Annotated in this window: 113 protein-coding genes, 1 tRNA gene and 3 pseudogenes (2 of these 117 cut by a window edge); 38 read left to right on the top strand and 79 right to left on the bottom strand. The window is 30.6% G+C overall.

The genetic code is table 11. The features are described from left to right. On the bottom strand, nucleotides 1-203 hold the 5' portion of the coding sequence (locus tag AJ887_RS03225; protein WP_002880603.1) for a COG3400 family protein. Its footprint begins 1198 nt before the window's first position; the window shows 203 of its 1401 coding nt (coding positions 1-203); it begins with the start codon at nucleotides 201-203; its stop codon lies beyond the left edge, outside the window. Between the two features lie 29 nt (nucleotides 204-232). On the opposite strand from AJ887_RS03225, the gene tgt reads away from it, so the two are divergent. The 3 genes from tgt to AJ887_RS03240 all read left to right on the top strand — a co-directional run bounded on the left by tgt (nucleotide 233) and on the right by AJ887_RS03240 (nucleotide 2252). Beyond that, the gene (gene tgt / locus AJ887_RS03230; RefSeq protein WP_044780248.1) at nucleotides 233-1354 is read left to right on the top strand and encodes a tRNA guanosine(34) transglycosylase Tgt; all 1122 of its coding nucleotides are present in this window, start codon (nucleotides 233-235) and stop codon (nucleotides 1352-1354) included. Between the two features lies 1 nt (nucleotide 1355). Then, on the top strand, nucleotides 1356-2123 hold the full coding sequence (locus AJ887_RS03235) for a magnesium transporter CorA family protein (protein WP_044779203.1): 768 nt from the start codon (nucleotides 1356-1358) through the stop codon (nucleotides 2121-2123). A gap of 52 nt (nucleotides 2124-2175) precedes the next feature. Then, nucleotides 2176-2252, top strand: a tRNA-Arg gene (locus AJ887_RS03240). Nucleotides 2253-2254: 2 nt separating this feature from the next. On the opposite strand, the gene AJ887_RS03245 is transcribed toward AJ887_RS03240, so the two are convergent. From AJ887_RS03245 to lepA, 19 genes are all read right to left on the bottom strand, one after another. Beyond that, on the bottom strand, nucleotides 2255-2704 hold the full coding sequence (locus AJ887_RS03245; RefSeq protein WP_079396822.1) for a hypothetical protein: 450 nt from the start codon (nucleotides 2702-2704) through the stop codon (nucleotides 2255-2257). A gap of 15 nt (nucleotides 2705-2719) precedes the next feature. Beyond that, complete coding sequence (gene ccsA / locus AJ887_RS03250; RefSeq protein ID WP_070240134.1) at nucleotides 2720-5965, bottom strand: cytochrome c biogenesis protein; 3246 nt, start codon at nucleotides 5963-5965, stop codon at nucleotides 2720-2722. Nucleotides 5966-5982: 17 nt separating this feature from the next. Next, nucleotides 5983-6678 carry an ABC transporter ATP-binding protein gene (locus tag AJ887_RS03255; protein ID WP_002881782.1) on the bottom strand — a complete coding sequence of 232 codons (696 nt, stop codon included), beginning with the start codon at nucleotides 6676-6678 and terminating at the stop codon, nucleotides 5983-5985. Beyond that, the gene (locus tag AJ887_RS03260) at nucleotides 6665-7435 is read right to left on the bottom strand and encodes an ABC transporter ATP-binding protein (RefSeq protein ID WP_002881779.1); all 771 of its coding nucleotides are present in this window, start codon (nucleotides 7433-7435) and stop codon (nucleotides 6665-6667) included. Before AJ887_RS03260 ends, AJ887_RS03255 begins: the two co-directional genes overlap by 14 nt. After that, on the bottom strand, nucleotides 7432-8484 hold the full coding sequence (locus tag AJ887_RS03265; protein ID WP_002881777.1) for a branched-chain amino acid ABC transporter permease: 1053 nt from the start codon (nucleotides 8482-8484) through the stop codon (nucleotides 7432-7434). Before AJ887_RS03265 ends, AJ887_RS03260 begins: the two co-directional genes overlap by 4 nt. Further along, nucleotides 8484-9380 (bottom strand): branched-chain amino acid ABC transporter permease, encoded by an 897-nt coding sequence (locus AJ887_RS03270; RefSeq protein ID WP_070284811.1) that lies wholly within the window; start codon nucleotides 9378-9380, stop codon nucleotides 8484-8486. Before AJ887_RS03270 ends, AJ887_RS03265 begins: the two co-directional genes overlap by 1 nt. An 18-nt stretch (nucleotides 9381-9398) precedes the next feature. Then, nucleotides 9399-10508: an ABC transporter substrate-binding protein gene (locus AJ887_RS03275; RefSeq protein ID WP_052775532.1), complete on the bottom strand. Its 1110-nt coding sequence runs from the start codon at nucleotides 10506-10508 to the stop codon at nucleotides 9399-9401. Between the two features lie 21 nt (nucleotides 10509-10529). Beyond that, complete coding sequence (locus AJ887_RS03280; RefSeq protein WP_070240139.1) at nucleotides 10530-11645, bottom strand: ABC transporter substrate-binding protein; 1116 nt, start codon at nucleotides 11643-11645, stop codon at nucleotides 10530-10532. A gap of 30 nt (nucleotides 11646-11675) precedes the next feature. Continuing rightward, nucleotides 11676-12110: a c-type cytochrome gene (locus AJ887_RS03285; protein ID WP_002853959.1), complete on the bottom strand. Its 435-nt coding sequence runs from the start codon at nucleotides 12108-12110 to the stop codon at nucleotides 11676-11678. Between the two features lie 8 nt (nucleotides 12111-12118). After that, on the bottom strand, nucleotides 12119-12310 hold the full coding sequence (locus AJ887_RS03290) for a mini-MOMP protein (RefSeq protein WP_070240141.1): 192 nt from the start codon (nucleotides 12308-12310) through the stop codon (nucleotides 12119-12121). Between the two features lie 51 nt (nucleotides 12311-12361). Next, a complete protein-coding gene (locus AJ887_RS03295; protein ID WP_002852919.1) occupies nucleotides 12362-12868 on the bottom strand; it encodes a YqhA family protein in 507 nt (168 codons plus the stop codon). 8 nt (nucleotides 12869-12876) lie between these two features. Next, the gene (locus tag AJ887_RS03300) at nucleotides 12877-13908 is read right to left on the bottom strand and encodes an aspartate-semialdehyde dehydrogenase (protein ID WP_070240143.1); all 1032 of its coding nucleotides are present in this window, start codon (nucleotides 13906-13908) and stop codon (nucleotides 12877-12879) included. Further along, on the bottom strand, nucleotides 13908-15209 hold the full coding sequence (flgR, locus tag AJ887_RS03305) for a fla regulon two-component system response regulator (RefSeq protein ID WP_002867162.1): 1302 nt from the start codon (nucleotides 15207-15209) through the stop codon (nucleotides 13908-13910). Before flgR ends, AJ887_RS03300 begins: the two co-directional genes overlap by 1 nt. 56 nt (nucleotides 15210-15265) lie before the next feature. Beyond that, on the bottom strand, nucleotides 15266-15715 hold the full coding sequence (gene flgQ / locus AJ887_RS03310) for a flagellar assembly protein FlgQ (RefSeq protein ID WP_002867163.1): 450 nt from the start codon (nucleotides 15713-15715) through the stop codon (nucleotides 15266-15268). Further along, nucleotides 15691-16206 carry a flagellar assembly lipoprotein FlgP gene (gene flgP / locus AJ887_RS03315; RefSeq protein ID WP_002852972.1) on the bottom strand — a complete coding sequence of 172 codons (516 nt, stop codon included), beginning with the start codon at nucleotides 16204-16206 and terminating at the stop codon, nucleotides 15691-15693. Before flgP ends, flgQ begins: the two co-directional genes overlap by 25 nt. A 63-nt stretch (nucleotides 16207-16269) precedes the next feature. After that, nucleotides 16270-18861 (bottom strand): DNA topoisomerase (ATP-hydrolyzing) subunit A, encoded by a 2592-nt coding sequence (gyrA, locus tag AJ887_RS03320; RefSeq protein ID WP_052776721.1) that lies wholly within the window; start codon nucleotides 18859-18861, stop codon nucleotides 16270-16272. Nucleotides 18862-18901: 40 nt separating this feature from the next. After that, entirely contained in the window at nucleotides 18902-19477 is a 576-nt protein-coding gene (locus AJ887_RS03325) for a ComF family protein (protein ID WP_002877707.1), read from the bottom strand. Then, the gene (gene mapA, locus AJ887_RS03330; protein ID WP_070240145.1) at nucleotides 19474-20118 is read right to left on the bottom strand and encodes an outer membrane lipoprotein MapA; all 645 of its coding nucleotides are present in this window, start codon (nucleotides 20116-20118) and stop codon (nucleotides 19474-19476) included. The genes AJ887_RS03325 and mapA overlap by 4 nt, the downstream gene beginning before the upstream one ends. 76 nt (nucleotides 20119-20194) lie before the next feature. Beyond that, nucleotides 20195-21991: a translation elongation factor 4 gene (gene lepA / locus AJ887_RS03335; protein ID WP_070240147.1), complete on the bottom strand. Its 1797-nt coding sequence runs from the start codon at nucleotides 21989-21991 to the stop codon at nucleotides 20195-20197. A gap of 125 nt (nucleotides 21992-22116) precedes the next feature. On the opposite strand from lepA, the gene cmeD reads away from it, so the two are divergent. The 3 genes from cmeD to cmeF are packed head-to-tail and all read left to right on the top strand — an operon-like array spanning nucleotide 22117 to nucleotide 27148. Continuing rightward, nucleotides 22117-23391, top strand: a complete 1275-nt coding sequence (cmeD, locus tag AJ887_RS03340) for a multidrug efflux RND transporter outer membrane subunit CmeD (protein WP_070240149.1) — start codon at nucleotides 22117-22119, stop codon at nucleotides 23389-23391. Then, entirely contained in the window at nucleotides 23388-24128 is a 741-nt protein-coding gene (cmeE, locus tag AJ887_RS03345; protein WP_070284813.1) for a multidrug efflux RND transporter periplasmic adaptor subunit CmeE, read from the top strand. The genes cmeD and cmeE overlap by 4 nt, the downstream gene beginning before the upstream one ends. A 2-nt stretch (nucleotides 24129-24130) precedes the next feature. After that, the gene (gene cmeF / locus AJ887_RS03350; protein WP_070240154.1) at nucleotides 24131-27148 is read left to right on the top strand and encodes a multidrug efflux RND transporter permease subunit CmeF; all 3018 of its coding nucleotides are present in this window, start codon (nucleotides 24131-24133) and stop codon (nucleotides 27146-27148) included. Between the two features lie 23 nt (nucleotides 27149-27171). Here the strand turns inward: cmeF and AJ887_RS03355 are convergent, their stop codons facing one another. Genes AJ887_RS03355 through AJ887_RS03370 form a run of 4 tightly spaced genes read right to left on the bottom strand, consistent with a single transcriptional unit; the run spans nucleotide 27172 to nucleotide 30398 of the window. After that, nucleotides 27172-27978, bottom strand: a complete 807-nt coding sequence (locus tag AJ887_RS03355; protein WP_002861764.1) for an adenylosuccinate lyase — start codon at nucleotides 27976-27978, stop codon at nucleotides 27172-27174. After that, nucleotides 27979-28698 carry an arginyltransferase gene (locus AJ887_RS03360; RefSeq protein WP_070240157.1) on the bottom strand — a complete coding sequence of 240 codons (720 nt, stop codon included), beginning with the start codon at nucleotides 28696-28698 and terminating at the stop codon, nucleotides 27979-27981. It abuts the gene before it with no gap. After that, on the bottom strand, nucleotides 28698-28949 hold the full coding sequence (locus AJ887_RS03365; protein ID WP_002870577.1) for a hypothetical protein: 252 nt from the start codon (nucleotides 28947-28949) through the stop codon (nucleotides 28698-28700). The genes AJ887_RS03360 and AJ887_RS03365 overlap by 1 nt, the downstream gene beginning before the upstream one ends. A gap of 3 nt (nucleotides 28950-28952) precedes the next feature. After that, nucleotides 28953-30398, bottom strand: coding sequence for an acetyl-CoA carboxylase subunit A (locus tag AJ887_RS03370; protein ID WP_044780236.1), 1446 nt, complete (start codon nucleotides 30396-30398; stop codon nucleotides 28953-28955). A gap of 139 nt (nucleotides 30399-30537) precedes the next feature. Between AJ887_RS03370 and ftsW the strand changes: the two genes are divergently transcribed. Further along, nucleotides 30538-31701 (top strand): putative lipid II flippase FtsW, encoded by a 1164-nt coding sequence (ftsW, locus tag AJ887_RS03375; protein ID WP_002853553.1) that lies wholly within the window; start codon nucleotides 30538-30540, stop codon nucleotides 31699-31701. Next, nucleotides 31698-32726 (top strand): undecaprenyldiphospho-muramoylpentapeptide beta-N-acetylglucosaminyltransferase, encoded by a 1029-nt coding sequence (murG, locus tag AJ887_RS03380; RefSeq protein WP_070284814.1) that lies wholly within the window; start codon nucleotides 31698-31700, stop codon nucleotides 32724-32726. Before ftsW ends, murG begins: the two co-directional genes overlap by 4 nt. Here the strand turns inward: murG and AJ887_RS03385 are convergent. The 19 genes from AJ887_RS03385 to ileS all read right to left on the bottom strand — a co-directional run bounded on the left by AJ887_RS03385 (nucleotide 32697) and on the right by ileS (nucleotide 52643). Further along, nucleotides 32697-33863, bottom strand: a complete 1167-nt coding sequence (locus AJ887_RS03385; RefSeq protein WP_002870574.1) for an MFS transporter — start codon at nucleotides 33861-33863, stop codon at nucleotides 32697-32699. The two genes, murG and AJ887_RS03385, sit on opposite strands and share 30 nt — an antisense overlap. Continuing rightward, on the bottom strand, nucleotides 33856-34467 hold the full coding sequence (locus AJ887_RS03390) for a thiamine phosphate synthase (RefSeq protein ID WP_070284816.1): 612 nt from the start codon (nucleotides 34465-34467) through the stop codon (nucleotides 33856-33858). The genes AJ887_RS03385 and AJ887_RS03390 overlap by 8 nt, the downstream gene beginning before the upstream one ends. Further along, nucleotides 34457-35602: a 2-iminoacetate synthase ThiH gene (thiH, locus tag AJ887_RS03395; protein WP_070274736.1), complete on the bottom strand. Its 1146-nt coding sequence runs from the start codon at nucleotides 35600-35602 to the stop codon at nucleotides 34457-34459. Before thiH ends, AJ887_RS03390 begins: the two co-directional genes overlap by 11 nt. Nucleotides 35603-35604: 2 nt before the next feature. After that, on the bottom strand, nucleotides 35605-36381 hold the full coding sequence (locus AJ887_RS03400; protein WP_070284818.1) for a thiazole synthase: 777 nt from the start codon (nucleotides 36379-36381) through the stop codon (nucleotides 35605-35607). A 2-nt stretch (nucleotides 36382-36383) separates the two neighbouring features. Then, nucleotides 36384-37187 carry a thiamine biosynthesis protein ThiF gene (thiF, locus tag AJ887_RS03405; RefSeq protein WP_074486930.1) on the bottom strand — a complete coding sequence of 268 codons (804 nt, stop codon included), beginning with the start codon at nucleotides 37185-37187 and terminating at the stop codon, nucleotides 36384-36386. Beyond that, the gene (thiS, locus tag AJ887_RS03410; RefSeq protein WP_002830937.1) at nucleotides 37184-37375 is read right to left on the bottom strand and encodes a sulfur carrier protein ThiS; all 192 of its coding nucleotides are present in this window, start codon (nucleotides 37373-37375) and stop codon (nucleotides 37184-37186) included. Before thiS ends, thiF begins: the two co-directional genes overlap by 4 nt. A 9-nt stretch (nucleotides 37376-37384) precedes the next feature. Continuing rightward, entirely contained in the window at nucleotides 37385-38482 is a 1098-nt protein-coding gene (dapE, locus tag AJ887_RS03415; RefSeq protein WP_070284820.1) for a succinyl-diaminopimelate desuccinylase, read from the bottom strand. Between the two features lie 3 nt (nucleotides 38483-38485). Next, nucleotides 38486-39085 (bottom strand): LysE family translocator, encoded by a 600-nt coding sequence (locus AJ887_RS03420; RefSeq protein WP_052949330.1) that lies wholly within the window; start codon nucleotides 39083-39085, stop codon nucleotides 38486-38488. After that, nucleotides 39078-39779, bottom strand: a complete 702-nt coding sequence (locus AJ887_RS03425) for an SIR2 family NAD-dependent protein deacylase (RefSeq protein WP_002827318.1) — start codon at nucleotides 39777-39779, stop codon at nucleotides 39078-39080. Before AJ887_RS03425 ends, AJ887_RS03420 begins: the two co-directional genes overlap by 8 nt. After that, nucleotides 39776-41986, bottom strand: coding sequence for an endonuclease MutS2 (locus tag AJ887_RS03430; RefSeq protein ID WP_079860698.1), 2211 nt, complete (start codon nucleotides 41984-41986; stop codon nucleotides 39776-39778). Before AJ887_RS03430 ends, AJ887_RS03425 begins: the two co-directional genes overlap by 4 nt. Next, entirely contained in the window at nucleotides 41976-42326 is a 351-nt protein-coding gene (locus AJ887_RS03435; RefSeq protein WP_070274742.1) for a hypothetical protein, read from the bottom strand. The genes AJ887_RS03430 and AJ887_RS03435 overlap by 11 nt, the downstream gene beginning before the upstream one ends. Then, nucleotides 42319-43617, bottom strand: a complete 1299-nt coding sequence (murC, locus tag AJ887_RS03440; protein WP_083262107.1) for a UDP-N-acetylmuramate--L-alanine ligase — start codon at nucleotides 43615-43617, stop codon at nucleotides 42319-42321. The genes AJ887_RS03435 and murC overlap by 8 nt, the downstream gene beginning before the upstream one ends. Before the next feature lie 63 nt (nucleotides 43618-43680). Next, nucleotides 43681-45660, bottom strand: a complete 1980-nt coding sequence (locus AJ887_RS03445; RefSeq protein WP_070284824.1) for an LTA synthase family protein — start codon at nucleotides 45658-45660, stop codon at nucleotides 43681-43683. A 355-nt stretch (nucleotides 45661-46015) separates the two neighbouring features. Then, entirely contained in the window at nucleotides 46016-46798 is a 783-nt protein-coding gene (locus tag AJ887_RS03450) for a carbon-nitrogen hydrolase family protein (RefSeq protein WP_070284826.1), read from the bottom strand. After that, nucleotides 46791-46964 carry an exodeoxyribonuclease VII small subunit gene (gene xseB, locus AJ887_RS03455; RefSeq protein ID WP_002853034.1) on the bottom strand — a complete coding sequence of 58 codons (174 nt, stop codon included), beginning with the start codon at nucleotides 46962-46964 and terminating at the stop codon, nucleotides 46791-46793. Before xseB ends, AJ887_RS03450 begins: the two co-directional genes overlap by 8 nt. Next, a complete protein-coding gene (guaB, locus tag AJ887_RS03460) occupies nucleotides 46961-48418 on the bottom strand; it encodes an IMP dehydrogenase (RefSeq protein WP_002880772.1) in 1458 nt (485 codons plus the stop codon). Before guaB ends, xseB begins: the two co-directional genes overlap by 4 nt. 9 nt (nucleotides 48419-48427) lie before the next feature. After that, nucleotides 48428-49789, bottom strand: coding sequence for an Asp-tRNA(Asn)/Glu-tRNA(Gln) amidotransferase subunit GatA (gatA, locus tag AJ887_RS03465; protein ID WP_002880776.1), 1362 nt, complete (start codon nucleotides 49787-49789; stop codon nucleotides 48428-48430). After that, on the bottom strand, nucleotides 49786-49896 hold the full coding sequence (locus AJ887_RS03470) for a hypothetical protein (protein ID WP_002880777.1): 111 nt from the start codon (nucleotides 49894-49896) through the stop codon (nucleotides 49786-49788). The genes gatA and AJ887_RS03470 overlap by 4 nt, the downstream gene beginning before the upstream one ends. Continuing rightward, nucleotides 49896-52643, bottom strand: a complete 2748-nt coding sequence (ileS, locus tag AJ887_RS03475) for an isoleucine--tRNA ligase (RefSeq protein WP_070284827.1) — start codon at nucleotides 52641-52643, stop codon at nucleotides 49896-49898. Before ileS ends, AJ887_RS03470 begins: the two co-directional genes overlap by 1 nt. 98 nt (nucleotides 52644-52741) lie before the next feature. Here ileS and AJ887_RS03480 point away from each other — a divergent pair, with 98 nt between their 5' ends. The 7 genes and pseudogenes from AJ887_RS03480 to AJ887_RS03510 all read left to right on the top strand — a co-directional run bounded on the left by AJ887_RS03480 (nucleotide 52742) and on the right by AJ887_RS03510 (nucleotide 58166). Next, a complete protein-coding gene (locus tag AJ887_RS03480; protein WP_070284829.1) occupies nucleotides 52742-53830 on the top strand; it encodes a CinA family protein in 1089 nt (362 codons plus the stop codon). An 11-nt stretch (nucleotides 53831-53841) separates the two neighbouring features. Beyond that, nucleotides 53842-54260: pseudogene (locus AJ887_RS03485) on the top strand (GNAT family N-acetyltransferase). A gap of 63 nt (nucleotides 54261-54323) precedes the next feature. After that, entirely contained in the window at nucleotides 54324-54944 is a 621-nt protein-coding gene (locus AJ887_RS03490; RefSeq protein WP_070284831.1) for an NAD(P)H-dependent oxidoreductase, read from the top strand. Continuing rightward, entirely contained in the window at nucleotides 54944-55549 is a 606-nt protein-coding gene (locus tag AJ887_RS03495; RefSeq protein ID WP_002861791.1) for an NAD(P)H-dependent oxidoreductase, read from the top strand. The genes AJ887_RS03490 and AJ887_RS03495 overlap by 1 nt, the downstream gene beginning before the upstream one ends. Nucleotides 55550-55673: 124 nt before the next feature. Then, on the top strand, nucleotides 55674-56210 hold the full coding sequence (gene pgsA / locus AJ887_RS03500) for a CDP-diacylglycerol--glycerol-3-phosphate 3-phosphatidyltransferase (RefSeq protein ID WP_044780215.1): 537 nt from the start codon (nucleotides 55674-55676) through the stop codon (nucleotides 56208-56210). Beyond that, nucleotides 56207-57313, top strand: coding sequence for an RIP metalloprotease RseP (rseP, locus tag AJ887_RS03505; protein ID WP_070284833.1), 1107 nt, complete (start codon nucleotides 56207-56209; stop codon nucleotides 57311-57313). Before pgsA ends, rseP begins: the two co-directional genes overlap by 4 nt. Next, complete coding sequence (locus AJ887_RS03510; RefSeq protein ID WP_002882614.1) at nucleotides 57306-58166, top strand: VirK family antimicrobial peptide resistance protein; 861 nt, start codon at nucleotides 57306-57308, stop codon at nucleotides 58164-58166. The genes rseP and AJ887_RS03510 overlap by 8 nt, the downstream gene beginning before the upstream one ends. Here AJ887_RS03510 and AJ887_RS03515 read toward each other — a convergent pair. Next, a complete protein-coding gene (locus tag AJ887_RS03515; RefSeq protein WP_070284835.1) occupies nucleotides 58159-59160 on the bottom strand; it encodes a sugar phosphate isomerase/epimerase family protein in 1002 nt (333 codons plus the stop codon). The two genes, AJ887_RS03510 and AJ887_RS03515, sit on opposite strands and share 8 nt — an antisense overlap. Next, nucleotides 59157-60430, bottom strand: a pseudogene (locus tag AJ887_RS03520) (MFS transporter). The gene AJ887_RS03515 and the pseudogene AJ887_RS03520 overlap by 4 nt, the downstream one beginning before the upstream one ends. Nucleotides 60431-60646: 216 nt before the next feature. Here AJ887_RS03520 and rpsF point away from each other — a divergent pair. The 3 genes from rpsF to rpsR are packed head-to-tail and all read left to right on the top strand — an operon-like array spanning nucleotide 60647 to nucleotide 61855. Beyond that, nucleotides 60647-61024: a 30S ribosomal protein S6 gene (gene rpsF / locus AJ887_RS03525; RefSeq protein WP_002812868.1), complete on the top strand. Its 378-nt coding sequence runs from the start codon at nucleotides 60647-60649 to the stop codon at nucleotides 61022-61024. A gap of 8 nt (nucleotides 61025-61032) precedes the next feature. After that, the gene (locus AJ887_RS03530; RefSeq protein WP_002861797.1) at nucleotides 61033-61584 is read left to right on the top strand and encodes a single-stranded DNA-binding protein; all 552 of its coding nucleotides are present in this window, start codon (nucleotides 61033-61035) and stop codon (nucleotides 61582-61584) included. Between the two features lie 10 nt (nucleotides 61585-61594). Beyond that, nucleotides 61595-61855 carry a 30S ribosomal protein S18 gene (gene rpsR / locus AJ887_RS03535; protein ID WP_002853032.1) on the top strand — a complete coding sequence of 87 codons (261 nt, stop codon included), beginning with the start codon at nucleotides 61595-61597 and terminating at the stop codon, nucleotides 61853-61855. A 60-nt stretch (nucleotides 61856-61915) separates the two neighbouring features. On the opposite strand, the gene lon is transcribed toward rpsR, so the two are convergent. Both lon and bamD read right to left on the bottom strand, forming a co-directional pair. Beyond that, entirely contained in the window at nucleotides 61916-64291 is a 2376-nt protein-coding gene (lon, locus tag AJ887_RS03540; RefSeq protein WP_070284837.1) for an endopeptidase La, read from the bottom strand. Nucleotides 64292-64307: 16 nt separating this feature from the next. Then, nucleotides 64308-64955, bottom strand: a complete 648-nt coding sequence (gene bamD, locus AJ887_RS03545) for an outer membrane protein assembly factor BamD (protein ID WP_002877748.1) — start codon at nucleotides 64953-64955, stop codon at nucleotides 64308-64310. A gap of 160 nt (nucleotides 64956-65115) precedes the next feature. Between bamD and fliW the strand changes: the two genes are divergently transcribed. The 5 genes from fliW to AJ887_RS03570 all read left to right on the top strand — a co-directional run bounded on the left by fliW (nucleotide 65116) and on the right by AJ887_RS03570 (nucleotide 67642). Beyond that, nucleotides 65116-65505 (top strand): flagellar assembly protein FliW, encoded by a 390-nt coding sequence (gene fliW, locus AJ887_RS03550; RefSeq protein WP_002852982.1) that lies wholly within the window; start codon nucleotides 65116-65118, stop codon nucleotides 65503-65505. Next, complete coding sequence (locus AJ887_RS03555; RefSeq protein WP_070210252.1) at nucleotides 65505-66236, top strand: pyrroline-5-carboxylate reductase; 732 nt, start codon at nucleotides 65505-65507, stop codon at nucleotides 66234-66236. The genes fliW and AJ887_RS03555 overlap by 1 nt, the downstream gene beginning before the upstream one ends. After that, nucleotides 66233-66433 carry a hypothetical protein gene (locus AJ887_RS03560; protein ID WP_186820927.1) on the top strand — a complete coding sequence of 67 codons (201 nt, stop codon included), beginning with the start codon at nucleotides 66233-66235 and terminating at the stop codon, nucleotides 66431-66433. The genes AJ887_RS03555 and AJ887_RS03560 overlap by 4 nt, the downstream gene beginning before the upstream one ends. A 97-nt stretch (nucleotides 66434-66530) precedes the next feature. Beyond that, entirely contained in the window at nucleotides 66531-67193 is a 663-nt protein-coding gene (locus tag AJ887_RS03565) for a hypothetical protein (protein ID WP_002866103.1), read from the top strand. Next, on the top strand, nucleotides 67190-67642 hold the full coding sequence (locus AJ887_RS03570) for a hypothetical protein (protein WP_002869049.1): 453 nt from the start codon (nucleotides 67190-67192) through the stop codon (nucleotides 67640-67642). Before AJ887_RS03565 ends, AJ887_RS03570 begins: the two co-directional genes overlap by 4 nt. On the opposite strand, the gene AJ887_RS03575 is transcribed toward AJ887_RS03570, so the two are convergent. Genes AJ887_RS03575 through yajC form a run of 15 tightly spaced genes read right to left on the bottom strand, consistent with a single transcriptional unit; the run spans nucleotide 67639 to nucleotide 83575 of the window. Continuing rightward, nucleotides 67639-68268: a uroporphyrinogen-III synthase gene (locus AJ887_RS03575; protein WP_070284839.1), complete on the bottom strand. Its 630-nt coding sequence runs from the start codon at nucleotides 68266-68268 to the stop codon at nucleotides 67639-67641. The two genes, AJ887_RS03570 and AJ887_RS03575, sit on opposite strands and share 4 nt — an antisense overlap. Beyond that, nucleotides 68246-68878 carry a thiamine phosphate synthase gene (thiE, locus tag AJ887_RS03580; RefSeq protein ID WP_070284840.1) on the bottom strand — a complete coding sequence of 211 codons (633 nt, stop codon included), beginning with the start codon at nucleotides 68876-68878 and terminating at the stop codon, nucleotides 68246-68248. The genes AJ887_RS03575 and thiE overlap by 23 nt, the downstream gene beginning before the upstream one ends. Further along, on the bottom strand, nucleotides 68868-69680 hold the full coding sequence (gene thiD / locus AJ887_RS03585) for a bifunctional hydroxymethylpyrimidine kinase/phosphomethylpyrimidine kinase (protein WP_002870538.1): 813 nt from the start codon (nucleotides 69678-69680) through the stop codon (nucleotides 68868-68870). The genes thiE and thiD overlap by 11 nt, the downstream gene beginning before the upstream one ends. Beyond that, nucleotides 69677-70363: an endonuclease III domain-containing protein gene (locus AJ887_RS03590; RefSeq protein ID WP_070284842.1), complete on the bottom strand. Its 687-nt coding sequence runs from the start codon at nucleotides 70361-70363 to the stop codon at nucleotides 69677-69679. The genes thiD and AJ887_RS03590 overlap by 4 nt, the downstream gene beginning before the upstream one ends. Further along, nucleotides 70360-71121, bottom strand: a complete 762-nt coding sequence (locus tag AJ887_RS03595) for an ATP-binding protein (protein WP_070261226.1) — start codon at nucleotides 71119-71121, stop codon at nucleotides 70360-70362. Before AJ887_RS03595 ends, AJ887_RS03590 begins: the two co-directional genes overlap by 4 nt. Nucleotide 71122: 1 nt before the next feature. Beyond that, nucleotides 71123-74059: a DEAD/DEAH box helicase gene (locus AJ887_RS03600; protein WP_070284844.1), complete on the bottom strand. Its 2937-nt coding sequence runs from the start codon at nucleotides 74057-74059 to the stop codon at nucleotides 71123-71125. Then, on the bottom strand, nucleotides 74059-74454 hold the full coding sequence (locus AJ887_RS03605) for a polymer-forming cytoskeletal protein (RefSeq protein WP_002861809.1): 396 nt from the start codon (nucleotides 74452-74454) through the stop codon (nucleotides 74059-74061). Before AJ887_RS03605 ends, AJ887_RS03600 begins: the two co-directional genes overlap by 1 nt. After that, nucleotides 74391-75293 (bottom strand): M23 family metallopeptidase, encoded by a 903-nt coding sequence (locus AJ887_RS03610; RefSeq protein WP_002861810.1) that lies wholly within the window; start codon nucleotides 75291-75293, stop codon nucleotides 74391-74393. Before AJ887_RS03610 ends, AJ887_RS03605 begins: the two co-directional genes overlap by 64 nt. Then, on the bottom strand, nucleotides 75280-76440 hold the full coding sequence (locus tag AJ887_RS03615; RefSeq protein ID WP_002880807.1) for a folylpolyglutamate synthase/dihydrofolate synthase family protein: 1161 nt from the start codon (nucleotides 76438-76440) through the stop codon (nucleotides 75280-75282). The genes AJ887_RS03610 and AJ887_RS03615 overlap by 14 nt, the downstream gene beginning before the upstream one ends. Continuing rightward, nucleotides 76430-77827 carry a hypothetical protein gene (locus tag AJ887_RS03620; RefSeq protein ID WP_070284846.1) on the bottom strand — a complete coding sequence of 466 codons (1398 nt, stop codon included), beginning with the start codon at nucleotides 77825-77827 and terminating at the stop codon, nucleotides 76430-76432. Before AJ887_RS03620 ends, AJ887_RS03615 begins: the two co-directional genes overlap by 11 nt. After that, nucleotides 77811-78323 carry an LPS assembly lipoprotein LptE gene (gene lptE, locus AJ887_RS03625; RefSeq protein ID WP_002860199.1) on the bottom strand — a complete coding sequence of 171 codons (513 nt, stop codon included), beginning with the start codon at nucleotides 78321-78323 and terminating at the stop codon, nucleotides 77811-77813. Before lptE ends, AJ887_RS03620 begins: the two co-directional genes overlap by 17 nt. Further along, the gene (gene leuS, locus AJ887_RS03630) at nucleotides 78320-80749 is read right to left on the bottom strand and encodes a leucine--tRNA ligase (RefSeq protein WP_002880809.1); all 2430 of its coding nucleotides are present in this window, start codon (nucleotides 80747-80749) and stop codon (nucleotides 78320-78322) included. Before leuS ends, lptE begins: the two co-directional genes overlap by 4 nt. 9 nt (nucleotides 80750-80758) lie before the next feature. Further along, the gene (gene secF / locus AJ887_RS03635; protein ID WP_002858025.1) at nucleotides 80759-81730 is read right to left on the bottom strand and encodes a protein translocase subunit SecF; all 972 of its coding nucleotides are present in this window, start codon (nucleotides 81728-81730) and stop codon (nucleotides 80759-80761) included. After that, nucleotides 81730-83310, bottom strand: a complete 1581-nt coding sequence (gene secD / locus AJ887_RS03640) for a protein translocase subunit SecD (RefSeq protein ID WP_070240191.1) — start codon at nucleotides 83308-83310, stop codon at nucleotides 81730-81732. The genes secF and secD overlap by 1 nt, the downstream gene beginning before the upstream one ends. Then, complete coding sequence (yajC, locus tag AJ887_RS03645; RefSeq protein ID WP_002786346.1) at nucleotides 83303-83575, bottom strand: preprotein translocase subunit YajC; 273 nt, start codon at nucleotides 83573-83575, stop codon at nucleotides 83303-83305. The genes secD and yajC overlap by 8 nt, the downstream gene beginning before the upstream one ends. Here yajC and AJ887_RS03650 point away from each other — a divergent pair. Beyond that, nucleotides 83548-84874: pseudogene (locus AJ887_RS03650) on the top strand (apolipoprotein N-acyltransferase). The gene yajC and the pseudogene AJ887_RS03650 sit on opposite strands and share 28 nt — an antisense overlap. Before the next feature lie 236 nt (nucleotides 84875-85110). On the opposite strand, the gene metK reads toward AJ887_RS03650, so the two are convergent. Continuing rightward, on the bottom strand, nucleotides 85111-86307 hold the full coding sequence (gene metK / locus AJ887_RS03655) for a methionine adenosyltransferase (protein WP_002861817.1): 1197 nt from the start codon (nucleotides 86305-86307) through the stop codon (nucleotides 85111-85113). A gap of 139 nt (nucleotides 86308-86446) precedes the next feature. Between metK and sstT the strand changes: the two genes are divergently transcribed. From sstT to aat, 13 genes are read left to right on the top strand one after another with little or no spacing between them, the layout of a single operon-like run. Further along, nucleotides 86447-87670 (top strand): serine/threonine transporter SstT, encoded by a 1224-nt coding sequence (sstT, locus tag AJ887_RS03660; protein ID WP_044780199.1) that lies wholly within the window; start codon nucleotides 86447-86449, stop codon nucleotides 87668-87670. Nucleotides 87671-87679: 9 nt separating this feature from the next. Continuing rightward, nucleotides 87680-88567, top strand: coding sequence for an aspartate carbamoyltransferase catalytic subunit (locus AJ887_RS03665; RefSeq protein ID WP_070240195.1), 888 nt, complete (start codon nucleotides 87680-87682; stop codon nucleotides 88565-88567). A gap of 3 nt (nucleotides 88568-88570) precedes the next feature. Then, entirely contained in the window at nucleotides 88571-90292 is a 1722-nt protein-coding gene (locus AJ887_RS03670) for a M3 family oligoendopeptidase (RefSeq protein ID WP_044779149.1), read from the top strand. Next, on the top strand, nucleotides 90286-90723 hold the full coding sequence (locus AJ887_RS03675; protein ID WP_044779148.1) for a hypothetical protein: 438 nt from the start codon (nucleotides 90286-90288) through the stop codon (nucleotides 90721-90723). The genes AJ887_RS03670 and AJ887_RS03675 overlap by 7 nt, the downstream gene beginning before the upstream one ends. Further along, nucleotides 90720-92795 (top strand): ATP-dependent helicase, encoded by a 2076-nt coding sequence (locus tag AJ887_RS03680; RefSeq protein ID WP_002866122.1) that lies wholly within the window; start codon nucleotides 90720-90722, stop codon nucleotides 92793-92795. Before AJ887_RS03675 ends, AJ887_RS03680 begins: the two co-directional genes overlap by 4 nt. Further along, nucleotides 92792-93610: a tRNA pseudouridine(55) synthase TruB gene (gene truB, locus AJ887_RS03685; protein ID WP_002870522.1), complete on the top strand. Its 819-nt coding sequence runs from the start codon at nucleotides 92792-92794 to the stop codon at nucleotides 93608-93610. The genes AJ887_RS03680 and truB overlap by 4 nt, the downstream gene beginning before the upstream one ends. Further along, a complete protein-coding gene (gene csrA / locus AJ887_RS03690; RefSeq protein ID WP_002852854.1) occupies nucleotides 93604-93831 on the top strand; it encodes a carbon storage regulator CsrA in 228 nt (75 codons plus the stop codon). Before truB ends, csrA begins: the two co-directional genes overlap by 7 nt. Next, a complete protein-coding gene (locus AJ887_RS03695; RefSeq protein WP_002870521.1) occupies nucleotides 93828-94595 on the top strand; it encodes a 4-(cytidine 5'-diphospho)-2-C-methyl-D-erythritol kinase in 768 nt (255 codons plus the stop codon). The genes csrA and AJ887_RS03695 overlap by 4 nt, the downstream gene beginning before the upstream one ends. Continuing rightward, on the top strand, nucleotides 94592-95044 hold the full coding sequence (gene smpB, locus AJ887_RS03700; protein WP_044779146.1) for an SsrA-binding protein SmpB: 453 nt from the start codon (nucleotides 94592-94594) through the stop codon (nucleotides 95042-95044). The genes AJ887_RS03695 and smpB overlap by 4 nt, the downstream gene beginning before the upstream one ends. Before the next feature lie 10 nt (nucleotides 95045-95054). After that, entirely contained in the window at nucleotides 95055-95657 is a 603-nt protein-coding gene (locus AJ887_RS03705) for a TlpA disulfide reductase family protein (protein ID WP_002888338.1), read from the top strand. Then, nucleotides 95657-95947 carry an ATP-dependent Clp protease adaptor ClpS gene (locus tag AJ887_RS03710; RefSeq protein ID WP_044779145.1) on the top strand — a complete coding sequence of 97 codons (291 nt, stop codon included), beginning with the start codon at nucleotides 95657-95659 and terminating at the stop codon, nucleotides 95945-95947. The genes AJ887_RS03705 and AJ887_RS03710 overlap by 1 nt, the downstream gene beginning before the upstream one ends. Continuing rightward, entirely contained in the window at nucleotides 95944-98073 is a 2130-nt protein-coding gene (locus AJ887_RS03715; protein ID WP_070240197.1) for an AAA family ATPase, read from the top strand. Before AJ887_RS03710 ends, AJ887_RS03715 begins: the two co-directional genes overlap by 4 nt. Then, nucleotides 98048-98695: a leucyl/phenylalanyl-tRNA--protein transferase gene (gene aat, locus AJ887_RS03720; protein WP_002826100.1), complete on the top strand. Its 648-nt coding sequence runs from the start codon at nucleotides 98048-98050 to the stop codon at nucleotides 98693-98695. The genes AJ887_RS03715 and aat overlap by 26 nt, the downstream gene beginning before the upstream one ends. A 22-nt stretch (nucleotides 98696-98717) precedes the next feature. On the opposite strand, the gene cetZ is transcribed toward aat, so the two are convergent. The 3 genes from cetZ to AJ887_RS03735 all read right to left on the bottom strand — a co-directional run bounded on the left by cetZ (nucleotide 98718) and on the right by AJ887_RS03735 (nucleotide 101088). Then, nucleotides 98718-100007, bottom strand: a complete 1290-nt coding sequence (gene cetZ / locus AJ887_RS03725) for an energy taxis response protein CetZ (protein ID WP_002861827.1) — start codon at nucleotides 100005-100007, stop codon at nucleotides 98718-98720. A gap of 80 nt (nucleotides 100008-100087) precedes the next feature. Next, a complete protein-coding gene (locus tag AJ887_RS03730; protein WP_079860883.1) occupies nucleotides 100088-100714 on the bottom strand; it encodes a MarC family protein in 627 nt (208 codons plus the stop codon). Between the two features lie 14 nt (nucleotides 100715-100728). After that, complete coding sequence (locus tag AJ887_RS03735) at nucleotides 100729-101088, bottom strand: methionine-R-sulfoxide reductase (RefSeq protein WP_070240201.1); 360 nt, start codon at nucleotides 101086-101088, stop codon at nucleotides 100729-100731. A gap of 89 nt (nucleotides 101089-101177) precedes the next feature. Here AJ887_RS03735 and AJ887_RS03740 point away from each other — a divergent pair, with 89 nt between their 5' ends. Further along, a complete protein-coding gene (locus tag AJ887_RS03740) occupies nucleotides 101178-101975 on the top strand; it encodes a ferritin-like domain-containing protein (RefSeq protein ID WP_002870517.1) in 798 nt (265 codons plus the stop codon). Here AJ887_RS03740 and pssA read toward each other — a convergent pair. The 13 genes from pssA to pglB all read right to left on the bottom strand — a co-directional run. Then, complete coding sequence (gene pssA, locus AJ887_RS03745) at nucleotides 101966-102694, bottom strand: CDP-diacylglycerol--serine O-phosphatidyltransferase (RefSeq protein WP_002859122.1); 729 nt, start codon at nucleotides 102692-102694, stop codon at nucleotides 101966-101968. The two genes, AJ887_RS03740 and pssA, sit on opposite strands and share 10 nt — an antisense overlap. 9 nt (nucleotides 102695-102703) lie before the next feature. Further along, on the bottom strand, nucleotides 102704-103321 hold the full coding sequence (locus tag AJ887_RS03750; RefSeq protein ID WP_052949301.1) for a phosphatidylserine decarboxylase: 618 nt from the start codon (nucleotides 103319-103321) through the stop codon (nucleotides 102704-102706). After that, nucleotides 103318-105255 (bottom strand): ATP-dependent zinc metalloprotease FtsH, encoded by a 1938-nt coding sequence (ftsH, locus tag AJ887_RS03755; RefSeq protein ID WP_002861832.1) that lies wholly within the window; start codon nucleotides 105253-105255, stop codon nucleotides 103318-103320. Before ftsH ends, AJ887_RS03750 begins: the two co-directional genes overlap by 4 nt. Beyond that, nucleotides 105255-106103: a 50S ribosomal protein L11 methyltransferase gene (locus tag AJ887_RS03760; protein WP_070240203.1), complete on the bottom strand. Its 849-nt coding sequence runs from the start codon at nucleotides 106101-106103 to the stop codon at nucleotides 105255-105257. The genes ftsH and AJ887_RS03760 overlap by 1 nt, the downstream gene beginning before the upstream one ends. Before the next feature lie 22 nt (nucleotides 106104-106125). Next, entirely contained in the window at nucleotides 106126-106518 is a 393-nt protein-coding gene (locus AJ887_RS03765) for a chemotaxis response regulator CheY (protein ID WP_032603349.1), read from the bottom strand. Between the two features lie 112 nt (nucleotides 106519-106630). Then, nucleotides 106631-107524, bottom strand: a complete 894-nt coding sequence (locus tag AJ887_RS03770; protein ID WP_053872406.1) for a PDC sensor domain-containing protein — start codon at nucleotides 107522-107524, stop codon at nucleotides 106631-106633. Then, nucleotides 107524-109296 carry a UDP-N-acetylglucosamine 4,6-dehydratase (configuration-retaining) gene (gene pglF / locus AJ887_RS03775; RefSeq protein ID WP_070240205.1) on the bottom strand — a complete coding sequence of 591 codons (1773 nt, stop codon included), beginning with the start codon at nucleotides 109294-109296 and terminating at the stop codon, nucleotides 107524-107526. The genes AJ887_RS03770 and pglF overlap by 1 nt, the downstream gene beginning before the upstream one ends. A gap of 1 nt (nucleotide 109297) precedes the next feature. After that, complete coding sequence (gene pglE, locus AJ887_RS03780; protein ID WP_002870511.1) at nucleotides 109298-110458, bottom strand: UDP-N-acetylbacillosamine transaminase; 1161 nt, start codon at nucleotides 110456-110458, stop codon at nucleotides 109298-109300. Nucleotides 110459-110551: 93 nt separating this feature from the next. Further along, nucleotides 110552-111178 carry a hypothetical protein gene (locus tag AJ887_RS03785; RefSeq protein ID WP_223209410.1) on the bottom strand — a complete coding sequence of 209 codons (627 nt, stop codon included), beginning with the start codon at nucleotides 111176-111178 and terminating at the stop codon, nucleotides 110552-110554. Beyond that, nucleotides 111162-111749, bottom strand: coding sequence for a UDP-N-acetylbacillosamine N-acetyltransferase (pglD, locus tag AJ887_RS03790; protein WP_070240227.1), 588 nt, complete (start codon nucleotides 111747-111749; stop codon nucleotides 111162-111164). Before pglD ends, AJ887_RS03785 begins: the two co-directional genes overlap by 17 nt. Continuing rightward, entirely contained in the window at nucleotides 111736-112338 is a 603-nt protein-coding gene (gene pglC, locus AJ887_RS03795) for an undecaprenyl phosphate N,N'-diacetylbacillosamine 1-phosphate transferase (protein ID WP_070240209.1), read from the bottom strand. The genes pglD and pglC overlap by 14 nt, the downstream gene beginning before the upstream one ends. Next, nucleotides 112331-113461: a N,N'-diacetylbacillosaminyl-diphospho-undecaprenol alpha-1,3-N-acetylgalactosaminyltransferase gene (gene pglA, locus AJ887_RS03800; RefSeq protein ID WP_070233030.1), complete on the bottom strand. Its 1131-nt coding sequence runs from the start codon at nucleotides 113459-113461 to the stop codon at nucleotides 112331-112333. The genes pglC and pglA overlap by 8 nt, the downstream gene beginning before the upstream one ends. A gap of 9 nt (nucleotides 113462-113470) precedes the next feature. After that, nucleotides 113471-115343: the 3' portion of an undecaprenyl-diphosphooligosaccharide--protein glycotransferase gene (pglB, locus tag AJ887_RS03805; protein ID WP_002870506.1), read on the bottom strand. The gene runs 269 nt beyond the window's last position; the window shows 1873 of its 2142 coding nt (coding positions 270-2142); the start codon falls outside the window, past its right edge; it ends in the stop codon at nucleotides 113471-113473.

The following is a 115343-nucleotide window of genomic DNA, read 5'->3' on the forward strand; positions in this document are numbered from 1 at the left end:
TTACTCATAATATTTTCAAGACGCGCTGTGCTTGTAGGATCAAAATAATGCAAGTCAATATACTCACTAGAAATATTTAAGTTATTTTTTTCACTATTTTGACACACTACTGTAAAAAAGTAACCTAAGCCTTTTTCAAAACAAAGCCTTTCTAAGAAATGCTTTGCTAAAATACCGTCTATTATAATTAAAATATTATTCATTTTAAACTCCAAAAAGGAAATTATAACAAATGGAATTTAAATTAAAGCATAAAGATGGAATGGCAAGGGTTTGTGAAATCGCTACCGCACACAGCACTTTTTTAACCCCTATTTTTATGCCTGTTGGCACAGTAGGAGCGGTTAAAAGTCTTGATGCTAATGATATGAAAAACGAGCTTGATGCAAAAATTATTTTAGCAAATACCTATCACATGTACTTGCGTCCAACTTCCAAAGTGGTAAAAGATTTTGGAGGTTTGCATGGTTTTACGAAATTTGATAGAAGTTTTTTAACCGATAGCGGTGGTTTTCAAGCTTTTTCTTTAAGTAAAAATTCCAAACATTTTAATGAAGGTATAGAATTTAAAAGTCACATCGATGGGAGTCGTCATCTTTTTACTCCAAAAAGTGTTTTAGATACTCAATATGATTTTAACTCTGATATTATGATGATTTTAGATGATTTAGTAGCCCTACCCGCAACCAAAGAAAGGGTTAAAATTTCTGTTGATCGTACTATACTTTGGGCAAAAGAGGCTATTACTTATCATAAAAATATGCAAAATAAAGGTATAGGTATAGGGCAAAATATTTTTGGTATTATTCAAGGTGGTACAAATTATGAAGAAAGAAAGCGTTGTGCTTTAAGTTTAAACGAAATGCCATTTGATGGTTTAGCTATAGGTGGGCTTAGCGTGGGAGAAGAAAATACCTTAATGTATGAAACAGTGCAAAATTTAAACCCTTATCTAGATGAAAATCGTCCGAGATATTTAATGGGCGTAGGAACTCCTGAAGATTTAGTAGAAAATGTTGAGCGAGGGGTAGATATGTTTGACTGCGTGATGCCAACTAGAAATGCAAGAAATGGAACATTTTTCACAAGTTTTGGAAAATTTAATATCAAAAAAGCAGAATTTATCAATGATCATGAAGCTATAGATCCTGTTTGCTCATGTTATACTTGTCGTAATTTTTCAAGGGGTTATTTGAACCATCTTTTCAAAGCTAAAGAACTTACTTTTTTTCGTTTGGCAAGTTTGCACAATCTACATTATTACCTTGAACTTGCAAGAAAGATGCGTGAAGCAATTTTGAATAATTCTTTTACGCAATTTAAAAGAAATTTTTATCACTTAAGAGGCAAATAAAATGCTAGAACTACATGAAAATCTAAAAAAAATCCTGCAAGCAAAGAATTTAGAAACTTTCTATAGTGAAATTTATGGACAAAAAATTTTTGTTTATGTGGGATTAAATTTGGAAACTTGGCTTTTTAATGATGAGAAAATTTACAAACTTCAAGATGAAGAATTTAAGCTTTCTAGTATAGAAGAATTTTCAAATTTTATTAAATCCATTTTAGAAGATTTTAAAGTACAAAATACTCATTTTCAAAACCTTTTAGAACACAAAGAAGGTATTATCTTAAAAGGTGGTTTTGTTAAAAATTTTTACAAAAAATCCTTTGTGTTAAGACAAAAAATCAACAAAAATCTAAAGCAAATTAATCTTCTAAGCGAAGCTTTCAATCTTTTGCTTAGTGAACAAGCACAGTACAAAAAACATTTAAAAATTTTAAATTTATCCATCGGCATCTTAATTAAAAACACCAAAGAACATCTAGCAAGAGTTGATACTCTTTATACATTAACAAGTGCAATTAAAAATGAAAAAATGAATAAAAGTATTTATCTTTTAAGTATACTTTCTTCTATTTTCTTGCCTTTAAATTTGATCGTAGGATTTTTTGGAATGAATACTAATAATCTTTTTTTCAAAGATAGCCCTTATGGCACACTTTATATTTTTTCTTTGATTTGCTGTATTTTGATTGTAGGTTTTATATTTTATCATTCAAAAAAGACTAAAGAATTTGATTTAGATGAAGGTAAAAAAGCTAAAAAACAAACAAAATAAGCAAAATTTTGCTTATTTTAAGAATATTTATATATAATTTTAACTTATTTTTGCGCTCATAGCTCAGCTGGATAGAGCATTTGATTGCGGTTCAAAAGGCCAGAGGTTCGAATCCTCTTGAGCGCACCATATTATTTATCTTCTTTAATTTTTCTTTTAGCTAATCCTATATGCTCATAAGCATCAATTTCTTTTTTGTAAGATCCAGAAATTTTCTTAAGTTCTTTATTTAAGTAACTGACTGTTTGTGCACTTGCATTAATATTTGCAGCCAAAGCAGAAACAAATTCTAGTTTCTTTTTTGTTGCTTCATCTAATTCTTTAGAAGTTTTTGAACCAAGTTTATGTGTCTGCACATAAAGTTTGGCAAGTTCTTTTAATTCAACATCTGTTAGCTTAACATCGGAAGCAGCAATTATCATTTTATCTAAGTCTGTATCAAATTTTTTAGTCTTTTCAGCTACATGCTGCTTTTGGCTAGTTTTTTGCTTTTTAACTGTTTTTTTGCCATCACTTGTAATAAGATAAGCAATTATGCCTAAAAACAATAAAAGCGCTAAAGCAGCACAAAAAATAACCAAAAAAATATGGCTCATTTAAAGTTTGCCCACAAAATTTCGATTCCTTCTTGCAAAAAGAGCTAAAACCACCATCAACGCAAATCCCCAATAAACATAATTAGGAATTTGAGCCGCTTCGCCTGCAGCGTAAGAATGAAGTCCTGTTAAAAAGTAATTTACTCCAAAATAAGTCATAATAATAACCCAATAAGCAAACATACTCCATAAAGCAAACACAAATTGATTACAATATTTTGGAATCATTCTAAGATGCAAAATTGCTGCATAAACCAAAATGCTAACTAAAGCCCAAGTTTCCTTAGAATCCCAACTCCAATATCTCCCCCAACTTTCATTTGCCCAAATTGCACCTAAAAAATTTCCTACAGTAAGCAAACAAAGTCCAAAAATCATTGCCATTTCATTAATTCTTGTAGCCTCTGTAATATTTCTCAAAATATTAAGATTATATTTTCCATCTTTCTTAAGAAAACACATTAAGAACAGTGTAAAGATACCAAGTAAGGCACAAAGTCCTAAAAATCCATAACTAGCAGTAATAACAGATACATGAATACTAAGCCAATAAGAATTGAGCACAGGAACAAGATTTGTAATTTGCGGATTCATTTCACTTAAATGTGCAACCATTAATACAACACCGGATAAAATAGAAGTTAATGACAAGGCTATAGGACTTTTTCTAGAGAAAAATATACCCGATAAAGACAATGCCCAAGCTATATACACCATACTTTCATAGCCATTACTCCATGGAGCATGACCTGATAAATAAGCACGAAGTCCAAGACCTACTGTATGAATTACAAAAGCTAAAACATTTAAAACATATACCACTTTAAATATAAAAGAGATTTTTAAATTCGGTACGACCATTTTAGAAAAAACAAGAATCAAAAGTAAAAAACCCGCAATTAAATATACAGGAGCGAGTTTAACGAAAATTTCAGCCTTATTAGAAAAAATTTCCATTTCAACCTTGGTTTTACTAGGCATGACTTTATATCCTATTTTTTCTTGATATTCTTTGATAAATTTCAAGCCTTCATCAGCTCTAGTCCAATTACCATCTTTAAAAGCATTTTCCACGGCGCTAAAATAATTCTGTATTAAAGCCAAAACAATATGCCCTTCATCCCCCTTAAGAGTAGTTACAGCAGAAAAAGGTGCAAGCCAAACATTATTTGGATTATTTTGAACAGGAATAAATTTAAATAATTCACCACTAAAAACTAAATTTACAACATTAGCTCTTTCATCTAGTTTTATAATTTCCTTATCAAAAACTCCTCTTGCATTTGGGTTTTTACGATTTGCATTTTCAACATATTTTTGAAGTTTATATCGGTTATTCTCATCAAAGAAATCTTTATAAGAAATATATTTAGCGCTAGGAATTTCTAAAATATTTGCAATAGCATCACGAACTGCTTGATTTTGTGGCATTAAAATAAAAGGTTCCATTTGCCATTTATCTACATCAACGAGCATGGAAAGCATAACAGCGTTAGAATTTTGACTCTTATAGCTATCACTTTGATGAATTTTTTCTAAAATTTCTCTTGATAGCGTATCAAAAGGCACCATTCTTCCATCTGCTGATTTTTGAACTATTAAAGTAGCAAGAGCTTTAGCATGATTAGTATTTACCACAGGTAAGGTCGAATTTAAATCTTGAGCAAAAGTCTTTTCAGAGCCAAAAGATAGCAATAAAATAAAAATAATCACACTTGTATGTTTTAAAGTGTCTTTATTAATTAATCTTGCCAAAGTTCTAAATCTAGAATGTGGATTTAAAAAATTCATAAACATTCCAAGACAAAGCAAAAAATAACCTATATAAGTTGGTATTTTACCTGGATCTTTATTTACAGATAAAACAGTCCCTTTTTCATCTTGATCATAAGAACTTTGATAAAATCTATAGCCATCATAATCTAAAACATTATTCATAAAAATTCTATAATCAAAATTTTCATTATTATTTTTTACGGTAATTTCACTTGCATAAGAAGCTGGAGACATAGAACCTGGATAACGATCTAATACAAAATCTCTTAAATAAATATCAAAAGGCAATTGTTCATAAGAAAGCGCCCAAGAAATAAAGAATTTTTGACCCGCAAGTTCTATCATAATAGGTTTATTATATTCAAAAATATAAAATTCTTTACTTTCATTTTTATAGCTTAATTCTAATTTTAAAGCATTAGAGCCAGTTAATTCTAAGTTTTTATTCTCATTGCTTAAGGCAAAATCTTTAAAATGCAACAATAAAGAATTTTTCCAATTTTGAGGCTCGCCAAAAGTAGAAATCAACATAGTTCTACCCACTTCCAACCAAGCAGATTTAAACCATAACCAAAAACTTTCATCTTGAGGTCTATTGGAGCCTTCTAAAGCTTCTTGCGCATGCAAAGAAGCAGCTTTAACTACAAAACTAATATCATTAATTTCATAAAGCCTTCTTTCCTTAGCATTTGCCTTTTCTCCAATTTTAAGGTCTAAATTTTGTCCATCTAACATACTTAGAAAATGTAAGTTTTCACTTGAACTTAAAGTTAAATTTTCGTCAATTTTTACAAAAGGTGCTTTAACATTATCATTCATAAAAGCAAAGTTAACCCCTTCTATATTCTTAACTTCACCTTTTTCAAATTTAACATCAACACCTTGAGATCCTTTTTGAGAAAGCATTAAAACCAATAAAGGATCAGAATTATTATTTTCTTTATAAGTATAATGAGCATTTAAGATTAAATCTTTATATTTTAATACAGCTTGATCATCACCTAAATTAAGTTTTAGTTTAAAAGAATTAGCAAAAGGCAAATTTCCTATATAACGATCATTAACCGCACTATAGCGTTCTCCATCTTTTATAGCAGAAATGCGCAAAGAAGTCTTAGAACTTTCTATAAGTGAATTTTGAGTATGCTCTCTAATAGGTAAAATACCTTCAAAACCAGCATATCTTGTCATTGCCGAACCCACTAAAATAAATAAAAAAGAAATATGAAAAATCATTAAAGGCAATTTTTTAAGCCCAAACATTTTATAACGAAACATCCCGCATAGTAAATTAATACCAAGTAAAAGTTGTATATATTCAAACCAAAAAGTATCATAAACCATTGCCCAAGCCGTAGGAGTTCCATAAGCACTTTCAATAAAAGTTGCCAAAGCACAAAAAAGCGCAAAAAGCAAAAACAATACAACCGAAACTTTTAAATCCCCTATGCTTTTTATTATATTTTTCATTCTTTTTCCTTTAAATTTTAAAGCCCTAAATATTTCTTTCTAATCTCATCATCACCTATTAAATTTTTAGCCTCGTTTTCCATTACAATGCGACCATTTTCCAAAACATAAGCGTAATCACTTATTTTTAATGCAGAATAAGCATTTTGCTCTACCAAAAGAATAGTTATACCCTCTTCTTTTAAACGCACAATAATATCAAAAACTTCACCCACAATCTTTGGAGCAAGTCCCAAAGAAGGCTCATCCAACATCAAAAGTTTTGGTTCACTCATTAAAGCCCTTGAAATCGCAAGCATTTGCGCTTCCCCTCCACTCAATGTTCCAGCTAAAGCATGCTTTTTGCTTGCAAGTCTTGGAAAAAGTTTATACATTTGCTCTCTTAAATGCTCATAATTTTCAGCATTATTAAAAGCACCTATTTTTAAATTTTCCTCTACGCTTAAATTGATAAAAACACGTCTTCCTTCAGGAACTAAAGCTATACCTTTTTGAACTAAAGTATGAGTTAAATGCCTTTTAGTATCATAACCTAAGAAATTAACCCCACCAGTTCTTTTAACTGAGTTTAAAAGCGCATTTAAAGTTGAAGTTTTACCTGCTCCATTTGAACCTATAAGAGAAACAATATGACCTGTTTCCACTTTAAAATCAATCCCTTTAACAGCTTCAATTAATCCATAATAAACATGCAAATCTTTAACTATTAGCATCAAAATCCCCTAAATACGCAGCAATTACTTCTTTATGATTTACAGCATCGCAAAGTTTACCTTCAAAAATTGTTTTTCCATAATCAAGCACCAATACGCGATCGCACAATTTATTTACAAATTTCATGTCATGCTCTATAAGCAAAACGCTAATTTTATAATCTTTTCGTAATTTAAAAATGAGCTCAGCAAGTTCATCGCTCTCGGAGCTATTCATCCCAGCGGCTGGCTCATCAAGCAATAACAATCTTGGCTGAGTAGCCATTGCTCTTGCAATCTCAACTTTTCTTTGTTGCCCATAACTTAAGCTAGTAGCCTTTTCATGAGCAAATTCTACAATACCAAGTTCTTCTAATATTGCATAAGCCTTCTCTTTAAATACTTGTTCTATTTTTCCAAAACGCCCTAAATGCAAAAAGGCTTCAAAAATATTATATTTCATTTGTTTATTAAAACCAATAAGAACATTTTCAAGCACATTCATACTTGAAAAAAGTCTAATATTTTGAAATGTTCTAGCTATTCCTAAATGCACAATCTTATGAGGTTTTAAGTGATCAATTCTTTCTCCTAGAAATTCAACCGAACCTGAACTAGGTTTATAGTTACCTGTTATAATATTAAAAAGAGTTGTTTTACCAGCCCCGTTAGGTCCAATTAAAGCAAAAATTTCACCCTCATTGATTTTAAAAGAAGTTTCATTAATAGCCCTAACACTACCAAAACTTTTTGAAATTTGTTTTAATTCCAAAATCATTTTTTACTCCTTTTAAAACGCTTTTTAATCCCTCTAATCACATCACTCAACTCGTAATAACCCATTATGCCTTTTCTTGCAAAAAGCATTACTAAAATCAGAACAATAGAAAAAACAACCATTCTAAGTCCTGGTGTTGATTGGATATCAAGATTTAAAGAATCTATTTTTATATTTAACTCATCTAAAAATCTAAGCCACTCGCTTCCACCAATAACCAATATCGCACCTATGATAGCGCCTGTAGTAGAACCAAGTCCACCCAAAACAATAATAATCAAAAGCTGGAAAGTAAGTAAAAAATCAAATTGAGTTGGAGATACGGTAGTCAACAGACAAGCTAAAAGTCCACCACCTACACCTTCTAAAAATGCTGAAGTGCCAAAAGCTAAAGTTTTTATCCAAAAAGTATTTATTCCCATGGCACTTGCAGCATCTTCATCATCTCTTATAGCCTTCATTGCACGACCATATTTAGAATAAACTATATTTAAAATTAAAATAACCGCTACAATAGCAATACCACCTGTCCAATAGATCGTGGAAAATTGTGGAATATCTACCAGTCCTCTTGAGCCATTAGTAATAGAAGGAAAATTAATAGCAGCTATTTTAATAATTATTCCAAAGCCTAAAGTTACAATAGCTAAATAATCCCCTCTCACGCGAAATACAGCAAAAGCTAAAATCAGGGCAAGCAAAGATGAACAAATTCCAGCTACAATTAAAGCTAGAATAAAGGAATTTGAATGGATAGCTAAAATAAAAGAACTAGGACCATCTAAAAAAAACTGATCATTTTTTGCATCAGCACTTAAAAGAACTAAAGCAGCTGCATAAGCTCCAATCGCAACAAATCCATTGGGTTCTAGTGAAAATTGTCCAGTTACACCATTAATAAGGTTGTAACTCACAGCCAAAATAATAAAAATAGCAATTTGATTAACAATGTTTAATCCATAGTCCCCAAAAATATAAGGAGAAATGAAAATAAAAATAATTGAAGCAATTAAAAAGATTAAATGTGAAACCTTAATTTTAACCATCATTAAAACCTACTCTTTTCAAAATTTATACCTAAAATTCCCGTAGGCCTAAATAACAATATAAACACCAAAAAAATAAAAGCAAATGCATCTTTAAAGCCTGATAAATCTGGAAAAAAAGCCACAACAACAACTTCAGTAAATCCTATAATAAGTCCACCCAAAACTGCACCTACTACAGAACCTATACCTCCTAAAACGGCAGCAGCAAAAGCTTTCAAACCTATTAAAGTTCCCATAGTAGGTTCAACAGAGTAATAATTTGCAGCCCAAAAAACACCCCCAACTGCTGCCAAAGCTGAACCTAGGGCAAAAACTATAGCAATAATACGATTTGCATCTATACCCATTAAATTTACTGTTTGTATATCAAATGCCAAAGCACGAATAGCTATACCATATTTGCTTTTATACAAAATCCATAACACTGCTATTAAAATAACAAATGTAAGAGCAGGAACCATTAAAGAACCATAAGTTGTTATCACTCCACCAAAATTAACACTTTCCTCAAAATAACTTGGCGGTGTAAAAGTTCTAGGTGTTGAAGTAAAAAGCATATTAAAAAGATTTTGCAAGAAAAAACTAATACCGATTGCTGTAATCAACAATGAAATTCTAGGAGCCCGTCTTAAAGGTTTATAAGCGATTCTATCTGTAGCTATTCCAACACAGGCAGCAAAAATCATTGCCAAAGACAAAGCTCCTAGAAAAGGAACATTTAGATTAGTCATGCAAAAAAGAGCTGCATAAGCACCAACCATCATAATATCGCCATGAGCAAAATTAATAAGTCTTAACACACCATAAACCATCGTATAGCCAACAGCAATAAGGGCATACATACTGCCCAAACTAAGTCCATTAACAAGTTGTTGTAAAAATAAAGTAGAATCCATAATCTTTCTATTTTTCCTTTAAGGATTGATAATATCTTTATAATTTTGCTTTTGATTTTTAATTTCTTTAACCACTACAGAACGAGTTGCATTTCCTGTTTGATCAATACTGATAACACCAGAAACACCTTGATAATTTTTAGTTTGGTGAATTTTTTCATTGACACACTTACTAGTAAGATTTTCAACGCAAGCATTCATAGCATTTAGCATTACAAAATACGCATCAGCACCCATAGCTGAAAAATTTGGAACTTCTTTTGTTCCTTTAGCTTTTTCATAAACACTGATAAATTCTTTGCTTAATTTTGTAGTTGGATTATTAGCATCAAAACTATCTGTGAAAATATAACCCTCGCTTGCATCTCCAGCTAAACTAATAAAAGTTTGATCAGCAACTCCATCTGCAGAACCCATAGGAATATTTAAACCTGCGAGTTTTGATTGTCTTGCAAATAAAGAAGCTTCGCTATAATAAAGCGGTAAAAAAATAAATTCTGGATTTAAACTTTTAACTTGAGCTACAATAGCTCTAAAATCTTTATCACCTGAATTAACTCTTAAAATTCTAAGAATTTGACCACCATTAGACTTGTACTGTTTTTCAAAAGCTTTTGCTAAACCTAAGGAATAGTCAGTGCTTTGATCTACTACAATAACAGCACTTTTGTAATTAAGTTTTGAAAAAACATATTTTGCTAAAGATGAACCTTGAAAACTGTCCATAAAACATACTCGAGAAGAATATATTTTTTTATCAAGCAATCTATCACCAGTTGCAGCAGGAGCGATCAATGGAATTTTATTATCTTCTGCTACGCGCATAACTTGCAATGTATTAGCAGTAACCATTTCCCCTATAAGACCTATAACTTTATCTTGAGAAACTAAACGATTTGCTCCACTCGAAGATTCTAATTTATCACCTTTAGTATCAATAATAGCAAGAGAAACCTTATCTCCATTACTTAAAGTTAATTGCATTGAATTTGCAAGTTTAATCCCTTCTAGTGCACTTTGTCCATATGCTGCAGTAGCTCCGCTAAGTGGTAAAACAACTCCTATTTTGACTTCCGCAGCACTTAAACTTAAACTTAGAATACTTGCTAAAATTAAACTTTTTTTCATTCTCTACCTTTATTTTAGTAATTATGGATTTATAATTGTTTTATAATTTTGTTTTTGATTTTGAATTTCTTTAATCACAACAGAACGAATAGCATTACCGCTTTCATCTATGCTAATCACACCACCAACAGCTTGAAAATCTTTAGTTTGATGAATTTTGCTATTAATACATTCACTGCTAAGATTATCAACGCAAGCATTCATAGCATTTAATATTACAAAATACGCATCAGCCCCCATAGCCGAAAATGCTGGAAGTTCTTTTGTTCCTTTAACTTTCTCATAAGCTGCAACAAAATCTTTTCCTAATTGTGTAGATGGATTGTTATAATCAAAACTATCAGTGAAAATCACTCCATTAACAGCACTTCCGCCAAGATCTATAAAAGTTTGATTATTAACACCATCTCCTGCTGCTAAAAGTTTATCAAAACCAATTTGTCTTGCTTGTCTCGCAATTAAAGCAGCTTCAGGATGATAAATAGGCATATAAACAAAATCAGGATTTAAACTCTTAAGTTGCGAAACCACAGCTCTAAAATCTTTATCTCCTGAATTAATAACAAGTTTTTTTATAATTTTCCCACCATTATTCTTAAAAGAATTTTCAAAAGCTCTTGCCAAACCTAAAGAATAAACATTGCTTTGATCTATGATGATAACGGCATTTTTAAGCCCTAAATCCTTAGATACATAAGTAGCAAATTTATCTCCTTGAAAACTGTCTTTAAAACAAACTCTACTTGCATATTTCTTTTTATCTAGCAATTTATCTCCAGATGCCACTGGAGCTATTAGAGGAATTTTTTTCTCTTCTGCTATAGAAATAGCTTGAATGGTATTTGGAGTTGTAGCTTCACCAATAATCCCAAGGACTTTATCTGTTGCTATTAAACGATTAACTCCGTTTGAAGTTTCAAGTTTATCTCCTTTTGTATCTATTGTGATAAGTTTAATAACATCTCCATTTGAAAGTTTTGGTTGTAGCTTATTAGCCAGTTCAATTCCGTTAAAAACATCTTGCCCATAAGCTGCCACAGTTCCAGTTAAAGGTAAAACTATCCCTATATTAATATCCTTAGCATATAAGCAATTTACCATAGTTAAAACACTTAAAGTTAAAGTTAGTTTTTTCATAGCATTCCTTTTAATTATAGTTTTTACATTTTATTTTAGAAATATATTATGTTTTGTTTTTTGCGCAGGTTCTTCTTCAAGAAGGTCTTTTACTTGCAAATCAAGCGCAAAATTTCCACCTTTAATATAAGCAATAATATTATCTATATCCTCGTGGCTTAAATTTCTAGCATAAAAAGCCATTTGAGAAGCTGTTGTAGAGCTACTACTATCAAGAGTATAACCTATCAAAGCTCCTTTAATATCCTCAGGAGACATATCTTTTAAAATTCTAGATCCTATAACACTCTTTTCAGCATTATCTCCATGGCAAGTATTGCATTTATTTTGAAAATACAAAGCCTTCGCTTTTTCCATATCATATTGCTTATTTGCATCAAAGGTATAAGTAAAAAATGATTTCAAGTTAATACCAAAAAGCGCAACAACAAATATTGAACTAATAAACAACCATCGTATAATCATGATTTTCCTTATTTTATTGTAATTTCCGTTTGTGTTTTATTTTGATATCTATGTGTTTTTTTGTTGTATTTTTTTTCTTTTTTAATATCATAGCAATAACGAACAGTCCCTGAAACTTCTATATCTTTAAAGACTTCATCTAACGAAGCTGCAAAAACAAAATGATTTAAAATCATACCAATTAAAAATATTTTTTTCATTTTTATTCTTTAAACACAAAAAACGATTATATCAAAAAAAGATAATCCTTGTTAATGACCACCTTTATGTAAAAAATAAAGTCCTACACAAAGAGCTAAAATCGATCCAGCAAGAAAAGCCATATCCACAGGAGTAGCAAATTTCATCTGCAAAACCCTTTGAAAGAAATTTACCACTAAGACCATAATGATAACTTTTGCAAGCTTGTCTTTTAATTGATCTAAGCTATGCACCTCTAAAACCTTGCTTTGTTTTGTTTGTTTAAATTCTTCTATTTCGCTGATAAAAAGCTCATAAACTCCAAAAGAAAAAATAAACAAAACTAAAGCCATAAGATAAAGATCAACAGCTCCTATAATTAAAGCCACCACATCCTCATGCAAATCCACATTAGAACCTGCATCAAAAAAATAATTATAAGTATAAAATATAACCTTTAAAACATCATAACTTGCAATAAAAAACAATACAAAAGCTCCAATTAAACCAAAAATTACGGGTAAAATTGTAACAATACGACTTCTAACAAGCAAAGATTCAAATATTTTCTCTAACATTTTTTTCCTTATTTATTTTTTAATTCTAACCATTTTTGCGCAATACGCACAGCGTTTGTTGCAGCACCTACGCGAATTTGATCTGCCACACACCAAAGATGGAGTATTTTTTTATCATACACATCAGTGCGAATTCTTCCTACATAAGTTTCATTAGTATCACTTGTCATTAAAGGCATAGGGTATTTTTTATTTTTAGGATCATCTATGACAACAACACTTGGTGCTTTTTCTAAAATTTCTTTAGCTTTTTTTACATCTATTTCTTTTTCAAAATGCATTGTAATAGCCTCGCTATGACTTCTTAAAACAGGCACTCTAACACAAGTTGCCGAAACTTCTAAATTTTTATGTAAAATTTTTTGAGTTTCATTGACCATTTTAAGCTCTTCTTTAGTGTAATCATTATCCATAAAAACATCAATTTGTGGAATAAGATTAAGTGCCAAAGTATAAGGAAAAGTTTGAGATTTAAACTCATCAAGTTTAAAAGCAAAAAAACTTTGCATGGCTTCAACCAATTCTTGCATTCCTTCTTTTCCTGCTCCACTTGCAGCCTGATAGGTACTTACATCAACACGCTTTAAATTAAATGCATCATTTAAAGGTTTTAAAACTTGTACCATTTGTATAGTAGAACAATTTGGATTAGCAATAATCCCTGTTTTTTTCCAATCTTTAATATCCTCAGGATTGCATTCAGGAACCACCAAAGGAACATCTTTTTCCATTCTAAAATGACTTGTATTATCAATAACAACAGCACCCGATTCTACTGCAAATTTAGCATATTTTTCACTCACACTTCCACCTGCGCTAAAAAAAGCAATATCAATAGGATTTTCTTTAAATACATTTTCAGTAAGTTCTTTGACTTTATAAGTTTTGCCTTTAAATTCTACTTCACTACCTACACTTTTTGCACTTGCTAAAGGTAAAATACTTTCCACTGGAAAATCAAGTTCATCTAAAACATTTAAAAGCTCTTCCCCAACCGCACCAGTAGCACCCACAATAGCTATTTTTTGTTTTTTTGACATTACTTATCCTTTATTTGATATTTTTTAATTTTTTCATTTAAAATTTTTATATCCATACCTAAAATTTGAGAAGCTTGATCCTTGTCATAATCTACACTTAAAAGAACTTCACAAATCAATTCTTTCTCTAAATTCTTTACATCTTTTTTTATACTTCTAGCTTCTAAGAACAAATCTTCACTTGAAATTTCATCATTTTCACTTAAAATACAAGCTCTTTGTACAACGGATATTAATTCTCTAATATTACCAGGAAAATCATATTCAAGTAAAGCATTTTTAGCTTCTTGGCTGAGCTGTTTTTCCTTAAAATCATATTCTTTACAAGTATCTTCTAAAACCTTTTGAGCTATACCTAAAATTTCTTCTTTGCGCTCTCTTAAAGGCGGGATATTAATAGGAACAGTATTTAAACGATAATATAAATCTGAACGAAATTCGCCATTTTTTATTTTTTCATCTAAATTTGCATTAGTTGCACTGATAATTCTTACATCTATTTTGATGCTTTTCGTACTTCCAAGTCGCGTAATTTCTTTTTCTTGCAAAGCTCTTAAAAGTTTGGCTTGAATTTCATAAGGCATTTCGCCAATTTCATCTAAAAACAAAGTACCCTCATTAGCCATTTCAAAAAGCCCTATTTTAGTTGCATTAGCATCAGTAAAAGCACCTTTTTCAAAACCAAAAAGCTCACTTTCAATCAAATTTGCAGGAATGGCTGCCATATTAATAGCAACAAAAGGCTTATTAGAGCGTTTAGAATGAGTGTGAATATAACGAGAAAATACCTCTTTTCCTACTCCACTCTCTCCAAAAAACATTACAGAGGCATCAGTTTTAGCCGCTTTTTGACTTAAATTTAATGTTTTTTCTAAATTAGGAGAAGTTGAAAAAAAATCTTTATTTTCTTCTTTTTTTTCATTTTTTTTGCTTTTTTTATCGGCTGTTTTTTCTCTTATGATTTTAGCACGCTTAATAGCCTCGACTAAAGTATCAACATCAAAAGGCTTGGTTAAAAAATCTTTTACTCCCAAACGAACCGCTTCTATAGCACGACTTAAAGTAGCATTTCCTGTCATAATAATAAAATCATATTTATTTTCACAGGCTTTAACAAATTCTATGCCATCAATTCCTGGCATATTAATATCTGTAATAATCAAATCTGTATTCTCATCTATTTTTTTTAAAGCTTCAGTAGCAGATTTATAAGATTTAATATTAAATTCTTCATACTCTGCTAATGCAATTTCTAAGGATTTGCGCATATTAATATCATCTTCTACTATGACTAAATTCATCCTAAGCCTTTTAAAAAATTTCTGCTATAGTATCCAATTTGCGCTTAATTTTGAATTTACTTTTTTTTAAGATAATAAATTATCGCATTTTGTTCGCCAAATTCCACGGTAAAACGCAAGGGTAAAATTTTAACATAGGTTTCACTTTGAGCACGTAATAAGTCGGTATTAACAATATCCTTAACACTGATTTTAGCTCCTATAAAGCAATCACTTAACTCATCTTTATGAGAATTTAAAAAATTAAATTTAATTGTTTTTAGCATATTATCATCAATTAATCCTAAAGAAGTTCGAGGTAAAACTTTTAAATCTTGATCACTATAAGAAATTTCACATACCCATTGTTCTTCAACATTTTCGCTTTGCGTCATTGCTAAGGATAAATTTTGATTTTGATGAAAGAGAATGAAATTTTTACTAGAAAGCTCTGCCCAAAAAATAAATTCATCTTGGGCAAAAAGCTTAAAGCTAAGAAAAATTAATAAGCAAACAATTCTTTCCACTTGTCTGCATCGATTTTAAGTTCTAAGTTTACTCTATAAAGCCCTTGATTAAAATTCTCATCAATAATACTTGCATTTTTTATCAAACCATTTACTTGCGCAGTAATAGTTGAACTTCTAAGCATTGCATCTTTTACAGTGTCTTTGCCATTCACTTTCACACCATAAAGCTTACTTGCAAGCTGTCTGTAAGCATCTGTAATCGCTGCTCTTTTTGCTAAAGCTAGGGCTTGAGCAGTAGAAACTGTATTCATCGGAGCAATCCCTTCACCAACTGCTGTAAAACTAAGTTCCGTTTCGCTAGCATCTGGAGCCAACATTTTTTCTTCTCTGATAATATCACGCACATCATCTTTATCGACTTTTTGCACGATAACATCTTGAGATGGAGCAGTGCTATTTGCACTTGAATTTTTAGTTGCACTGTTTGCACTTGGTACACAACCAGCGAAAATTCCTGCTATTGCTAGCATAAAATAAATTTTTTTCATTTTTACACCTTCAAAATATTGTAATTAGTAAAATAAAAAGCAATAAGCGTTCCAACTTTAAACTTATTGCAAATCTAAACCAAAGTTTTCATCGCTTAACTCATCCTCATCATTTTCCTCTTTAGGACACTTAGCGATGCTAACCACCTCGTCATTTTCCACATTAACTACAATGACGCCACTTGTATTACGCCCTGCTTTTCTAATGCTTTGCATATCAACACGTATCATCTTGCCTGAACTTGTAAGAGCCATCAAATCCATAGTTTCATCTACTATAACTACGCTAATAAGATCTTTGGTTTTTTCTGTAAGTTTCATACAAATTACACCCTTACCACCTCTGCTTTGCAATCTATATTCTCCAGCATTGGTGCGTTTTCCTATACCTTTTGCACTTATGCTTAAAATTTCTTGCTCATCATTTTCTATAACAACTGCACCTACTAATTCGTCATTTTTCTCTTTAAACTTAATAGCCGTCACCCCACGACTTACACGACCGATTTCACGTACTTTAGCAAGTGGGAATTTGATACACATACCTTTTTTGGTTACTGCAAAGAGCATTTTACCTTGTGTGCTTACACTTTCTTCATTTTCAAGATTTTCATCATCTAAATTTTCAATTTCTTGATTTTCTAAATTTTCTTCACCACCACTAACAAAAATTTCATCTTCATCTCTTTGAACAATAATAGCAGTTACCAACTCATCATTTTCATCCAAGTTGATCGCTCTAACTCCTACACTTCTGATATTTTGATATTCACTCAAATTTGTACGCTTTACAATACCATTTTTAGTAAAGAAACATAAAGATTTACTCTCATCAAAATCCGTGGTTGGAATAATAGCCATGATTTTTTCTTCAGCTTGTAAATTAATAAGATTTACCACTGCTTTTCCTTTAGCCGTTCTTGAGCCTTCAGGAATTTTATAAACTTTAAGCCAATAAAGCTGTCCACGATCTGTTACAAACATAAGCGTATCATGTGTATTTGCCGTAAAGAAACTTTCTATAAAATCATCATCATAAGTCGTAACGGCTAATTTTCCTTTTCCGCCTCGTTTTTGCTTTTCATATTGTTTACTAGGCACACGCTTAATATAACCACGATGGGTAATAGTTACAACCATATTTTCATTAGGAATCAAATCTTCAATATCAATATCATCATAATCATCTTCAATTTGAGTAATACGTGGCACATCAAATTTGCTTCTAATTTCTTTTAATTCATCGCGAATTAAATTTTCAAGCAAGGTTTCACTTTTTAAAATTTCTTCAAGTCTTGCAATTTCTTTCATTAATTCTGCAAGTTCATTTTCGATTTTTTCTCTTTCAAGTCCTGTTAAACGACCTAGTTTCATATCTAAAATAGCATTGGCTTGAAGCTCACTAAGACCAAATTTAGCTACCAAAGAATCTCTTGCGGTATTATTATCAGAACTATTTTTAATTAAAGCAATCACTTCATCTATATTATCAAGTGCAATTTTAAGACCTTCTAAAATATGAGCTCTTGCTCTTGCCTTTTGAAGTTCAAAAATCGTTCTTCTAATAATAACTGTTTTTCTATGGGTTAAGAAAAGATTTAAAAGTTCTAACAAAGAGAAAATTTTAGGTTCTTTATTGTGAATTGCCAACATAATCACACCAAAAGTACTTTCCATAGTGGTAGATTTAAATAGATTATTTAAAACAATTTCACTCATAGCCTCACGTTTAAGCTCTATAACAACGCGGATTCCTTCTTTATTACTCTCATCTCTTACTTCAGATATTCCTTCAATTTGCTTTTCTTTAACAAGCTCTGCAATCTGCTCTATAAGCCTAGCTTTATTGGTTTGATAAGGAAGCTCATCTATAACAATAACATCTTTATTTGTCTTTTTTTCAATATGAGTTTTAGCTCGCACTTTCACACGACCACGCCCTGTGCGATAAGCTTCTATAATACCTTTTTTACCATAAATTATTCCACCTGTTGGAAAATCTGGACCTTTGATAAACTGCATAATCTCTTCTAAGCTTGCATCTTTACTATCAAGCAAATATAAAAGTCCATCTATCAACTCATTTAAACTATGAGGTGGGATGTTTGTCGCCATACCTACAGCTATACCACTTGAACCATTTAATAATAAATTTGGAACCCTAGAAGGTAAGACATCAGGTTCACTTTCTGAACCATCATAATTTGGAACAAAATCGACCGTATCTTTATCTATATCTTTTAAAAGCTCATGAGAAAGTTTACTCATTTTTGCTTCAGTATAACGCATCGCAGCAGCGCTATCACCATCTATAGATCCAAAGTTGCCTTGTCCTGTAATACTTGGATATCTCATAGAAAAATCTTGAGCCATTCTAACCAAAGCATCATAAACTGCTGTATCTCCATGTGGATGATAACGACCTATAACAGCACCCACTATACGGGCTGATTTGACAAAATCTGTTCTACTTTTTGCCTCATCATTTTGCATAGCATATAAAATTCTTCTATGAACAGGCTTTAAACCATCTCTTGCGTCAGGCAAAGCACGACCTATAATAACACTCATAGAATAGTCTAAATAACTACTTTTTATAGAATTTTCTATATCTACAAGTTCAATATCAGAATCTTTGCTAAAAATATTCTCCATAAAAATCCTTCTATTAGTTCAAAGTTTTGATTATAGCATATTAAACTTTTGCATCAGCTAAAACAAGAGCAAAAAGTACAGAAATTTTATTTTCTTCTAAAACTTTTTTAGCTTCCAAAAGGCTAGAACCAGTCGTTACAATATCATCTACCAAAATTACAGGTTCTTGAATGGTTTTTAAGAGTTTATAATTTCTTTTATGTTTTTGACGAAATTCTAAACTTTTTCCAGAATATTTAATATGATTTTGCGCTTTTAAAACATTAAAAACAGGTTTTACAAATTTTGTTTTAAGATATCTAGCTAAAATAGCAGAATGTGAATAAAGCATATCTTCAACCTTATCATCTAAGGCTATAACATTGATTGTCATTCTAGGATCAAAAAAATCTTTAAATTTTGCAAAACTTAATTTAGCAAGCATTTTATAAACAAAATAACCATAAAAATAATGTTTAGAGTGAAGCAAGTGTTGTATTTCATGGTATTTATAAAAAGAATAGACTTTGAAATTATTATCAAGCTTTCTTACATTTAAGGAAAATTCAGAAAGCTCTAGCTCACATAAATCACAAAAGCAGAGCAGAGCAAAAGCTCCGCAATTTATACACCTCAAAGTTCAGAGATTAAACTAGCTGCTTTATTTGCCATTTGTTTTATTAACAAATGAGTATAAAAAGTTGTTTCTTTTAGATCATCGAAACCTTGTACATCTTGCTTGGTGCGGATTGTAAATTTCTTATTTTTGTTTATATCGCTAACTTGTAAAACTCCTACTAGTTTTGAATGTAATCCTGTAGTATCTTGAGTTGCTCCATAAGATACAAATTCTAAATCAATCTTACTCACATAAGGTGAATTTTGATCGTTATTGTCAAGCACAACTATTCCTCTAGCTTCAAGTTCTTGTTTTAAATAAGTATAAAATACCGCATTAAAATTCACATCAACAAATAACTTTTTCCCTTTAGCATTTAAAACTTTTTGCCCTTCTTTTAAATCATAAAATCTATGCAAATAAACCTTTTTTAAAGCAATACCAGTGTCTAAAGTGCGTTTATTGGCACAACATTGAATTCCAACATCGCTAATGTATAAAAGCCCTTTAATCTTTGCTTCAAAGCCATCAGGACTTTCACAAGAACTGCATTGAGAATTTTTAGAAATTTGATTAACTTGAGCAAAAGTATCTTGTTTAGTTGCGCAAGCACTCAAAAATAAAATAGGCACTATAAAAATCAAAAATTTTTTAAACATTTTTTCTCCTTAGAAAATTATTTTAAAATTGTATTAAAAATACAAGCAAATTTCAAGCCAAGTTTTAAATTTATCATCAATCTATCTTTAAAACACTCAAAAAAGCCTCTTGAGGTAAATTTACCTTACCTATAGCTTTCATTCTTTTTTTACCTTCTTTTTGCTTTTCTAAAAGCTTTCTTTTTCTAGTAATATCCCCACCATAACATTTTGCTGTCACATTTTTACCCATGGATTTAACGGTTTCCCTTGCGATGATTTTATTTCCAATACTTGCTTGAATGGCTACTTCAAAAAGCTGTCTAGGAACTATTTCTTTCATAGCGCTAACAAGCTCTCTTCCTTTACTTTGTGCTTTTTCATTAGGCACGATAATGCTTAGCGCATCAACATTTTCACCCGCCACTTTAATATCAAGTTTTACCAAATCCCCTACTCTAAATTCTATAGGTTCATAATCAAAACTCGCATAGCCTTTTGTTAAGGACTTTAATTTATCATAAAAATCCATCACAATCTCATTTAAAGGCACATCATATTCTAGCAAAACGCGCTCAGGTGTGATATAGTCCATTTTAACCTGTACTCCTCTTTTGCGATTTAAAAGAGTGATTAAATTCCCTAAAAATTCACTTGGAGTAATGATAGTGGCTTTAACATAAGGCTCTTTTATATGATCGATTTTATTAACAGGAGGAAGCTCGCTAGGATTTTGAATTTTAACAAGTTCTCCATCGGTTTGATAAATTTCATAAGTCACAGTTGGAGCTGTAGCAATCAAATCAAGATTAAATTCTCTCTCAAGTCTTTCTTTGATCACTTCCATGTGTAAAAGTCCTAAAAACCCTACCCTAAAACCAAAGCCTAAAGCCAAAGAAGTTTCAGGCTCATAGGTAATAGAACTATCGTTAAGCTTTAGCTTATCCAAAGCATCTCTTAAATCTTCAAATTTATCCGTTTCTATAGGATAAAGTCCTGCAAACACAAAAGCTTTAGCCTTTTCAAAACCGCCTATGGCTTCTTTAACTTTGTTTTTTACCAAAGTGATGGTATCGCCTACTTGTACATCGCCTACGGTTTTAAGCCCTAAAACCACCACGCCTACTTCACCTGATTGTAAAGATTGAGTTTTAATTGGACTTAAAGGGTGGGGATAAAAAAGATCTTGAACTACATGTTTTTTATCTGTACTCATGACTAAAACTTCATCGTTTTTAGCTATACTTCCCTCATAAATCCTAACCAAAGCCAAAGCACCCAAATAATTATCAAACCAAGAATCATAAATTAAAGCCTTAGTAGGAGCTTCATCATCTGTTTTTGGTGCAGGGATTTTAGTGATAATTGTTTCTATAAGCTCTTTTATACCCACTCCTGTTTTTGCACTCACGCAAATGGCATCTTTGCAATCTATACCTATAATATGCTCAATTTCATGCTTGACTTTTTCAACATCAGCATTAGGTAAATCGATTTTATTAATTACAGGAATGATTTCAAGATTATTTTCAAGTGCTATATAAACATTAGCTATGGTCTGTGCTTCAACACCTTGAGAAGCATCTACTACAAGTAAAGCCCCTTCACAACTTGCCAAAGAACGACTCACTTCATAAGAAAAATCCACATGGCCAGGAGTATCAATAAGATTTAAAACAAAATTTTCGTTATTAAATTTATAATTTAAACGCACTGATTGTGCTTTTATGGTGATACCACGCTCTTTTTCTATATCCATAGTATCCATAACTTGCGAACTCATCTGCCTATCACTAATAGCACCACACTCGCTAATAATCCTATCTGCAAGAGTAGATTTTCCATGATCTATATGAGCTATAATAGAAAAATTTCTAATATTTTTTACCGACAAATTTTCATCCTAAATATAAAATTTTAAAGCTAGGATTTTAACAAAATTTATGTTTAAAACAAATAAATTTTATTTTATATAAAAAACTTCAATTGAAATTTATATAAAGCATACTAAAATATCAAATGTTTGAAAAATATTTAAAATCAGCTATGTTTTTAGCTCTTTATCCCTTAGCAATGTTAGCTTCTAATTTGCACGAATTTATAGCACTAAGTCAAAATAATGAGTCCTATCTCATTAAACAAATGCAAAGCGAACAAGCAAATTTGGACAAAGAACAAGCTTTTAGAAATTACCTACCCTCTCTTAGTCTAAACTCAGCTTATGTAGCCAACAATAAAGATCGCTTCATTATCGATCCACAAGAAAGTTTATTTGCTAAAGTTTCTCTTAATTTTTTGCTTTTTGATGGGGGTGCTAGAGAGGCCAATTTAAGGGCTTTAGAAAGCAAAGAAAAATTAAGCCTTTTAGATAAAGAACAAAATAAAAATTACCTTGCCCTAAATGCAATCACACTTTATTTTAACACCTTAAGTCTTGAAAAAATTTTACTAGCCAATCAACAAAAAGTAGCTTTTTTAAAATCAACTTTTGAAAGATTGCAAAAATTTTACGATGCAGGACTTAGCCCTAAAGATGAACTTGAAAGCATTAAAGCCAAATATCATTTAAGCTTATTAGAGCTCAGTCAAAATGAATTAAAACTTGCCAATATACAAAAAGAGATTAAAATTTTAAGCAATACAGATTTTAAAGTGCAAGGGAATGCTTTTTTAGAAAATCCACAACAAGAAAAAAGTCAAAACTATGAAGTAATGATAGCTAAAGAACAAATCAATCTTGCTAAAGAAAGTGTAAATTTAGCAAAAGCTGAATATTTTCCAAAATTTTATATTCAAGATAATTTTAACTTTTATAAAAACAATTATAATCCAAAAGTTCCAGCTCCTTTTGCAAATTTAGCGGATCAATTCTTAGAAAAATATTCTCAAGGTAATCAATTTATTTTAGGTATGGAATGGAAAATTTTTGATTTCAATGCAAGGGCTAAAGAAGTTGAAAAAGAGCGTTTAAACGTTCAAATAGCCAATGCAAACGCAAGATTTAGTGAGAGAAAAAATAAAGAAGAATTAAATTATTTAGACAAAAGTTTAAAAGTTTTACAAGAACAAATTTTAGCTCTTAATCTTAGCTTAAATGCTGCAAATTTGGCTTTTGAAAGTGTAGATAAAAAATACCAAGCAGGACTTGTTTCTTATGTGGAATATCTTCAAGCTTTAGAGGCTAAATTTAAAGCACAAAGCGATTTAGAGCTTGCTAAAAATGAATTTGAAATTACTAAAGCAAATTATTATTTTAATGCGGGTATAGATCTTAATTCAAAGGTTAAAGAATGAAAAAAATTCTATTTTTACTTCTTGCTTTTAATTGCGCCTTTGGCGAAGAAATTTATGCAAGTTTCAATGTAGAAGCATCAAAACAAAGCAAGCTTGCCCTTGAAAGCATAGGTTTAGTTCAAAAAATTCCTGTAGAAATTGGACAAAAAGTCAGCAAAGGAGAACTTTTACTTGCTCTTGATCAAGAAAGTGAAAAAATAGCTCTTCAAAATGCTCAAAATTCTTATCAACTTGCCCTTGTAGAATACGAAAATACCAAAAGCAGAATGCAAAAAATCAAAGCTGTAGAAAATGTTATAGACAAACAAAGCTATGAAGATATGAAAGCTAAGTTTGATGCGGCTAATTTAAATTTAAACAAAGCAAAAATCAATATAGCTTATTATAAAAATATCATGGCAAAAAAAGAATTGCGTGCACCTTATGATGCTATTATCGCAAACAAATTTATACAAGTGGGTGAAGGAGTAGGAGGAGTAGCTCAACCTTTGATAGAAATTTTTTCCTATCCACAAAGCAAACTGATTTTAAGTTTTGATGAAAAATACAAAGATAAGGTTAAATTAGGCGATGATTTCTTTTATAAAATCGATCAAAATGGTACAGAATTTAAAGGAAAAATCAGCCTTATCTATCCAAGTATAGAAGTAAAAACAAGAAAAATTTATGCTGAAGTGCAAACTACAAATCTAACACCTGGGCTTTTTGGCGAAGGCAGAATCATCACTAAAGATTAAAAATGTTTAAACTAGCTATAAACCGACCAATTACTGTGCTAATGTTTTTCTTAGCTCTTATGATTTTTGGGCTAATCTCTGCTTTTAGCATGAGTGTGAATTTATTTCCTAATGTTTCCATACCTCTTATAAAGATTACAAGCAAGGTAAATGGGGATTTAAATTTCGTAGAATCAAAAATCACTAAAGAAATAGAAAATGCTCTAAGTGAGATTGATGGAGTAAAGACCATAACCTCAGTTGCGTATGATAATTTTAGTGTGAGTGTAGTCGAGTTTAAACTAGATAAAAATCTTGAAGTAGCTGCTAATGATGTGCGTGATAAAATAGGAACTTTAAGCCTACCTTCTAAGCCTGAAATTGAAAAAATCAGTTCAGATTCTGGTTCTGCTATTTCGCTTTTTTTATATTCTAAAGATAAATTACAACTCATGCGTGAAATCAATGATAAAATAAAACCTTTTTTGCAAAGAGTTGAAGGAGTAGGTAAAATCGAGGCTAAGGGGTTTTTAGAACCCCAAATTCGCATAGAATTAAAACCAAATGAACTTAGAAAATACAATCTTAATGCTCTTGATGTAGCAAACATTATCAAAAGTCAAAATTTTAAACAAGCCCTTGGCGAACTTAATAACAATCAAGATAACTATATCATCAAAGGCTATTTTGAAGCCACAAATTTAGAAGAACTTAGCAATCTTCGCATAAAAACAGGGGTATTTTTAAGCGATATTGCTAATATTTCAAGCCTTTATGAAGATGAAAAACAAAGTGCTTTATACGAAGGTAAAGAAGGGGTGCTTTTAGAACTCGGAAAAATCACAAATTATAATACCCTTGAAATGATTAAAAATGTCAAAAATGCCTTGCCTATTTTAGAAAAACAAATTCCTAGTGATATAAGTATTGACATACTTTATGATAAGAGTTTAAATATCCACAAGCATCTTTCTCAAGTGATTTTTGATATGGTTTTGGGAATTTTTCTAACCCTTGTTATCGTGTTTTTATTTTTAAGAAATTTAAGTGCAACTCTCATTGCTTGCATAGCTATACCTACTTCTATCATTTCAACTTTTTTTATTATCGATCTTTTAGGCTATGATTTAAACCGCTTAACTTTCATAGCTTTAACCTTAAGCATAGGAATTTTTATCGATGATGCTATAGTAGTGATTGAAAATATTGCTAAAAAACTAAAAACTTATCCGCCTTTACAAGCTGCTTTTTTAGGTATCAATGAAATAGGTTTTAGCGTTTTAAGCATCAGTATAGTTTTACTTTGTGTTTTTATCCCTATTTCTTATATGAACTCTATACCAGGGCTTTTTTTCAATGCCTTAGGCATAAGCGTTGCAAGTGGGATAGTTATAAGCTTTTTGGTTTCTGTATTTTTAATACCTAGTATTGGAGCAAGATTTTTAAATCCAAAAGAAAGCAAGTTTTATGAAAAAACAGAAGCTTTTTTTGAAAAAATAGAGCAAAAGTATGAAAATTTACTCTATAAAATTTTACAAAATAAAGCAAAATTTATCCTAGCCACTCTTGTTTTTGTAGGGCTTTCTTTTGCTTTAGCTACTCGTATAGGGCTTGATTTTTTACCTATGGAAGATGATAGCGAAATTCAAGTTTTGCTTGAAAGTAAAAAGGATTTAAGTTTAGAAGCCATGAAAGAAAAAAGTTTAAATTTGCTTGAAAAAATCAAAAATGATAGCAATGTCAAATACGCTTTTTTACTTGTAGGCTATGATGATGCCAAAGATGCTACAAAGGCTAAAATTTATGTTAAACTTAAAAATTTAGACGAAAGAAATTTAAGACAAAGTGCTATAGTAAGTTTATATCGTCAAAAATTTCAAGATGAAAGTTTAAAAATCAAAATTTTAGAACTTCCAAAGATAGAGGGTGCAGGCATTGATGATCCCGTGCAGTTTTTAATCTTAGGAGATGATTTAAACACACTAAAAGAAGCTGCTTCTCGAGCAAAAGAAATTTTAGGCACTAATGCACACATTGTAGATATAAGCGATAATACTAATGCTACAAAAGATGAAGTAGCCTTACACATCAACAAAGAAAAAGCTAAACTTTTAGATGTCAATCCTGAATATATCGCTGGGGTTTTAGGGTATTCTTTTTCGCAACTTAGCGTAGGAAGTATGGATAGAGGCAATTCAAAATATGATATTATCCTAAGTTTTGCTCCAGAATTTAAAAAAGACATAGAAGCTTTAAAACGCATTAGTATTAAAAACAACCAAGGTGTAAATTTAGAACTTTCAAGCGTGGTGGATTTTATATACAGCAAAGATTTAAAAACCATCAATCGTTACAATAAAAACCGCTCTGTAAAAATCACAGCTGGAGTAAATGATCTTTCCTTAGGAGCGGTGCAAAAACTTTTACTAGATAATATGGATAAAATTTTAAATAATAATGCAAGTCTTAGCTATGCTTTTTCAGGCTTTATCAATCTTTTAGGTGAAACCGTGCAAGGTTTTGCTATGGCAGTAGTACTTGCTTTTGTTTTAATTTATCTTGTTTTAGCCGCACTTTATGAAAGCTTTATTTTACCTTTAATCATTATGATAACTATGCCTTTAGCCTTTGGAGGAGCATCTATAGGGCTTTTTATCACAGGGCATAATTTTTCACTTTTTGTACTTATTGCCATCATCTTACTTTTTGGTATGGTGGGGAAAAATGCTATTTTACTCGTAGATGTGGCTAATAAAAAATGTCATGAAGGTTTAGATCCTGATAAAGCTCTTTTAATCGCTGGAAAATCACGCTTAAGGGCTATATTGATGACAACTTTTGCTATGATTTTTGCTATGCTCCCACTTGCTCTTTCAAGGGGTGCGGGCTATGAAGCTAATTCTCCTATGGCAATAGCCATTATCTTTGGGCTTATAAGTTCGACTTTGCTTACCTTACTCGTAGTACCTGCACTTTTTAAATTTTGTTTTAAACTAGATAGTAAATTAAGAAAAATTTATGAGAGAGAAAAATTAAATTAACCAAAATGATTAATTTAATTTTTTTAAGTATTATTCTTATAAAGTGCTTTTAAGTTATCATAGGCAATTTGTATTTTTTCAAACTGCTCTCTTGCGTAAGCTTTTTCTATTGCACTTTTTCCTTGATGAAAATCAGGATGATAAAGTTTTACCAAAATCAAATATTTTTGTCTGATTTCACTAAGATCATTTTGCGGAGTGCATTCTAAAGTATTAAAATAATTACTAAAAAGCTTAGCTAAAGCATTAAATTTCCATTTCATATTTTCTTTATTGTGAATATTTTGGCGAAATTTTTTATACTCTTCTCGGTCAACTTCAAAATTCACGCAATATTTTAAATGCTCGCTCTCATCTGCAAAAGCTTCAAAAAGTTCAAGGGTATTTTCGTTTTTATATTCTAAAATTAGAATATTTGTCATTTCATTATATTCTATATTATGATCTTGGAAATAATTTCTTATATAAGTAACAAATAATTTTTCATTAGAGCTTAACTTCATCAAAATTCTACCCGCAGCAAAATCAATCTTGATAAACAACATAGGCTTAAGCATATTATTTTGCTCAAAATTTAATCTAAAAGTTTTAAAATGAGCATCTTGTAAATTCTCTATACCTTCATTTGTACTTTTGCGATATTTTTGATCTAAAACTTTTAAGAAATAACGACGCTGTGGAATTTCATTTTCTTCAAAAAAAGAAAAAATTTTATTTTTTCGTCCTATGACCTTTGTGAAATTTTTGGTAATCAAGTCTTTAAAATACTGAAATACGCTAATATCATCTGTATTAACATTGATAGTTTCTAAAGTTTGCACGATTTGCATCTATTTCTCCCATAAAACCTCATTTTCAAAAAGCTCTTTAGTGCCTTTTAAAATTTCATTGGGTGTATAATCGGCTTTATAAGATAAAGATTGACACTTTTTTACAAAATACCCAAGATAAATATAATCTAAGTTCATTTTTTTAGCTACTTGTATTTCATTGAGCAAAGAAAATTTACCCAAAGAAAAATACGAAAAATCAGGATCATAAAAACAATAAATGCTTGAAATTCCATCCTCTAAAATATCAATCAAATCAACACAAACGAGCTTATCTTCTATATAAAATGCAAGCTCATATCCAAAATTCATAAAACCATCGACATAAAGATTATAATACTGCTTAAAGCTTAAATCATAACGCTTCCAGTTCTTTTTTTCTTCCATAAAACGATGGTATTTATCATATAAAAACAAATGTTCATTGCTTAAATTGGGTGTTCTAAGCATAACTTTGGTGTTAATATTTTTATTTATAACCCTTCTTTCACTTTTTGAAAAATTATATTCATTAACTAAAATTCTAAGACTTAAACATTCATCACAATCTTTACAAATAGGGCGTGAAAAATACCTACCAAAACGACGCCAACCTCGTTTTATTAGCCCATTATTGATTTCTTTAGGGCAATTTTCAATGTATTTATACTCTATTCTTGAGCGTTTATCTTTTAAGTAAGGACACTGATCTTCAAGAGTACAAAAACCAATCTCAAGCATTAAATTTTCTTAATATCTGCATTTTTGATAAATTCGGAAAATTCATCCTGTAGTTTTTCTTGCTTTAAGAAAATTTCTTGCATTTCCTTATCTATGTTTGTTTCTTGATTTTTTTCGCGAATATCTTTAGCTAGTTTTTCTAAATTTTTTACACTTGCACCACTCTTGCTTGATTTCTTCGCTAATTTTGGAGTATTGGCGTTAGCTTGCATTTCTTTTTTAATACTTTTAAGACTGTCTAAAAAATCCATCTATTATTCTCTACTTTCTCGTATTTTTTTAAGCGTAGCAGCTATTGCAGCTATAACTTCTTCTTTATTTTCTTGATGACGATCTTCTGTTTTTTCTAATAATTCTTGCATATGTGTTTCTATGAAAGAGGTGTCTAAATACCCTCTTCTAAATTCTCTTGTTTTTGTAATAGCAATTAAAAATGGTATTGTTGTTCTAATATCATCAATCACAAATTCCTTCAAAGCACGCTCAAGTTTATTAACCGCTAAATCATAACTTGTTGCTTTAATAATAAGCTTTGCAAGCATGGAATCATAATAAGGCGGCACAGTATAGTCTTTATAAATATGACTATCAACCCTAACAGATGGTCCAAGAGCTGGGTAGTATTCTCCTATTTTTCCAGGACTTGGAATAAAATTTTTCCATACATTTTCAGCAGTAATTCTAGCTTCAATAGCAAAACCCCTAGGTTTAATATCGCTTTGTTCTATGTCCAAAATTTCTCCTGCTGCAATACGAATTTGTCTTACAATAAGGTCAATACCTGTAATTTCTTCAGTAATTGGATGTTCAACTTGAATTCTTGTATTCATTTCCATAAAATAAAAGCGATTATAATCATCAAGCAAAAACTCTATAGTTCCAGCATTTGTATAACCTACAGCCTTAGCAGCTGCCACAGCTGTAACACCCATGGTTTTTCTAAGATTATCTGAAATTCCAGGGCAAGGTGCTATCTCAATTACCTTTTGATGTCTTCTTTGGATAGAACAATCCCTTTCACAAAGATGGATAATATTTCCGTAGTTATCTCCTAAAATTTGAAATTCTATATGTCGGGGATTAACTACATATTTTTCCATAAATACTTCATCATTATTAAAGTATGTTAAAGCTTCTCTTTTGCAAGATTCAAAGGCATTTTCAAGATCTTGTTCTTTATGAACAACGCGAATTCCGCGTCCACCTCCACCACCTGAAGCTTTTAAAATAACAGGATAGCCAATCTTCTCAGCAAAAATTTTAATTTCTTCCATGCTATAGGAATTTAATTTTTCAGTCCCTGGAACAATAGGTATGCCATTTTTAGCCATTAACTTACGAGCGATATTTTTATTTCCCATCTTATGGATTACTTCAGATTTTGGACCTATAAAAATAATTCCAGCATCTTCACAAGCCTTAGCAAATTCGTAATTCTCACTTAAAAATCCATAACCAGGATGGATCGCATCAGCGCCACAAGCCTTAGCAATCTCGACAATACGAGCAACATCTAAATATCCTCTTATAGCATCCGTTCCTATGCGATAAGCCTCATCTGCGATTTTTACATGCAAACATTCACGATCAGGCTCTGTAAAAACTGCAACACTTTTAATATGTAAATCTCTACAAGCACGGATTACTCTAACAGCTATTTCAGCTCTATTTGCTATGAGAATTTTATGGATTTGATTCATAATTTGCCTTTTTTGTTATATTTTTATTGTTAATTTTAGCAAATTTTCCTTACAAAAACTTAGCAAAAAATTTAATTTATTTTAGTTATAATAAAACTTTTTAAAATTTTAATTCCAATAAAGAAAAGTTATAATTATAATGGTTGCTGATAAAAGATTATTTTATTTAAGTTGTATTTTAATCACCATAGGAATAGTATTTTCATACTCTCTTACAGCTTTTACTGTTCTTTTTCTTGACTATAGCGAGTTTCATTTTTTTATTCGTCAGCTTTTTTTTGGAATTAGTGGCATACTTATAATGTTTTTTATTTCTCGATTGGATCCTGATAAAGCACTTTCTAAAAAAATTATTTTAGCTATTTTGATTATTTCTTTTATCTTTATCATCATTTTACCATTTTTACCTTCTGCATTAGCAACAGCTAGCGGAGGAGCTAAACGCTGGATACGCTTAGGCCCACTCTCTATCTCTCCTGTGGAATTTTTTAAAATAGGATTGATTTATTTTTTAGCATGGAGCTATACAAGGCGTATTGATGATAGCAAAAAAGCTATCAGACACGAGGCTTTAATTCTTCTACCTTATTGTATCTTAGCTTCTATAGTTATAGGATATATTTATATCACTCAAAACGATTTAGGACAAAGCGTAATTTCTTTCTTTTTGATTCTAGCTTTAGCTTTTTTTGCAGGAGCTAGTAAAAGGCTTTTTGCTTTTGGAACTTTAATCATTATGATGATAGGTATAATGGTAATTTTTAGTAACCAAAGAAGAATTCAAAGAATCGCTTCTTGGTGGGGGAATATACAAGATGCTTTTTTACCTATGCTTCCTGATTGGCTAGCAAATGCTTTAAGAGTAAGTAGCAACAGCGAACCTTATCAGATTTCGCACTCTTTAAATGCTATAGCCCATGGAGGAATGTTTGGTGAAGGCCTAGGACTTGGAACTTTTAAATTAGGCTTTTTAAGTGAAGTGCATACTGACTTTGTTCTTTCAGGAATTACTGAAGAAATAGGACTCTTAGGTCTTGGAGTTATTTGCTATATTTATCTTTGGATGATTTTAAGAATTTTTAGAATTGCAGGAAGATGCGAAGCTAAACAAGATTTTATTTTTTGTTCAGGCATAGCCTTACTTTTACTTTTTTCCTTTTTTATGAATGCTTTTGGTATTATTTCTCTTACTCCACTAAAAGGTGTAGCGGTTCCACTTTTAAGCTATGGAGGAAGTTCAATGTGGGCAATTTGCATAGGCATAGGATATGTACTAATGATTTCAAAAAAGGTTAAATTATGACAATAGCTTTAACAGGTGGCGGAACTGGAGGGCATTTAGCCATAGTGCGTTGCTTATTAGAAAGTGCGATTAAAAAAAATATAGAATGTATATATATAGGCAGTCAAAATGGTCAAGATAAAGCTTGGTTTGAAAATGAAGTACGCTTTAAGGAAAAAATTTTTTTAAGCTCTAAAGGAGTGGTTAATCAAAGCAAATTTGGCAAAATCAGTTCTTTACTCCACACCTTAAAACTCTCCAAAGATTGTAGAGAAATTTTTAAAAAATACCACATCCAAGCCGTTTTTAGTGTAGGTGGATATAGTGCAGCTCCTGCATCTTTTGCGGCTTTATTCTCACATTTACCTCTTTTTATACACGAACAAAATTCAAAAAGCGGCTCTTTAAATATGCTTTTAAAACCTTTCGCTACAAAATTTTTTAGCGCCTTTGAAAAAGAATTCAGCCCTTATCCTGTGGCAAATAAATTTTTTGATAATGCTAGGATTCGCAAAGAATTAAAAAATATTATTTTCCTAGGAGGATCACAAGGAGCTAGCTTTATAAACGAACTAGCTTTAAATCTCGCCCCAAAGCTTCAAGAACAAAATATCAAAATCATCCATCAATGTGGAAAAAATGATTTTGAAAAATGCAAAAAACACTACCAAAGCTTAAATATCCAAGCTGATGTTTTTGACTTTAGTTCAAATTTGGAAGAAAAAATGAAAAATGCAGATCTAGCTATATCAAGAGCAGGTGCAAGCACCCTTTTTGAACTTTGTGCTAACACCTTGCCTGCTATTTTCATACCTTATCCTCATGCAGCTAAAAATCATCAATACTTTAATGCTAAATTTTTACAAGATCAAGCTTTATGTCAAATTTTCACGCAAGATTCGATCAATCTTGATGATTTTTTCAAAGCAATGTTAAAACTTAACTTAGAAGATATTTCCACAAGATTGCAAAATATAGCACAAAAAAATGGTGGGGATATTTTACTAGAAAAAGCACTATCTGATAACTTGGCTTTTATACGATAAATATCCAAAGATGTTTACCAAAATCCCTACAAAAATCAACATCAAAATAGCAAGTGAAAAATTCTCAAATTTATCATGTAAAAAGCCTATAATCCACTGCCCTTGTGCTGCGATTAAATATCCAAAACCTTGAGCTAAAGCAGAAAGCTTTGCTGCTACTTGAGTATTTGAACTTTTTTGAGCGATAAAAAGTAGTGCAATACCAAAAACCCCACCCCATGGAAAGCCCATGATAAAAGCACTAATGATAATAGAAGTTTTACTATCAAAAACAAAAAGCATAGCAAAAGCGATTACATACATACTACATAAACTTGCTATATAAGGAGTATGTAATTTTTGCCTTAATTTTCCTAAAAGCAATGGGCCAAAAAGGGACACTGGGGCTGCAACAAGCTGAGCAAAAAGAACCATATTTGTAGCAAATTCTTTATCAAAACCTTTTTCTACAACGATTTGAACATACCAAAAAAACAAAGAATAAGCTAAAAAACTTTGAAATCCCATAAAAAGAGTGATCTTCCAAGTGGTTGCATTTGTAAAAAGATTGATTTTTTTAGAACTTTTTTTCTTAGCACGAAAAAATCTACCATTTTTAGCTTGAGGATAATAAACTACCAAAGCTATAAAAGAAAAAATCGCCCAAAAAAACATAGCACCTGCTAAATCAAACACGCTAAGCAAAGGTATAGTCAAAGCAACACCTACTATAGAAGAAATGCTTAAAATAAGACTATAAACCCCCATCATACTTGCTATTTTTTTAGGAAATTTCTCTTTAATAAAACTAGGCAATAAAACATTAGCGATTGCTATACCACAACCTATGCCTAACATACCCAAAAATAAGCCATATATCCCTGTATAAGAACGCAAAATTTCGCCAATAAAGATTAAAAAAATCCCTACGATAATCGCTCTAATGGGTGAAAAATATCCCACTATAAAAGAAATACTTCCAAAGGCTATCAAAGGTAAACTTGTAAGCACTCCTGCGAAAGTAGAATTTAAGCCATACGCATCTTTAATCACATCTATCATAGGCCCTATAGCCGTAATAGGAGCACGCAGATTAAAAGCTACAATCACAACGATGAAAAAATTAAGCCAAAAAATCTTTTTTTGAATACTACTCATAAGATAATCTTTCTTTGCAAACTTGGATATATGTTTTTAAATCTTTTTCTTTCATTAAAATTTCACGCATACAAACGCCTGCTATATTTATATCTTTAAAATTTTCCATATTTTGAGCATTGATACCGCCTATAGCATAAAGTGGAATTTGACTAAATTCAAGCAGAGATTTTAAAAAATCAAGCCCTTTAGGTTCTAAACCCGCCTTGCAAGAACTTTCAAAAATATGCCCTACAAAAGCATAATTTACCTTATAACTCATCGCCTCTAAAAGCTCTTCTTTGCTATGGACTGAAGTACCAAGTATATGAAAATATTTTATTAATTTAGGCTCTTTTCTTAGCAAAGAAAGCGGTGCGTGAAAATAACGATGTCCTAATTTTAAACAAACCTTATCAAAAGAATGCAAAAAACAAGTCACTTTTTGCTTTGTGCAAATGCTTAAAACTTCTTTTGCTAAGTCATAATACTCAAATTCGCTTAAATCTTTTTCTCTTAAAACTATAGCATCTACCTTAGCCTTAGTAAGTTTTTCAATCTGCTTTAAGAAGTCTATTTGCACACATTTTCTATCACTTATAGCGATGATTTTTTTATCCCACATAAATGCTATCACTCATCACAGCTTGCAAATTGGATCTTTTAAGCATGGCTAAAATTTCATCTACACTCCTATCATCTGAAATTTCAAACTGCTCATCACCCTTTTTCTCGCCCTTATGTTCACCTATGCCCACACTCACTCCTGCACTCATTTTAGTAGCACCAAGCTTGATAACCTCATCTCTAAAACCTATTCTTTCACGACTTGAAATGGTAATACCCGCGAAAGGCAAAAAGAGTCTATAAGCACAAAGTACTTGTAAAAGGCGTTTTTCACTCACATCTTTAGGATGAATTTTAGCATTATTGATAATAGGTCTTAAACGTGGTACTGAAATAGAAATTTCAGCATGCGGATAAGCTTGTTGTAAAAAATGCGCATGAAGTGCCGTAGCAAGGGCATCTTTTCTAAAATCATCTATACCCAAAAGTGCCGCAAAAGCCACTCCACGCATACCCGCTTTTAAAGCTCTTTCTTGAGCATTAAAGCGATAAGGAAAAATGCGTTTTTCACCACCTAAATGAATTTTAGAATATTTTAAAGGATTGTAAGTTTCTTGAAAAACAGTCACATAATCACAACCCTTTTCATGTAAAATTTTATATTCTTCCACATTCATAGGATAAATTTCAACGCCTACAACCTTAAAATACTCTCTAGCAATCTTGCAAGCATTTGCTATATATTCTACACTTGCAAACTCCCTACCCTCACCTGTTAGCATTAAAATTTCTTCTAAACCACTTTTAGCAATAGCTTGCATTTCTTCGTGAATTTCAACTTCACTTAGCTTAGCTCTTGCGATTTTATTACCTTTTTGAAAACCACAATAAACACATTTAGAATTACAATAATTTGACAAATAAAGTGGGGTAAAAAGAGAGATAGAATTTCCAAAATATTTTTGCTTGACTTTGGCAGATTTAAAGGCTAATTCTTCTATGAAATCTTCTGCCGCACTTGAAAGCAAGGCTTTTAAATGCTCTATGTTTAAATGCGTTTGATTTAAAGCATTTTTAACATCTTTAGCGCTAAATTGACTCTCATCATAACTTTGAACTTGAGTTAAAACCTTGTTTAAAATTTCGCTTTTTATTTCCTGCATATGAGGTAAATACTGCATATAATCTTGCATGATTAATCCCTTAAAAAGCCTGTTAATGGAGAACTTGCTTTAGCCTCGCTCACACTTGCCAAACCTGCTAAAAAAGCCGCTCTTCCCGCATTTACTGCCAAAGAAAAAGCTCTAGCCATCAAGGCTATATCTTTAGCTTCAGCTATAGCTGTATTTACCATCACTGCACTTGCTCCCATTTGCATAGCTTCACAAGCTTGTGCAGGACTTCCAATGCCCGCATCTACAATGATAGGCAAATCAATTTCATTAAGCAAAATTTGTATAAATTCCTTAGCACATAAGCCTTTATTGCTCCCAATAGGTGCTGCCAAAGGCATGATAGCCGCAGCTCCTGCATCACGCATAGCTCTAGCTGTGTAAAGATCAGCATGCATGTAAGGTAGGGGTGTAAAACCCTCTTTAGCTAAAAGCTCACAAGCTTTAATCGTTTCATAATTATCAGGCAGCAAATACCTACTATCGCTTATCACTTCTATCTTGATAAGTTCTCCACAACCAAGCTCTCTTGAAAGCCTTGCAATGCGTAAGGCTTCATCGGCGTTTCTTGCACCTGAAGTGTTGGGTAAAAGTGTGATATTTTTAGGGATATAATCAAGTATATTAGCAATTTCACCTGTATTTGCACGGCGTAAGGCTAGAGTGATGATCTGTGCTTTGGCTTCTTCTATGGCTGATTTTATAAGCTCTAGCGAATATTTTCCAGAACCTAAAATAAATCTTGAATCAAACTCGTATTTGCCTATTTTTAATTTATCATTTTTTAAATTTTCTTGCATTTTTATTCCTTATTTGCTAAAAGCTCTAAAACAAGATTGCTTTGATGTCCTGCGCAAATATTTACCCTTGGTGCCATAAGTCCATTTCCTAGCTTAGCACCATTTACCAAATCTCCACACATATAGAAATTTTTAGCAATTTTTCTTGTTTGTATGCTGTTGCTATCGCCATAACCCGCAAGTCCTGAAGCACAGATTAAAATACTATCTTTGTAAAATCTATGAAAATTTTGCGCTATCATCGCTTTTGCGATAGCACTATCAAAGGCTTCACAAACTATATCTATATCTTTAAACAAAGACTTTAAATTATCTTCATCGATTTTTAAAGTACAAATTTCAACGCTGATATAAGGGTTAATCTCGCTAATTTGCTCTTTTAAAGCTTCGGTTTTAAATTTTCCCAAATCACTTACACGGTAAGCTTGGCGATTCAAATTGCTAGGCTCAATCACATCAAAATCAATCAGCTTTAAAAATCCCACACCACTTCTTGCCAAATTTATCGCTATATGCGATCCAAGTCCACCTAAACCACACACCGCCACGCGCCCATTTTTAAGCTTGTCGTGAAGTTTTGGTGTATGTCTTGCTCTCATCATAGCATCTAGTGCATCTTTTGGAGGTAAAGAGTTTCTTTCTATACAAAAAAGCTCATCATCTTCATTTAAAACGATATTTTCTTTTGTTGCAAAACCATTGATAATCCATACATCATTTTCATTTTTGCTGATATTTTCAAAAAATTCCAAACTTGTTTTAAAGTCTGTATCAAGTTCTTTGCCATTAAATTTTACTCTCATCATCCACCTCCTACAAAACTTACGATTTCAGCTTTATCGTTTTCTTTTAAAATCAAATTTTCAAATTCACTCTTAGGTATAATCTCTCCATTTAATTCTAAAGCGATAAGTTCGATTTTAAAACCTTTTTCTTTAATAAAATCCATAAATTTAAGCTCTTTTAACTCAAGCTTTTGTCCATTGATAATCATTTTAAACCTTTAAAAATTTTCTATCAAGTCTTTAAAAACAAGGCAAAGTTTTTCAAATTCTTCTATACTTACTCTTTCATCAATAGCGTGAATTCTATCATTACAAACCCCAAATTCCACTACCTTTACACCGTATTTTGCAAAATACCTTGCATCACTTGTACCGCCTTTGGTATTAAGCTCTGGTACTTCATGAGTGATTTTTTGAACGCTTTTATTCATTTTTTGAACGATTTTATTATCGATATTTGTCAAAAAAGCTTCGCTTGATTGTTTTAGCTCTAACTCATAGTTTAAACCATGACAAATTTTTTCTACATAACTTTTTACATCTTCTAAGCTTGTATCAGGAGAATTGCGAACATTAAACATAAGTTTTAAATCATTTGGCGTAACATTACACACCCCCATACCTCCGCGAATATCGGTAATAACAATTTTTGAAGGACTAAATTCAGCACTTCCAGGATCAAGATCAAAACCCGCTAAAAGCTTTAAAACTGGTGCAAAATCATGCACAGGATTGATACATTTTTCAGGATAAGCAACATGCCCTTGTTTTCCACGGATTAAAAGTTTTCCATTGATAGAACCACGACGCCCTATTTTAATACTATCACCAATTTTTTTAACACAGGTTGGCTCGGCAACCACGGCATAATCAGGTAGTATATCTCTTTCTTGCATCCATTCTAAAACAGCCTTAGTTCCATATATAGCTTCGCCTTCTTCATCACTTGTTAATATAAGACTCAGCCTAGCTCCTTTAAAATCCGCATTCTTTGTCGCATCTACAAAGGCTGCTACTCCGCTTTTCATATCTTGAGCACCTCTTGCATAGATAAAGCCTTCTTTTTCCATAGGCACGAAAGCATCGCTACTCCAACCCTCGCCTGTAGGCACCACGTCTACATGCCCACCAAAAGCTAAATGATCACCCTCATCTTTAAATTTTTTAGTGAGTAAAAGGTTTTTAATGCCTTCTTTTTCTATAAAAAAAGCTTCAAAATCACTCAGTTCCATAGCGATGAAATTTAAAGCTCCATCATCATTTGGCGTAACAGATTTAAATTTTAAAAGTTCGATTAAAAATTCTTTTGCATTCATTTTTTATCCTAAGAAAGTTTTATATAATAAATTAAGAGCAAAATACTCTATAATTATAGCTGAAATTATATTGATTATAAAAACAACTTTTGTACTAAAAACATGACTATATCTTGCCACCACAAAAGCTAAAGCACTTACCCAAAAAAGTATAGCCACAATAAGCCCTAAAGTCATCAAATAAGCATGATCACTATTTAAAACCACACTTGCAGCACTAAGCCAAAATCCTATCACAAAAGGATTTGAACCATTTAAAAAAGCTCCTTTAATATAACTTTTCAAAAGACTTTCTTTAAATTCTTTATGCTCTAAATTTAAGCTTTCTTTCTTTTTTCTTAGCATCAAGTACGCCATATAGGTTAAAAAACAAAAACCAAAAATCGCCAAAGAACGCATAAAAATAACATTGTCTAAAAAATTTAAAAGCCCAAATTGAAGCAAAAAAAGATAAAGCATATCTATACTAAATGCTCCAAGTCCAACAGCTATGGAATTTTTAAAAGCTTTTAGTGCATAAGTTAAAATCAAAATATTTACAGGTCCAAAAGGAACACTCACTCCAAAGCCCAAAAAAACTCCACTTAAAAAAGAATCAAACATTACCATCTTTCATAAAATTTTCTATATCAAGTGCGATTTTATCAATAGCGCTTATAATATCTTCTATATAGATTTTATCAAAATACCGCTCTAAATTCGCATCTTTTTCATAGATATTTAAAATACTTTTTTCGCACATTGAAGCATAACGCCCTACAGGCAAAACCGCTCCACTTGTGCCTATGCTGATAAAAAGCGAAGTTTGATTTAACAAAGAATAAAGCGTAGCATAAGCAGGAGCTTGCTCTTCAAACATAACTATATTGTGTCTTAAATCCTTACTTTTGCATTTTGGGCATTGTTTATCTGTGATTTTTTCATAGCCTATATTAAAAATTTCTTCGCATTTTAGGCAACGAAGTTCGGGCAAAAATCCATGCAAATGTACTACATCTTTACACCCTGCACGCTCTAGCAAATCATCTACATTTTGCGTGATGACAAAAAGATTTTTACCCCATTTTTCTTTTAATTGTGCGATTTTTTCATGAGCATGATTTGGCTTTACATTTTGAAGTTGTGCCCTTCTTGCATCGTAAAAATCAAGTACTTTTTTAGGATTTTTTCTAAAACCTGTTGCAGAGCAAACCTCCATAACATCGTATTCTTCCCAGAGTCCATCATTATCTCTAAAAGTTTTAAGCCCACTTGGAGCAGACAAACCCGCTCCGCTTAATATCATAATGTTTTTCATAATCTCACCACCTTAGCACCAAAGCCACCTTGATTGATCGGTGCGTCATTAAAGCCTTTGACACTTTTGTGAGTTTTTAAAAACTCTCTTACCGCAAAGGCAAGCTTTCCTGTGCCTATGCCATGATAGATCAAAACCTCATCAAATCCTGCAAGCAAAGCATCTGAAATAAATTTATCAAGCCTTGAAATAGCTTCATCACTCCTAAGCCCGTGCAAATCCAAGCTAACGCTAAGATTAGTCGGTTTTGCCACACTAATGCTTGTTTTTGGACTTATTTTAGGTGTAGGAGTGCTTTTTTTAAGCAGTTTTAAAGGCACACGAAGTTTGATCCCATCGCTTTCAACCATAGCATCGTTTTTAGAAATGCTTATGATTTTACCCTTAATTTTTTCATATTTTACAAAATCCCCCACACGCAATTCTTCGTTTTGCTCCATACTTGGCAAAATGATTTCTTTTTTAAGCTCATTGGCTTTATTAAGACTTCTTTGCTTATCTTTTGTGTCTTTAAGCTGTATAGTTTTTTTAGCTTCTTCTATGGCTTTATGAAATTTAAATTCTAAATTTCTCAAACTCGTACGAAATTCTTGTTCATTTTTTTCTTTTTGATCTTTTAAAGAAAGTAAAATTTCATCGACTTTTTGCTCTTTTTTCTCGACATTTTCAAGCTTAGCTTTTAGTTCTAATTCAAGATTGATATTTTTACCCACAAGCTCTTCTAAATTTTCTTTATCCTCGCCATAAAGCTTTTTAGCCTCGCTAACTAAATTCGGCGGAATCTGATAACGCAAAGCCGTTTCAAAGGCATAAGATTTTCCTATAGTACCTTTTAAAAACTCATATTTTGGGCGTGAAAGCTCTTCGTCATATAAAGCAGCGATGAGTTCAACTTGCTCATTCTTTGCTAAAAGCATAGCAAGGCGTTTGTGGTGCGTGGTGATGATGATTTTAAGATTATTAGCTATGAGTTTTGAAATTAACACGCTATACAAACAAGCCGCTTCTTCAAAATCTGTTCCAAGCTCTATTTCATCGATACCTAAAAGCAAATTTTTCTTAGAAAAAAGTCTAGAAAAATGCAACATTCTTCCTGCAAAAGTTGAAATGTCGTTTTTAACATTTTGCGGATCTTCTATGATGGCATCAAATTCTTTAAAAGTACCGATTTTACTTTCACTTGCTTTTATATGCATAGGCAAAAGATGTTTAGCTAAAAATGCTGCGCTTAGCATGGATTTTAAAAGCATGGATTTTCCACCTGCATTTACCCCTGTGATGATTAAAACTTGTTTTTTAAATTCCAAACTCACGCTTTTTGGATTTTTTAAAGCAGGATGGGCGAAATTTTTAAGAACCAAATCCATACTTTGATCACACAAAACAAATTCAAAATCCCTTTTTTTAGCAAGCAAAACCCTAGCACTATAATGATCAAAAAGATCAAAGGCTGTATTGATAAATTTTAAAAAAGGTAGGTTTTTTGCTAAAAAAGCTGAGAAATTTTTAGCGTATTCATAATAAATTTCTTCTTTTTGATTTTTGATTTTTTCTATATCATTTTGCAAATTTTCAACACTTAAAGGCACGATATAAAAGCCGCCGCCACTACTTCTACCTATGATTTTTGCTTTAATAGCGTGATTAAACCCGCCTCTTACAAGCAAGGCTTCAAGATTGTTTATAAGATGGATTTGCGTATCGATAAGATAAGGCATTAAAGCTTTTGTATAGCAAAATTTCTTAAACTCAGCTATTATGCTTTCGTTTTTCAATCTTAAAGCGGCATTAAGATTTACAAGTCTTTCATCTAAACTTTCTTTTAATTCCCCTTTCTCATCGAAATTCAAACAAAGCTCCAAAGCCCCGCTAACAAATTCTATCTTTTGTAGCCAAGAGTCTAAATTTGTTCCTAGTTTTATTTTTTTTAGCTTTTCAAAATAACGAAAAATTTTTACAAATTCAAAAATTTCATCTAGATGCAAAATTCCTTGCTTACTTAAATGTACTAAGGCTTTATCAAGATTGCTAAGCTCTGGCATAGTAGGAAATTCCACCTCACAAAGCTCATGTATGCGTTTAAAATGAAGATTAGAATCTCCTTGTAAAAAAATCTCCTTATCTCTTGCAAAAAGGGCTTTAAACTCTTCTAAATAGCTGTTTAAATCAAGCTTTGAGATCAATTCTTCTTTTGTATCATTCATCATTTAACCTACAATCTTTAATATCTATGATTAAAGAATTAAAACTTTGATTATTATCCTTTGAAATAAAACTTCCTGTTCCAAATTCATAATTAAAATACGCCTTAGAAACATTGATATCTTTACATAAAATATTTTTATTTTGATTAAAAGCTACGATAATATCTGTTCTTAAACGACTTTTTTGCGTATTTTCAAATTCAAAAAATACTGCTAAAACAATAAAAATCACAAGTAAAATACCAAAAAAAGGTTTAGTTTTTTTGCCTAATTTTTCACGCAAAGCAAAAGTGATTAAGGCTAAAATTAAGATGATTAAAAGATATAAAAAAAACCTACTCATTCTTTTGCCTTAATTTGTTGCTGATATCTCCTGCGCCAAAACCTATAATAAGCCCTTCTTCAAAAACCTGCCCCTTAGAAGCCACCAAAAATTTACCCTCTCTTTTAATATCTTCTACAAATAAAGCCTTAGGAAAAACCGCTTTTAAATCAAGCTCTATAGGCTCTTCTCCTGCAGCATAAACAGGTAAAATTACAAGCTCATCAACACCTTCAAAAGCCTTTGCAAATTCCTTTAAATTTGCAGCTAAACGCGTGTAGCGGTGGGGTTCAAAAATGGCTGTGATTTTTTTATATCCACCTAATTTTGCGTATTCTTGTGCTGCACTTAAAGTCGCTTTTATTTCGGTAGGATGATGACCATAATCATCGATTAAAACCAAATTTTCATCAGCATGTAAAATATCAAAACGCTTTTTAATACCTTGATAATTTTTAAGCCTAGTTCTTATCGTTTCTATATCTAAGAAATTTAAAGCCGCCAAAATCGCCAAAGACGCATCAAGGGCTAAATGATATCCCATGCCAAAAACCTTAAATTCACCCCAATCTTTCAACTCAAAGCTTGTAAAAGGTTTGAAATTTTCTATACACATGGTGCAGTTTTTGATATCTTTGCTCGGATAAAGCTTGATTGACTCATTTTTATAATTTTTCAAAAACTCATCTTCAGCATTAATCACGCGAATTTTAGCCGTATCTAAAAACTCCACATAAGCATGATGGAGTTTTGAAACTTCATTGCCATAATGATCTAAATGCTCTGCTTCTGCATTGGTAACTATAGCCAAATAAGGATTTGAATTTAAAAAAGAACTATCGCTCTCATCAGCTTCAAAAACAAGGTTTTGGCTTTCTTTATAAATCATATTTGAACCAAATTCTTTTAAAATCGCTCCGATAATCACAGAAGCATCATCAAGTAAAGAAGCTAAAATGCTTGAAGTTGTGCTTTTTCCATGTGCTCCTGCAACCGCAAAAACACGCTTATCTTCTAAGATAAGAGGTAAGGCTTCCTTGCGTGAAAGACATTTAATGCCTAATTCTTTAGCGTGTTTAAATTCAGGATTTTCTTCTTTAATTGCAGCAGAGTAAATAACTAAATCTTTGTTTAAAATATTGTCTTTATGATGAGGGATGCTGACCTTAACCCCTTCTTTTTCAAGTTCTTTAGTAATTTTACTTTCCTTAAGATCACTCCCACTAATCTTAAAGCCTTTTTCTTTTAAAAATCTTGCTAAAGCGGAAATTCCTATACCACCTATGCCGATAAAATGGATATTTTGCATCATTTAAACCTTTATACTTTAAAGGCTAAATTTTAGCACTTTTTTACTAAAAAGAAAATATAAATCCTATTTTGAAATGCCTAGACGCTGACTTAATTGATAAAGATTTAATTCTTTATAAAATTGAGTGAAATTTTTATGATATTCATCGAGTTCAAAGGCATGATTTGTATCTTTTAAAGTATTATTATTTTCAAAATAATACCCCTTATCACCGCTATATACGCCATTTTTATCAATCCATACAGCATCGTTGATCCCAAATTCTAATTTCTCATCACTTGGTCTTGCCAACATATTTCTTCCGCCTACGCTTAAATACTTAACATTACTTAAGCTTAAAGCATAAAGAGTTGGAAAAATATCCTTATGAGATCCTACACGATCTTTATCATAATAAATATTATCTTGCAAATCCTTAGGAATATAAAGATAAAAAGGCACACTATAAGCAAAAGCTTTTTGGAAATTTAAATCCATACTCATCTCGCGAACCCTATGATCTCCAGTCGCTGCTATAATGACACTATCCTTAAATGGACTTTGCTTTACTTTATCTAGAAATTTTCCAAATTCATTGTTTGCATAAGTATAAGCTTTGATAATATTGTCTTGTTTATCTTTTTCATAAGGAAGCATATTAAGCAAAGTTTGTGGAATGTTTTCTAATTTTGGCAAATCATTTTGCGGAATTTTATAAGGTGGATGATTAGAAATAGTAAGAGCAATTATAAGGGTGTTGTGTGGATTTTTTTGAAGTAAGTCATAAACTTTTTTATATAAAAACTCATCAGCCACCCCATAAGTATTTTTACTCAAAAAAGCACCATCGTACTCATCAATAAGAGTGTTTTCATCGATAATTTTATCAACGCCTTGGCCGTAAAGATAATTTGCAAGATTTTTCCAAGCTCCATTTCCGCTAGTAACAAAATAAATCTTATACCCTGCTTTTTTATATATTTGCAAAGGGGTTAAATCAAGTTTGATATTTTGATACTTACTCATAGAAAGTTCGACAATAGGGCTAATGAAAAATAAATTGGAAAAACTAGGTATGGTATTATTACTAGAAGATAAAAATCGCGTAAAAACAAAATCTTGATCAAAATGTTTTTTTAACGCCCCTAAAAAATTATGCTCACTATTTGCAAATGAGCCCAAATTCAAACCAAAACTTTCCATCAAAATCAAAGCCACACTAGGTTTAATTTCTTGTGCGCTTTTATTTTCAACACTCACCCTGTTAAAATCAAAAAGTTTATGCTTTAAAGTTTCATATTTTTGCTCACTGATAATATCTAAATGGGATATATCTTGCTGATTTTTGTAGTTTTTAAAAGCCCATTTCATAGCCATCAAAGGATTAACTACAATATGATTGATAACAGGAATTTCTGAAATGGCATAATTGTTATTATTCATAATTACACGCCTAAAAGGCCCTCTTAATGCGATTGTATAAACAATCAATAATAAAACCATCAATGATAATAATTGCATTTTATTTAATTTAATTGTTTTTAGCTTTAAATTTAAAATTTTTATATTAATAAAAATACTTAACAATAACACAAAGAAGACAATTGCTAAAATTTTAAAAACAGGATAATCCTGCATAATAATATTTAAAATACCCTGTGTATTATCATTTTCCAAACCAAAAATAAAAATATCAATTTTAGTTTTGTAAATTTCATAATAATAATATTTAATAAAAGAAAAAATAACACATAATAAAGATATTATAGCTATATAAAAACTTGAAAAGACTATGTAAAATTTGCGTCCTGTATCAATGATTTTTTTATTTTTTATATTGCAAAAAACAAAAGCCAAAAATCCACATAATAAAAGAGGCAAAAAAGCAGCACTTAAAAATCTTATATCGTGAAAAGCACCTAAAGAATACATTAACGCAAACTCTTTTTTATCGCTAATTAAACCGCTAGGAATAAAAGCATTTTGCATTAAAAATCTATTGAAAGTAAAAATCATCACAAAAAACAAACTAAAAATTATAATTTGCAATAAAACTTTTCTCATAAAAAACCTTTCAAAATATCATTTTATGGTATAAAAATTTTTATTATCTTATCCTATCACTTTTAATCCGCAGTTTGATAAATCATTTTTCACCTTAAGATTTTTAAGATAAAAATCATTTAAAGCAAACTTGATCCATGTTTAAAATGCTATTCTTTCACAAGTTTAATTTCATCGTGTATCTAAATTTCTTTGGTGATTTTATCAATAAACTTATTAAAAAATATCCTAGATAAAACTAATTTACATCCTTGCTTAAAATCAAAAATATTTAAAAGCTTAAAATCGATAAACCATAAACTTAGCAAATTTTTTATAGATATTTAAAAACATCATGAAAATAAATCTTTAATATTTAAACCCAAAAACCCTTTGCCATTTTTTCAAAACCCCAAAGTTTTCTTGCTTCATCGCTTTTTTTAGGCTCTATAATAAGCATTTCTTCTTCAGAACCCAATTTACTTTCTATCTCACCAAAAGCGTTGATAAACAGAGTATCGCCATAAAAATTCCACTCATCTTTTGTTTTGCCTATGCGATTTACTCTTAAAATGCTTGTAGAATTTAAAAAAGCTCTTGTTTTTAAAAGTTCTTCCCATCTTTGTTTGCTTTCAAAGGTACAAGCACTAGGAACGATAACCAAATCAATTTTTTTCGCCATAATCTGTTGCCAAAAAATATCAAAATGTGTCTCAAAACCAAAAAGCAAAGCACATTTTAATTTTTCATAATTAAAAGTAAAAATTTTTAATTCTGATGGAGTTTTGTTGCTAAAAAATTTTTCTTCATTCCAATGTTCATAAGGCATTAAAATTTGCTGTTCATAACTTTTGACACCATTTGGAGCAACTTTTAAGCAAAGTTTTTTATAACTTTTAGCTTCAACGCTTACATAAGGAGCGATGATTTGTAATTCATATTTTTTAGCAAGTTTAATCAAGCTTTCTTTTTTAGCTTCACTTTGTTCTTTTATCATATTTTTTGGCATGTGTAAAAGTTCTGTAAAAAAACTATTAATCACATATTCGCCCAAAACTACCAAATTTGCCCCATTGTCTTTTGAAGCTTTAAGATAATAATCGAGCCTTGATTCACTTAAAGCTAAAGTTGGAAACTGTAAAGCTGCTATTTTACTCATCGATTTGCTCCACTTCTAATTTTGCTTTTTCAAGCTCAAGTCTTGCTTTTTTGATACTCTCTAAACCTTCTTTGTAAATTTTTACACTTTCATCTAAGGCAAGCTCTTGATTGTTTAATTTTTCCAAAGATTCATTAGCGTGTTTTAAATTTTCTTCAAAACTCATTGATGATTGACCTTGTAATTTGGTGCTTCATGAGTGATAGTAACATCATGCACATGACTTTCTTTAAGCCCTGCAGTAGTGATTTCAACAAATTCAGCTCTTTTTTGAAAATCTTCTATATCTTTAGCCCCAACATAACCCATAGAAGAACGCAAACCTCCTAAAAGTTGATGCACCACGCTTCTTATACTTCCCACATAAGGAACACGCCCTTCTATACCTTCAGGAACAAGTTTATCTTGAGCAGTACCTTGCTGAAAGTATCTGTCTGAACTTCCTTTTTGCATAGCCCCAAGTGAACCCATACCACGATAAGACTTATATTGTCTTCCTTGATAAGTAAAAAGCTCTCCTGGACTTTCATCTGTTCCAGCTAAAAGCGATCCTATCATAACAGAACTCGCACCTACAGCTAAAGCTTTTGCAATATCACCTGAATATTTGATCCCGCCATCGGCTATCACAGGAACGCCGAATTTATTTGCTTCTTCCACGCACTCATCAATGGCTGAAATTTGTGGCACACCCACACCTGAAACAATGCGTGTAGTACAAATACTTCCTGGCCCAATACCTACTTTAACCGCATCTACCCCTGCTTCACAAAGTGCTTTTGCTGCGGCTGCAGTAGCGATATTTCCTGCGATAAGATCTAAATTTGGATATTTAGTTTTAATTGCTTTTACCGTATCAATAATACCCTTAGAATGTCCATGCGCAGAATCAAGCACAACAACATCAACGCCAGCTTCAACTAAAGTATCCACACGATCCATTTGCCCTACTCCTATAGCCGCACCCACACGCAATCTTCCAAAACCATCTTTATTGGCATCAGGATATTCTTTGCGTTTTTTAAGATCTTTTATAGTGATAAGTCCTTCCAAGCGTCCTTGTTCATCTACTATAGGAAGTTTTTCTACTTTGTTGGTGCTAAAAATTTTTTCCGCATCATCTAAAGTACAACCCTTTGGAGCAGTAATTAAAGGCATTTTAGTCATAACATTTTCAACCAAATTTGAAAAATCACTCTCAAATCTTAAATCACGATTGGTAAGTATGCCTATTAGTTTCTTATCTTCATCTACTACAGGAACACCTGAAATTCTATACTCTGCCATGATTTCTAAAGCCTCTGCAACACTTGCTTTAGGACTTACAAAAATAGGATCGATAATCACCCCACTTTCACTTTTTTTCACTCTTTTTACTTCTCTAACTTGTGAAGCTATATCCATATTTTTATGAATTACCCCAAGTCCTCCAAGTCTTGCCATCATGATAGCAGCTCTGTGTTCAGTAACTGTATCCATAGCCGCAGAGATTAAAGGCATATTTAAAGTGATATTTTTTGTTAGTTTAGTGTGAATTTTTACTTCCTTAGGTAGAACTTCAGAATACCCAGGACGCAGTAATACATCTTCAAAAGTTAAAGCTCTTTTTACAATTTTCATCTTTCATCCTTAATTTTTAATCATTTGTTCTAAACTTAAAGCCCCATCTAACAAGGTTTGTTCATCATAAGCTTTGCAAATCAGTTGTGCTGATATATTAAGCCCTTCTTTATCTTTTGCAACAGGCACACTAATGCCTCCAAGTCCTGCTAAATTTACAGAGATAGTATAAACATCTTCTAAATAAGTTTGCATAGGGCTTTTTTGAGTATCAAATTTAAAAGCCGTTGTAGGAGTTACAGGCATAAAAATAAGATCACAATCTTGCAAAATTTCTTCATATTTTGCCTTGATAAAAGCTCGAGCTTTTTGTGCTTTGATATAATACGCATCATAATATCCACTGCTTAAAACAAAAGTTCCTAACAAAATTCTTCTTTTTACTTCTTCGCCAAAACCTTCGCTGCGTGTATTTACATACATTTCTTTTAAATTTTGGATATTTTCAGAACGCTTGCCATAACGCACCCCATCATAACGACTTAAATTTGCACTTGCTTCAGCTGTTGCGATGATATAATACGCTGCGATATCAAACTTAGAATCAAGCAAATTTTTATATACAATCTCATGTCCATTAGCTTTTAACATATCTATGGTTTTTAAAAGTGCGTTTTTTACTTCGCTATCTGCATCATTGACATAATTTTCAATCACTGCGATTTTTAATTTTTTATTTGCATTTAAATTTGAAGCGGTTTTGATAAACTCGATATTTGCACTCGTGCTATCCATTTTATCATATCCTGCAATCGCATCATATAAAATTGCCGCATCTTCTACATTTTGCGTTAAAACCCCGATTTGATCCAAACTTGAAGAATAAGAAGCCAAACCATAGCGACTCACTCTTCCATAACTCGGTTTAAATCCTACACAACCACAAAAAGCCGCAGGTTGGCGTACAGATCCACCTGTATCAGAACCTAAACTTGCTAAAGCCAAGCCACCCGCTACCGCAGCAGCACTTCCACCACTTGACCCACCTGGAACACGCTCAAAATTTAAAGGATTTAAAGTTTTTCCATAACAAGAACTCGCTGTTGAACTTCCCATAGCAAATTCATCCATATTGCAACGCCCAAAAGGAGAAAAACCATTAGCCTTTAAATTAACAATCGCACTTGCATCATAAGGAGCGATATAACCTTGTAAAATCTTACTCGCACTAGTAAGCTCCCAGCCCTTTACACTGATATTATCTTTTATAGCTACAGGCACACCTTCACCTGAAACACTTAAGTCTTTATCTAAAAATTGTTCGATATAAGCACCTATTTTTTTTTCTTTTTTTGCTTTTTCATTGAGTTCTTTTTTTAAATTTTCAAGTTCTTCTTTGGAGTATTTTAAAGCTTCTTTTAAAGTTATCATTTATTTTCCTTTGTTTTTTTGATCAAAAATACTGCTAAAGCACTAAAAGCCAAAACCACCGCTATAGTTGCAATGATAATACTATTTGGAATCGGATTTTCTAACATTAAACCCCTTTTAAAACTTCTTCACATCTTAAACAAGGTGTTTCTTCATTTTTACTTTGAAGTTTCCAGCATCTTGGACATTTACAAAGCGAAGATTTGGTGATTTTAAATTTCTCATTCTCTACTTCAAATTCAGCTAAAATTTCTTCATTTTCATTGCTGATTTGACTCACCATAAACCAATCGGCTAATTCCTCATTTGGGAATTTATTAAAACTAATGTTTAAATTTAATTCCAAGGTAGATTTAATGATTTTATCTTTTTTAAGCATATCAATTTGTTCAAAAAATTTCTCTCTAGCACTCATTAAAAATGTATCATCTATACCAAAATCATAATCAAAATCCTGAGTTAAACTCAAATCAAATACATCTTTTGCATCGCCTTTGATTAAAACATTAGCATGTTCTAAAGCCTCATCTACACTATAGCTTAAATTTGGAGCAAGTAAATTTAAAAGTTCTTTTGCTATCAAAGCCATAGCCACTTGAGCAGATTTTCTTCTTTGAGCATTTTCACTATCACAATAAAGTCTATCTTTACTGATATCAAGATAAATCCCACTTAAATCCGCACTTAAGAAATTTAAAAGCAAACTAAAACCTTTAGCAAATTCATAAGCAAAAAATGCTTCTTTACTTGCTTTAAAAACTTTGGTTGCACGACTTAATATCCATTTATCAATAAAACTAAATTCTTTAACTTCTAAATCTTTTAAGTCATTTGTATTGGCAAGTAAAAATCTTATAGTATTTCTTATTTTGCGGTATTGTTCGCCCACTTGTTTTAAGATATTGTCTGAAATTTTTAAATCACTTGAATAATCACTTAAAAGTATCCAAAGTCTTAAAATTTCAACTCCATAGGTTTTTGCTACATATTCAGGAGCGATCACATTGCCTTTAGATTTAGACATTTTTTGCCCTTTTTCATCGGTGGTAAAACCATGAGTTAAAATGCTTTCATAAGGTGCGCTTTCATTGATCGCTGTACCTACAAGCAAAGAGCTTTGAAACCAACCCCGATGCTGATCGCTTCCTTCTAAATACATACTTGCTCTTTTTTCTCCTGCATCATAAAGTCCGCTATTTAAAACTGCATTAAAAGTACTTCCGCTATCAAACCAAACATCTAAAATATCATATACTTTTTCTAAATTTTCAGCTTTATATTTTGAATTTGTAGGAATTAAATCTTTGATTTCAAACTCCCACCACGCATCAGCACCGTGTTTTTCAAAAATAGCTGCTACAAAGTCAAAAAGTTCATCATCAAAAATCACTTCTTTAGTGTTTTTATCTCTAAAAAAGGCTATAGGCGTTCCCCAGTCCCTTTGTCTTGAAATACACCAATCTGGGCGATTTTCCACCATAGAACCTATTCTTTTTACCCCACTTTGCGGATAAAAGGTTGTTTTTAAAAGTTGTTCTTTTGCACACTCTCTTAAAGTTTTTCCTTGAAGTTTTGGTTCATCCATTAAAATAAACCATTGTTTAGTAGCTCTATAAATCACAGGCTTATGCGTTCTCCAACAAAATGGATAAGAGTGTATAAATTTAGAAGAATGTAACAGTTTTGCGCCTAAAAGTTCTAAAATTTTTTCATTGGCCTTAAAAATATGAAGACCTATAAACTCTTCAAGCAAATGAGAAGGCAAAAGCCCTTTAGCTCTTAAAGTTTCATCATAACATCCGCTATCATCAACAGGCATTAAAACTTCAATGTCATATTTCAAACAAGCATAATAATCATCTTCGCCATGTCCTGGTGCAGTATGCACAAGTCCACTTCCACCATCCATCAATACATGCTCGCCCATGATTAAAACAGATTTTCTTCCATTTAAAGGATTGATAGCTTCAAGTTTTTCAAATTCTTTTGCGTTTAATTCTTTTTGAATTTCTCCACTTGTAAGCCCTTTTTCTACCATACTTTTAAGTAAAGCACTTGCAAAAATCAAACCTTCTTTGGTGATCACATAATTTTCATTAGGATTTAAAGCTATAGCTTGATTAGCCACCAAAGTCCAAGGCGTAGTTGTCCATATCACTGCACTTGCTTTTGATACGCCTAATTTTTCGCAAGCTTTTGCATCTAAATCAAAAGCCACAAAGATAGAATAATCTTCTTTATCTTGATACTCTACTTCAGCTTCTGCTAAAGCTGACTTTGCCGCCCAACTCCAAAAAACAGGTTTGGAACGCTCACAAAGTAAGCCTTTTTTAGCAATCTCGCATAAAGTTCTATAAATCGCTGCTTCAAACTCAAATTTCATAGTCAAATAAGGCTTATCCCAATCTGCAATAATGCCTAAATTTTTAAATTCTTCTCTTTGGATATCTGCAAATTCACTCGCATGTTGTCTGCAAAACTCACGAATTTCTTTCTTGCTTAAGCTTTTTTTCTTTTCTCCAAGCTTTACTTCTACTTGTTGTTCTATAGGTAAACCGTGACAATCCCACCCTGGAGTAAAACGCACACTCTCACCTTTAAAATAATGCGTTTTTATAATAGTTTCTTTTAAAATTTTATTTAAAGCATGTCCTATATGAATATGTCCGTTAGCATAAGGGGGGCCATCGTGCAAGGTAAAACTTTTTTTCGCATTTTTGCGATTTTCTTTCATTTTTTCATAAGCATAATTTTGATCAAACCATTTTTTAAATCTTTGCGGTTCAAGTTCCGCTAAATTCGCCCGCATAGCAAAAGTAGTGCTGGGCAAAAGTAGAGTTTCTTTGTAGTCCATTTTTTCCACCTAATTTTTAATAATCTTAAATTCTACTCAAATTAGCTTTAATTTCTACTTTGTTTTTGGCTATAATTATAAGAAAAAAAGGAAAATTTATGAAACATTTGCTTTATCTTATAGGAGATGAGCTTACTATAAACGAAAAATTCAAAAATTATATTTATAGAACTTATGAAGAAAAATTTAAAGAAATTAACGAAATTCGCATACAAAATAAAACCGATAAAGATTTACCTTTTTTACTTGAAAACCTCTTAAATCAGTATGATTTTATCACTTTATTTACAAACTCTTTGCATTATGCGACTGTTGCTAAAATTTTAGCAACTTTAAATGATGATAATCTTATCTTAAAAGATGATACCTTGGTTCCAGATAAAGCAGAATTTAGTAAAAATAGCTTTGTGTGTAATTTTTCAAATTCAAAAATCAATGTCGTTAAAATAAATCCAAGCGAAAAATTACCCAATCTTCTTGGGCATATAAAATTAAATTTTGCATATTTTTGCATTTTTGGCATGGATGATGAAAGCGCTATATTACTACTGCAAACCCTAACAAAATCTTATGAGATAAGTATAAAATCAACCAAGCTTTTAGATAATCTTGTGCTTATTAAGGCCACTTGCGCTAATTTTGGAAAACTTGATGGTTTTCTAAATAGCATAAAAAATCTTTTTGGACAAAAGGTGTTTTTAGGTAAAGATCCTATACATTTTATAAGCTCTAAACTTTTAGAAAAAAAATTAAAAATTTCTTTTGCTGAAAGTTGCACAGGTGGACTTTGTGCAAGCACCTTAACCAAAATTTCAGGTGTAAGTGAAATTTTTGAAGGTTCTATTGTAAGTTATTCCAACCGCATCAAACATGAATGGCTTGGAATTAGCGAAAGCGTTTTAGAAAATAATGGCGAATACAGTGAACGTTGTGTTTATTTTATGCTAAAAGGTATTTTTAAAACAGCTAATCCTGATTTTGCCTTAGCTATTAGCGGAGTAGTTGGCGAAAAAGATGAGGGAAAAATAAAATCAGGCACTATTTATATAGGTGCAATGTTTAGAGATGGAACTTTTATCCAAGAAACGCTTTATTTAGATGGAGATCGTGAATTTATGCAAGAACAAGCTGTTTTGGCAACTTTTTGCCTACTTTTAAAATTAAAACCTGAGATTTTTGAAATTTAAGGGATTTAAAAATGAAAGAAATTAAGCTAAAAGAAAGCTTGGAAAAAATTTATCCCTTGATAAAACAATTAAGAAATAACCTATCTTTGAAAGGTTTTTTAGACAAATTCCAACTTGCTACACAAACTCAACATTATAAACTTTTTGCCCATGAAAATGAGGGAAGCTACAAAGCAGCTTGTGGAGTCATACCTTTTAATATACTTTATCATAGTCATTGTCTTTATATTTGTGATTTTGTCGTAGATGAAACTTTAAGAGGAAAAGGATGTCAAACTTTCTTAAAAAATCCAAATTTGGGCAAAAGATCAAAGATATGAAGAATTAGAACTAAGTTCAAGTTTTTAGAACACAAGCTCATGAATTTTATATCCAAAAAATGGGTTTTGAAAAATCCGGTTTTGTTTTTAAGAAAAATATCAAACTATAATATTTTTTGATTAAGCTTTGCATTTTATAATTAATATTATTATTTTTGATTGTAAGGAATAAAATGAATTTTAAAGAACTAATTTCAAAACGCAGAGCTTGTAAACTTTTTAATGATAAAAAAATCAATGAAAAGGATTTGCATTTTATCTTAGAAAGTGGAGTCTTAGCCCCGAGCTCACATGGATTTGAGCCTTGGAAATTTGTAGTATTAGAACAAAAAGAACACAATCTTAAACTCTCAACCCTATGTTACAATCAACAAAATGTAGCAAGTGCGAGTCATAATATTATTTTTCTAGCAAGAAAAGATCTTCAAAGCAAAGATGAATTTGCACAAAAACAAGTGCGTCGTTTCTCAGGTTCTAGCGAAGAAAATTTTCAAAAAATTTTAGAAATTTACACCCATAAAACCAATGCAATGAATGATGATGAACTCTATCATTACGCACAACTTCAATGCTATCTTGCTATGATGCAAATGTCGCTAGCTGCAATGAGCTTAGGTATTGATTCTTGTATGATAGGTGGCTTTGAAAAAACTAAGGTTGATGATTTTCTTCATTTAACTTATCCTTTTGAAACTGCTGTAATTTTATCCTTAGGATATAAAGCCCACGAACCAAAATATTCTACTCAACGCTTAAATTTTAATGAAGTCGTCGAATTTTACAAGGAAAAATAATGAAAAAAGAACTTGAAATTTTTAGCACAAGATATTCTTGTAGAAATTTTAAAAATGAAAAACTCAAAAAAGAGGATTTAAATTCTATTTTAGAAATAGCAAGATTAAGCCCCAGTTCCTTAGGACTGGAACCTTGGAAATTTATAGTAGTGCAAGATGAGAAAAGAAAAGAAGAGCTTTCTAAAATTTGCAACCAACAAAAACATGTAAAAGATTGCGCTGTATTAATTATCATCATTTCAAGACTTGATTTTTTAGATTATTTTGAAGAAAAACTTAGAAAAAGAGATATGAGTGAAACAGAAATTCAAAAACGCTTAGATACTTATATGCCTTTTTTAAAATCTCTAAATCAAGAACAAAAAATATCTTATGCAAGAGAACAAGCTCATATAGCTCTAGCTAGCATAATTTATAGTGCTAATGCTTTAAATATAGCAAGTTGTACTATAGGTGGTTTTGATAAAGAAAAGCTTGATTCTTATTTATCACTTGATATTCAAAAAGAAAGATCAAGTTTGGTGGTGGCTTTAGGATATTGCAACGATGAAAAAAATCCTCAAAAAAATCGTTTTAGTTTTGATGAAGTTGTAAAATTTATTTAAATTTTGCTTAAAAGCAAAATTTAAATAAAAATAAACTGATTCTTTTTTGTATTTTTACTAAGTCTTTGCTTAAATTTTATACAATTTTGATTATAATTTTACATTTAATTTCACAAGGCTTGTTATGAATTTACCCAATATCTTGGCGGTTTTTAGAATGGTTTTAGCGCCTTTGCTATTTTTTTTATTAATTCATCATTTTGAAAATATTCATCAAAGTTGGATTAACTATTTTGCTGCTTTAACTTTTTCATTAGCAGCTTTGAGTGATTTTTTTGATGGATACATTGCAAGAACTTGGAAACAAACTACAAAACTGGGCGGAATCTTAGATCCATTAGCCGATAAAATGCTTGTTTTAGCAGCTTTTTTAGGGCTTTTGCTTACAGGAAAAGCTAATGAATGGGTAATTTATATTATACTAGTAAGGGAATTTTTTATCACGGGTTTTAGAGTTGTAATGATCAGTGAAAATTTAAATGTCAATGCTTCTTTTGCAGGCAAACTTAAAACCGCTTTTCAAATGACTGCGATAGGATTTTTAATCATGGAGTGGATAGGCGGAGAAATTCTACTTTACATAGCTTTGATTTTAACTCTTTATTCTGGATTTGAATACATCTATACTTATACAAAAGCTCAAAAAAAAGGAGAAAAATGAGATCTTTATTGTTTTTAATTATTATTTTGATTTTAGGAATTAAATTTTATTCTATTGAATTTTTAGCAACTGTTTTAGTCATCTCATTTTTAATCTTCTTTCACGAATTAGGACATTTTTTAGCTGCAAGATCTTTGGGTGTAAAAGTTGAAGTCTTTAGCATAGGATTTGGAAAAAGTCTTATAGAACGTGAATTTAAAGGCACAAACTATCGCTTAAGCACTTTACCACTTGGAGGATATGTTAAACTTAAAGGACAAGATGATATGCGTCCTGGTTTTGAAAATCTAGACAAAGATAGCTATAGCATTTTAAGCCCCTTAAAAAAGATTTATATTCTTTTTGCTGGACCATTTTTCAACCTGATTTTAGCTTTTTTTCTTTATATTATCATAGGAAATTTAGGTCTAAACAAACTTGCTCCACAAATAGGAAACATAGCGCCAAACTCTGCTGCACAAGACATAGGACTTCAAAAAAATGATACTATCTTAGAAATCAACGGTGTAAAAATTCAAAGCTTTGATGAAATTTCAAAACATTTAAGTTTAGAGCCTTTGAAAATATTAACCAATAGAGAAGGAAAAAATTTAGAATTTATTTTAACTCCAAAAATAGGACAAGGATATAATGACTTTGGGCAAATTATTGAAAAACCTCAACTTGGAATCAGTCCAAATGGTACAAGCACTCTTGTAAAACATCAAGGTTTAGAAAGTTTTAAATATGCCGCACAAGAAAGTTTTCAAGCTTCTACACTCATCATCAAGGGTATAGTAAAACTCATAAGTGGTGAAGTTGAAGCAAAAAATTTAGGTGGTATTATTACCATGACTGAAATTACCTCAAAGGCTGCACAAAATAGCTTTACTTTACTTTTATTTATCACTGCTTTAATTTCTATAAATTTAGGCATTTTAAATCTTTTGCCTATTCCTATGCTTGATGGAGGACATATACTTTTTAATATTTATGAAATAATTTTTAGACGCAAGGTTCCACAGCGTGCTTTTGAATACTTAAGTTATGCAGGCATGGCAATACTTTTAAGCTTAATGCTCTTTGCAACTTATAATGATATATCAAGGATTGCAGGTGAATAAAAAATTTTCCTACCCTATTCCAAATTTTACTGATAGAAGAAAAAGTATCATCTTTTGGCGCTATTTACGTTTTCAAGCAAGAAAAATTCTATATTTTCCTCAAGTAAGGCTTCTAGAAAAAACGCTTAATGAAGAAAAAAATAAACATTTAAAAGACTTTTTCTCTCAAAGACCCTATGCTTGCTACAATGCTATAAGAAGATTTTGCGATAAAAGTTTTAAAGCAAATGAACGCGTTAAAACACTTATTTATGATGTTGATAAGGGACTTACTTGTTTTAAATTTCTTCCCGAAGAACAAATGATTTTTTCTTTTGATGAAGATTTTGAGCTTTTTTTAGGATATAACCATAATGTTTACGAAGAAGGTTTTTGGGCTTTTTCTTTAAAATTTAAAAAATACACTATCTCACAATGTAATTTTTGCTTTACTTTAGAAAATAATCTTCTACTTTCTTGCATACAAGGATATAAATACAAAGATTTCAATATTTTAGAAATTAATAAAATTTTAACTAAAAAATGTCATGGTTTGCGCCCTGTTGCTTTACTTATAGAATGCTCTAAGATGCTTTGTGAAATTTTAAAACTTCAAGCTACTTTAGGTGTACATGAAAAAAATCAAATCCGTTCTCAAAAAGGAAAAGAAAAAGGCTATTTTGTAGATTATCAAAAAATTTGGCTAGAAAATGGTGGAGAATTAATAAAAATCGATAAACACAAATACTACAAGCTCCACCACTCGCAAAAAAACCTAGAAGAAATCCCTTCGCAAAAACGCTCCATGTATAAAAAACGTTTTGCTATGCTTGAAAATATTAAACAAAATTTATTCCAAATTTTATCTAAATAATACTTTTTAAATATTCTACACTTTTCTCGCAACCTTTTTTTTGAAGTTTTAAAAGCCTCTCTAAGCATTCTTGAGATACTTCTTGGGGATAATAATACTGCATAGCTTTTAAATCTTCAAATAAAGCTTTTTCTATCTTAAAAGCCCCTTTACCTAATTCTTTAACCCCGCCTGTTCCTTTTTCTCTTTTAAAAGTCGCACAATAAAGATAACATTGCTCTACATTAATACGGTCAAGTCCTTCTTTTTTAAGAATTTCTACACAAGTTTTAATGTCTAAATTTCCTTCTCCTAAAGGAACGCCACAAACATATTCTACACCCTCTTCAATGAAAACTATATGATCTTTACAATGCGTGCTAAAAGTATATTTAGCCATGTCTTTGCAAGCTTTTATAGGATCTTCATAGGCCATCATAGAATTTCCAAAATCATATAAAAATCCTATTTTAGGATGATTGATCAATTTCAACAAATCAAGCAAATCCTCTGAAGTTTGATACTCATGATTTTCTATAGCAAGTTTTAAATCATATTTTTCCAAAATCGGTATCAAAGCTTTTATTTCATCCTTTGTAGCTAAAAAATCTTCTTTATCGAATCTAGTAGTAATTTTAGAATCATCATAAGCCCCATCGCTAGCATGTTTAACCTTTTTATTTTTATCGGTTAAGGGTACATAAGAGCGTATAATTTTAGCGCCTAAAATAGAAGCTACTTTAGCATTTTTTTCAAATTTATCCCTATTAAAACCCTTAGAGTCAATCTCACAATACATATTGTATTCATCCAATTTGGCTTTAATTTTTTTAAGATGATTTTCGTCATCGCTTCCTAAGCATCCCCATTCTTCATCCAAACCAAAATCTTTAATGATATTTATAATCACACCCTCACAGCTCAAATTTTTAGCAAAATCGATATAAGAAAATATATCCATCCTGCCATTTTGAAACCATAAATGCATGCTTTCAGTTTCTAAACCTATTTTCATGATACCACTCCTTTTAATGCTTTTTTCTAGCTATCATCTTAAGTAAAATCGTAGTTACAATCACACCACAAATAGCAAAAATCCCCATTAACGCAAAAACAATTTGATAGCCTAATAAACCTTTAAAACGATCGATCATAAAACCATAAAGTGCAAAACAAAAAAGTTGTGGAGAATAACCAAAAATACAAGCTATACTCATAGCAGCTCCACTAATTTCTCTAGGTACTTCTATCTCATCCACAGGTGCAAAAAATGTCGCACGCATAGTAAAAATAAGAGCGGCAAAACCTAAGGTTAAACTCATACCAAAATAAATATTTAATTTCTCATGAGGCATAAAAACAAAAATTAATATGGCCAAGGCTCCTAAAATCAAAGCAAAACGCAAATATCTTGTTGAAGATTTAAAGGTTTTATCTGCTAAATATCCCCCAATTGGCCCACCTACTAATTTTAAAGTGTATTGATTGATAATACCATAAGCACCGACCAAAGCCACAGGCATACCATAAATATCTTTTAAAAATGGAATAAAATAAGTCAAACCACAATACACAGAATAAATAGTAAAAATGGTCAAAGATACCACCCAAATTTCAGGAGTTTTAATCGCTTTGATAACTCCATTCCAAGCGGCTTTGTTTTTACTGATTTCATTTCCTTGCTCATCTTGGGTATTAATTTTGTCATCTTCAAGTAGAAAATATGCCAAAATACCTGCTATAATCACACAAGCGCTATAAAATAATATAGCAGCCTTAAGTCCACCTGCGCCAGACCCTAAAAGTAAAAAAATTTCCAAAGCACTAAAAGCAACTATAGTATCTATAACACCACGTCCTGCTTCTAAAAATCCAAAAAGTCTTCCTTGTTGAGTAGAATCTCCAAGCAAGCGAATGGCTTTAAGCAAAACAGGCCAATACACAACTTCTCCAAATAAAGAAAGCAAACCTCAAGCTACTAAAATTCCATAAAAAGAAGGAAAAGTAGAAATATAAATTCCAACCAAACCCACACAAACCAATGAAAAAGGAATGAGTATTTTTTTAGAAAATCTATCTGCTATATAAATGGATGCAAAATTTCCCACCGTTTGCACTATGCCATAAACTGAGAGCGCGAGTCCAATTTGTGTATTGCTAAGATTCATAAATTCTTGCATAGGTACATAAAAGGCATCTTTTAAAGAGGAAAGTTTAAAAACAGTTCCTCCGCCAATAACTAAAACGATAAAAGTAAACCAACGAATAGGTTTCGTACTATTCATATCCACCCTCCTTTTTTAACAATTCGCAACTTAAATTAATTATATCACGGATTAAGATAAAAGGTTAAAATTTCACCTTTAAATTATAAACAGTAATTACAAAAAGTTACAACACTTATTGAAGTATAAATTAAGTATATTTTGATATAATTTAGTCTTGCTTTATGCAAAATCCTTGCTCATGAAAATGGGCTTTAATATCCATAAGGAGAAAAGATGAAACATTATGAGGTTTTATTTATCTTAAAACCAACACTTACCGAAGAGGAAGTGAATGCGAAGTTGGAATTCGTTAAAGAAGTCCTAACCAAAAATGGTGCAGAAATTGAAACTGTTGTTCCAATGGGCACTAGAAAATTAGCGTATAAAATCAAAAAATACGAAAGAGGAACTTATTTTGTGATTTATTTCAAAGCTCCTACAAACTTGATCGCTGAGCTTGAAAGGGTGTTAAGAATCACTGAAGAAGTAATAAGATTTTTAATCGTAAAATATGAAAACAAAAAAGAAATTGCAGCTTGGGAAAAACTAAGCCACGGGATTAAGCAATCTAAAAAAGAAATCAAACCTTTAGATGCTCCTGAAATTCAATAAGGAAAAAGATGTTTAACAAAGTTGTTTTGGTTGGAAATCTTACACGTGATATAGAAATGCGTTATGCACAAAGCGGTAGTGCTATTGGGGCTTCTGCTATCGCAGTAACAAGAAGATTTACCACAAATGGAGAAAAAAGAGAGGAAACTTGCTTTATTGATATAAGCTTTTATGGTCGCACCGCAGAAGTTGCAAACCAATACCTTACAAAAGGTTCAAAAGTACTCATAGAAGGACGTTTGAGATTTGAACAATGGAGTGATCAAAATGGGCAAAATCGCTCTAAACATAGCATTCAAGTTGAAAATATGGAAATGCTTGGCGGCAATTCCAATGCTCCACAACAAGGTGGAATTGGCAATAATAGCTTTTCAAACAACAATTATAGTGGAAACTATGAAAATCAAAGCTATGATCCTTATATGAGTGAAAATCAAAATTTTAATAAAGCAAAAGCAAACCCTGCTCCACAAAGAAACCAAAACCCACAACACGAAGAAAAATTAAAAGAAATTGATATCGATGCTTATGATAGCGATGATACTAATTTACCATTTTAAAGGATAAACTATGGCAGAAAAAAGAAAATACTCTCGCAAATATTGCAAATACACTGAAGCAAAAGTTGAATTTATTGATTATAAAGATACAGCAATGTTAAAACATGCTTTATCTGAAAGATTTAAAATCATGCCACGCCGTTTAACAGGTACAAGCAAAAAATACCAAGAAATGGTAGAAGTTGCAATCAAACGTGCAAGACATGTAGCTCTTATCCCTTATATAGTGGATAGAAAAGAAGTAATCAATAATCCTTTTGAAGGACTATAATCTTTTAAAAGCAAACTTGTAAAAAGTTTGCTTTTATATACATTTATTCTCAAAATAAAATTAAACCAAAGTATATTCTAAAACATCACTAAAAGTATCAACAGCAATGATTTCCATATTATCTCTAACCTCACTAGGAATATCTTTTAAATCCCTTTCGTAATTTTTTCTTGGGATTAAAGCTATTTTTATATCTGCTTTATAAGCCGCAATTAATTTTTCTTTTAATCCACCTATTGGTAAAACTTTTCCTTTTAAATCTATTTCACCTGTCATTGCAACATCTGCTTTAACCTTTCTATCACTAAAAATAGAAGCAATAGCTGTGCTTATCGTAATGCCTGCACTTGGGCCATCTTTTGGAGTAGCTCCATCTGGCACATGTATATGAATATTATAACTATCATAAACATTAACTTTAGGATCGATAATTATTTTTTTAGGTATTTTTATTTTTCCTTCATCGATTAAAACTTTTATCATACTAAAAGCAATTCTAGCTGATTCTTTCATTACATCACCCAAACTTCCCGTGAGCGTTAATTCTCCTTTACCTTTAATTTTTACAGCCTCTACTTTTAAAACATCTCCACCTACACTTGTCCAAGCCAAACCATTAACCTGACCTACTTGATTTTCTCCATTATTTTTTTCTATTTCAAAAACTTTTTTATCTAAAAATTCATTCAAATTTTTTGTATTAATAATGACTTTTTTAATATTTTCTAAAAGTAGTTTTTTAGCACTCTTACGACACAACTCTGCCACTTTGCGACGCAAATTTCTAACTCCTGATTCACGAGTATAATCACTAATGATTAACTCTATAGTTTCATCATCAATAGATAATTCATTGGATTTTAAGCCATGTTTTTTAAGCTCATCTGGAATTAAATATTTTTTCATTATATGAAATTTTTCACTTGGAGTATAAGAGCTAAGTTCTATAAATTCCATTCTATCTCTTAAAGGTACAGGAATATTGCTAATATCATTTGCTGTTGCTATAAAAATGACTTTACTTAAATCAATATTAAAATTTAAATAATAATCCCTAAATTTAGAATTTTGCTCTGGATCTAAAATTTCTAAAAGCACCGCACTTGGATCGCCTCTAAAACTGCGATTTAATTTATCAATTTCATCCAATACAATTACAGGATTAATTTGTTTTGCCTCTATGAGTCCTTGGGTAATACGTCCAGGCATAGCGCCTATATAAGTTCTACGATGACCACGTAGCTCATTAACATCTTCAAGTCCGCCTAAGGCTATGCGAATAAGCTCTCTTTTTAAAGCTTTTGAAACAGAATTTGCCAGTGAAGTTTTACCCACGCCAGGAGGTCCATAAAGACAAAGTATAACTTTAGCACCATCTTTTTCTGCTATTTTTCTTTTTTCTAAAAGTTCCCTAACTGCAAAATATTCTTCTATGCGTTCTTTTGGTTTATTTAATGCATAATGATCATGGTTGAGCTGTTTTGAAACTTCTTTAATATCAAGTTTTTTCTTAGAAATTTTTTCAAAAGGAATATCTAATGCTGTTTCTATGTAAGTTTGAATCATCGATGCTTCGGAATTATCTTGATGAATGCGTTCGAATTTTTCAATTTGTTTTTTGATTTCTTTATAAGCATCTTCGTGCATAAATTTCTTCTTTAATTCCAGACGCTTTTGATACTCTCTAACCTCATCTTCTTTTTGTGTGTCAGAACCAAGCTCTTTTTGAATTTGTCTTAATTGTTCTTTTAAAAAATATTCTTTATTTACCTTATCAATACGAGAATGTACTTTATTTTTAATTTCTTTTTGAATTTTATTGGCTTCTATTTCTTGGGCAATTAAATCTATTAATTTTACTAATTTTTGCTCAAGATCTGTTAAAACAAAAAACTCATAAGCAACTTGTTTTTTAATACGCACAGTATTTAAAATCAAATCACAAATCCTAGACGCATCAAAACCTTCTTCAATTGTTCTTAAAAGATCCGGAGAAAAATAATGACTAATATTTGCCAAATTTTTTACCTTCTCTTTTAAAACTTCAAGAAGCGCTTCTTTTTTAGTTCCTTCTAAAAAGTCTTCTTTTATAAGTTCTATCTTGGCTTCTAAAGGTTTATTAGAAATTTGCTCTATAATTTTACCCTTAGCATATCCTTGAAAAAGTATTTTCACCCTTCCATCAGGTAAAGGAACTTTTCGCATGATAGTCCCAATCACTCCACAATTATAAATTTCATCAAAATTTCTTCCATTTTCCAACCTTGAAGGCGCAACAAAAAGCATACTATCATTTTTAATCGCAAGATCTAAAGCTTTCATATTGGATGAATCGTTAATAAAAATAGGAGTTATCATAAAAGGATATAAAAATAATTCATCTTCAACCAATACTGGTAAATTTGCTGGATAATTTTGTATCTCTTCAATCTGCATTTATTTTCCTTGTTTATTAAAATCTTTCAAATATACTTCTATACCAAGGAAGCTCAGGTTTGATAATACTTTGCTGATAAAATTCACTTTCTTGAAGTCTTTGTTTATAAATTTGTGCACTTTCATCATGCCCTATGCGCTGGTATAGATTTTCTATAGTACTATTAAGATAAAAAACCGCTAAATTAAATTTTGTAAGCATTGTCTGAACCAAAGGTTCATATTCTGTATAAGGATAATCTTTCAAAAAAGTATCTATTTCTTTTTGGCTTTCAAGCATTAAAGCCTGATTACGATTTGGCACTGCAAATGCATCAAATTTTGCTTTAATTTTAAGATAGCGAATATAATCAGCATTGCGTGAATTTCCAAATTTTTTATTATATTCATCTAAATAAAATTCAGCTAACTTATATTCCTCTTCATCCATATGAGCTTGTGCTAAAATAATTAAAGTAGTTTCCAATAAAGGATCGGCAACGTGCTCACTTGCCATACCATTATAATGATCATCGGCTTTTTCCAAATCCTTGTCCTGTAAATCTTTAATAATTTGCTTATACCACTCACTAGCACTAAGATTGTATAAACCTTCATCATTTTTTGTACTACACGCATTAAAAAAAACACTTAAAAAAACCAATAAAAAAATACCTTTTTTCATACCTCACCTTGATTTATATTCTCAAAAATCTATATTTTAACGATTTTATAATTATGTTCTTCTAAAATTATAATAAAATTAATTAAATAATTTAAAATTTTGGAATGATTATTGCTTATTTTATGTTAAAATATTAAACATTATAACTTGAGGAGAAAACATGACCCTAGCTGTTAAATGCCCTATCTTAGGTTTTGAAGAAACCAAAAATATGGAATTTTCAACTATCGATGAAGTATTTGTAAGACTTAAAAGTCTTGATGGTAAAGACTTTTCTTTTGTTTTAATTAATCCTTATTTGATTAGACCTGATTATGAATTTGATATACCAACTTATTATCAAGAGCTTCTTTCTTTAACACCTGAATCTAATATGAAAATTTTTAATATAGTAGCCATAGCAAAAAGCATTGAAGAATCGACAGTGAATTTTCTAGCTCCAGTAGTCATTAATCTTGATAATAATACTATGGTACAAGTGATACTAGATACAGTTAATTATCCGGACTTTTTTCAAGCTGATCAAATTGCTAATTATATTAAAAAATAATGCTCTATATACTTGCAAATGGAGCTATGGCAACAGCCTTAGCCTATGGATTAAAAGATGATTATGAAATTTGTATAGTAGGAAGAAGTATAGAAAAACTTCAAGCCCTCACCAAAGAAGGCTTTAAAACCTTACTTTACAAAGATTTTAACATAGAAGGTAAAGATGTTATTTTAGCATTTAAACCCTATGCTTTAGAAAATATTGCTCAAATGCTAAAAGGACAAGCACGTATCTTAATCTCTGTTTTAGCCAATGTTGATTTTGAAAAACTACAAACCATCAAAGCTCAAAATTATGTTAGAATAATGCCTAATACAGCAGCCAAATATAAGGCTTCAACTACACCATATATACTTAAAAACTCTCATTTTGAAAATGAAATTTTAGACATTTTAAAAACTTTTGGCTCGGCTTATAAATTAGATAATGAAATACAAATGAATGCAGCTATGGCGATTAGCGGCTGCGCTCCTGCTTTTTTAGCACTTATAGCAGAAAGTATTGCTAATGCTGGAGTTTATGAAGGTTTGTCAAAAGAACTTAGTCTCAATCTTACGCGCTCTTTATTTAAAAGCTCTAGTGCTTTACTAGAATATGAACATCCAGCTATTATCAAAGAAAATATTTGCTCCCCTGGCGGAGTTACAATAAAAGGCATAAAAATACTCGAACAAAAAGGAATTCGCGGAAGTTTTTTTGAAGCCATAAATGCTAGCAGCGCTAAATGAAAAAGGCTTTCATACTTATAGAAAGTATTAGTGCTATAACGATCATATCTTTAATTTTCATTGGCATTTTTTATTACTATACTCAACTTTACAAAAACTATGAAAATTTAAATATTTTTGAAAGACTCTATAAACTTCAAGAAGAATTATATGAAAAGCCCATTTTAAAACCATCATACTTCAAACTTCAGCCTTAAAACCTATAGTTTTACAAGAACAGTTTGTTAATGATGGTATATTTCAATTTCAAAAATTATACTTTCAAGATCAAAATTATAGCGTTTATTTTAAAGAATGAGCAAAGCTTTTACACTTTTTGAACTTATAATATCACTAATACTTTTTACTTTTATAACTAGCTTACTTTCAAAACCTTTAATGGATTTTTATCATTTAAATTTCACTGCTTTACATACAAACAATCTTATCACTCAAGCACATTTAAACTTGCTTAAAATAGAAAAATTAATACAAAATTGTATTAATATTACATTTTCACAAAATACATTAAAATGTCTTTTAAAAGATGAGTTAATTAGCCTAAAAGATAATAAACTTTATCTTATTAATTCTGCTCTTATTTTAGAAAATAATCATACACTTTATTCACCTCATTCTGATTTTAAAACACAACTCCAAAATAGAAAAGATTTATATAATGACAATGAGCATATTAGCTATGCTTATAAAATTAATAAGATTGAAAAAATATCCATCTTAGAAAATGGTATATCTACAAATTTTACAGGTAGTTTTATTCCTTTGCAAGCTCAATTAGTTATCAAATTGCAAAATGAAGAACTTATATATGAAATAAAGCCAAAATTTAATGAACAATTAAACCAACAAGGATTAATTTCTAAAAACATAAGCTCATTTAACCTGCAAAACAATAAATTAAAAATTTGCCTAAAAAGACAAACAAAATATTGCCTTGAAAAAAGAATTTTACTATGAAAAAAGCTTATGTTTTAATTTGGACAATTTTTTTAATACTACTAATAAGTCTATGGATGAGCTTGACCTTAAACATATCTAGCTACACTCCAAAAATAATCCAAGATAGTTATTACTACCTTCAAGCTCAAATTTTAAGTCACAATGCAACACAATTTTCTAAATATTTTTTATATCAAGCAAAGCAAGAAAATAAAGAATGTTTAGATAATATATATTTTAATTACGCAAAAGCTTTGATTAAAATAAAATATTTTTATCCTATTGCACAATGTGTTAATTTTAAATTTTCCAACTTTAATCCCGATGCAAATTTAAACAAAGATGGTGTTATTATAGCCCACATTAGCATTGCTTTAAATCGTGATAAAAATGTCAATGATGAAATTTTACTCACAAAAAGCATTATCATTTATCCCAAAGAAAATTTTTGGAATTTAAAAAATTAAACCAAAGTCTTAGCAAGCTTAACACACTCTAAAAGACTTTGATTTTCGCATATATAAAGATTTTTAAAATTTAAAAGCTTCTTTGCTGTGCTTTGTCCTATAACTACAACCTTATCTTCTTCTTTTAAGCTATAAAATTTTAAAAAATTTTCTACACTTAAAGGAGAGGTAAATATAAAAACAGCAGGATGAGTAAGTTTTTTATCACCTTTTTTAAAAACATTTTCATAAACAATCATTTCATCTAAATCCACACCTGCATTTTTAAGATCCAAATTTAAAGTTGAAACAATATTTTTAGCCCTTAAATACAAACATTTTTGCGTTTTTAACTCCTCTTTAAATTCAAGAAAAAGATCTTTTCCGTAAGCCTTTGATGGAATTTTAATCTTTTTAAAACCTAAATTTTTAGCGTATTGAGCTGTACTTTGTCCTACAGCGTATAAATTGAGTTTGAAATTTAAAGTGATTTTTGCATGTTGCAAAGCTTTTAAAGCATTTTTTGAAGTGCATATTAAAGCATCATACAAACTCAAATCTATACTAAAATCATAAAAAACAATCTCATTTAAAATAAGATTTTCCACTCCTTCAAAAGGAGTTTCATTTAAGAGATAAATTTTCATAGATTTTACACTTTAACTCTTTAGCTGACAAAAAAGCATCTTTAGCATCCATGATCGCCCTAACCACAGCCACACCGCTTAAATTTATACCCTTTAACTCAACAAGTGCTTCTTTATCAACCCCTCCTATGGCTACAACCCCTATAGGACTTTTATCACAAATTTGACTTAAAAGCTCAAGGCTTAAAAGCGAACTTTCTTTAGTAGGTGTTGCCTTAATAGCTCCACAACCTAGATAATTTGCTCCCTGTATAAACTCAAGTTGTTCTAGCTTTTTAAGGCTTAAGCCTATGATTTTTTCATCTCCTAAAAGCTTTCTAGCTAGTTTTACTTCTAAATCTTCCTGCCCTAAATGCACCCCATCAGCATCTAAGGCTAAAGCTATGTCCACTCTATCGTTAATCAAAAAAGGTATTTTATAGGCCTTGCAAAGTTTTTGTACCTTTAAACCTAGTTTATAAAATTCTCTTGCATTAAGCTCTTTTTCACGAAGTTGTATGATACTCACTCCGCCTTTTATAGCATTTTCTAAAGTATTTAAAAAACACTCCTCGCTTTTATTTCCCTTAGTAGCAACTAGATAAAGACTAAGATCTAATTTATTTTTCATCTAAAAACTTGAAAAAATGATTTGTAGGACCACAACCTTTTCCAAGATTGAGTGAATAATAAATCGCATTTCTTACATATTCTTTAGCTTCACTAACGGCGTGAAATAAATCCTTGCCTTTAGCTAAATTACTAGCAATAGCCGAAGAAAGCGTACAACCTGTACCATGAGTATTTTTAGTTTCTATGCGTTCGCCTTTTAAAATATAAATTTCTTTTCCATCATAAAGCACATCATTGGCATTTTCTTCACTATGTCCGCCTTTAAGTAAAACCGCCTTAGCCCCCAAACTACATAAATGCTTAGCTGCTTTTATCATCTGCTCTTCATTAGTGATCTTAAAACCACATAAAAACTCTGCTTCAGGAATATTAGGCGTAAGAATGTCTGCAAATTTTACTATGGTTTGTTTGAAAAAATCACAATTTTCTTGCGGCATTAAAGCATAACCATTTTTAGCAAACATTACAGGATCGATCACTATGTTTTGAGGTTTAAACTCGCTTAAATTTTTAGCTACACAGCTCATTAATTCACAAGAACCTATCATTCCAATTTTAGTTGCCTTTGGCGCTATATCTTCAAACACGGCAAGCATTTGTTCGTCCACGCTTTGAGTAGGTATATCGTGTACAGAAATCACCCTTGCGGTATTTTCAGCTACCACACTTAAAACCACACTCATACCAAAAAGATTGTGTGCACTAAAGGTTTTAAGATCGGCTTGTATCCCTGCTCCACCACTACAATCACTCCCTGCTATAGTTAAAACAGGTATAAGTTCACTTCCTTTTGCTTTCATAAATCTTCCTTTAAAATTTTGATCCATTCTTCACCCTTAAGGCTTAATTTTTGTCCTTTAAAACTCTGTTTTGCAAAAGCTACGATCAAGGCATGAAAAATTTGATAAAGTTCGTAAAGTTCGCATTTTCTCCCTAAAATTTTACACAAATTTTCTTGCTCACTCTCTATACCACTTTGAAAAAATTCTCTTAATTCTTCATAATTTTCAAACTCATAGCCTAAGTGAAAAGCCAAACGCAAACTATAATTATCTACAACCAAAATCTCTCTTTTGCAAAGATAATTTAAAATACCATCAACACTTTCAAAACCCAAACCTTTGATATTTAAAAGCCATTCTCTGCTTACATTTGTTTTAAAATTTTCTAAATTTTCATAAGTGTTGATGATACTTTCTACTAAGCCTTTTAAACGCTTGGCTTTGGTATTATAAAATCCGCTAGGCTTAATTAAAGTTGCAAGTTCTAAATTGGATAAAGTATTGATTTGTTCTAAGCTTGCAATATTTTCTTTTTTTAAATTTTCTAAAGCTTTTAAGACATTTTTCCAATTTGTATTTTGAGTTAAAATCACAGAAATTAAAAGCTCAAATTCACTCAATCCTTGATTTTCAAGCCAATCAAAATCATGATAATTTAAATCCAAATTTAAAAGCTTGGTAAAAATTTGCGCTCCAGTCATTTAAAATTCTCCTTAAAAGCCAAATAAAATTGCTTTGCAGTACGACCACTTCTACTTGCTCTTAGAGTAGCAAATTCTTTAGCTTTAGTGTGCAAAAGCTCTTTATCACAAGAATAATCTTTAAAATAAAAATCTATCATCTTTAAATACTCTTCTAAATTTCCCTGATAAAAACTTAACCACAAACCAAATCTATCGCTCAAGCTTAATCTTTCTTCAGCAGCCTCGCTTAAATGAAGTTCTGTATGTGCAATTTGCGTATCAAGATTATCAATAATGCTTTCACTTAATAAATGCCTACGATTTGAACTTGCATAAATAATTATATTATTTGGGGCTTTTTCTATGCTTCCCTCAAGTAAAGGTTTTAAAAATTTATAACTATCATCTCCCTTCTCAAAAGAAAAATCATCACAAAAAAGTATGAATTTAAAATTTTCTAATCTGATTTCATCGATGATATCTGCTAAGGCAAATAAATCTTCTTTATTTAATTCGACAAGTCTTAAGCCCTGTTCTTTAAATTCATTAAATGTAGCTTTAATTAAGCTTGATTTTCCAGTGCCCTTAGATCCCCATAAAAGTGCGTGATTTGCTCCCTTATTTTGAATGAAATTTAAAGTATTTTCATAAAGTGCTTTTTTTTGACTTTCCATACCTACTAAATCTTTTAAAGTGATAGGATCGATTTCAAAAATAGGCTTTAAATAGTCTTTTCTTGCTCTATAAATTGCTGCATAAGTTTTATTCCAATCCATTTTAAGCCTTTCTTAAATGCGTTAAAATTGCCTCTAAAATATCATCATCGTCTTTGCTTTTTGCTTTGATGAGTTCTTTTTCATCATTTAAAGCAGTAAATTGAATATTTTGCTCATAATTGCTAATACTTTTAAATTTATTTAAAGCTAAAATTTTAATAATAATCAAAGATAAAAATTGCTTAGTATAAATGTCAAGTTTTCCAAAGCGATCTTCAATTTCACCTTCAATCTCATAAACCTCATGAACTTGCTCGCACTTGCTAAGTCTTCTATAAAGCTCTAATCTTAGGCGATCTTCACTGATAAGCTCGCTATTTAAAAAGGCATTAACATTGAGTTTTAAATCAAGTTTATTTTCTTTTTGATCCACTTCATTTTTACTTAAAGCATTAAGTTCATCTTCTAACATTTTAAGATATAAACTATATCCAATTTGCTCGATATGTCCACTTTGATCCACACCTAATAAATTTCCACCGCCACGAATTTCAAGATCATGATAAGCCAAAACAGAACCTGCGCCCAAAAAAGAATTGCTTTCTAAGGAAACAAGACGCTTTAAAGCATCTTTTGTGATAGTATTTTTATCTTCGATTAAAAAATAACAATAACCTTGCTTATCACTTCTTCCCGCACGCCCACGCAATTGATGTAGATCAGCTATACCAAAACGATCGCTTTTTTCTACTATAATAGTATTTGCATTAGGTAAATCAATCCCACTTTCTACGATAGAGGTACTTAAAAGCAAATCATATTCTTTGTTTTCAAATTTTAACATTTCTTCTTCTTGCACCTTGGCATCGATTTTAGAATGTAAAATCAAAATACGCAAAGTAGAAAAAAGTTCTAATAAATGTTTTTTACACTGCTCTATACTTGCAATATGATTATGAATATAAAAAATTTGCCCACCACGTCTTAACTCTCTTGCTATAGCTTCTTTTAAAAGCGCGTCATCATTTTCTTTGACAAAAGTTCTTACATCCATTCTATCTTCTGGTGGAGTTTGCAAAACACTATAAGATTTTATAGAACTTAAAGCTTGATTTAAGCTTCTTGGTATAGGGGTTGCTGACATGGATAAAATATGTGAATTTTGAGTGATTTCTTTAAGCTTTTCTTTTTGCTTCACTCCAAATTTATGCTCTTCATCAATAATAACAAGGGCTAAATTTTCACATTCTACACTTAAAAGTGCATGAGTTCCTACAACTACACAAGCTTTATTTTCTTTTAAATTTTGTAAAACTTGTTTTTTTTCTGCACTACTTGTAAAGCGATCCAGTTTAAAAACCTTTATATCAAAAGGATCAAAACGCTTTTTTAAGGTTTTATAATGCTGATGAGAAAGCAAAGTCGTAGGCGCAAATAAAAATGCGCAAAATCCACTTTTAACTACTGGATAAATAGCATTCATAGCAACTTCAGTTTTTCCAAAACCCACATCACCGCTTAAAAGCCTATCCATGACTTTTCCACTTTGAAAATCTTGCAAAATTTCATGACAGGCTTTATCTTGATCACTTGTATAAACAAAACCCGCACTAGCTATAAAATCAGCTTGTCTATTTAAATCCACTGTAATTTTTTTTGCTTGCACTAAAGATCTTTTAGCTGCCATAATAACAATTTCAGAAGCTATGGCTAAAAGTTTAGTTTTTAATTTTTCTTTAAGTTTAATAAAGGTTGTTTTACCTAGTTTATCTAAGCTTGGAATAGATCCACTCACGCCCAAATATTTATCAATCAAATAAAGATTTTCCACTGGTAATAAAAGCTTGTCAGAATTTTGATACTCTATAGCAACAAACTCTTTTTTTGCTCCGCTTATCACTATCATCTCAAGACCTAAAAATTTACCTACCCCATAATCTTCGTGTACTATATAATCCCCATTTTTAAGCTCATCTATAATCAAACTAGCTTTTTTTCTTGTTTTTTGTTTTTCTTTTTGATTTAAAGAAATGATTAGCTCTTCAGGACTAATAAGATTAAGTCTTAAATCACTTTTTACAAAATGGATATTTTGAGTATCTTCAAGCTCCAAAGCTTTAAACAAAGCTTCGTTTTTAGCTAAAAGTGTGATTTTTTTATTTTTATGAAATTCAAAAAAATCTTTATTGTAAGAACTTTGCAATTCTTTAAATTTTTTAGCTTGAGGTAAAATTTTTGCATTCACAAAACTTATATCTTTTTCATATTCGTTAATATCAAACTTTTCACAAGCTAAAAAATCAAGTTCTAAATAATCAAAAAAATCATCAATACACCAAAACCCTAAAGAATTGATATCATGTATTAAAGTATCACTTTGAAAATCTTCTAATTTGTCCTTAAAAATTTCATAATTTTCTTTGTCAAAATATTTTAAAAAAGGACAAATTTCAAAATGTTCTAGTTCATTAGGAATAGACTTTTGACTTTGCAAATCAAAATATCTTATGCTTTCAATCTCTTCGCCAAAAAGTAAAATTCTAATAGGATTTTCTTCATTGATACAAAAAATATCAATAATATCCGCACGAATTGAAATTTCACCTTTATCCTGAACTATATCTACAAATTCGTATCCCAATCTTGAAATTTCATCTTCAAAACATTTCAAATCAAAATTTTGTTTTTTATCGATATAATAATTTTGCAAATGTTTTTTTGAAGGAAGTTTTTTTAAAACAGTATTTAAAGGAGAAATAAGGATTTTTTTTTCTTCTTCTTTATGATAAGCATTTAAAATCTTGCAAAGATTAAAAAGTTCTTTGGAAAAAGCCCTTAAATCATCTCCAAACTGCGCTCTAAAATCAGGTAAAACAAAGGTTTTTAAACCCTTAAATCGTGAAACTTGAGCGAGCAAATCTGCTTGTTTTTCATCTTTACAAAGCAAAAGTTCACAAATTTTTGGATTTTGTAGGTATTCATAAAATGAAGCTTGCATTATTCTTCGTTGTTATTTTCAATAAGTTTGATAGTATCTTCTTTAATTTTACTAGTTCCATTAAAGCGACCGCCATTTTCTATAGAAATTTTTTGCGTTGAAATATCGCCATTAACAACTCCGCCCGCTAAAATTTCTAAACTATTGGCCTCAAGTTGCCCTTCAAAATACCCATTTACTACAATTTTATCTGCTTGTAATTCACCTTTTAAATTTCCATTTTTTCCGATAACTACAATGCTTTCAGAATGAATAATACCACTTAACTCTCCATCGACATGAAGCATAGAAGCAAAATAAAATTTACCCTCAATTCTCGCACCTGAAGAAATTACTGTTGTTTCTGAGCTAGGACTGGATGTTGGGCTGATACCGCCTTTATTAAAGATTGCCATGGAACTCTCCTTTCTTGATTAAAAAAATCATTCATATTTTTTCTTTGCAAATTTAAAAAATACAAAGGTTCTAAAGTTTTATTAATAAACCTTACCTCATAGTGCAAATGCGGTCCCGTAGAAAGACCTGTATTGCCACTATAACCTATCAACTGCCCCTTGCTAACAAATTGACCTGCTTTGACTACTTCTTTGCGCATCATATGAGCAAATACTGTTTTAAAACCAAAATTATGCAATAAAATTACATTATAGCCATAGCCATTATCACTATAACCTGAAAATTCCACTACTCCACTTGCTGGTGCATAAATAGGAGTACCAATTTCTGCTCTTAAATCAATACCAGGATGAAATTCCCTTCTTTTTAAAAGCGGATGCTCTCTCCAGCCAAAATTTCCTGTAATGCCTTTATTTTCAATAGGCCATCCATTAGGAATTTGCCCCAAAATTCCAAGCTGCTGCTCATTGGTAAGCTGAAGATTATCAAGTCTTGCACTAATTGTAAGATTATTTTCTGCTTCTAAGCCCAAAGCCTCTTCAAAAGAAGCTATTTTATCTTCTATAGCTGCATACTGCTGAGTTTTTTCTTCTATGCTTTTTTGCATTTGCGAATTAGATAATTCCAATTCTTTGCTTTTTTTCAAAAGCTCCTCACGCTTTTCACTGATATCACTAAGTTTGCTATCGAGATATTTGATATAAAAACCACTAAAAACTAAAAATAAAACAATAAAAGCAATAGTATAAAAAACTATTTTTTTGATTATTTGATTTAAATAAAAATGTCTTGAACCGTTAATATCTGTAATGGTAATAGTGAATTTATTTTTTACCACACCACTCCTTTAAAAAATTTTCTACCAGCATAAAAGAGCCAAAAACTAGATTTTTTTTATTTTCTTCTAATTTTACAAATTCTTTACATTGTATGCCTAGCTTTGATGCAATACTATAAATTTCATCATCAGCCAGCTTTCGTTCTGCACTTTTATATTTATATATTTGTATTGTATCAATAATAGGCTTTAATGCATTTAAAATTTGAAAAATATCCTTATCCAAATAAGCATTATAAATAAGATTTATTTTTTCTCCTTGAAATTTATCAAGCATAGCCTTAGCAGCCATGGGATTATGACCCACATCAACAAAAAAATTTGGAGAAATTTCTTGGCATCTTCCTTGTAAATTTAACTCTTGTAACTTTTTTAAAGCTTCTAAGGTTTTTTCTTGCGAAGTTAAAATTTCACAAGCCTTTAATGCAAGCTTTAAATTATGCTTTAAAAAACAAGGTAAAACAAACTTTTTACAATAAATCTCAAAATTTTCTTTCAAAAAAGGATTTAAGGAAGAAACTTGCAAATCAGCTTTTTTTAAAAAAGCAATTTTTTTTGCTAAGTTTAAAACATTTTGCTCTTGCTCATCACTTATAAGTGCTATAGGTGCCATAATTTTAAGCTTGGTTCTTGCAATATCTTCTAAAGAATTACCCAAAATTTGAACATGGTCAAATCCAATTCTTGTAAAAATATTCATTCTTCTTTCAAAAACAGAAGTAGCATCATATTCTCCACCCACCCCTGCTTCTAAAACAATGAAATCGCATTTTTGAAATAAAATCATAGCTAAAAAAGTAGCATATTCGAAATAACTTAATTTTTGCAAGTCTTGTTTAAAAATTTCTTCAAGTCTTATATGCGCTTGATCTAATTCTTCATCATTTGCAATCTTACCATCAAGATAAAATCTTTCATTAAAACTGAAAATGTGCGGGCTAGTATAATGCCCTATTTTATAATTTAAATTTTCTAAAAGTTGAGTTAAATATCTGCCCGTGCTACCTTTACCGTTTGTGCCTATAAGTTGGATTATAGGAATATTTTTAAAACATTTCTTATATTTTTCATACATTCTAAACATCAAAAAACGGTCAATTTTATCGTAATTTATACTTTTTTGGGCTAAAAAATTCTCAACTTTCATTATATTGCTCATTAACCGCTGTAATTTGCTTTATTAACTCGTCTAAAATATTAATACTTGGCTTACTTTGCTTATCAAGATAAGCCACTTGAATTTTAGGAGTTATAATATCTTGCTTATAAATAAATCTAAAATTTTCTATAGTTTTAAGATTTGTATTTACAAGCTGTGTAATTTCATCTTTACTTTTTCCTGGCGAAACAATCAAATAACTCTTTTCATCTATCATCCACAGTTCATCAAATTCGCTACAAGAATCTTTTAAAATTTTTTTAAATCGAACAAAAATTTCATTCAAACTTCCCATACCATATTTTTCCATAATGAAACGGTAATTTACTATAGAAAATAAAGCTAAAGAATAATTAACTTTATACTTATTAAAATTTTCATCCATTTTATCAAGCTCTTTAAGAACACTCCAAGCCTCTCTCTCCTCCAAACTTTGCGTGAATTCAATTTGATTATTTAAAGATGTAATTTTTTCTCCAAGTTGTTTAAATTTTAGTTTTAAATCCTCAAAACTAAGTTTTACTTCCCCATTTTCATCTGGTTTTAAGGTATTAATAAAATCCATGTTTTGTTCATTCGATTTATTAAGCAAAACAAGCAATTCATAGATTTTTTTTAGATTATCATTAAAAAAATTTAAATTTTTTTGGACATACATATTATCAACCATTATGCGATGATTGATAAATTCCATTAATTCGTTCTTAAAATTTTCTTCGCCTATTATAAAAGGTTTTTGTGTTAAATTTTGTATAAAACCTTGAATTTTTAAATCTTCCACCAATGAAGGATTCAAACCCAAGCAAAATAATTCACTAAAGTGCTCATAACTACGCTCTTCAAGTTTAACTAAGAGTTTTTTAATCACGCTATCATAATCATCATATTTACTAATGCCATATTTACGAGCTTGTTCTTCTAAATTATTTTCATCATAATTTCTTTCAAGCTCTTTCCATTTTTTGGTAAGCAAGTAAATACTTTCACTATCCATAGTTTTAGAAATTCTAATCGAAGTCACCTTAGCCAAATCTCTTATCTTTTTATCCTTACTTATTTGCAAAGTTTTAGATATGGTATATAAAAAATCAAAAAATTCACTAAATTGTTTTCCGCTTTGTCTATTTAAAACAGAAATTAAAAAACTAATTAGTTCTTCTAAACTTCTTATAGTTTTAGAATTTAATTCTTGTTGATAAATCGGTAAAAGTAAGGTTTTGTATTTGTCAAGTTTAGCTTTATTTGAGCTTGTGATACCATATTTTAAAGATAGTTCTTCAAAAATTTCCGTATAATTTTCAGGAGTTGGTTTTAGTTTTCTTTCTTTTAATGCAATTAAAGTTTGCTTTGCTATTTCATTAGTATTTGGAATCACGTTTTTGCCCTTTAATAGCAATTACGGAAATAAACTCATCAAATGCCTCGCTTGAAGCTGCTCGAATAGCCTCATACCTTGCAGAATCACTAATAATACTATTTGGAGAAATTTCAAAATTATAACTTCCACTTGTACTAAAAGCCTGACTTGAACCATCTTTAAAGACAACATTAAAATCTAAATTTAATTTAGCTTTATAACTAATGACATAGCCATTTTTATCATAAGCTAAAGGAATAAATTCTAAATTATTCATTTTAACATTGATTACATCATCTGCCTCGTGTTTTAAAGCAAGTTTACGCCCTAATTTTGAAATTACCATTTCTTTTAAAGTATCGGCAACATAGATACTATTTTTTGGGTCTTGTTGACTTAATTCAACATTAACATAAACCTTCTCATCGAAAATATTATTAGCGATTTTTGATGTAGGAACATATCCACAAGCACCTAAAAATAAACCTATACAAAAAATTAAAATCTTTTTCATTTAATCACTAGATTAACTAGCTTTCCTTCCACATAAATTTCTTTAACTATACTCTTACCTTCAAGCCATTTAGCAGTATTTTCTTTTGCAAAAGCTAAAATTTCTTCTTTACTCGCACTACTTGAAATTTCAAATTCAGCCCTTTTTTTACCATTAATACTTACAGCTAAATTTAAAGTATCTTTTACAAAAACCTCTTCTTTAAGTTCTAATTTTTTGAAATTTTTACATTTAAAAAGCTCCTCGCTAAGCTCAAAACAAACATGAGGAATAATAGGCTCTAAAATATTTAAAATAATATAAAAAGCCTCTTGCTCCAAAGCTTCATTTTTGCAAAGCGCTAAAGCATTTAAAGCTTCCATGCAAGCTGCAATTAAAGTATTGAAAGCAAAACTTTGATGATAAACTTCAAAAGATTTTTTCAAAGCTTCATATACCTTTAATCTTGCATATTTTTCTTCTTTATTTAAATTTTCTTGTTTTAATTCTACAAGCTCACCTTTTTTAACATTTTGCGCCCTATCATAGAGTTTGCAAATAAATCTATAAGCCCCTTCAACCGCATCATCATTCCATTCAAGCTCTTTAGCCGGAGGCGCAGCAAAAAGTATAAAAAGTCTTGCGGTATCAGCACCGTATTTTTCTATAATCTCATCAGGATCTACAACATTGCCTTTTGATTTTGACATTTTAGCACCATCTTTTAACACCATACCCTGAGTTAAAAGTCTATCAAAAGGTTCATTTTGTGTTAAATAACCCAAGTCTCTTAAAGCTTTTTGGAAAAATCTCGCATAAAGTAAATGCAAGATTGCATGTTCAATACCACCTATATATTGATCCACACTCATCCAATACTTTACACTTTTTTCATCTAAAGCTTTTTCCTGCCAAGTTCTCTCATCACTTGCAAAACGTGCAAAATACCAAGAACTTTCAAAAAAAGTATCTAAAGTATCACTTTCTTTTTGAGCCTCTTTGCCACATTTAGGACAAATACAATTTTTCCAAGTTGGATGTTTATCAAGTGGATTACCCTCACCTGTAATTTGCACATCTTCAGGTAAGATAATAGGTAAATTTTCTAGTTTTTGAGGCACTATACCACAAATTTGACATTTAATCATAGGAATAGGCGCACCCCAATATCTTTGGCGTGAAACACCCCAATCACGAATTTTAAAATTTACAACCCTTTTTCCTATATTTTTAGCTTCAAACTGAGAAATGATTTTTAATCTTGCCTCATTACAATCAAGATTATCAAACTCTTGGCTATTAATTAATTTTCCTGATTTTTGCGTATAAGGTAAATTTTCTTGAGTTTGAATAACTTGTTTGATGGCAAGATTATATTTTGTTGCAAATTCAAAATCTCTTTCATCATGAGCTGGAACAGCCATAACCGCTCCACTACCATAATCAGCCAAGACAAAATTAGCCACCCACAAAGGAATTTTTTCTCCGCTTAAAGGATGAATGGCATAAATTCCTAGAAAATAACCTTCTTTTTCAGAACTTTGTCTTTCTCTTGGGCTTTGATTTTGAATAGTTTTGATTTTATTTAATACATCTTGATTTAATAAATTTTGCGAAAGCAAATTTTGAACAATTTTATGTTCTGGAGCTAAAGCGATATACGAAACTCCATAAATTGTATCTGCTCTTGTAGTAAAAACTTCTAAAGAACTTTCTTTGGTTTTTTGCTTGCTTTCTTCGTCTAAATTTAAAGAAAATTCCAAACCTTCGCTTTTACCAATCCAATTTTCTTGCATAGTTAAAACTTGATTAGGCCATTTATCTTTTAATTCTTCTAAATCTTTTAAAAGTTCCTCAGCATAAGCAGTGATTTTTACATAATAACCTGGCATTTTTTTCTGCACCACTTCATGACCACAACGCCAACATTTTCCGTCTTCAACTTGCTCATTAGCCAAAACCGTTTGATCTTGTTCACACCAATTTACATTTGCTTCTTTAGTGTAAATCAAACCTTTTTCAAACATCTTAATAAAAAATTCTTGCTCAAATTTTGTATAAAGTGGATCTGAAGTAGCAAGCATTCTTTTTTTAGAAAAAGAAAAACCTAAAGAAAAAAGTTCTTTTTTCATATAAGCTATATTTTCATAAGTCCATGACTTAGGATGAATTTTATGTTTAATAGCTGCATTTTCAGCAGGCATGCCAAAACTATCAAAACCTATAGGATGTAAAACATTAAAACCTATCTTGCGATAATATCTTGCCAAAGCATCACCTATAGTATAATTTCTTACATGCCCCATATGAATGCGTCCACTAGGATAAGGAAACATCGATAAAATATATTTTTTAGGCAAATTTAAGTCATCTTTTGGCTCAAAATATTCATTTTCATCCCAAATTTTTTGCCATTTTTTTTCTATTAAACTTGCTTCATAAGCCATAAATTCTCCTTACACAGTTCCTTTTTCATACATTGCACGATTGCGTTCTTTATCTTGTTTTCTTTTTGCTTTTTCAATTTCTTTATTTCTAAACTCAAGCACACTAAATTTAAACCATAATAATGTCGGACTTGCAACAAAGATAGAGCTTAAAGTTCCCGCTATAATACCTACAATTAAAGCCAAAGAAAATCCTTGTATCATTTCCCCGCCAAAGAAATAAAGTATCACAACGGTTGCTAAAGTCAACCCTGAAGTTAAAACCGTTCTTGATAAAGTTGCTGAAACACTTTCATTAATAATAGGTGCAAGTTCGGTTTTTTTACTTGTTTTAATACCTTCTCTGATTCTATCAAAAATAATAATTGTATCATTCAAAGAGTATCCAAGCACAGTTAAAACAGCAGCCAAAGTATCTAAATTGACATCAATTTTAAATAAAGAAATTGCTCCTAAAGTAATCACAACATCATGAATTTCACTGATTATAGCCGCAAGAGCAAAACGCCACTCAAAACGCAACGCTATATAAATTAAAATTGCTATCAAAGATACAGCTATAGCCATAAGTCCTTTATTTCTAAGTTCATCACCTACTTTTGGTCCTACCACATCAGCACGACGCACCTCAAATTTTCCCGTATCCTTTAAAAGAGTGCTTATATGCTCGCCTATATCATTGCTTACATTATCATTACTTCCTAAAAAGCGTATAGTTACTTCTTCATTGCTTCCAAACTCAGTTACAGATAAATTTTGAAAAGTTCCTTGATTTTCTAAAATTTCTCGAATTTGCGTTATAGGAGCTGCATTTTCATATTTAAGCTGAACTAAAGTTCCTCCGCTAAAATCAATGCCATATTGTAAACCCCTATCCCAAAGTAAATAAATAGAACCAAAAAACAAAATAAAAGAAAGGGAAATAGCAGCAAAACGCATTCTCATAAAATCATAAATTTTCTTTTCGCTAAAAAACTGCATTATCTTCTCCTATAGCCAAACCAAAATCTTGTATTATTATTTTTTTCTATGCGTTGCATAAAATAATCAAACATTCCGTGAGTTCCTAAAATAGCTGTAATCATAGAAACAACGATACCAATTCCCAAAGTCACAGCAAAACCTTTAACTGCTCCTGTTCCATAGGCATAAAGTGCTACCGAAGTAACTAAAGAAGTGATATTTGAATCTATAATCGCACTCATAGCATTTTTATAACCTTGTTCTATACTAACTCTTATATTTACTCCATCTCGCAAGAGTTCTCGTATACGCTCATTGATAATCACATTTGCATCTACTGCCATACCCACAGTTAAAACAAGTCCTGCCATCCCTGGTAAAGTTAAAGTTGCTCCAAACATAGCCATAACAGCAACTACTACCAAAACATTAACTAGCATTGCAATATTTGCAAAAATTCCTGCCACACCGTAATACATCATCATAAATACTACAATAAAAACCGATGCACCGATTAAGGCTATCATACTCATTTTAATACTATCAGCACCTAAAGATGGTCCTATGCTTCTTTGTTCAAGTAATTTTACAGGCGCAAGCAAAGCTCCACTTCTTAAAGCTACCGCCACATCGCGTGCTTCTTCTTGAGTAAAAGCTCCACTGATTTGCCCACTACCTCCGCCTATGCGTTCATTGATAGATGGAGCAGAATATACTTTATTATCAAGTACAATAGCAAGACGCTTTCCAACATTTGCTCCTGTATAATCAGCAAATTTTTTAGAACCCTCGGCATTTAAAGTAAAATTAATCACAGGATAATTACTCTTATCACTAATCCCTACTCTAGCATCAGTAAGCATAGATCCATCTAAAATAGGTATACTTTTTAAGGTATATTTTAAATTTGGATTTCTAGAATCAGGCACTAAAATCAGTCCATAACTCGCAGCCTCAGCGTCGCTCATTGTGGAAGCTTGACCCATTTTAGAATCATCAACTTCCATAAGTTGTAAATGTGCTGCTTTTGTGATGCGTTCTTTTGCTCTTAGTTCATCTTCTTTGGTTTTAATCCCTGCAAGTTCAACCAAAATCTTATCATTACCTTGTTTAGCAACTGTTGGCTCTGCTAAACCAAATTGATCAAGCCTATTTCTTATGGTTTCAACTGCTTGCAAAAGTGCAAAATTTTCTATATTTTTTACTTCTTCTGAGGTAAAAGAAATTTTATAGTGCATATTTTCACTTTGTATATTAATTCCTTTTATTTCTTTAAGCAAATTTTCAACTTTTGCAATATCCGCATTATCAAGCAAAGTAAATTCTAAAATATCATCATGGGTATTTAAGCCGTCATTTAAAATATTTTCTTTATTAAAAGAATAACTCAATGAAGATGCAATTGATTTTATTTTAGATTTTACAGCTTCTTCATTATCTACACCTAAGAGCATATAAAGCCCACCTTGCAAATCAAGCCCTAAATTAATCTTCACACCACGTTCTGACTGCAAAAAAGAAGGGAGTGAAAAAGCCACTCCAAAAATAAATACCGCTATAAAAATAATCAAGCGATAATTGATTTTAGAATTACGCATCAATTTTCTTTGCTATAAATTCTCTTGAAATTTTTGCAGTAACATTGTCTTCATTAAGCTTAACTTTGATAAAATCCTCCTCTGGTTTTACGACTTCACAAATAAGTCCGCCATTAGTGATGATTTTATCTCCTTTTTGCAAAGACTCAAGCATTTGTTTATGTGCTTTTGCTTGTTTTTGTTGCGGTCTGATCACCAAGAAATAAAAAATTGCAAATAACACTACAAGAGGTAATAATGAAGTTAAAATTGAATTTTCTGCCATATTTTTCCTTTATTCCAAAAAAATTAAACACTAATTCTATCATTTTTAAAATAATAAAAGTCTTTTTTATTGCAATTTTACTTTCAAATTCTATTTATCTATCATTTTTTGAAAATATTTTTACACAAACCATTAGCCCATTTTTAGCTATTTACGGGTTAGTTTTACTTCTAAAAAGTAAAAATTCTAAACAATATTTTTGGATAGGTTTTTTTGTAGGGATTCTTTGGTTTTGGTGGATTGGTTTATCTTCAATTTATTTTAATCTAAACTATTTAGTACCAATTATACCAATTATCATTGGTTTTATTTATGGACTACTTTTTAGATTATGTTATTTATTAAAATTTGATTTTTTAAGACTTTGTGGAATTTTTTGCATAAGTTTTATCCATCCTTTAGGATTTGATTGGCTTAATTGGGGAATTTTTACAGTTTATGGTTTTTTTGACCCAAGTTATCGTGGTATTATTTGCATATTTTTAATAGCATATTTCATCTATGAGGGTTATATATCAAGATATTATAAAATAGCAATTGTTCTTGTTTTATTCTTTAGTGGATTTCAATATAATGAAAAACAAGCTCAAACTCTTAATTTAAACTACAAACTCATCAATACTAATATCTCTCAAGATCAAAAATTTTTACAAGAAAATTTAAAATCAAATTCTGATATCCTAATTCAAGATATATTTCAAGCTATAAATGAAAAAAAAGAACTTGTAATCTTGCCTGAAACCGCTTTTGCTTTTGATTTAAAAAATACCAAATATGAACTTATGCTTAAAGAATTATCTTATAAAATTACCATTATTACGGGAGCATTTTATACTGAAAAAGAGCATACTTACAATAGCACGTATATCTTTAAAAAAGGCAATGTCTATATTTTAAATAAGCATTTTTTAGTTCCCTTTGGTGAAGAAATTCCATTTTTTAAAGACTTAATAAAAAAATATTTTCTTAAAAATATTGAAGAATTTTCCCAAGGTCCTATACAAAGCAAATATAAATTAGACAATCAAATTATTACAAATGCAATTTGTTATGAAGCTACCAAAGAACAAAACTATCAAAATTCACAAATTATTATAGCTCTAAGCAACAATGCTTGGTTTAATAATAGCAGCGAATACAAACTCCAACAACTCTTAATGAAATTTTATGCAAGTAAATATGGGGTTAGTGTTTATCATGCTACAAATGGTAAAGAGAATATAGTTATACTCCCTAAAAAGCTTTTAAGTAAAGATTGGAAAAAATTTATCCAAAGAAATATTTAATGATAAAAAATAATATTAAAATTTTAATTTTAAAGTAATTTAAGTTATTTTATATTATAATTCTGTCAAATAATATTTTGACTTAGAGGGGTTTTTACCCCAAAGCTAAATTAATTTAGCTTCCTTCCTAACTTTTATATTTATGGGGGATATTGAAAAATATCCCTCTAAGTCAAAAATTAATACAACTTCATTAATTCTTTATAATTATACAAGCCTTATTTAAGCTTGTATAATATTGTTAATTTTTTAAAGCAGCTTTTTAAACTGTTCTAGAGCATCAAGTTGTTCCCAAGGATAGTCCTTTTGTCCTACTTGCCCACGAGCCGCTACATCCGCATAAAGAAAAGTTTCTTTACTTGGTTTATCCAGATGAAATTTATCACGGATCCAATTTGGCGTTAAAGAGAAGTTTTGCATAACAAAATCACTTAAAACATCATCATTTACACTGGTATTTGTGCCCATACAATCCACACTTACCGAAGTAGGTTTTGCAACACCTATAGCATAACTAAGTTGAACAATACATTTTTTAGCAAGCCCTGCTGCAACTATATTTTTAGCTAGCCATCTACCTGCATAAAGTCCACTTCTATCAACTTTAGTATAATCTTTGCTCGATTGTGCGCCACCACCTATTGGAGAATAACCTCCAAAACTATCTACTATAAGTTTTCTTCCTGTTAAACCACTATCATGTAAAGAAGAATGATTAATATATTTACCAGTTGGATTGATTAAAATTCTAGTCTTATTAGGGTCAAAAAGTTCTTTTGGTAAATTACTATCTAAGATAAGTTTCATCACCAAAGATCTTAAATCTTCTATTTTCATACTTTCAACACAAGGCGCAGAAACTACTATAGTATGAATACTTTGCGGTTTGCAATTTTCAAAATTCGCCTTAGTGCCATAATCAATAGTTACTTGAGTTTTAATATCCACGCCAAGTTCGTGTGGATTTGCTTTTGCATAAGCGTAGACTTTATCACATAGCATTCTTGCATAGCTAATGGCTGCTGGCATGTATTCTTCAGCCTCACAACTTGCAAAACCAAACATAATGCCTTGATCACCTGCTCCTGTTTCGCCATCTTCTTGATCAACACCTTGATTGATATCAGGGCTTTGTTCATTTAAAAACACCATAACATCAACTTCATCAGGATGCAAACACTGCTCTTTGTTAAAATGCCCTGCCCCATCATAACCAATGTTTTTTAAAACATCTTTAACTAAATTATCGTAATCAGCTTTACTAAGTTTGTGATTTGACTTAACTTCGCCTCCTATCACAACCTTATTTCCTGCGACAAAAACCTCACTCGCCACCCTTGAATTTTTGTCATTTTTCAAGAGTATATCCACTATCGTATCAGCGATTATATCAGCGCACTTGTCTGGATGACCTGCACTTACGACTTCTGAAGTGAATAGATACATAAAAAGTCCTTTCATTTAAAATGAACCACAATTGTATCCAAATAAACTTATCAAAGCTTGATAAATTAAAAATTCTCTAAAATTAAGCAAAAATTAGCTAAAATCAACTTCTGATATAAAAAATATTTAAAAGGTTTTTATGTTTTCTAAAATCATTCAAAGCTACGCTAAAGGCAACCTCATAGTTCAAATTTGCATAGGTATAGTACTAGGAATACTTATAGGCATTAGTTCTAAAGAAATATCTGAAATTGCAAATTTACTCGGAATACTTTTTACAAGTGCCTTAAAAGCTATCGCTCCTATGCTTGTTTTTGTTTTGATTTTAACTTCAATTTGCACTAAAGATTTTTCTCAAAGTGGTGCTAAGATCAAAAATATTATCATTTTATATATAGTAGGCACCTTTCTTGCTTCAGCTTGTGCGGTTCTTGCTAATTTTTTCTTTCCTGTAAAGCTTGTTTTAGATGGAATTCAAACCGCTACAAACTCATCTCCAACCCACATGAGTGAGATTTTTAAAGATCTTTTATTTAAAATTGTCGATAATCCTATAAATGCTCTTTCAAGTGGGAATTATTTAGGAATTTTAACCTGGGCAATAGCTGGAGGCATAGCATTAAAACACTGCTCTAACGAAGTAAAACAAGTTTTTATAGATATCAATGAAGGGGTTTTGAAAATTGTTAAATTTGTAGTAAAACTTGCTCCTTTTGGAATTTTTGGACTTGTGGCTAATTCTGTAGCACAAACAGGAGCACAAGGCTTACTAAGCTATATAAAACTTTTATTTTTACTTGTAGCTACTATGCTTTTTGTTACTTTTGTTATCAATGCCTTAATAGTTTTTTTTTATACAAGAAAAAATCCTTTTCCTTTGATTTTTATCTGCTTAAGACACAGTGCATTTTTTGCTTTTTTCACAAGAAGTTCAGCGGCAAATATCCCTGTTAATATGGCACTTTGCGCCAAACTTGGCATAGATAAAGAATTTTATGGCATTTCTATACCTTTAGGAGCTACTATCAACATGGCAGGAGCGGCAGTTACTATAGCTATTTTAAGTCTTACTACAGCCAATACCGTTGGTATAGAAATCAGTCTTTTGCAAGCCCTTTTATTAAGCATTATTGCCACCTTTGCAGCTTGCGGGGCTAGCGGAGTTGCGGGTGGATCCTTACTGCTTATACCTTTGGCTTGTTCTTTATTTAATATAGACTATGATATTGCTATGAAGGTAGTTGCCATAGGTTTTATTATAGGGGTTATTCAAGATAGTGTTGAAACTGCTTTAAATAGTTCTACAGATGTTCTTTTTACAGCAATTTGTTCTAAAAATGAATTAAATTATAATATCAAATAAGGTAAAAGCATGCGTCATCTCATCACTACAAAGGATTTTAATAAAGTCGAAATTATGGAGCTTTTTAAAGAAGCAAGTGATTTCTTAGATGAAAAACCTAGAACTTTTCTTAAAGGAAAAAGTATCACGACAATTTTTTTTGAAAACTCTACACGCACCCTTTCATCTTTTGAAAGCGCTGCAAGAAGATTAGGTGCTAAGGTTTTACGCCTTGATGTTTCAAGATCAAGCTCTAGCAAAGGAGAAACTCTTTATGATACTGCTGCTAATTTAGATGCCATGAGTCCTAATGCTATTGTTATAAGACACGCAAACTCAGGAGTTCCTTTGATATTGGCAAAGCATATGCATTGTCCAGTTGTTAATGGAGGAGATGGAAAACACGCCCATCCTACCCAAGCTTTGCTAGATTTATTCACTATTTATAATCATTTTCAAGGCGATGTCGAAGGTAAGAAAATTTGCATCGTAGGTGATATCAAAAATTCCCGCGTTGCAGCGTCCAATATAGAACTTTTAAGCAGATTTAATCTTGATATTACCCTAGTAGCTCCACCACATTTTATGCCTAATACCCATCTTAAAAAACATTATAAGCTTGATGAGAATATCATAGCAAATTCAGATATTATCATGAGTCTTAGAACACAAACAGAAAGACATAATAAAACCGTTTATGCTTCACTTAAAGACTATGCAAATGATTTTTGTATTCAAAAAAGCTTGGTAAAAGATAAAAAGCTTATTTTACTACATCCAGGCCCTGTAAATCGCAATATTGACATAAGCGATGAAATGATGAGTGATGAAAGAACTTTAGTTTTAAAACAAGTTAAAAATGGAGTGGCCATTAGAATGGCTGTTCTTAAAAAACTCATATTAGAAAATGAAGGATAAAAAATGTTAGAATGGGATTTAAGTGCTTTATTTCACAATAAAGAAGCGTTGCAAAATTTTACACAAGATCAAATCCAACAAAGTTTAAATTTTAAAAAAGACTATGAAAATAAACTCTATACATTAAATGCTAATGAGTTTTTACAAGCTTTAAAAGATTATGAAAATTTAAATCAAGCTCTTGGCAAAATCATGACTTATGCTTATTTGCTTTTTGCTAAAAACACTCAAAATGGTTCTTTTTACGCACAATACGAAGAAGAATGCAAAAAAATAGAAGAAAATTTACTCTTTTTCGAGCTTGAATTTTGTGAGTTAGTTCCTGAAAAAAGTCAAGAATTTACAACTTTTTGTAAAGATTATGATTTTTATCTTTCTAATTTATTGCAAAACAAACGCTATAATCTTAGCAAAAACGAAGAACGCATTATGCTCTATCTTTCAAATACAGGTGCAAATGCTTTTAGTAGGCTTTTTGATGAAAGTATGAGTGCTTTAAAAATCCCTTTTGAAGGTAAAAAACTTAGCGAAGAAGAAATTCTAAGCAAAATGTATGACGAAGATAGAAAAATACGCAAAAAAGCTGCTAAAAAATTCAGTAAAGTTTTGCAAAAAAATAGCAGACTTTTAAGTTTTATTATCAATATGATAAAAACAGAAAGAAAAAATATAAGCTTATTAAGAGGTTATGAAAATGCTGAAATTTCAAGACATATCAGCAATCAAATTTCGCAAAAAAGCGTTGATTCCTTGATAGCAAGTGCGCAAAAACATTTTAACTTAGTATCGCAATTTTACAAAAGAAAAAAACAAATTTTGGGCTATGATGAGCTTAAAGACTATGATAGATATGCACCCATAGGAAAAGAAGCAAGTTTTGATTTTAAAACAAGTAAAAATATTGTTTTAGAGGCATTTCAAGCTTTTTCTCCGCAATTTTATGATATAGCAAAAAATGCTTTTAATCAAGGCTGGATTGATGTTTATCCACAAGAAAATAAACAAGGGGGTGCTTTTTCACATTCTGCAACTTCTGATGCGCATCCTTTTGTTTTATTAAACTACACCGATAAAAGGCGTGATCTTTTTACACTTGCACATGAATTAGGACACACTATCCATCAAAAACTTTCTTACAATGTAAGCTACTTAAATCAAAACACACCTTTAACCACCGCAGAAACAGCTTCAGTTTTTGCCGAAATGCTCGTATTTGATTTTATTAAAGATAAGTTAAAAAAAGAAGAACTCCTATCTTTATATGCAAATAAAATCGAAGATATTTTTGCAACTTTTTATAGACAAATTAATTTTACTTGTTTTGAAAGACGCTTACATGCTCAAGAAAATGAATTAAGCACCGAAGAAATCAATAAAATTTGGATGGAAGAATCTCAAAAAATGTTTCAAGATAGCGTAAAACTTACAAAAAATTATGCTTCTTGGTGGAGTTATATTCCTCATTTTATCCATTCTCCTTTTTACTGCTATGCTTATGCTTATGCCCAACTTTTAGTTTTAGCTCTTTATGGACTTTACAAAAGCAAAAAATGTGAAAATTTTAAAGAACTTTATATCAAAATGCTTTCTTTAGGTGGAAGTGTGAGTCCAAAAGAACTAGTAGGAATGTTTGGATTTGATATAGAAGATGAAAATTTTTGGGAAATAGGCATAAAAGAAATTCAAAAACTCATCAATGAATTTATGGAGTTACAATCATGCTAGAAACAATCTTAAAAAATAAAAATTTTATCCATACCATGCAAAAGCATTGTTATGAAGTTATTTCACACCTTATAGAAGAAAATATAGAATTTTCTATAGTTGCAAATACAAATTTCATAGATTTCAACCCTGAACTTCCCAAAGAGCTTGATGTTAAACAAAATCCTTATGCTCTTTTTGCCCTTGGAGGATACACCTTTGAATCCATACAGCTAAATAAAGATTTCATTCAATTTCACGCAGGTTTTGGTAATGATGATTTTGATAGTTTTGTAAAGGTTGATTTAGGAGCTATCACGCAAATTCAAATAGAAAATAGCATTTTATTTGTTAATTTTAGCCTTTATAAACGTGAAAATAGTAAAAATTTACAAAAATCTAAAAATATATTTTTAAATAATCCAAAAAATAAAGATATTTTCAAAAAATGAATCTATTTGAAGATTTAAATGATAGCCAAAAACAAGCGGTAAGCCACATTGATGGAGCTATGCTTATCCTAGCAGGTGCAGGTAGTGGAAAAACCAAAACTATCACCACTCGTCTTGCTTATCTTATCGGTGAAGTAGGCATCCCCTCGCATAACACTCTTACTCTTACTTTTACGAATAAAGCAGCTAGTGTTATGCGTCATAGAGCATTAAATTTTCTACAAGGTAATCACAATCCTTTGCTTTGCACCTTTCACAAATTTGGACTTTTATTTTTAAAACTACACTTTGAAAGATTGGAGCGTAAAAATAGTTTTATTGTTATCGATACAGATGATACAAAAAAAATAATTAAAGATTTAATCCATGATAAAAACAAAGATAATGTCTATGATATTATCAAATACATATCTTATTGTAAAAATGAAGGCAAAAGAGTAAGCAATGTCTTTGAAGATTTAAATTTACTAAAAGAACATAATTTTGAAAAATATCAAAATGAATACAAATTTGCCAACTATTACCGTGCTTATGAAGAATACTTATTAAAGCAAAATTTTGTAGATTTTGATGATCTTTTATTGCTAAGCAATCTCATTTTGGAAAATGATATAAATTTTGCCAAAGAACAAAGCTTACTTTATAATTACATTACAGTTGATGAGTATCAAGATACTAATACCTTGCAATATAAAATTCTAAAAAATCTATGTTGTATGCATGAAAATATCACAGTTGTTGGTGATGATGATCAAAGTATTTATAGTTGGCGTGGAGCAAAAATTGAAAATATTTTAAATTTTCAAAACGATTTTAAAAATGTTAAACTTGTAAAACTTGAACAAAACTATCGTTCAGTAGGGACTATTTTACAAGCAGCAAATAATCTCATATCTCACAATGAGCAACGACTTGGAAAAACTTTAATCTGCACTAAAGATACTGGGGAAAATATTAAAATATTAAAAAACGAAAACGAAAAAGATGAAGGTTTATATATCGCTCAAGAAGTGAAAAAATTGCTAAATTCTGGAGTAGAAGCTAAAGAGATCGCCGTTTTATTTCGAGTTAATGCACTATCAAGAGCAATAGAAGAAGCATTTATGAAGGAAAAAATTTCTTATAAACTGCTTAGCGGTATGCGTTTTTATGAAAGATTAGAAATAAAAGATTTAATCTCGTATCTTAGACTTATCTTAAATCCAAACGATGATTTGTCATTTAGGCGTATTATTAATCGCCCTAAAAGATCCATAGGAGAAAAAGCCCTAAAAAATTTAGAAGAATATGCAAAAAAACGTCAAATTTCACTTTTTGATGCCTTATGTGAAAGCGATGGCGGTGTAGGAATTTTAACAACAAAAAAAGCACAAAATGAAGCAAATATTTTTATACAAAATATTCACACTCTAAAAAGCTACGATAATGCAAAAAAGGTTTTTGATAATATAGAAGAATTATTTAAAATCAAAGATTATTTTTCAGAGCAAGATGATGGAGATGAAAGAATCAGAAATCTTGATGAGTTTTATGCTAATCTAAGAGAAAAACTCAAAGAAGATCCCGAAGCTTCTTTAGAAGATCTACTTAGTGAAATTTCTTTATTAAGTGATCAAGATAATTTAGATGAAGAATGTGTTTGCTTGATGAGTATTCATGCTAGCAAAGGTTTGGAATTTGATTATGTTTTTATAATAGGCTTTGATGAAGGATTTTTTCCTTTAAATAGCGAAGAAAATCTCGAAGAAGAACGCCGTCTTGCTTATGTTGCCATCACTCGCGCCAAAAAATTTCTCACAATAAGTGTTGCAAATTCTCGTTTTTATCATGGTTCAAGAGCAAATATCAATCCTAGTCGCTTCTTAGAAGAAAGTAAATTAATCAATGAAAAATCAAAAAATCAAAATATACAAAAAACTAGCTTTTGTAAAGGAGATCTAGTTAAACATAAAATTTTTGGCATTGGTAGGGTTGTTGAAGTTAATAAAAGCGGAAAAGAGGAAAAGCTTAATATTAATTTTGGTGGTATAATGCGTGTAATCATGGCAAGCTTTGTGGAAAAAGCAGTATGAACAAGATCTTTGCAGCCTTTAAACCAAGGGGTTTGAGCTCTAATGCCTTTTTAAGCACTTTAAAGAAAAAATATAAAAATAAAAAAGCAGGATATTCTGGCACTCTTGATCCTTTCGCCAAAGGGATTTTAATCGTTGCATTTGGACAATACACAAAACTTTTCCGTTTTTTAAAAAAAACTCCAAAAACCTATAAAGCTACTTTATGGCTTGGAGTTTACTCCTTAAGTCTTGATGATCAAAATATAAAAGAAATTAAAAATATAAAAGAATTTGATCTTGCAAATTTACAACAAATCGTTGATCAAATGCAAGGAATTATCTCCTATACACCACCGCAATTTAGCGCCAAAAGAATCAATGGAACTCGCGCCTATGAACTTGCAAAAAAAGGTATAGAAGTAAATTTAAAACCTTGTCAAATGGAAGTATTTGATTGCAAGATCTTAAGCTATAATCATCCTTTTTTAAATATTGAAATCACAGTCAGTGAAGGTGCTTATATAAGATCTTATTGCGAACTTTTTGCTAGAAAACTAGGTATTAATGCGACTTTAAGCTCTTTAGAGCGCATTAAAGAAGGTAAATTTGTTTATAATAATGAGAAAAGCTTAAATGTGTTAAAATACATTAACCTAAAGCCAAATTTTATCAAGAATTTAAGTAAACTCGAAAATGGTGCTAAAATTTTTGTCGAAGAATTAGAATTTCATGATGAAGGAGATTATTATATTGAAACAGAAAAATATTTTAGCGTAATTAATATTAAAGAAAATACAGTAAAATATCTTCTGAATAAGGTTGAAAAATGTTAATATTATCAAGAAAAGAAAATGAAAGTATAATTATCGGAGAAGGTATAGAAATCAAAGTCGTTCAAACAGGGAAAGGATATGCCAAAATAGGCATAGAAGCTCCAAAATCTCTTATGATACTTAGAAAAGAACTTGTTCAACAAGTAAAGGATGAAAATTTGCATTCTGTTGTTCAGAATGATATTAAACTTGATGACTTAAGCAAAAAACTAATCAAATGAAAGCTTACGCTAAAGCAAATATTTTTTTAAAACTTACCGGTTTTGACTCAAGAAAATATCATCTTTTAGAATCACGATTTATACTTTTAAAAGATCTTTTTGATGAGCTTGAGCTTGTTGATAAAGAATCAGACTCTAAAAAAGAATTTGAAATCATTAGTAATTTTAAATGCGAAAATAATATTATTCAAAAGGCTTATTTGCTACTTTCTAAAAGATATAATAACGAATTAAAAGAATTATTTAGCAAAAAAAGCCTAAAACTCACAAAAAATATCCCAGTATGTGCTGGGCTTGGTGGTGGAAGTAGCGATTGTGCGAGTTTTTTACTACTAATGAATGAAACCCTAAATTTAAAATTAAACCTACAAGAACTTATAAATTTAAGCATACAACTAGGAAGTGATATTGCCTTTTTTTTAAGTGGCTTTCACTCTGCTAATGTAAGTGGCTGTGGTGAAATTATAAAAGAATTTGAAGATGACATACCTAATTTAAAATGGACTTTTCCACAAATATCTTGCCAAACTAAAGCTGTTTATGATGAATTTGATAGAGGAATATTTGACTTTCAAAAAAACAATAATCAAGCGCAAATCTACAAAAAACTCAGCACAAAAGAGTTGTTACAAAACTTTAAAAACAAAGAATTAAATGATTTATTTACTCCTTGTGCAACTTTATATCCTAAAATGAAGTCTTACTTACAAGAAGATTTTTTTCTAAGCGGTAGCGGTAGTAGTGTTTTTAAGGTTGATCGATGAAAATTATTGCGAGAAATAAAAAAGCTTTATTTGATTATAGCATCATAGAACGCTTTGAAGCCGGAATTGTCCTTAAGGGAAGTGAAGTTGTAGCTTTAAGAGCAGGAAGAGCAAATCTTAAAGACTCTTTTGTTCGCATTATAAAAAATGAGATTTTTTTACTTAATTCTCATATTTCATTGCTTCATACTACACATTCTTTCTATAAACACGAAGAAAGAGATGCTAGAAAGCTTTTAATGCATAGAAAGCAAATTGATAAATTATTAGGTAAAGTAAGTATAGAAGGATATACTATCGTTGCATTAGATCTTTATTTTAACACAAAAAATAAAGTAAAAGCCACTCTTGCTTTAGCTAAAGGGAAAAATTTGCACGACAAGCGTGAAACTTTAAAGAAAAAGCAAGCCGATTTAGAAGCTAGAGCTGCTATGAAAAATTATAAATAAAGGAAATTAAATGAAAAAAATTTTAACCCTATTTTTAATAAGTTTAGCATTTTTTCTTAATGCTTGCTCCAAAGAAGAAGAAATTCAAAATGATTTTATGTTTGAAGAGTATCACAAAGGAGATAAAATAGTATTAAATAGTGTAAATGGTGGAAGCAAAACTTTAATAAGAACAGATAAAGGTTTTGTGGTAGAAGGAGAGGAAGGAAAAGTTCTAATGTTTGATTTTTTTGGCACTTTTTGCACCCCATGCAAAGAAGAAGCTTTAGATCTTAGCAAACTTTGGAAAAATAATTCTAGCAAATTTATCATTATAGGACTTACACATTTTGAAGATGTTAGCGATGAAACAGTTAAAAAATTCGCAGATGATTATGGTGCTTACTATTTTCTAAGCAATGGCAGCTCTAACGATCGTATTATTGCTCAAATTTTAAAAGATATAGACTATCAAAATATGGAGCAACTTCCTTTTAAAGTTGTTTTAAAAAATGGAATTTATCAAAAAATAAGCGATTACTGGAATAATAATACTCCAACAAATTTTTATCTTGGCAAAATTCCAACAGAACTCATGCAAGAAGATTTAAATAAAATCTACAAAGGAAAATAATGCCAAAAACCCAAACTCTAGAGCAAATAAAACTTAGTGAACCAAAAATGTATAAAGTTATACTCTTAAATGATGATGTAACAACCATGGATTTTGTCATAGAAATTTTGATGAATATTTTTCATCAAAACCTTGAAAAAGCAAGTCAAACAATGTTAGAAATTCATCACAATGGTTCTGGAATTTGTGGCATTTACACTCAAGAAATAGCTCTTTCAAAACAAAAAAAAGTTATAGATGCGGCTAAACTTGCTAATTTTCCACTACAAGCAAAGGTGGAAGAAGAATGAAATACCAAGAAAATTTACAAAAATATCTTGATAATGCCAAAAATCTAAGCTTAATAAACCACCATGAATTTGTTACCTGTGAGCATGTACTGTTTGCATTACTAAAACTAAGCACTGATTTTAAGGATATATTTGAAGAATTTTCAGATGGAGATCTTGAACTTCTAGAAACTGAATTAAAAAATTACATTTCTCAAAACAATCAAATTATTAAACAAGAAATAGAACCTACAATATCTGTTGTTTTAGATGAAATCTTACTTTCACTTAAAAATAAAAATAATGAAATTAAAATTATAGATTTTTTAGAAAAGCTCATACAGGATTCAAGAAGTTATTCTAGCTATCTCTTAAAAAAACACAACATAAATCTTAACAAAATTCAAGAACTTCAAAATCATGAAAATATACAAAATTTAAGCAACCACACAAGTGATTTAACACTTTTAGCTCAAAATGGCAAGATTGATCCTTTAATAGGAAGAAAATTTGAACTTGAAAGAATGATGCAAATTCTTTCACGTCGCAAAAAAAATAATCCTATTTTAGTAGGAGAGGCAGGAGTTGGCAAAACGGCCATTGTAGAAGGATTAGCATTGGCTATTGCGGAAAAAAAGGTGCCTAAAAACTTACAAAATGCAAAAATTTTTAGTCTTGATATGGCTAGTATACTTGCGGGAACAAAATACCGTGGAGATTTTGAGAAAAGAATTAAAGAAATTTTAAATGAACTTGAGAAAATACCCAATGCTATTTTATTTATTGATGAAATTCACACTATAGTAGGAGCTGGAAGTACAGGAGAATCTCATACTGATTTTTCCAATCTTTTAAAACCGGCTCTAAGTAATGGAACTTTAAAATGCATAGGTGCAACAACTTTTATGGAATATAAAAATACTTTTGATAAAAATAAACCCCTAAGTCGCCGTTTTGCTAAAATAAATGTAGATGAACCAAGCCAAGAAGAAAGCTTGCAAATTCTGAAAGGATTAAAAAACAAATATGAAGAATTTCATCATATAAAATTAAACGATGAAATTCTTCAATATGCTGTAATTTGGGGTAAAAAATTTTTTAATGATAAATTTTTACCTGATTGTGCTATAGATCTGGTCGATGAACTTGGTGCTTCTTTTGCTTTAAATCCAAAAGCTAAAAAAAATGCCAATTTAAAAGATTTAGAAAATGTTTTAGCAAAAATGACCCACCATCACAAAATGTTTGAATTCGATCAAAATAAAGCTTTAATGAATTTAAAAGCAAATTTAAAAGCAAAAATTTTTGGCCAAGATGAAGTTATAGATAGCCTTGTTTCATCACTTAAGCAAAGTTTCGCAGGATTTAAAAATTCCAATACACCACGCGGAGTGTTTTTGTTTACTGGATCAAGTGGAGTTGGAAAAACAGAACTTTGCAAAACTTTAGCTGAATTTTTAGGTTTAAATTTAGAACGCTTTGATATGAGTGAATATGCAGAAAAACATACTATAAGTAAACTAATAGGATCTCCAGCTGGATATATAGGTTTTGAAGAGGGTGGACTTTTAAGCAATGCTATTCGCAAAAATCCTTTCAGTCTTGTTCTTTTTGACGAAATAGAAAAGGCTCATCCTGATTTAAGTAATACCTTTTTACAGATTTTTGACAATGCTGAACTCACCGACAATAGCGGTCTTAAAGTAGATTTTAAAAATACAATCATTATTATGACATCCAATCTAGGACTTAAAGAAAGCAATGAGCTTGGTTTTTTAAGTAAAAATGAAGAAAAAAGTAATCGTGCTATCAAAGATTTTTTTGCTCCAGAATTTATTAATCGCATTGATAAAATTTTGCATTTTAATGATTTAAACGATGCTATACTTGTTAAAATTATCGAAAAAGAACTTGATGAAATTTCTAAAAATTTAAACAATGTAAAATTATCAGCGGACGATAAAGCCAAAATTTATTTAGCTAAAAAAGCCTATAATAAAGAATTTGGAGTAAGGCTTTTAAAACGCATAATTTCTGAGGAAATAGGAGAAAAAATCAGTGATGAAATTTTATTCGGAAAGCTTAAAAAAGGCGGTATAGCTAAAATCAAACTTGGTAAAAATGGAAAGCTCGAATTTATATTCTAAATTACTCAATGCACCTAAAAATGCTCCTGTATTTTTAAGTCAAAATTTAGAAGCTGATTTTATTGTAAAAGCTTATACTTTTGGTCTATTCCCATGGACAAGTAAACCTGTAACTTGGTGGTGTCCAGATCCTAGATGCATTTTAATTCCAAATCAAATTCACATCCAAAAAAATATGAAAAAATTTATTAATCTCTATCAAATTAAACTTGATTATGATTTTTTAAAATTAATTACATTATGTCGCGATACACGCTCTCAAAGCTGGATAGATGATGAATTTATTACCACTTATTATAAGTTATTTACCCAAGGCTATGCGCATAGCCTTGAACTTTATGAAAATAATGAACTTATAGGTGGAATTTATGGTTTAATTTTAGGCAAGGTTTTCTTTGGTGAAAGCATGGTAAGCATTAAAAAAAATGCATCTAAAGTTGCCATGATTAAACTTTGTGATTTATTAAAACCTTATGATTTTATCATAGATTGTCAAGTTTATAACCAACATTTAGAATTTATGGGTGCTCATAATATTTCTAGGAAAGAATTTTTAAATATTTTAAAAGAAAAATGCAATCAAGAAAGTGGTTTTAAAAATTTTAAAGATTTAATTACTTAAAAAATAAGCGTGAAAATCACGCTTATGACATTGCTTTAGCAACTTCAGCAGAGCTTTCACGAATTTTCTCCATACATTCTCTTGCTTCTTTTGCAAGTTCAACACTCTGATTAACATCCTCTAAACCGCTTTTAATACTCTCAACCACTTGTGATGTAACATTACGAATAGAATTAATCGTAGTGGTAATTTCATTAACTGAATGCCCTGTTCTTTCGGCTAAATTTCTTACTTCATCAGCAACAACAGCAAAACCTCTACCATGTTCACCAGCACGCGCTGCCTCAATAGCAGCATTTAAAGCAAGCAGATTAGTCTGATCAGCAATATCACTAATAGTCTGAATAATAGATTTAATTTCATCTGATTGTTGATTTAATGAAGAAACAAGATTTGAACTTTGAGACATCATATCAGCAATATTCTGAACATTTGAAACAGTGTTTTCAATTACACGATCTCCATCTTGAGTAAGATTATCATTTTTTTCTGCAAGTTCGCTTATGAGGCGAAGTTTTTCTTGATCTTTTTTAACTTGTTCGCTTATATCTGTAGCAAATTTAATAACCTTGTAAATTTTCCCATCATCATTTTTAACCGGATTATAACTTGCTTCAAGGTATACTTTTTTATTATTTCTTCCGTATCTTATATATTTACCTGATTGAAATTTGCCCTCTCTTAAATCTTCCCAAAATTGAACATAGTCCTTAGAGTGTCTATAATTAGAATCACAGAACATACTATGATGCTTTCCTTTAATCTCATCAATATTAAAATCCATAGTTCTTAAAAAATTTTCATTAGCCGTAATAATAGTCCCATCAGGTTTAAATTCAATAATAGCCATAGAACGATTAGCAGCAGCAATAGTATTTCTAAGATCAAGCATTTCATAATGTCTTTGAGTTATATCATTGGCAAATTTAATAATTTTATAAACATGACCATTATTATCACTAATTGGAAGATAATTTGCTTCTAAATAAACATCTATCCCTCCCTTAGCTATACGTCTAAAAAGACCACTTCTAGCTTTTCCATCTCTTAAATCTTTCCAAAAATCACTATATGCTGAAGAATTAACAACTTCAGGCAAACAAAACATACTATGATGCTTGCCCTTGATCTCTGAAAGGGAGTATTTCATAGTTGTTAAAAAATTTTGATTTGCCTCTAAAATAACGCCATCGGTGGTAAATTCAATTACCGCCATGGTATTCCCAATAGATCTTAAAATATCTCCTAAACCATTACACTTTTTTTCAAGTTGTTCAATTATTTCAGTATTATTTTTCTTAGCACCAAACATAAAACTCACCTTTTTAATAATAAATTATTTTAAAATTATATCATATTTATATAGTATTATTTACTTAAAATTATATTAATTTATAAGTTAAATATATCCTTTAAACCTACAATAATCATCTTAAATCCCATAGCAGCAATAAACACTTGTGCTATGCGAGAAAAAACATGTAAAATCAATTTTCCAACTATTTTTTCTATAGTAGCTGCAAAATGAAAAAGTACAAACATAAATATAAAAGCTATCATTACTCCGCCAAGAGCAACATCAAGCCCACCATCTTCGGCTATAACGACAATACTAGCTAAAGTTCCAGGTCCAACAAGCATAGGAAATGCCATAGGTATTAAACTCTGTCTTAAAATTTCCTTATCATCCATATCCTGATAAGAACTAAAATCCTTAGTTACAATTTTTGTTGAAAAAAGTAAATTTTTAATAGCCATTACAATAAGAACCAAACCACCAGAAACCCTTAAATCATCTAATGAAACTCTAAAAATATAGTTCATAAATAAAGGTCCTGATAATAAAAATACCAAAACTATAGTAAAAGCTGTATAGAGAATAGTTCTAAAAAGTTTTTTCCGAAGCATTATAGGTAATCCATCACTCATAGCCAAAAATTGAGTTAAATTACCAAAAGGATTTAAGATGGCAAGTAAAGTAATTGCAGCAAAAAATATCAAATAAAGCTCAGAACCCATACTAGAAAACATTATCAATCCTTAGTTTTTACAAATTTCAAAGAAATAGAATTTACACAATGTCTTACATTTTTAGCAGAAAACCCTTCTCCTTCAAAAACATGACCTAAATGTCCATTGCAGTTTGCACACACAATCTCGGTTCTAATCCCATCTTTATCAGGAATTCTTTTAATAGCCCCTCTTATTTCATCATCAAAGCTAGGCCATCCACAACCTGATTTAAATTTATCTTCGGATTTATAAAGCGAAGCTCCACATTGCTTGCATTGATAAATTCCTTTTTCATAAAAATCATTATATTTCCCACTAAAAGGAGCTTCTGTTCCTTTATTTAAAATTACTTTTTTTTCTTCTTCATTTAATTCTTTCATGATCTACCCTTGTAAAATAATTTTTATATTATATAATTAAAATTTCAATTTTAAATGATAAATTTTTATAATTTTCAAGAAAGTTTTAAATGCAAAAAGAATTTTTTCAAGAGCTTCAAAATATTTTATATGAAAAAAATACAAATATAAAATTTCACTCTTTTCAAAATTTTTATGAAGACTTTAAAAGCCACAAATTTATTTTTAATCACGAGAATCAAAGCATTTTCAAAAAAAATACATCACAACAAATTACCTTACTTCATCCTACGCGTATAAGAAGACCTAAATTTGTCAATTCAACTCATGCGCTTGCTAAAATAATTCATTCAGTCGCTCATATAGAATTTAATGCAATTAACCTAGCTTTAGATGCTAGTTATCGCTTTAAAAATCTACCTTTGCAATTTTATTACGATTGGCTGGAGGTAGCAGATGAGGAAATTAAACATTTCAAACTTTTAAATTCAGTACTTGAAGAACTTGGTTACAAATATGGAGATTTTCCAGTGCATGATAATTTAGAATCTGCTCTAGAAGCTACAAAAGACTCTTTAAGCTTTAGAATGGGAGTAGTTCATAGAGGTTTAGAAGCTAAAGGGCTTGATGCCAACCCCTTTGTTGTTCAAAAACTTGAAAGCTCCAATCACTCCATTAAAAATCTTTTAATGGAATATCTTGAAATTATACTTAATGATGAAATAAAACACGTTAAAAAAGGAGATACTTGGTGGAAATTTTCAAATCAAAACAAGTATGATTTTATCGAACTTTGCAAAACATTTAAACAATTCTCTCTTGCAGGAAAAAAACTTAACATTCAGGCAAGAATCAAAGCTGGTTTTACTCAAGAAGAATGCGAAGTCATTGAAAAATTTTACTCTTGATTTCTTATCTTAAATTTTGAAACAATAATGGTATATAAAACCCGAATAATTCCATAAAGCACATACAAGCTTGCTAAAATTACTAAACTTTCAAGGGGGTAAAGATATAAAAATGAAAATATTATAATTAAAATAATCAAAACTTTTAAAACACTAGAACGATTAAAATCAAGCTTTTTAAAGCTGGGATAGCGTATATTACTTACCATTAAAAGCCCTAAAATTGCTTGAAGCACCAAAAAAACTACACCATAAGGCTTTAAAAAATCATAACTGATAAACGCATAAGTCCATATAGCACTCACAACTGCTGCAGTAGGTATAGGAAGACCTATAAAAACAGAAGGTTCATAAGTGCCTGTAGTAACATTAAATCTCGCCAAACGAATGGCTCCAAAAACCACAAAAAAAGCCGTAATCAAAGATCCAAGTTTTCCAAAATCATAACCTATAGCCATATAAAAAAGAACCGCTGGAGCAACTCCAAAAGCTACTAGATCGGCTAAAGAATCAAATTCTACTCCAAATTTTGAAGTAGAATTTGTAAGTCTTGCAACACGGCCATCAAGCCCATCGCAAATCAAAGATAAAATAATATAAATCAAAGCTGTATAATAATTTCCATGTATTGAAGCTATAATAGAAATAACCCCTAAAAAAGCTGAAGCAGCTGTAAAAAGATTGGGTAAAATATAAATTAATTGCGGTCTGTTATTCATTATTTTTCCTTACGCAAAATAGCCTAACAATGAACCTGCTTTAATTTCATCATTTAAGCCTATATGAATTCTAGTATCTTTTGGTAAAAGTAAACTTATAGAGCCATTAATTAAAAAACCCATTCTATCTCCTGCTTTTAAATCATGAGAAATATTATCGAGCTTTAATTTTCTATCAAAAGAACCTGCATAAATTCGCAAAGCTATCGTTTTATTCTCTTTAACTTTTGCCAAAATAAAAGCTCTTTCATTCATCATTTTTGCAGATTTTAACTCACTGCACAAAAAAAGCCCGTGTCGTAAACGAATATCTATTATAGACATTGCAAAAGGTGTATTAAAATTCCCAGCATCATAAAGAGCATTTTTAATAGTAATTTCAACACATTCACCTAAATCTTTATGATGAATATTTTCTATTTTAGCAACCCTACCATCTATAGGTGCAAAAATAGCTTTTTCATCACTACAAGCAAGTTCTCTTTTGGGTGCTCTAAAAAGAAAAATACAAATTACAATTAATGCTAATAGTAGGATGGAAAAAGAATAAAAAATCCACACAAAAATAAAAATCAAGCTTAAAATAATAAGACTTAAATATCCATCTTTTGCAATAAAATCTTTCATTCTTCTACTTTAACTTCAATTTTAACTTCTTCGAGCTCTTGCAAACGAGTTGGTAGACTATTTTGTTCCTCAAACTCTTTAATAATCTCACGCACTTTAGCGCCTTCGATAGTCTCTTCTTCATAAAGGGCTGCTACCATAGTCTCAATCGCTCCTTTATAAGTATTTAAAGTATCTTTAACATCTTTATAGCGTTCATCTAAGGTTTTCTTTACATAATCATCTAAAGATTCTGCCATCTTTTCAGAATAATCTTTTATGGTTTGTCCACCACTTAAGAAAGTATTTCTTTGTTTTTCAAGCACCATAAGTCCTGCAATTTCACTCATACCATACATAGAAATCATAGCTTTTATGATATCGGTTGCTCTTTCTAAATCATTACTTGCACCCGTTGAAATTTCACCTATAAACACTTCTTCAGCTGCACGACCACCCAAAAGTACATCTACTTCAGCGATAAGTTCATGTTTTTGCATTAAAAATTTATTTTCCTCAGGAGTATTTAAAGTATAACCTAAAGCCGCAAGACCACGCGGAATCACAGAAACCTTACTTACACGTTTTGCACCTTTGGTAGTTTCAGCGATTAAAGCATGACCACATTCATGATAAGTAACAATTTTCTTTTCTTTTTCATTAATACGACGTGATTTCTTCTCAAGTCCTGCTATAGCTCTTTCAACAGCTTCAACTAAATCATTTTGTTCTACATATTTTTTAGAATCCCTACCCGCTAAAAGTGCCGCTTCATTAATAATATTTGCAAGATCAGCTCCTGCAAGCCCTGCGGTTAAGCGTGCTATGTCTTCTACCTTAACTTTTGGGGAGATTTTTACATCTTTCATGTGCACTTTTAAAATATCACACCTACCTTTAAAATCAGGTTTATCAACCAAAACTTGTCTATCAAACCTTCCTGGTCTTAAAAGTGCTGCATCTAAAACTTCTGGGCGATTTGTTGCTGCTAAAACAATGACTGGGGAACTTTCTGTCCCAAAGCCATCCATTTCAGCCAAAAGCTGATTTAAAGTTTGTTCTCTTTCATCGTTTCCACCCATCATGCCACTTGCCGCACGACTTTTACCAATAGCATCTATTTCATCTATGAAAACAATAGCAGGAGCTTCTTTTTTTGCATTTTCAAACAAATCTCTCACACGAGAAGCACCTACACCCACAAACATTTCTATAAAAGACGAGCCTGAAACACTAAAAAACGGCACATCAGCTTCACCTGCAACTGCTTTTGCAAGCAAGGTTTTTCCTGTACCTGGAGGCCCAACAAGCAAAAGCCCTTTTGGAATTTTCGCTCCCAATTTAATATATCTTTCAGGATACTTTAAAAAATCTACAATTTCTTTTACTTCTTCTTTAGCTTCTTCAACACCAGCCACATCGCTAAATTTTACTTTAGGTTTTTCTGAATTTACAAGCTTCTTAGAGCTTCCTATGCCCAATATAGAACTTCCCATATTTTTTTGCATACGACTTGCCAAAAACATCCAAATACCAAAGAAAATAAATACTGGCAAAACCCATGAAAAAAGTATATCCGTAAACCAATTTGTTTCAGAATACGCACCATAAGCGATATTTTTACTATCTAGTAAACTCACAAGCTCAGGATCGTTAACTTTTTTTGCTGTATAAACAGTATTGTGAGAGCTTGAAATTGCTTTGATTGTTGTTTGTCCTATACTAACTTGATTGATTTGTCCATTTTCAATAAGCTTTTTTAACTCAGAATAAGGGACATTTTTATTTACTTCATTACCATTCAATGCCCCACCAAAAGAACCATTGCCATCAAAAAATCCCTTAAAAATAATTATCATTACAATTGCAAAAATCGCAAAAATAAAAATGGGATTTTTGTTAAAAAAATTATTACCCTGCGGATTACCCTTATTATTTGGGGTATTATTATTCATTACTTATCCTTTTTATTGTTTTTATATACAAAACTACACCACTCATTGATTTGCATTTCATCAATGAGTTCTAAATCTTGAAATTTTTCTTTAATTCTTGTTGAATATTTATCTAAAATTCCTGACAAAATAAGTATAGCATTATCTTCTAAATGGTTTTTAATATCTTTTTCTAAAATTAAAATCACATCTGCAATGATATTTGCAACAATTAGGTTATATAAACCATTTGCTTTATCTATAGATCCACACCAAGTCTTATGAAAATCGACATCATTTAATCTTGCATTTTCCAAAGAACTATCGATAGCCAACTCATCAGTATCACAAATTTCAACATTACAACCAAACTTTGCCATGATAATACCTAAAATTCCACTACCGCAACCAAGATCTAAGGCTCTTAATTTACTTTTAGAAAATTTTTGTAAAAATTTTACACAAGAATATGTGCTTTCATGATGTCCTGAGCCAAAGGCTAAGGCTGGATTAATCTTTATATTTATATAATTCTTTTTTTCTTCTTGCCAAGTGGTATGGATATAAACATTATCCACCAAAATAGGTTTTATGCCGTTTTTATATTCTTGTATCCAGTCCTTGTTTTCTTTCTCTACAAGACTTAAATTAGAAATAATTTTATGGTTTAAATTGAAAGTAGTTGTAAGTTTTTGAGCAAATATTTCAAGTGCCCATGAAAGATCTTCTAAACTTTCATGGGATCTAATATAAACACCATTATCTTTCTCTTCTATAGCTTCTATACCTAAATCAAAAGCAAAATCAAGAAATAAATTTTTATACTGCTCTTCTACGATAAAGAACAATTCGTAATATTTTTTTTGCATTTAGAATTTTAAAAATCAGCCTTTACTCAGCTGCACCTTCTCCACTTCCTATTCCTAAAACATCTTCAAGCTTTTCTTTTAAAACTTGTGGAGTAAAAGGTTTTACAATATAGTTATTTACGCCAGCTTTTAAAGCAGTAATCACTTCAGCTTTTCCGCCCTCAGTTGTAACCATGATAATGGGCATATCTTCATATTTTTTCTCTGCTCTTACTTTTTTTACCAACTCCAAGCCATTCATTTCTGGCATATTCCAATCTGTAATTAAAACTTTTACATCTTCATTTTTAGTTAATAAATCCCAAGCTTCAACGCCATGCTCAGCTTCTAAAACATCATCGTGTCCAAGTCTTGTTAGGGTATTTTTAATAATCCTTCTCATAGTAGAACTGTCATCAACAACTAACAATTTCACAATTTCGTCCTTTCAAAGTTTTTATAGTTTTATTTTACCCTTTTTAGCCTTATTAATCAAGCTAAAAAATTTTAAAAAATAGCATTATATCATCTTTTATTTAAAATTTTACTCAAATATTATTATTTTTATACTTAACCGTAAATAAATATACACTTAAACCTAAAAGAAGCAAGCTCACTCCACCGATAAGATAAATCGCATAAATCATCTGAGAAAAATCACCAATAGCAAGTTTAAATACCAACATCAAAGCTTCTATAGCCAAAGCAATGATAATAGAACCTAAAAATCTCACCATAGTTTTTTGAATTCCGCCTTCTTCTTTTTTTGTTTTTCCTAATACTTCTTGTTCGATCAAAGTTTTTGCCAAATCGAAAATAGCTAAAGCTAAAGTTATAGCAATAGTACTTTCAAACATATGTTCTATACCTATAGCTTGATTATCAAAAAGACTAAAAAAACCTTTTTGAAATAAAAAGCAAGTAATCACAAATAAAACCAGTGCGAAACAAAAATATACCAAACGACTAAATTGAGTAAAAATAAACTCAAATTTTCCTGCTTGAATAATCCTTAAAATATCTTCAAGCTTGATATCGATACAAACAACAAAAAGCAAGTTATTTTTATCATCGTAAATTGGCATAGAAGCTGTCACGCAAAGTTCGTTGTTTAAAACCGAAGGATAAGGATCGCTTAAAACGCATCGTCTTAATTTTACAGCTCTATAAAAATAAGAACGAGTACTTCTATCCTCACCCTGCCCTATTTCATGAGCCTTATTTAAGGAAATCGCATTTTCTATTTGCATGCCTGAAATATCTAAAATATACAAAGCATCAAAAACAACAACTTCATGAGCTATTTTATCCAAAGCTGTTTTAATCGTTTCAAGGTGAATATCAGGAAGTTTATTAGGTAAATTTCTTGTTAAAATATAACTCATATAAGCTCTAGCACGATAGCGATTATCTTCAAATCTTTGTATATCTTTTATATACATTATACACCTTCTTTATTGTGTTTAAATTCAGGCACAATCTTTAATAAAGCCTCTGAAATATCTTCACATATTTGTAAATTTTCTATCTCTTTATTAAGCCAATCAAGATCAACCTTCTCATTCTTTGCTACAAAAATACTCTCATATTGTGTTTTAGCATCATTTTCATCAATCAAAAGCTCTTCATAAAGCTTCTCACCTTTTCTTAAGCCTGTGATTTTAATTTCTAAATCATTGCGATTAGAAAGTAAAAGCATTTTTTTAGCTAAATCTATGATTTTTACAGGCTTACCCATATCCAAAACAAAAAGTTCTCCCCCTTTTGCGATAGCTCCAGCTTGTAAAACAAGTTGCACTGCCTCAGCCACAAGCATAAAATAACGCACTATATCAGGGTGTGTTAAAGTTAAAGGCTCATTATTGGCAATTTGTGCTTTAAATTTCGGTATCACACTACCACTAGAACCTAAAACATTACCAAAACGCACACAAGCAACTTCAAAATTTTCATCACTCATACTTAAAGTATAAAGCTCGCAAACTCTCTTAGTGCAACCCATAATATTTGTTGGTCGTACTGCTTTATCTGTACTTATCATCACAAATTTAGCTACTTTATTTTCTTTAGCACTATCGCATAAAATTTTAGTTCCTAAAATATTATTAATTACTGCTGAATGTGGATTTTGTTCGCAAAGAGGCACATGTTTATAAGCGGCTGCATGTAAAATAAGCTCAGGTTTATAAGTTTTTAATACCTCATCTAAACTTTGCTTATCTAAAATACTTAACAAAATAGGAGTAATTTTTTCTTTATATAAATTTAAATCATCATTGATTTTATAAAGATTATACTCACTATGATCAACCATGATAAGATGCTTAGCGCCAAATTTAATACATTGCTTACAAAGTTCACTGCCTATAGTTCCACCTGCTCCACTTACCAAAACTACCTTGTCTTTTAAAAAAGCCGCCACAGCACTATCGTCTAAATCTTTTGGTTTTCTAGCAAGCAAGTCTTCTATACTGATATCTCTTGCTTCATTTCTTGTAAAAGAAAATATTTTTACATCGCAAATACCATAAGCTACAAGTTCTTCAAAAAGTTTTTTAAGCTCTTCTTGTTCAAGTCTTAAAGCAATAATGGCAGTTTTTACCCCTTGCTCTACATAAGATTTTATTTTTTCTTTTTCTTCTACAATAAATTTATCACAATAAGTCCCTATAAGCTCTTTCCTCGCATCAACTACACCCACAGGAAAAAGCCCTAAAGAACCTTCTTTTGCGCCTTTTAACAAATGCAAAGCCTTAGAAGTTGCCCCTACTACAATACAAGGAGTTTCTTCTTCTTTCATTTTAGAAGGTTTAAAATCCACAAGCATTCTTTTGCTAATTCTTAAAGTACCTATAAACATATAAGAAAGAACAAAATCTATCACAATAGCACTTCTTGGAAAAGGATTAAAAAAATCACTAAAAAAATAAAAAATAAGAAAAAAACAAAACTCAGCTAAAAACAAAGCAATAAAAATTTTTCTTGCTTCATTGAGAGAAAAAAATCTCCAAGCTACTTTATAAATTCTAAAAACAAACAAAAATAAAAGTTTTAAAACAAGCAAAATAATAGCAGAAATCATCATACCATGATAAAAAATACTCGGAATATCTCCACTAAATCTCAAAGAAAAAGCCAGATAAACGCTAAGTAAAATTAAAACAATATCTAAAGTTAAAAAAAATGCTAATCTTTTGCTTTTATAAAAAATCATTTTAAGCCTTTATGCTCTTTAAGATCAGTTTTGAAATTTCATAAACATCATCTTTACTCATCGCCGTGCCACTTGGCAAACAAATTCCTTTTTGGAAAAATAACTCACTATTGCCATTAAGATAAGCCTTAGCTCCTTTAAATACTTCTTGAGTGTGCATAGCTTTCCATAATGGTCTTGTTTCTATTTGTTCATTTTTCAAATCTTCTATGAGTTTTGAAATTTTTGGATGCAAAGCGATATTTTTTTGACTGATATTTATATCTTTTTGACAAGCATTAAGTTCATTTTTATCAAAATCAATCAAAGCTGTACTTAACCAGCGATTGCTTCTTGAATTTTCTAATTCATCTAAAAAGCTAAAATGCTCTCCTAAAAATTCTTTATACCACTCATAAATTTCTCTTTTTTTAAGCACTCTTTGTTCTAAAACCTCCATTTGCGCTACACCAATAGCTCCTAAAACATTGCTTAAACGGTAATTATAACCATAATCTAAATGTTCATAATGCAAATAATTTTCCCTTGCTTGAGTGCTATAAAATCTTGCTTTTTCAATCTTTTCTTTATTTTTTCCTATAAGCATACCTCCACCTGAAGTGGTGATGATTTTATTGCCATTATAAGAATAAGCTCCAAATTCTCCAAAAGTTCCTAAAGCTTTATTCTTATAAAAACTTCCTAAAGCTTCGGCAGCATCTTCGATTAAAACAATGTCATTTTCTTTGCAAATTTCAACAATTTCATCCATTTTTGCAGCATTACCATAAAGATGAGTTAAAATCAATGCTTTTGGTTTTTTTTCACATTCTTTAATAGCAAGTTTTAACAAATCTACATCAATATTATAAGTTTCATCACAATCTATAAATACAGGCTTTGCTTTAAGATAACAAATAGGTGCTACTGAAGCGATAAAAGTAAAAGAAGAAGCCAAAACAATATCATCTTGTTTTACCCCTGCCACCCTTAAAGCTAAATGCAAAGCCGCTGTGGCTGAATTTAAAGCTAAGGCATTTTCACTTTTGCTATAATCTTTTACACTTTGCTCAAAGCGATTTACAAATTCACCCAAAGGTGCTATATAATTGCTTTTGAAAACTTCTTCTATGTATTTTAATTCATTACCACCCATATGCGGAGGAGAAAGAAAAAATCTCATTTTTTATCCTTTATATAAAGCAGAATTTTTTATCCTTATATATTTTATCTAAAAAAAATTACCAAGATTCAAATATTTAAATTCTTTTTATAGTCAAAGCTTGTTTTCATACCAATTTTTAAGCTTTTCTAAGTCTTCTTTTTTATAAATACTTTCAAAGCATTTAAGGAGTATTTTATTTTTTGTTTTGATAACAAAACAAACTTCAACTTGATTTAAAAATTTCATTTTTTCTATTTTAACAATTTCCAAATCTTCTCGTTTTATAAAATACATATAAAAAAGATTAAATTTACTAACTATATAAATTCCATTTTCACAAACTATTGCTAAATTTATAACGTACATCAACAATAATAACATACCTGTTATCACAGAAGAAACTGATACTTGCAAACTCCAAAGTGTTTTTAAATTTTCATTTTCTAATTCAAAGAAAAAAAGAAGTTGATAAAAACCTTCAAAATTATACCAAATTCCTATTAATCCACCCAAAAAAGCAGCAATACCTGTATATTTTACAATCCTACTATTTTTAGAATTTACATTTGCTTTAAGACTAAAAAGTTTTTTGTGTTTTAAAGAATTTTTCAAAGGAAATATGTAGCATATTAGACATATGGTTAGTAAATTAATGACAATCCACCCCAAAGGCGAAGGATTTACTATATAGTGAACAACAAGATTGTTATTAAAATGCAATTTACATCCTTTTTGCAGGTATTCCTATAAAAACACCTTTTTCATCTTGACTTTTAACCAAAGTTGCTCCACCACCTAAAATACTACCATCTGCTAAGCTTAAATTAGGCAAAACACAAGAATTAATCCCTAAAAAACAATTTTTACCGATTTTTACATTGCCCGCACATTTAGCCCCCACACTCACATGAGAAAATTCCCCTATCACGCATTCATGTTCAATCACGCTTGAAGTATTTAAAATCACGCCTTTTTCTATTTTGGCTTTAGCATTAACTACTACATAAGGCATGATTAAAATTCCTGCATTTTCTTCCACACTTGCACTAGAACTTATAAGCGCACTTTTATGAATAAGATTAACAATTTTAAAGCCATTTTCTAAAATTTTTTGATAAATCTTTTTTCGAATTTCATTGTTTCCTATGGCTATAAAAATATCATATTTTGGCAAGGTGCTTTCAAATTTCATTCCTTTAAAATCATCTAAAAAAATACATTCTTTATAACCCATATTTTTAGCCACATCTTCACAAACAAGCCCATGACCACTAGCACCATAAATATAAATTTTTTCAGTTCTTGCCATTAAATTTCTCTGTTGTAACATAACCTTCTTTGCTTACCCCGCTTCGTTTTAAAACCTTTAAGGCTGTTAAAAACATGATTTTTAAATCAAGTAAAAAAGAAATATTTTTCACATAATACACATCAAGCTCGAATTTTTTCTGCCAAGAAATAGCATTTCTTCCATTTACCTGCGCCCATCCTGTTATACCTGGACGCACTTTATGACGCAATTTTTGCTCTTCATTATAAAGGGGTAAATACTCAACCAAAAGAGGCCTAGGTCCAACAAAACTCATATCCCCTTTTAAAACATTAAAAAGTTGCAAAAGCTCATCCAAACTTAAGCTTCTAACAATTTTTCCAAAAGCTTTCAAACGCAATTCATCGCTCAATAACTCACCCTTTTCATCTCTTTCATCACTCATGGTTTTAAATTTATAAATTTTAAAAATTTTTTCATCTAACCCAGGGCGATTTTGAGTGAAAATCACACTTCCTTGAGTGATTTTTAAAAGTAAAGCAGTGAGTAAAATCACCGGAGAAAAAAGTACTAAAAGCACTAAAGCTAAAATAAAATCAAAAATTCTTTTAAAAACTTTTTCATACATTCTTAATTACCCTATCATAAAGTTTTAAATAACGCTGTGCGATATTATTTTCATCGTATTGCAAAACATCTTGGGCGGCATTTTTAGCTAAATTTATTCTTAATTTTTCATCTTCTAATAAAAGTGAAATTTTTTCGCTTAAATCCTTGGCATCTTTTGTTTTTGCCCAAAGTCCATCATAAGCATTAGAAATAGCCTCCACACAACCTTCGCAGTCACTTACCACTATAGCCTTACCACAAGCTTTTGCCTCCAAAACACTTACAGGAAAGCCTTCTTTATAGCTTGGTAAAACAAAAATATCACAATTTTGCAAAAGCTCGACTATATCACTTCTAGCACCCAAATAATGCACCACACCCAAGTTTAAAAACTCCAAACTTGCACAAGAAGGATTTTCATCTCTTCCACCAACTAAAACAAAATTTGCTTTGTCTTTTAGCATAGCAGCACTTTCATAAAATTCTTTTACACCTTTATGCCATAAAGCTCTTGCTATCATAAGCACAATGGGTTTTTTATCTATGTTTAAATTTTTCCAAAAAAGCTCTTTTTTTTCCGATTCTACATAAATAGGAAAAAATTTTTTTAAATTGATCCCTACAGATTTTATCACACAAATTTTATTTTCCTTAAGTCCTAAATTCCGCATAAACTCAGCATTACTTTCATTGACAAAAATAAATTGGTGTGCAAATTTAAAACTTAATTTATAAAGATTATTAATAACAAAACGCACTAAATTTGCCTTAAAACCTTGATCTATATAAAAAGATCCCAAGCCTTCTACCAAAGCAAAACGATAAGGAATTTTTGCCCATTTTGCTGCTAAAATTCCAAAGGTATTGCTTTTGTGTGCCGCACTTTGAATAAGATCAAGATTTAAATTTTTCAAAACCTTAGCAAGATAAAAAAAATTCTTTAAAACCACAAAAGGATTTAAGCTAGCTCTTGAAAGCTCATAAACAATTACTTTTAAGCCAAGATCTCTAAGTTTTTGCGTGTATTCATCTTGTGGCACTATAACAAAAACTTCATCTTTTCTATCTTTTAATGCTTTTATAATAGGCATTCTAAAATGATAAATACTTGCTCCTGCATGAGATAAAAATCCTATTCTCATTTTCAACCCTTAAATTTTAAGTTTAAAAACCTTAGCATCTCTAGAATTAATCACCAAGTCAAATAAATTCTTATCATAATTTCCTAAAAAAAACATTTGCACATAAGCACTATTAAACATGGTTTTATCCATTAAAATAAATTGTGCGTAAGGAATAGCACTATCCTTTAAATAAAAAATATAAAACTGAGCCTTATCATCGATTGGAGTGATTTTGTATTCACCTTGTTTAATAGAATTAATCTCTACGATACTATTTACAGAAACCACATTATCACCTATTTTAAAACTTCTAAAATCATCGCTTAAAACCACTCCGTTGCTAAGATAAATTTCTCCATTTTTAACATCAAGTGGATAAGCTGTGCTAAAGGTAAAAGGTTTATCCAAAACCCCTGTATCTAAATTAATAAAAGAAAAACTAGCCACCGTAGAAAAAATCAAAGACATTCTAGCAGGCATATAAAGATAAATATCACGAGTTTTTGGCGTATCGATTTTAAAATCAGGTTTTGATAATGAAGCTAGAAACAAATCCACATTGCTTTGATTATAATCTTTCATCATGGCTTGTAAAATGTCTGTTTTTAAAATATCATTTTGCGGAGCATAAAAGCTTTTTTCTGTATATTCTACACTAAGTCTTGCCATATTAGCTGCAGCTTGTTCATCTTTGCTTAAAGCAAAAGAAGGGAAAAAATTATCCTTACCTAAATGCTTTCCACCATCTACTAAAGTTTTCACATCGCTATAATAACGCACAGGATAACCATAATCCCACCAAGTTACCACATAATCTTCTCTATTTGCTATATTCTTTAATTGATTTAATAATGATGCTTCATTTTGAGAAAAAACTGTTGGTGCTTTATAGTTGTAAATATGGATAAATACTGGAGCTAAAGTCAAAATAGTTGCAAAAACAATACAAACATTTGAAGTTAATTGGCTATATTTTTTAACCAATATAGCCTTAAACTCGCTCAATAAAAAACCAAATCCTAAGGCCATTACAGGTACAGAATAAATGGTAAATCTAAGCCCCCCTTTTAAGGCTAAAAACCCAAGCACCAATATAGGTAAAGCCATAATCATACTTTTATGTTTTCTCAAAAGCCATACAAAACCAAACAAAGAAAACAAGAAAACAATTTCACTACCACTAATTCTTCGCATAAATTCGCTAAGATCTACATTTTCAACTTCTTGTATGGTTTGATTGACATTAAAATACATAAAGCCCTGTGTTAAATTCGCACTTTCATCACTTCTAAAAATATAAAATTTAAGCTGATAAAGTATGGGATCAACCCCACCGCTTAAAATCAAAAATATCAAAGTTGCACTACCTAAAATTCCTATAATCATAAAATTTAAGCGTTTTTGCTCTAAGGCGAATAAAGCAAAAAGTATTACTATAATGGCACTTTGATAAAACCATGCTATATTTGAAAGAGTAAGAGAAGACAAAATCACAGCTATATAAAAAATCTTTTCTTTTCTATGAAAAATAAGTGTATAAATTAAAAAAAGTCCAATTAAAGCTACATTTAAAGTATAACTTGAAGGATACCACCAAAGATAAATTCCTATAAATAACGGCAAGGCAATCAATGAAAAAAAGTCTTTTTTTAAAATCATTCTTACCATAAAAAATAAAATAAACATAGGTAAAACAATTACCAGCATATCCGTATCATAATACCCACTCATAGTGCGATTATAATAACTGTTTGCTATGCTTGCTAAAAGAGCAGCTACAAAGCCCATTAAAGGACGTTTGTATTCATTAGCTAGCAAAATAATAGGAATCACCACCAAAGAAGATAAAAAAGTACTCATATATAAAATGATACTTTCAAAAGAAAAAGGTGTGACTTTA

Origin of the sequence: Campylobacter sp. BCW_6466 (genome assembly GCF_001762835.1) — a bacterium.
Classification (GTDB): domain Bacteria; phylum Campylobacterota; class Campylobacteria; order Campylobacterales; family Campylobacteraceae; genus Campylobacter_D; species Campylobacter_D jejuni.

Bases quoted from the DNA above. Each gene is read 5' to 3' on its own strand.
- tgt (WP_044780248.1), top strand. From the start codon at position 233: ATGGAATTTAAATTAAAGCATAAAGATGGAATGGCAAGGGTTTGTGAA.
- AJ887_RS03235 (WP_044779203.1), top strand. From the start codon at position 1,356: ATGCTAGAACTACATGAAAATCTAAAAAAAATCCTGCAAGCAAAGAAT.
- ccsA (WP_070240134.1), bottom strand. From the start codon at position 5,965: ATGAAAAATATAATAAAAAGCATAGGGGATTTAAAAGTTTCGGTTGTA.
- AJ887_RS03255 (WP_002881782.1), bottom strand. From the start codon at position 6,678: ATGCTAATAGTTAAAGATTTGCATGTTTATTATGGATTAATTGAAGCT.
- AJ887_RS03260 (WP_002881779.1), bottom strand. From the start codon at position 7,435: ATGATTTTGGAATTAAAACAAATTTCAAAAAGTTTTGGTAGTGTTAGG.
- AJ887_RS03265 (WP_002881777.1), bottom strand. From the start codon at position 8,484: ATGATGGTTAAAATTAAGGTTTCACATTTAATCTTTTTAATTGCTTCA.
- AJ887_RS03270 (WP_070284811.1), bottom strand. From the start codon at position 9,380: ATGGATTCTACTTTATTTTTACAACAACTTGTTAATGGACTTAGTTTG.
- AJ887_RS03275 (WP_052775532.1), bottom strand. From the start codon at position 10,508: ATGAAAAAAAGTTTAATTTTAGCAAGTATTCTAAGTTTAAGTTTAAGT.
- AJ887_RS03280 (WP_070240139.1), bottom strand. From the start codon at position 11,645: ATGAAAAAACTAACTTTAACTTTAAGTGTTTTAACTATGGTAAATTGC.
- AJ887_RS03285 (WP_002853959.1), bottom strand. From the start codon at position 12,110: ATGATTATACGATGGTTGTTTATTAGTTCAATATTTGTTGTTGCGCTT.
- AJ887_RS03290 (WP_070240141.1), bottom strand. From the start codon at position 12,310: ATGAAAAAAATATTTTTAATTGGTATGATTTTAAATCATTTTGTTTTT.
- AJ887_RS03295 (WP_002852919.1), bottom strand. From the start codon at position 12,868: ATGTTAGAGAAAATATTTGAATCTTTGCTTGTTAGAAGTCGTATTGTT.
- AJ887_RS03300 (WP_070240143.1), bottom strand. From the start codon at position 13,908: ATGTCAAAAAAACAAAAAATAGCTATTGTGGGTGCTACTGGTGCGGTT.
- flgR (WP_002867162.1), bottom strand. From the start codon at position 15,209: ATGAATTTAGTCATAGTAGAAGATGATATTAATATGCGCAAATCCTTA.
- flgP (WP_002852972.1), bottom strand. From the start codon at position 16,206: ATGAAAAAAATTTATTTTATGCTAGCAATAGCAGGAATTTTCGCTGGT.
- gyrA (WP_052776721.1), bottom strand. From the start codon at position 18,861: ATGGAGAATATTTTTAGCAAAGATTCTGATATTGAACTTGTAGATATA.
- mapA (WP_070240145.1), bottom strand. From the start codon at position 20,118: ATGTTTAAAAAATTTTTGATTTTTATAGTGCCTATTTTATTTTTGAGT.
- cmeD (WP_070240149.1), top strand. From the start codon at position 22,117: ATGTTTGAAAAATATTTAAAATCAGCTATGTTTTTAGCTCTTTATCCC.
- cmeE (WP_070284813.1), top strand. From the start codon at position 23,388: ATGAAAAAAATTCTATTTTTACTTCTTGCTTTTAATTGCGCCTTTGGC.
- cmeF (WP_070240154.1), top strand. From the start codon at position 24,131: ATGTTTAAACTAGCTATAAACCGACCAATTACTGTGCTAATGTTTTTC.
- AJ887_RS03355 (WP_002861764.1), bottom strand. From the start codon at position 27,978: ATGCAAATCGTGCAAACTTTAGAAACTATCAATGTTAATACAGATGAT.
- AJ887_RS03360 (WP_070240157.1), bottom strand. From the start codon at position 28,698: ATGCTTGAGATTGGTTTTTGTACTCTTGAAGATCAGTGTCCTTACTTA.
- AJ887_RS03365 (WP_002870577.1), bottom strand. From the start codon at position 28,949: ATGGATTTTTTAGACAGTCTTAAAAGTATTAAAAAAGAAATGCAAGCT.
- AJ887_RS03370 (WP_044780236.1), bottom strand. From the start codon at position 30,398: ATGAATCAAATCCATAAAATTCTCATAGCAAATAGAGCTGAAATAGCT.
- ftsW (WP_002853553.1), top strand. From the start codon at position 30,538: ATGGTTGCTGATAAAAGATTATTTTATTTAAGTTGTATTTTAATCACC.
- murG (WP_070284814.1), top strand. From the start codon at position 31,698: ATGACAATAGCTTTAACAGGTGGCGGAACTGGAGGGCATTTAGCCATA.
- AJ887_RS03385 (WP_002870574.1), bottom strand. From the start codon at position 33,863: ATGAGTAGTATTCAAAAAAAGATTTTTTGGCTTAATTTTTTCATCGTT.
- AJ887_RS03390 (WP_070284816.1), bottom strand. From the start codon at position 34,467: ATGTGGGATAAAAAAATCATCGCTATAAGTGATAGAAAATGTGTGCAA.
- thiH (WP_070274736.1), bottom strand. From the start codon at position 35,602: ATGCAAGATTATATGCAGTATTTACCTCATATGCAGGAAATAAAAAGC.
- AJ887_RS03400 (WP_070284818.1), bottom strand. From the start codon at position 36,381: ATGCAAGAAAATTTAAAAAATGATAAATTAAAAATAGGCAAATACGAG.
- thiF (WP_074486930.1), bottom strand. From the start codon at position 37,187: ATGATGAGAGTAAAATTTAATGGCAAAGAACTTGATACAGACTTTAAA.
- thiS (WP_002830937.1), bottom strand. From the start codon at position 37,375: ATGATTATCAATGGACAAAAGCTTGAGTTAAAAGAGCTTAAATTTATG.
- dapE (WP_070284820.1), bottom strand. From the start codon at position 38,482: ATGAATGCAAAAGAATTTTTAATCGAACTTTTAAAATTTAAATCTGTT.
- AJ887_RS03420 (WP_052949330.1), bottom strand. From the start codon at position 39,085: ATGTTTGATTCTTTTTTAAGTGGAGTTTTTTTGGGCTTTGGAGTGAGT.
- AJ887_RS03425 (WP_002827318.1), bottom strand. From the start codon at position 39,779: ATGAAAAACATTATGATATTAAGCGGAGCGGGTTTGTCTGCTCCAAGT.
- AJ887_RS03430 (WP_079860698.1), bottom strand. From the start codon at position 41,986: ATGATGAATGATACAAAAGAAGAATTGATCTCAAAGCTTGATTTAAAC.
- AJ887_RS03435 (WP_070274742.1), bottom strand. From the start codon at position 42,326: ATGAGTAGGTTTTTTTTATATCTTTTAATCATCTTAATTTTAGCCTTA.
- murC (WP_083262107.1), bottom strand. From the start codon at position 43,617: ATGATGCAAAATATCCATTTTATCGGCATAGGTGGTATAGGAATTTCC.
- AJ887_RS03445 (WP_070284824.1), bottom strand. From the start codon at position 45,660: ATGAGAAAAGTTTTATTGCAAATTATAATTTTTAGTTTGTTTTTTGTG.
- AJ887_RS03450 (WP_070284826.1), bottom strand. From the start codon at position 46,798: ATGAGTAAAATAGCAGCTTTACAGTTTCCAACTTTAGCTTTAAGTGAA.
- xseB (WP_002853034.1), bottom strand. From the start codon at position 46,964: ATGAGTTTTGAAGAAAATTTAAAACACGCTAATGAATCTTTGGAAAAA.
- guaB (WP_002880772.1), bottom strand. From the start codon at position 48,418: ATGAAAATTGTAAAAAGAGCTTTAACTTTTGAAGATGTATTACTGCGT.
- gatA (WP_002880776.1), bottom strand. From the start codon at position 49,789: ATGATAACTTTAAAAGAAGCTTTAAAATACTCCAAAGAAGAACTTGAA.
- AJ887_RS03470 (WP_002880777.1), bottom strand. From the start codon at position 49,896: ATGTTAGAAAATCCGATTCCAAATAGTATTATCATTGCAACTATAGCG.
- ileS (WP_070284827.1), bottom strand. From the start codon at position 52,643: ATGGACTACAAAGAAACTCTACTTTTGCCCAGCACTACTTTTGCTATG.
- AJ887_RS03480 (WP_070284829.1), top strand. From the start codon at position 52,742: ATGAAACATTTGCTTTATCTTATAGGAGATGAGCTTACTATAAACGAA.
- AJ887_RS03490 (WP_070284831.1), top strand. From the start codon at position 54,324: ATGAATTTTAAAGAACTAATTTCAAAACGCAGAGCTTGTAAACTTTTT.
- AJ887_RS03495 (WP_002861791.1), top strand. From the start codon at position 54,944: ATGAAAAAAGAACTTGAAATTTTTAGCACAAGATATTCTTGTAGAAAT.
- pgsA (WP_044780215.1), top strand. From the start codon at position 55,674: ATGAATTTACCCAATATCTTGGCGGTTTTTAGAATGGTTTTAGCGCCT.
- rseP (WP_070284833.1), top strand. From the start codon at position 56,207: ATGAGATCTTTATTGTTTTTAATTATTATTTTGATTTTAGGAATTAAA.
- AJ887_RS03515 (WP_070284835.1), bottom strand. From the start codon at position 59,160: ATGAAAATAGGTTTAGAAACTGAAAGCATGCATTTATGGTTTCAAAAT.
- rpsF (WP_002812868.1), top strand. From the start codon at position 60,647: ATGAAACATTATGAGGTTTTATTTATCTTAAAACCAACACTTACCGAA.
- AJ887_RS03530 (WP_002861797.1), top strand. From the start codon at position 61,033: ATGTTTAACAAAGTTGTTTTGGTTGGAAATCTTACACGTGATATAGAA.
- rpsR (WP_002853032.1), top strand. From the start codon at position 61,595: ATGGCAGAAAAAAGAAAATACTCTCGCAAATATTGCAAATACACTGAA.
- lon (WP_070284837.1), bottom strand. From the start codon at position 64,291: ATGCAGATTGAAGAGATACAAAATTATCCAGCAAATTTACCAGTATTG.
- bamD (WP_002877748.1), bottom strand. From the start codon at position 64,955: ATGAAAAAAGGTATTTTTTTATTGGTTTTTTTAAGTGTTTTTTTTAAT.
- fliW (WP_002852982.1), top strand. From the start codon at position 65,116: ATGACCCTAGCTGTTAAATGCCCTATCTTAGGTTTTGAAGAAACCAAA.
- AJ887_RS03555 (WP_070210252.1), top strand. From the start codon at position 65,505: ATGCTCTATATACTTGCAAATGGAGCTATGGCAACAGCCTTAGCCTAT.
- AJ887_RS03560 (WP_186820927.1), top strand. From the start codon at position 66,233: ATGAAAAAGGCTTTCATACTTATAGAAAGTATTAGTGCTATAACGATC.
- AJ887_RS03565 (WP_002866103.1), top strand. From the start codon at position 66,531: ATGAGCAAAGCTTTTACACTTTTTGAACTTATAATATCACTAATACTT.
- AJ887_RS03570 (WP_002869049.1), top strand. From the start codon at position 67,190: ATGAAAAAAGCTTATGTTTTAATTTGGACAATTTTTTTAATACTACTA.
- AJ887_RS03575 (WP_070284839.1), bottom strand. From the start codon at position 68,268: ATGAAAATTTATCTCTTAAATGAAACTCCTTTTGAAGGAGTGGAAAAT.
- thiE (WP_070284840.1), bottom strand. From the start codon at position 68,878: ATGAAAAATAAATTAGATCTTAGTCTTTATCTAGTTGCTACTAAGGGA.
- thiD (WP_002870538.1), bottom strand. From the start codon at position 69,680: ATGAAAGCAAAAGGAAGTGAACTTATACCTGTTTTAACTATAGCAGGG.
- AJ887_RS03590 (WP_070284842.1), bottom strand. From the start codon at position 70,363: ATGACTGGAGCGCAAATTTTTACCAAGCTTTTAAATTTGGATTTAAAT.
- AJ887_RS03595 (WP_070261226.1), bottom strand. From the start codon at position 71,121: ATGGATTGGAATAAAACTTATGCAGCAATTTATAGAGCAAGAAAAGAC.
- AJ887_RS03600 (WP_070284844.1), bottom strand. From the start codon at position 74,059: ATGCAAGCTTCATTTTATGAATACCTACAAAATCCAAAAATTTGTGAA.
- AJ887_RS03605 (WP_002861809.1), bottom strand. From the start codon at position 74,454: ATGGCAATCTTTAATAAAGGCGGTATCAGCCCAACATCCAGTCCTAGC.
- AJ887_RS03615 (WP_002880807.1), bottom strand. From the start codon at position 76,440: ATGAAAGTTGAGAATTTTTTAGCCCAAAAAAGTATAAATTACGATAAA.
- lptE (WP_002860199.1), bottom strand. From the start codon at position 78,323: ATGAAAAAGATTTTAATTTTTTGTATAGGTTTATTTTTAGGTGCTTGT.
- leuS (WP_002880809.1), bottom strand. From the start codon at position 80,749: ATGGCTTATGAAGCAAGTTTAATAGAAAAAAAATGGCAAAAAATTTGG.
- secF (WP_002858025.1), bottom strand. From the start codon at position 81,730: ATGCAGTTTTTTAGCGAAAAGAAAATTTATGATTTTATGAGAATGCGT.
- secD (WP_070240191.1), bottom strand. From the start codon at position 83,310: ATGCGTAATTCTAAAATCAATTATCGCTTGATTATTTTTATAGCGGTA.
- yajC (WP_002786346.1), bottom strand. From the start codon at position 83,575: ATGGCAGAAAATTCAATTTTAACTTCATTATTACCTCTTGTAGTGTTA.
- metK (WP_002861817.1), bottom strand. From the start codon at position 86,307: ATGTATCTATTCACTTCAGAAGTCGTAAGTGCAGGTCATCCAGACAAG.
- sstT (WP_044780199.1), top strand. From the start codon at position 86,447: ATGTTTTCTAAAATCATTCAAAGCTACGCTAAAGGCAACCTCATAGTT.
- AJ887_RS03665 (WP_070240195.1), top strand. From the start codon at position 87,680: ATGCGTCATCTCATCACTACAAAGGATTTTAATAAAGTCGAAATTATG.
- AJ887_RS03670 (WP_044779149.1), top strand. From the start codon at position 88,571: ATGTTAGAATGGGATTTAAGTGCTTTATTTCACAATAAAGAAGCGTTG.
- AJ887_RS03675 (WP_044779148.1), top strand. From the start codon at position 90,286: ATGCTAGAAACAATCTTAAAAAATAAAAATTTTATCCATACCATGCAA.
- AJ887_RS03680 (WP_002866122.1), top strand. From the start codon at position 90,720: ATGAATCTATTTGAAGATTTAAATGATAGCCAAAAACAAGCGGTAAGC.
- truB (WP_002870522.1), top strand. From the start codon at position 92,792: ATGAACAAGATCTTTGCAGCCTTTAAACCAAGGGGTTTGAGCTCTAAT.
- csrA (WP_002852854.1), top strand. From the start codon at position 93,604: ATGTTAATATTATCAAGAAAAGAAAATGAAAGTATAATTATCGGAGAA.
- AJ887_RS03695 (WP_002870521.1), top strand. From the start codon at position 93,828: ATGAAAGCTTACGCTAAAGCAAATATTTTTTTAAAACTTACCGGTTTT.
- smpB (WP_044779146.1), top strand. From the start codon at position 94,592: ATGAAAATTATTGCGAGAAATAAAAAAGCTTTATTTGATTATAGCATC.
- AJ887_RS03705 (WP_002888338.1), top strand. From the start codon at position 95,055: ATGAAAAAAATTTTAACCCTATTTTTAATAAGTTTAGCATTTTTTCTT.
- AJ887_RS03710 (WP_044779145.1), top strand. From the start codon at position 95,657: ATGCCAAAAACCCAAACTCTAGAGCAAATAAAACTTAGTGAACCAAAA.
- AJ887_RS03715 (WP_070240197.1), top strand. From the start codon at position 95,944: ATGAAATACCAAGAAAATTTACAAAAATATCTTGATAATGCCAAAAAT.
- aat (WP_002826100.1), top strand. From the start codon at position 98,048: ATGGAAAGCTCGAATTTATATTCTAAATTACTCAATGCACCTAAAAAT.
- cetZ (WP_002861827.1), bottom strand. From the start codon at position 100,007: ATGTTTGGTGCTAAGAAAAATAATACTGAAATAATTGAACAACTTGAA.
- AJ887_RS03730 (WP_079860883.1), bottom strand. From the start codon at position 100,714: ATGGGTTCTGAGCTTTATTTGATATTTTTTGCTGCAATTACTTTACTT.
- AJ887_RS03735 (WP_070240201.1), bottom strand. From the start codon at position 101,088: ATGAAAGAATTAAATGAAGAAGAAAAAAAAGTAATTTTAAATAAAGGA.
- AJ887_RS03740 (WP_002870517.1), top strand. From the start codon at position 101,178: ATGCAAAAAGAATTTTTTCAAGAGCTTCAAAATATTTTATATGAAAAA.
- pssA (WP_002859122.1), bottom strand. From the start codon at position 102,694: ATGAATAACAGACCGCAATTAATTTATATTTTACCCAATCTTTTTACA.
- AJ887_RS03750 (WP_052949301.1), bottom strand. From the start codon at position 103,321: ATGAAAGATTTTATTGCAAAAGATGGATATTTAAGTCTTATTATTTTA.
- ftsH (WP_002861832.1), bottom strand. From the start codon at position 105,255: ATGAATAATAATACCCCAAATAATAAGGGTAATCCGCAGGGTAATAAT.
- AJ887_RS03760 (WP_070240203.1), bottom strand. From the start codon at position 106,103: ATGCAAAAAAAATATTACGAATTGTTCTTTATCGTAGAAGAGCAGTAT.
- AJ887_RS03770 (WP_053872406.1), bottom strand. From the start codon at position 107,524: ATGTATATAAAAGATATACAAAGATTTGAAGATAATCGCTATCGTGCT.
- pglF (WP_070240205.1), bottom strand. From the start codon at position 109,296: ATGATTTTTTATAAAAGCAAAAGATTAGCATTTTTTTTAACTTTAGAT.
- pglE (WP_002870511.1), bottom strand. From the start codon at position 110,458: ATGAGATTTTTTCTTTCTCCTCCGCATATGGGTGGTAATGAATTAAAA.
- pglD (WP_070240227.1), bottom strand. From the start codon at position 111,749: ATGGCAAGAACTGAAAAAATTTATATTTATGGTGCTAGTGGTCATGGG.
- pglC (WP_070240209.1), bottom strand. From the start codon at position 112,338: ATGTATGAAAAAGTTTTTAAAAGAATTTTTGATTTTATTTTAGCTTTA.
- pglA (WP_070233030.1), bottom strand. From the start codon at position 113,461: ATGAGAATAGGATTTTTATCTCATGCAGGAGCAAGTATTTATCATTTT.